The following is a 91,941-nucleotide window of genomic DNA, read 5'->3' on the forward strand; positions in this document are numbered from 1 at the left end:
CAGGGCGCCGCTTACCTCAACCGGGTGGCCGGGCTGTCGGCGCTGGATATCGCGCTGCCCGACGCGCTGCAACGGTGCACCCCCGACGATCTTCAACGCAGTGGCGTCAGCGCCATCGCGGAACCTCAACCGACTCTGTCATTTCAACCACAAACAGGGAGTACCAAGATAATGGATGCGGAAACCAAACTGACGTTAGACCAATCCAAAGAATTCTATAAAAAATGCTGGGAGCTGATCCCGGGCGGGACCCACTACAACTTCGGCGATCCGGAACGCCCACTGGTGATCCCTTTCAATCGCGGCCGAAATTCGCGGGTGTGGGACCTGGACGGCAACGAGCATCTGGACCTGTTCTGCAAGTTTGGCGCCCTGATTACCGGTCACCATAACGAGGCTTACAACGAGGCCCTGATCAATTACATGCACAAGGTCACTTCGGTCGATACCTGCGATCTGGAAGTGGAGGTGTGCGAAACGCTGATCAAACACATCCCCTGTGCCGATATGGTGCGCTTTTGTCTGAGCGGGACCGAAGCGGTGCAGAACGCGCTGCGTCTGGCGCGCGGCTTTACCGGCAAGACCCGCTTCATCCGTTTCCACGGCCACTATCACGGCAACGCCGACAACATCATGGGCTGGCGCAAAAAGCAGGATCTGAGCTGGCCGGTGCCGGAGCAGTTCAAGGGCGACCTGCTGGATACCTGGGGGCGCGCTCCCGGCGCGATTGAAGACCAATCGTTTATGCTGCCGTGGAACGACATTGATGTGTTGACCGCCACCATTGAGCGTTATCACGGCGAAATCGCCGCGGTGCTGATGGAGCCGTTGTGCATCAACGGCGGCGGTATTTTCCCGCGCGAAGGCTACCTGGAGAAAGCCAAGGCGCTGTGCGAGAAGTACAACATCGTGCTGATTTTCGACGAAGTGATCACCGGGGTGCGCGTCGGTCTTGGCGGCGCGCAGCAACTGCTCGGCGTCACGCCGCACCTGGCCACCTTCGGCAAGGCGCTGGCCGGCGGCTCGATGCCGGTTTCCGCGATTATGGGCCGTCGCGACATCATGAACCTCTACACCCGCGGCAAGGTGATCCACGCCGGTACCTTCAACGGTTACCCGCTGGGGCTGGCGGCGGTGAAAGCCACCTACGACCTGATCGAACAGGACCCCGGCTGCTATGACCGCATGGCCGACGTGATGCGCCAAATCTCCGGCGCATTCGTCAAAGCCGCCGAAGCCGTGGATTTGCCGCTGGTGATTCAGGGCATGCCGACCGCGCTGGTCTACCATTCGCAGTCCACGCCGGTGGACCGCTCCGAAGGCTACAGCGACAAGGTGAAATTCTGCGACATCATCATCCGTGAAATCTCCAAACGCTATGGCATCCAGTTCTCCCCGCTGTCGCGCATGTACTCCAACCTGCTGATGTCGCAGGACGATGTGCGCTTCTTCGAGGAACGTATTTTTGACGCGATGGAAAACGCCCGCAAGGTCATCGACATCACCTTTAAAGAGGGGGTGGAAGCATGAGCCAGCAGGTCGCGGTTATCACCGGCGCGGCCGGCGGCTTTGGCGCGGCCATCACCCGCACCTTGCTGGATATCGGTTATCAGGTAGCGGCGACGGACATCAGCGCATCACGGCTGGAGCAACTTCACCAACAACTGGGGCAGCCCGAGGGGCTGCACCGGTTCACGATGGATGTCACGCAGTTTGATTCGGTCAACGCCGCGGCGCAAACCATCGCCGGGCAACTGGGATCAACCATCACGGCGCTGGTCAACAACGCCGGGGTGATCGAGCGCAGTTACTGCCTGTCGGCCCGCGGTCTGCGTGATACCGAAAAGGTGATGGCGGTGAATCTGACCGGCGCATTCAACTGCACCGAAGTGTTCGCTCGTTACATGGCGCGCCTGAAGTATGGGCGCATCATCAACATCGCCTCGGTTGCCGGCATCTGGGGCGCAGCGGGCGGTTCAGCCTATGCCGCCTCCAAAGCCGGGCTGATCTCCGCCACCGAGTCCTGGGCGCGAGAACTGGGACCAATGAATATCAGCGTCACCGCCATTGCTCCCGGTATCTGCCGCACCGAGATGCTGGCGAAGTTTGTCGACCCGCACATGATTGGCTCGCCGGAGGAAGACAAGATCATCCGCAGCATTGTGCCGGTCGGGCGTTGGGGCACGCCGGACGACGTCGCCGAAGTAGTGGGGTTTCTGGCCAGTTGCAAGACCAACTACCTCAATTCCACGGTGATCCCGCTGGACGGCGGGATGCGGGTCGGGACGCTATAGGCCGACGCCATAAAACCATAAACCACAGTTATGCGTATGCAATGAGCGTTTTTTGACGGCTTTTTTTGATGGGAACAACGGGAGGTCATTTATGTCAGCAGGGAGCGTATCAACAGGGGTCGCGCCAGCGGTAAAAAACCTGTTTCTCACCGGGGCGACCGGTGTGCTGGGCGGGCGGTTATTACTCGAAATCCTGACCGCCACGTCAGCCAATGTGTTTTGTCTGGTGCGCGCGGACTCGGTAGAGCAGGCCAGAGCGCGCTTGGAAAGCGTCCTGTTTTCCTATGACGTCGAGCGGACCAGCGCCGGGCAACTGGGGCGGCTGATCCCGGTGTTGGGGGATGTCGCGCAGGCGCAACTGGGGCTGAACGCGCAGGATTATCAGCGGCTGCAGGCCACGGTGGATCGGGTGCTGCACTGTGCGGCCAACGTCAGCCTGGTGGCGTCCTACGGCAAGCTGCAGCCGGTCAATGTAAAAGGCACCCAACAGGTGATTGATTTTTGCCTCGGCGGCGACATTCCGCTGCTGTACGCCTCCAGTTTCAGCGTGGTGGGCGACAAGCTGTATCAGGACGGGTTCGAACTGCAGGAAACCGACCTCGATTTCGGGCAGAACTACCGCGACATGGACTATGAACGCTCGAAATACGAAGCGGAAAAGGCGGTGCATCAGGCGGGAGAGCGCGGGCTACGCTGGGCTATCGTGCGTCCCGGCAATATTTGGGGCGACAGCGCCAGCGGCCGTTATCCGCTTAACGAAACCCGCGTCAAAGGCATCTATTACGAGATGATCAAATCGCTGGTGGAAACCGGCCTGACCTTTCGTTCTTCGGAAGATTTCGACATCACGCCGGTAGACTATGTGGCAAAGGCGGCGCTGTACGCCAGTCTGCACAGCGATGACTTCCACGGCAAAACCCTCAATCTGACCAACCCGGAACCGATCACTTACGACGATATCGTGATCGCGCTGCGGGAATTCGGTTACCAACTGGAGGTGGTCATCAACGAAGACTACTTCGAAGCCCTGACGCAAAACCGCATGTTGCGTGACGGCAAACCCTATCGTTCCTCGTTCACCGACCTGATGGCGCTGTTTTACAGCAGCGGCGATATCACCGAAAAGGCCAAATACGCCACCCGGCTGACCCGGCAGTGGCTGGCGGGCAGCGGCATTGTCTGCGCCGCCTGCGACCACACATTGCTGTTCCGCTATTTCAATTACCTGATTGAGGAAGGATTTATCGTGCCGCCCGAACGGCAGCGCGTGCGGGCGACAATTGTCGAGCACACCCGCCAGAGCAGTTTCCTTGAACAACTGTTCGATGCCGACCTGCGTTAGTTGCGCGCCCAGTCATTTTATGGAGGAAAGATAAATATGAAGGATTTGACACTGTCGCTGGTCCAGATGGACATCGTGTGGGAGCAGGCGGCGGCCAATCGTCGCCGGGTGGAAAAATTGCTGAAGCAGTGCCAGGGCAGCGACGTGATCGTGCTGCCGGAAATGTTCACCACCGGATTCAGCATGAAGCCCAAAAGTATTGCCGAGCGCATGGAAGGGAAGACCCGGGCCTGGATGCAGAAACTGGCCGCCGAATATCAGGCGGCGATAGTCGGCAGCGTGATCATCGAAAACGACGGTCATTACTACAACCGGTTGCTGTGGGTCACCGAAGAGTGTGTGCAGTACTACGACAAGCGGCATCTGTTTACCTATGCGGGCGAACATCAGGAGTACACCGCCGGCGAAGTTCAAAGCATTGTCGACCACAACGGCTGGCGTATTGCGCTGTTCATTTGCTATGACCTGCGTTTTCCTGCCTGGTCGCGCAACCTGAACGGCAAATACGACGCCGCCATTTACATCGCCAACTGGCCGGCTGGCCGTTCTCACCACTGGCAAACCCTGTTGCCGGCCCGCGCCATCGAAAACCAGAGCTACGTGATTGGCGTCAATCGCGTCGGTCAGGACGGTAACCAACTGAGCTACAGCGGCAACACCATGCTGGTGGATCCGCTGGGGGAAACCCTGCTGAACGGGGAGCCGCAGGAAGCGGTATTCACCGTCACCCTGTCGCATGAGCACCTGCACGGCGTCAGAGAACGGTTCCCCTTCCTGAAGGATGCGGATCAATTCGAGTTCAGACAATAACGTCTTTTATTTGGTGAGTGTTGCAGGGGCTGCTCATGGCTATTTCTGTCGAGTTTGAAAATATCGTTACCCGGTTTCCACAGCATCTGGCGGTGGTACAAGGGGAACGTCAGTTGACCTACCAGCAACTGATGGAACATGTCGCTACTCTGGGCCAGGGCATTCTGGAGCAGGGCGAAGACCACCCGTTTGTCCTGACCCTGCTGGGGCAGGACGTGAATCTGGTGACCGCGGTGCTGGCGATCCGTCATGCCGGGCGCACGTTTGTGCCGCTGTCGCCGCAACTGCCGGAAAAACGGCTGGCGCTGCTGGCCGGACGCTTTCCCGACGCCACGTTGATCACCAGCCGCCGCCACCTGCCCAAAGTGGCGGCGCTGGGAGGGGAACGCCGGGTGGTGCTGGTGGATGAGGACGGCGTACCGGAGCAGTTGCCGCACGGTTACCTGAAACAGCCGATTGAGCAGCCTCATGCTTATGTCTATTTTACCTCCGGCTCGACCGGCACCCCGAAGGCGGTGCTGGGGCGGGACGAGAGCCTGTTGCACTTTATTCACTGGGAAAGCCGGGCGCTGGCCGTGACATCGCAGGATCGCGTCAGCCAACTGACGCCCCAAATGTTCGACCCGTTCCTGCGCGACCTGTTTCTGCCGTTGCTCAACGGCGCCACCCTGTGTCTGCCGCCGTCGTCCGAGCTGATTTATGACGCGCCGCGACTGCTGAACTGGATCCGCGAGCAGCGGATCAGCGTGATGCATCTGATTCCGTCGCTGTTTCAGGTGCTGCTGGAAAGCCCGGCGGCGTCGCAGGCGCTGGCGCAGGTGCGTTGCGTCGCGCTGGCCGGGGAGATGCTCAAAGGGGCGCTGGTGCGGCGTTTCGCCGACTGCGGCCTGCCGGATACCCGGTTGTTCAATTTCTACGGCCCGACCGAATCCACGCTGGCGAAGGTGTGCTATCCGGTATCGCCCGCGGATGTGGATCGCGCGGTGCTGCCGGTCGGCCAGCCTATCGACGATACCCGGCTGCTCATCGTCAACAAACAGTTGCAGCCGCTCAGTCAGGGCGTCGTGGGGGAGGTGTTGATTGTCACCCCCTGGCTCAGCGCCGGCTATCTGGAGGGGGATAATCGTAGTTTTATCACCCTGAACAACGGGGAAAGCGCTTACCGCACCGGCGACCTCGGCATGATCGACGTCGACGGCAACCTGATTCTGGCCGGCCGCAACGACACGCAAATCAAGATTGACGGTCAGCGGGTGGAAACCGGTGAAATCGAAGGCGTTCTGGAGCGTCACGAACAGGTGCGTCAGGCGCTGGTGATGGTGGCGACAACCCCGCAGGGCGCGCGGCTACAGGCGTTTGTGGTGGCGCAGCCGCAAAGCGACCTGCGCCAGGAGGCGTTGCGGGACTGGTTAGCGCATTATCTGCCGGCTACCTGGGTCCCGGTCCATCTGCATCTTCTCGATCTGTTTCCGCGTTTGCCGAACGGCAAAGTTGACCGCAAAGCGTTACAGGCGTTGTATCCGCTGGCGGCGGCCCGCACCCTGGCCGGTGCGGCGCCGCAAGACGAGCGTGAGCGCGCGCTGGCGGCGATTTGGCAATCGGTGCTGCAACTGGACGCCATCGGCCGGGATGAGGATTTCTTCCAACTCAACGGCAGCTCGTTGCAGGCTATCCGCATGATCGCCCGGGTGCGCGAAGAAATGGGGCTGGAGCTGGCGTTCAGGGAGCTGTATCAGGGCGCTACGCTGGCGCAGTGCGCCGCCGCGCTGCGTGAACCGGCTCCGGACCAGCAGGCCGACCACGAGGCATCCGTCACGCTCAGCGTCGAACAACAGGGATTGTGGTTGATCCAGCAGAGCCAGCCTGACAGCGCGGTCTACAACATGGCCTACCATGCGCCGTGGCAGGGGCCGCTCAACCTGGCGGTGCTGGAACGGGTGTGGCAACTGGCGCTGCAACGGTTCGACTCGCTGCGCACCGCCTTTTTCGCGCAGGATGGCGAACCGCAGGCGCGGGTGGAGCCGTCAGCCGAACTGCGTCTGGAGTTCGTCGACCTGTCGGCGCAGGGCGGCGGCGACGCCGAACGCTGGCTGGCGGAGGCGGCCGTGCGGCCGTTTACGTTGTATCAGGCGCCGCTGCTGCGGGTCGGGTGCCTGCAACTGCGTGAGCAGCACTACCACATCTGCGTGGTGATGCACCACATCATCGCCGATGAGGACTCGGTGCAGCGTTTGTGGCAGTGGGTGCTGCATCACTATCGCCGGTTGATGGCCGGCGGTCAGGCGGACGCGGTGGCGCCAGAGCAGGACGGCCAGTATGGGTATGCCCGCCAGCAGTATCGCTGGCTGCACAGCGACGCCGGGAAGCAGGCGCACGACTACTGGCGGCAGCAACTGACCTGCCCGTTGCCGCTGCTGCAACTGCCTTACGATTATCCGGCGCAGCCGGTGCAGCATTACCACGGCGGTCACGTACCGTTCAGCCTGTCGTCATTGCAGAGTACGGCGCTGCTGAACGTCTCCCGCCAGTATCGCATCACCCCTTATCTGTGTCTGATGACGCTGTACAGCGCGTTTCTGTCGCGTTACTGCCGTCAGAGCGACATCCTGCTGGGCACCCCGGTGTCGCGCCATCATCAGGTTGCGCAGGACAATCCGTTCGGCTTGCTGTTTTCCGTGATGGCGATGCGCCATCAGGTGGATAAACGCCACCCGTTCGCGGTGCTGCTGGAGCAGGTCAGAAGCCGCTTTGTCGAGGCGTTACAGCACCCGCTGCCGTTCAACCTGCTGCCTGCGCTGCGCGAGGAAGCGCGTACGCCGGGCATATCGCCGCTGTTTCAGGCGTTTTTTGTCTGGCGCGAGGCGGCGCAGGCGGAACAACGCATCGGCGCGGCCAGCGTTAGCCCGCTGCATTCGTATCCGATGCCGACCGCGAAATATGAGCTGACGCTGGAAATGTGGCCGGAGGGGCAGCGTATCCACGGCAGCTTCGAATACGCCAGCGACCGTCTGGCGCCGGCGACGGTCGCGCGGCTGGCCGCCAGTTTCTGCCGTTTTATCGAGTCGTTTCTGGAGCAGCCGGAAAGCGCGTTGGGGGCGTTGCCGCTGCTGACCGACGCCGACCACCGGCAACTGCTGCACTGGAATCAGACCGCCAGATCGTTTGACGATCAGGTCTGCTGGCATCAGTTGATCGAACAACAAGTGCAGCGGACGCCGGCGCTGATCGCGGTGGAATTCGGGTCGCAGACGCTGAGCTATCAGGAACTTAATGAGCGCGCCAATCAACTGGCTCACCTGCTGGTGGCGCAGGGCGTGGGGGCGGAAGTCACGGTCGGCATCAGTCTGGAGCGTTCGCCGTGGCTGATGGTGGCGATACTGGCGGTGATGAAAGCGGGGGGCGCCTATGTGCCGATTGACCCGGATTATCCGCTCAATCGCAGCCGCTACGTGATCGAAGACGCCGGGCTGCATCTGTTGCTGACTCAGCGGAAATTCGTTGAACATTATCAGGATGTTCCCTGCCGGCGCCTGTTGCTGGACGAACTGGAACCGGTGTTGCCGCAGCAGCCGGTCGAGAACCTGGCCAACCGTTGCAGCGCCTACAATACCGCCTACATCATTTATACCTCGGGTTCGACCGGTAAACCCAAAGGGGTGCCGATCCGCCATCACGGCGTGTGCAATCTGGCGCTGGAGTTTCCGGCGCTGATGGACATCGGTGCAGGCGAGCGGGTGCTGCAATTTGCCTCCACCAGCTTTGACTCTTCGGTTTGGGAGATCAGCATGGCGCTGTGCCAAGGCGCGACGCTGGTCATGGCGCCGCGTCTGGCGTTGATGCCCGGCCCGGACCTGCTGGAGCAGTTGACCCGTCTGAACATCTCTTATGTCACATTACCCGCATCGGCGCTGGCGGCCTTGCCATACGCGCCGTTGCCGGCGCTGAAAGTGCTGATTGTCGCCGGCGAGGCGTGCGGCGTTGATCTGCTGCGCAAATGGGGCCGCGGCCGCCGCTTTCTCAACTCCTACGGCCCGACGGAAGCCACCGTCTGCGTCACCAACGCCGAATTGTACCCGGATGAGGGGCGCATCCACATCGGCAGCCCGATGTCGAACACCGAGGTGTGGATTCTGGACGAATTCCACCAGCCGATGCCGATCGGCGTGGCGGGCGAGCTGTGCATCGGCGGTATCGGGATATCGGACGGGTACATCAACCAGCCGGAGCAAACCGCCAGCCGGTTCATCGTCCACCCGCTGAGCGACAAAGCGGGCGCCAGGTTGTACCGTACCGGCGATCTGGCCTGCTACCGCGAGGACGGCACCCTTGATTATCTGGGGCGAATCGACCATCAGATCAAGATTCGTGGTTTCAGAGTCGAACTGGGCGAGATTGAATCCGCCTTGCGTCAGCACCCGGCGGTAAAAGAGGCGGTGGTGATGGTGCGGCCGGATTATCTGGCGGCCAGCGCCATCATCGCCTATGTGCTGCACGACGACGACCGGGTGCCGGACCTGTCGGCGCTGGCGGATTCGCTGTCGGCGCGGCTGCCGTCGTTCATGTGCCCGTCCTGCTACGTGTTGATGACCGCCTTCCCGCATCTGCCCAACGGCAAGATCGACCGCAACCGTTTCCCGTTGCCGGAACAGCGCGATGCCCCGGCGGTAACGCCCGCCGCCAGCGATGCCGAGCAGGCGATCATCGACGTCTGGCGCGAACTGCTGGGGCATGACGCCATCGGCCGCGATACCTCGTTCTTCGCCGCCGGCGGCCATTCGCTGTTGGCGGCCAAAGCGGTGGCCTGGCTGGCCGAACGACACCATATCAACCTGCGGGTTAGCGATATCTTCACCTGGCGCACCCCGATGCAGTTGGCCGCCAATGCGTCGCGGCAGGAACGCGAGAGTCTGCTGCTGGCAGAACCGGCGCCGGCCTCGCTGCCGCTGAGCAGCGCCCAGCAGCGGATGTGGTTCCTGTCCCAGCAGGTGGCGGGGGATAACAGCTACCTGATCGGTCAGATCAAAACCTTCAGCCAGCCGGTCGAGGCGCCACGACTGCTGCACAGCCTGCAGCAGCTGTGGGCGCAGGCGCCGGTACTCAATACCCGGCTACGGCTGCAACAGGGCGTGGCGGAACAGTATCTGTCGGATGAGCCGCTGGTGTGCACCCATGAACGCTGGTCGCCGGACGATCGGTCGGCGTGGCGCGACGCGCTGCAACAGTACGCCGAACAGGTATTGGCCCAGCCGTTCGATATGCTGGACGGCCCGCTTTACCGGCTGACGCTGGTGGAGTCGGCGCAGGGCGAGGTCGCGCTGGTACTGGTGCTGCATCATATTCTGGCGGATGAACAGTCGATGAGCCTGCTGGATGAGCGCCTGCTGGCGCTGTATCAGCAGCAGCCGACCGCGCCGGCGGCGGTGAACTACCTGCAATACACCGCCTGGGAGCGGCGGGAAGACGTGCAGCGGCACTGGCAGTCGCAATTGCGCTATTGGCAGCAACAGTTTGCTACGCTGCCGCCCGCGCTCAATCTGGCGCCGGCCGCGCTGGCGGGCGATGACCAACGTACCGCGGGGTACGTCACCGTCGCTATGCCGTCGGAACTCGCCGGCGCGCTGCGTCATCTGGCGAAACAGCGCGACACCACGTTGTTCAATCTGCTGCTGGCGGCGTTTCAGATCCTGTTGCATCGCCACAGCGGCGAGCAGGATGTGGTGGTCGGCACCCCGGTGACGTTGCGCGACTGGCCGTCGCTCCAGTCCACCATCGGTCTGTTGCTCAACACGGTGGCGATTCGTCAGACGGTGGACGGCGAACAGACGCTGGAGCAGTTCATGGATGCCAGCGCACAGGTTTGCGCACGGGCGTTGACCAATAAGGATGTACCGTTCGACCGGGTGGTGGATGCCGTGTTGCCGGCGGGCGAGCGCCCATCTTCGCCGCTGTTCCAGGTCATGTTTGTCTATAACGCCGCGCAGGATAAACCGGCCGGGCTGGCGATAGATAATCAGCCGATCGACACGCCGCAGGCGAAATTCGACCTGACCTGCTTTGTGCGGGAAGACGAGCGGCAATTACACCTGGTGCTGGAGTATCGCGTCGTCTGTTTTAACGCCGCCCGTATTCGCTCGCTGGCCGACCATTACCTCACCGTGTTGCAACAGCTGATCGATACGCCGTCGCACACCATCGGCCGGTTGCCGATGCTGCCTCCTTCCGAGCGGACGCTGCTGCGCGACGCCCTCAACGACACCGCGCAGACCGTTGACGCGCCCTGGGTGCATCAGCAGTTCGAACGGCAGGCGGCGTTGCGGCCGACGGCGGTGGCGCTACGCGTCGGCGATCACGCCATCAGTTACCAACAGCTTAACCAGCAGGCCAACCGCATCGCCCACGCGCTGTTGCGACAGGGATTCGGCGTCGGCAGCCGGGTAGCGGTATACCTGCCGCGCTCACCGGCGCTGGCGGCGGCCATTCTCGGGGTGATGAAAAGCGGTGCCGCCTGGGTGCCGGTGGACGTGCGCTATCCAGCGGATCGGGCCAGCCTGATGATGCAGACCGCGGAAGTTCAGGCGGTGCTGACGCAGGATGACGTGGACATCGCCGCCCTGACATTGCCGCAAGCGGTGGTGCTGGATGTGGCCGCCTTGCCGCCCGACGACGACGCGACGAATCCGCGGTTGGCGATCGACGGCGAACAGCTGTGCTATATCCTGTTTACCTCCGGCTCCACCGGCGTGCCGAAAGGGGTGATGATCCCGCACCGCGGGCTGCGGCACTATCTGGACCATGCCTGCCGCGACTACGGTCGTCACGGCGGTCAGGGCAGCACGCTGCACGCTTCCATTTCTTTTGACGCAACCCTGACCAGCCTGTTCCTGCCGTTGCTGTGCGGTCAGACGCTGCATATCCTGCCCGATGAGGATGATATCGGCGCGCTGGTCGATCTGTGGCAGCGTACGCCGGGGCTGACGATGGTCAAGATTACCCCGGCGCACCTGGAACTGCTCAGCCAGCAACTGCCCGTCGGGGCGGCAGGCCATGCCGCGATGCTGGTGGTGGGGGGCGAAAGCCTGTCCGCCAGCGCGCTGCGCTTTTGGCAGCAACACGCGCCGCAGGTGCTGATCGTCAACGAGTACGGCCCAACGGAGGCCACGGTGGGTTGCTGTATCCATACCTTCGCCGCCGGTGAAACCGGCGGTGACGGCGCGGTGCCGATCGGCCGACCTATCGCCAACACCCGGCTGTATCTGCTGGATGCGCAGCGCCAATTGGTGCCGTTCGGCGCGCCCGGCGAATTGTACATCGGCGGCGACGGGGTAGCGCTGGGCTATTACCAGCGGCCCGACCTCACCGAACAGCGCTTTATCCCCGATCCATTCAGCGCCGACCCGGCGGCGCGGCTCTACCGCACCGGCGATCGGGCCTGTTACCTGCCGGACGGCAACCTCTGTTTTCTGGGGCGCAACGATAATCAGGTCAAGCTGAACGGCTACCGCATTGAACTGGAAGAGGTGGAAGCGCAACTGAGCGCCTGCGCCGGGGGCGCTCAGGCAGCCGTCGCTATCCGCGAGGTAGAAGGGCGGCTGCATCTGGTGGCCTGGTTGGTGGGCGATCGCACGCAGCAGGCCGCCATCCGCGGCGAGGTCGCCGGGCGTTTGCCGCGCTTCATGCGCCCGACCCAATGGCAATGGCTGGAGTCCTTGCCGCTGACCAACAACGGCAAGGTGCACCGTCGGCAGTTGCAAAACCTGCCGTGGCAGCAGGCGGCGCGTGAGCGGCATCAGGCGCCGACGTCGGCGCTGGAACAGCAGTTGCTGGCTATCTGGCAACAGGTGCTGGGGCGTGACGATATTTCCACCCATGATGACTTTTTTGCGTTGGGCGGCGACTCGATCCTCAGCCTGCAAATCGTGTTCCGGGCGCGTGAAGCCGGGCTGGCGCTGTCGGTGGATATGCTGTTCGACGCGCCGACCATCGCCGCGCTGGCGGATATTCTTATGCCCCGGCAGACGATGGTCGCCGATACCGCGCCGGTGACCGGCGCTTACGATCTGCTGCCGGTGCAGCGCTGGTTCTTTGCCCATCACGCTGAACGCCCGCATCACTACAACCAGTCGATGTTGTGGCGGCTGCGTGATGACGTGGCGCCGGCGCATTTGCAAACGGCGCTCACCTGGCTGGTGAATCAGCACGATGGGCTGCGCGCGCGTTTTGACGGCGCGCAGGCGGTGATAGGCGAACCGGTCGAACAGGTGGAGCTGGAACTGGTGTCGCTGGATGACGCCGGACAGCTGGACGCCGCCGCAGCAGCAGCGCAGGAAGGGCTGGATATCGGTCAGGGGCCGTTGTTCAAAACCCTGCTGTACCGTGCGCCGCAGGGCGTCTGGTTGCTATTCGTCGCGCATCATTTGCTGGTGGACGGGGTGTCCTGGCGCATCATTACCGACGATCTGGGTCAGGTCTATTCGCGGTTGACGCAGGGGCTCGCGCTGCCGGAGATGGCGAAAACCGCGTCGCTGCCGCGCTGGTCGCAGCATTTGCATCAGTATGCGCGCAGCGAAGCGGCACAGCAGGAAGACGCCTTCTGGCAGCGCTATCCGGCGCTGAGCGAGGTGCGGTTGCCGTGCGATAGCGCGCCGCAGGCGACGCCCGGCCGTGGGGAAGATGCCCGTAAGCTGGCGCTAAGCCTGCCGGAGAGCACCACCACGGCGTTGATCCAGCATACCCATACCGCTTATCGCACCAATCCCGGCGACCTGCTGTTGACGGCGCTGGCGCTGACGTTGCATGAGTGGAGCGGTCAGTCTCGCCTGCGCATCGATACGGAAGGACACGGGCGCGAACGGCTGCACGAGGCGCTGGATGTCAGCCGCACTGTGGGCTGGTTCACCGCCATCTATCCGCTGCATATCGAGCTGGATCGGCCGGATGATACCGGCTGGACGATTCGTCAGGTGAAAGAAGCCATTCGTCAGGTGCCGCATCGCGGCGCCGGCTATGGGGTTCGGCTGGCGGCGGCGTCGCAGGTGCATGACGCGGCGGATATCTGCTTTAACTACCTTGGTCAGTTTACCCAGGGGTTTGACGCCCCGCCGTTTCAGGGGGAAGCGCGGCTCGACCTGGCGAATCGCTATGCGCCGCAAAGCCCGCGGGTCTGGCCGCTGGAGGTCGACAGCTATGTGCTGGACGGCAAGCTGCATCTGGAGTGGACGTGGAACAGCCGGTGCTATCGGGACGCCACTATCCGGCAACTGGCCGAGCGGATGCTGACCTGGGTGCGGCAATTGTCGCAGCACTGCCGGCAGCAAACCGCAACCCACTGGACGCCGTCGGATTTCCCGCTGGCGGAACTGAGCGCCGATGCGCTCGATACGTTGCAGCAACGTATCGGCGACATAGAGGATATCTACCCGCTGACGCCGATGCAGGAAGGGATGCTGTTCCACTCGCTGACCGGCGACGCTTACCATGAGCAGATCTGTTTCGATCTGCCGGCCGGCGCGGATATCGCCGCGCTGCGGCAGGCCTGGCAACGGGTCATACAGCACTACCCGGCGCTGCGCACCACGTTTGAACTGCATAGCGGCAGCGAGCCGTTGCAGGTGGTGCGCCGTCATCTGCCGATGGACTGGAACACGGTGATGCTCAACCGTGCGGATGCCCGCCGGCAGGTGCTGGACGCCGACCGCGCTCGCCGTTTCGACCTGCAACAGGGGCCGTTGCTGCGTCTGACGCTGATCGATGTCGGACAGGCAGGCCAGCAACTGTTGGTCAGCCATCATCACGCCATTCTGGATGGCTGGTCAGTCCGGGTGGTGATGGACGCGGTGGCCCGCTGCTGGGACAACCCGGACGCGGTATTGCCGCCGCCGCCCTCATTCCGCCGCTATGTGCGGCAGGTCCGTCAGCGCAATCCGCAACGGGACGCTTACTGGGAGACGCAAGCCCGGCGGATGAGCCGCACGCCGTTGCCGCTCGGTCTGCCGCTGCGGCAGGCCAGCGAACGCAAGCAGGTGCTGCCGTTCACGCTGGACGAAGCAACCACGCGGCGGCTGTCGGACTTCGCCCGGCGCGAACAGCTTACTGTCAGCACGCTGGTGCAGGGCGCCTGGGCGCGCTTGTTGCAGGCCTGCGCCGGCGGTGAAACGGTCTTGTTCGGCATGACCATCTCCGGACGTCACGCCGCGCTGGCAGGCATGGATCAGATGGCCGGATTGCTGATCAATACCGTGCCCACCGTGATTGACTTGCCCGCCGACCGGCCGGTCAGCGACTGGCTGCGTGACGTGCAGCAGCAACAGCGTCAGAACGAGCGTCATGGCGATGTGGCGCTGACGGAGATCAAGTCCGCCGCCGGCCTGAACAGCAGCGACGCCCTGTTCGATACGCTGCTGGTGTTCGAAAACTACCCCGGCGCGGGCGAGCAGGAAGCCCGGCTGTTCCGGTTTGCCGACGCGCATGAAAGCACCAACTATGCGCTGACGCTGGTGGCGTCGCTGCATGAGCGCCTGCACGGCCAACTGGTGTATGACGACGGTCTGTACGAAGAAACCACCGTGCGGCAACTGGCGGAGGGGTTGCAGCGTATCCTGACGCAGCTTGACGACGCCGCCACGCTTGCCGAGGTGTCGGCGTTGACCGACGCGCAACGCGCCCGGTTGCTGAGCCAGTGGCAAGGCCCAGCCCAGCATGTCGGCGCATCGAATGTCTATGCGCGGTTTGTCGAACAGGTGCAGTACGCGCCGTATGCCATCGCGGTGGTGGATGGCGAAACGCAACTGAACTACCGGCAGTTGCGCCAACGCGCCGAACAGCTGGCGATGCGGCTGCATCACGCCGGGGTGCGCGCCGGCGATCGCGTGGTGGTCTGGCTGCCGCGCAGCATCGACTACCTGAGCGCCATTTTGGCGGTAAACCGGCTGGGTGCGTGCTACATCCCGGTGGATAGCCAGTGGCCGGACGAGCGCGTCAACTGGCTGTTGCAGGATTGCGATGGTCGGGCGCTGATCACCGACGCCACGCTGCGCGCACGCCTGACGCCGCCGGCATCGATAACGGTACTGGACGCGGCGCAGTGCCCGTGCGCCGATGAGATGGCGGTGACGCTGCCCGGCGAATCGCCGGCCGATACGCTGGCCTACATCATCTACACCTCCGGCTCTACCGGTACGCCGAAGGGGGTGATGATCGACCACGCCAGCCTGGGCAACTATCTGCAGGATGCGATAGCGCGCTACCGGATTGATGCGGACACCGACAGTCTGTTCCATTCCTCCATCAGTTTTGACGCCACTCTCACCAGCCTGTACCTGCCGTTGCTGGCCGGCGGCTGCATCCACATCATCCGCGAGGATGGCGACATCGCCGCGCTACAGCAGGCGATCCGCGCCAGCGGCGAACGGGTGCTGCTCAAAATCACGCCGGTGCACCTCAACCTGCTGGAAAACCAACTGACGGCGGACGACAAGCGTCGCGTGTCGGCGCTGGTGGTCGGCGGCGAGGCGCTGAACAGCGCGGCGGTACAGCGTTGGCTCGATGATGCGCCCGACAGCCCTATTTTCAACGAGTACGGCCCGACGGAAACCGTGGTGGGCTGCTGCGTACACCGCGTCACGGCGCGGGAGCTACAGCACGGCGGCAGCGTGGCGATTGGTCTGCCCATCGGCAACACCCATCTGCTGATTCTGGACGAGCAGCAGCAACCGGTGCCGCAGGGCGCGGCCGGGGAGCTGTATATCGGCGGCGCCGGGGTGGCGCGCGGCTATTGGAATCGCGCCTCGCTGACCGATGAGCGGTTCCTGGAACTGACCACGCCGAACGGGCGGGCGCGATTTTACCGCACCGGCGACCGCGTCTGCGCCGATACCGCCGGCACGCTGCACTATCTGGGTCGCTGCGATCGACAGATCAAGCTGCGCGGCTACCGCATCGAGCCGGGCGAAATCGAGGCGCAGCTGTTGCTGCACCCGCAGGTGATGCTCAGCGCCGTGCAGTACCTGCCGCAGCGGGAGGCGCTGGCGGCGTGGGTGGCGTTGCGCGAGGGCGCGGAGGTCGATGAACCGGCGCTGCGTCGGTTCCTGGCGAGCCGTTTGCCGACCCACATGGTGCCCGGTTCGATCCAGGTGCTGGCGACGATGCCGCAAACCGCCAATGGGAAGGTGGACTATCGTGCGCTGCCGGCGCCGCAGTGGGATACGCAGACCGAGGGCGCGGCGCCGCAAACCCCGCTGGAGCACTCGCTGCGCGATATCTGGCGCGACGTGCTGAAACACGACCGGATCGGTTGCGATCAGAACTTCTTTGCACTGGGCGGCCATTCGCTGCATGCGTTGCGTATTGCCGCCCGTATTGAGCAACAGCTGGCGCTGCGGGTTTCGCTGACCGACCTGCTCCAGTACCAGACCATTCAGCAACTGGCTGAAAAAATTAATGCGGCCGATACCGCACCGGGAACGGTGACCTCGGCTATTAAACGCGTCGCCCGCGTGCGGCGCTCAGATTCCTCATCCACCGCGGTGTAAACAAAGAAGCACGGAGGCAAAACATGCAAGAGACCTTTTTTCAACACCCTGCATCTTTGGCGCAGAAGAGATTATGGTTACTGCAACAACTGGAACCGCAATCGGCCAACTACCATATTCCGACCTTGCTGGAATTGAACGGGCCGGTGGACCGGGCGGCGCTACAGCAATCGGTCGACTGGCTGGCGGCGCGCCATGAGTCATTTCGTACCGATTTCGCCTTTGAACAGGATGTCTTGTGGCAGCGTTGCCATCAGCACTGCGCGCTGCCGGTCGACTGGGTGGACGTGTCGGATTGCGATGACGCGCAGCAGCAACAGCGGGTGGCCGCCGAGCGGGACAAGAATATCGACCTGCATCAGGGGCCGCTGGCGCGTTTTACGCTGTTTGATTGCGGCGAACAGCGCTATCTGTTGCTGATGGTGCTGCATCACATCATCTCCGACGGTTGGTCGGCGGGCATCATCAGCCGGGAGCTGGCGGAAGGCTACAACGCCGCCCGCCGCGGCGAGACCCTGACCCGCCCGGAGCTGGATATCCAGTACATCGATTACACCGCCTGGCAACAGGAGGAGATGGCGCAGGAGAGCTATCGACAGTCGCTGCGTTGGTGGACGGAACGGCTGCGCGGCATTGAGCCGATTGCCTTTCCCACCGACCACGCCCGCCCGGCGCGCATCAGCACCCGCGGCAAAACCCTCGGCTTTCGTCTGCCCGGGGAGCTGAGCCGGAAACTGGCGCAGCTGGCGCGGCAGCGCAACAACACGCTCTATTCCACCCTGCTCAGCGCATTTTATCTGCTGCTGCACCGCTACAGCGGCCAGACCGATCTGGCTGTCGGTACGCCGGTCGCCGGTCGCGGCCAACTGGCGCTGGAAAACGTGGTGGGCTTTTTCGTCAATACGCTGGTCTACCGCATTGACCTTGACCGGGAGCAGCGTTTCGACCAGCTGCAGCAACAGGTTTTCGAGACGGTGCTGGCCGGGCTGGAGCACCAGCAGGTGAGCTTCGACCGACTGGTGGAGGCGATCAACCCGCCGCGCGACCTCAGTTATTCACCGTTGTTTCAGATCATGTTCTCGTTTGACGAATACGAGCAAAGCCAGTGGCGGTTTGACGGCATCGACAGCCAGCCGCGGGTAACGCTGGGCGAGCATGCCAAATACGACCTGACGTTATCAATGGAAAAACAGGGCGATGAACTGCTGGGCGCCTTCGAGTACAGCACCGACCTGTTTGACGACGACACCATCGCGCGTCTCAGCCGTAATTTCATGTTCCTGCTGTCGGAGATCGTCGCGCAGCCCGAGGCGCCGCTGCGCGCCTACCAGTGCGTGACGCCGGAGGAAAAGGCGCTGCTGTTGAATGACTGGCAGCGCGAGCGCGCCAGCCATCCGGTCACCGCCACGCTGCATCAGCAGTTTGAACAGCAGGCGGCGCGCCGCCCGCAGGCGGTGGCGCTCAGCGGTGAAAACGGTTTGCGCGTCAGTTACCGGCAACTTAACCGGCGCGCCAACCAACTGGCCCACTATCTGTTGAAGATGAAAGCGCAGCCGGGGGAGCATCCGTCGCGGGTCGGCCTCTGTCTGGAAAGGGACGACAACACGCTGGTGGCGATTCTGGCCATCCTCAAGGCTGGCATGACCTACGTGCCGATCGACAGCAGCCACGCGCAGGCGCGTATTCATTACTACGTGCAGGACGCCGGGCTGAACTGGGTGATTGGCGGCGAGCCGTTCCGCCATCTGTTCGCCGGGAGCGACGCCGATTTCATCAGTCTCGACAACGAAGCCGGGCTGATTGCCACCATGCCGGAAACCAACCCGGAGGTCGCCGTCACGCCGGATGACCTGGCGTATATCATTTACACCTCCGGCTCTACCGGCAATCCGAAAGGGGTGGAGATTCCGCACGCGAACGTGCTGCGGCTGTTCAGCGCCAGCGAACGCCACTTCCAGTTCGGTGAAACAGATGTGTGGACGTTATTCCACTCCTGCGCGTTCGACTTTTCGGTGTGGGAAATCTGGGGCGCCCTGTTGTATGGCGCCCGGCTGAGCGTAGTGCCCTATTGGGTGACCCGCACGCCGGCGCGTTTTCGCCAGTGGCTGGACGATGAGCGCGTCACGGTGCTCAACCAGACGCCGTCCGCGCTCTATCAACTGATTGCCGCCGATAGTCAGGCGCCGGGGCGATGCGATAGCCTGCGCTACATCGTGTTGGGGGGCGAGGCGCTGGAGCCGGCGTCGCTGCGGGCATGGTTCGACAAATACGGCGATGACCAGCCTGAAATCATCAACATGTACGGCATCACCGAAACCACGGTACACGTCACCTGGCGCAAAATCACCCAGGCCGATGCGCAGCAGGGCGGCAAAAGCCCGATCGGCGTGGCGCTGGATGACCTGCGCATCTATCTGCTGGACGCTCAGCGGAACCTGGTGCCGCTCGGCGCGATTGGCGAAATGTACGTGGGCGGCGCCGGGGTGGCCAGAGGCTATCTGCACCGGCCGGAGCTGACCGCGGAGCGCTTTATCCCGCTGCGGGATATTTTCCCGCCAGACCCGTCATCACAGGATCCATTACCACAAAATCAACGCGGCGAGCGGGTCTACCGCAGCGGCGATCTGGCCCGCTTCCATGCCGACGGTTCGCTGGAATACCTCGGTCGCAGCGACCATCAGGTGAAGATTCGTGGTTTTCGTATCGAACTGGGCGAAATCGAAACCACCCTCAAACGGCTGCCGCAGGTGGAGCAGGCTATTGTGCTGGCGCAGCGCGACGAACAGCAGCAGACCCGGCTGGCGGCGTACGTGGTCAGTGGCGAATCGTGCACCACGGAAATGCTGCGCGCCGGATTGAAGGAAACGCTGCCGGATTACATGCTGCCGTCGGTGTTTCACTTCCTGGAGGCGCTGCCGTTGACCACCAACGGTAAAATCGACCGGGCGGCGCTGCTGGCGCTGCAACAGGACCGGCCGCAGCTCGCCAGCGAATTCGTGGCGGCGCGCACCGAGGTGGAGCGTCGGTTGGTCGACCTGTGGCGTCAGGCGCTGCAACTCGACGCCATCGGCGTGCATGACAATTTCTTCGCGCTGGGGGGCGACTCGCTGCGCGGGGTGCAACTGGTGGGGCGCGCCAACGATCTGGACTGGAACCTGTCGCTGGTGGACCTGTTCCAGCATCAGACTATCGCCGAACTGGCGACGCTGATTGAGCAGACGCTGTCCGGGCAGCGCGGCGGCGTAGCGCGCACCGAGCCGTTCAGCCTGATTTCGGCGCAGGATCGGGCGTGGTTGCCGGATGAGGTGGTGGATGCCTATCCGCTGAGCCGTATGCAGGCGGGGATGTTCTACCACATGCAACTGACGCCGGACGCCAACGTCTACCACTGCACCGGCACCTCCCACCTGCGGCTGTCGCGGCCGTTCGATCAGTCGGCGTTCCGTCAGTCGGTGCAGGAAGCGGTGGCGCGTCATGACGTGCTGCGCACCGCGTTCGATCTGGAAAATTACAGCCAGCCGCTGCAACTGGTGCTGCGGCATGCCGAACTGCCGATCGTGTTTGAAGATTTGCGTCACCTCAGTGCCGACGAACAGGAAGCCCGCATCAAGGCGTTGCTGGAGTCGGAGCGGGTCACGCCGTTCGACCTGCTCAACCCCACGTTGCTGCGTTTCTTCATCTACCTGCGCGACGACACCAGTTTTCAGTTCACGCTCACCGAGTGTCACCCGGTGTACGACGGCTGGAGCTACCATTCGCTGATTGTCGAGATTTTTAACCGCTATGCGGCGCTGACCGGCGTCAAAGACTGGCTGCCGGACGCGAAAACCGGCATCGAATACCGCGATTTCATCGCTCAGGAACAACGGCTGATCAACGACCCGCTCCAACAGCAGTGGTGGCAAGAGAAGCTGGCGGACTGCACCTTGCTGAAACTGCCGCGTAAGGCGGGCGCTCAGGGGTACGCGGACATACCGCCGCGCCTGCGCTCGATATCGCTGACGCTGGACGCGGAGGTCTATAAAGGCATCCGCCGGTTGATGGCCAACCTGGCGGTACCGATGAAAAGCGTGTTGCTGAGCGCTCACCTCAAGGTGATGAGCCTGTTCAGCGGCGAAAACGACGTGTTGACCGGCATCCCCACCAACGGCCGTCCGGAGGCCAAAGGCGGCGATCAACTCTACGGCCTGTTCCTCAACATCCTGCCGTTCCGGCAGCAATTAACCGAGAACAGCTGGGGAGAATTGATCCGCCAGACCTTCGCCAACGAGAGCGGCATGATGCCGTACCGCAGTTTCCCGCTGGCGGACATCCAGCGGCAATTCGGCCCGCAGCCGCTGCTGGACGAAGTGCTGTTCAACTACATGGATTTCCATGTCTACGAACGCCTGTTGCCGGAGCTGGGGTTTGAAGTCGCCAGCAACCTCAATAGCGATGCGGTGCACGAAGGCACTCACTTTGCGCTCAATGTGCATTTCCAGCACTACACGCTCACGTCGTCGCTGGTCAGTAATCAGGTTTCCATCCAGTTGGACTACAACGAAAACCTGCTCAGCCATGAACAGGTACGGCATATGGCGGATTGCTACCGGGCAGTGTTCCGGGCGATGGTGAGCGACGAGCAGGCCATTCATACGCGTCAGTCGTTCCTGACCGATGCGCAACGGGCGCAGGTCGCGGCGTTCAGCCACGGCAAACCGGGCTATCAGGGAACGGATACGCTGGCGGCGCTGTTCGCCGAACAGGTGGCGCGTCAGCCGGATGCCACCGCGGTGATTCTGGACGAGCGGCGGCTGAGCTACCGACAGCTGGACGGCCACACCACGCAACTGGCGCACTGGCTGGCGCGGCAGGGGGTGAAAAAAGGCGATCGCGTCGGGCTGTGGCTGGGGCGCAGCATCGAGCTGGTGGCGGCGATTCTGGCGCTGACCAAGCTGGAGGCGGTGTACGTGCCGCTCAACAAGGAAGACCCGGTCGCCCGGCGTCATGAACAGCTACAGGACGCCAACTGCGTACTGATGCTGGCCCGCCAGGGCGACGAGGCGCAGGTGCGGCAGACGCCGGTGCCGGTGCTGTATCTTGGGGAACAGGGACCCTGGCTGTCGATGCCGCACACCGCGCTGCCGGTGTCGGCGGACAATGCGTTGCCTGCCTACGTGATGTACACCTCCGGCTCCACCGGCAAGGCGAAAGGGGTGCTGATTGGTCAGCGCGGCATTCTGCGGCTGGTCAGGGAAGTGGATTATGTCGAGCTGGAGCCGTACCAGCGTTTTCTGATGCTGGCGGCGGTGAGTTTCGACGCCTCTACGCTGGAGATGTGGGGGCCATTGCTCAACGGCGGCGCTATCGTCATCTACCCGCATGACGGCGTGGATATTCCCCGGTTATCGCAGTTGATTCAGCAGCACGAGGTGGAATGCCTGTTCCTGACGACGTCGCTGTTCAACCTGTTGGTGGATGAACAACCGCAGGCATTGCAGGGCGTCAGGCAACTGCTCAGCGGCGGCGAGGCGATGTCCGCCAGCCACGCGGCGCGCATACAGGCGCTGTACCCGCAGCTGGAGCTGGTGAACGGCTACGGTCCGACGGAAAACACCACCTTCACCACCTGCTATCGCTACCGGGCCGACGCGGTGAACGACGCGCAGGGCATTCCTATCGGCCGCCCCAACCCCGGCAACGAGGTGCTGATTCTGGACCGCTTCATGCAGCCGGTGCCGGTTGGCACGCCGGGCGAACTGTACATCGGCGGCGATGGTCTGGCGCTCGACTACCTGAATCAGCGCGAACTGTACGACCGGTTGTTTGTGGCGCATCCGCAGCAACCCGGCCGTCGCCTGTACAAAACCGGCGATCGCGGCCGCTGGCTTGAAGACGGCAACATCGAATACCTCGGCCGTCTGGATAACCAGAACAAGATTCGCGGTTATCGCATCGAACTGGGGGAAATCGAGTCGGTGCTGTGCCAGCACCCCGGCATCGAACGCGCCGCCGCCGTGGTGGTGAGCGATGGGCCCAAAAAGCAAATCGTCGCCTGTGTGGTTCGACTGGCGGACAGCCAGCCCGACAGCCACGCGCTGCGCACCTTCCTGCTGGAGCGCCTGCCGCGTTACATGGTGCCGGGCCGGTTTAGCTTTGTCGATTCGCTGCCGCTGACCATGAACGGCAAACTGGACGTGGCGAGCCTGAAACAGAGCCTGCAGGCGCCCGTCACCCTGAAACCGCAGAGCGACCCGTTAGTCGGGACGATTCAGGCGGTGTGGGCGGAGGTGTTGTCCATCCCGTTGCCGGATCAACAAGAGAACTTCTTTGATCTGGGCGGCGACTCGCTGCTGCTGGCGCGGGTGCACCTCAAGCTGGTAGCCAGCGGCTTCCCGCAGCTGAGCGTGCTGGATCTGCTGAATTTCACCACCATCGAACAACTGGTGCAGCACATCCGGGGCGATAAGGCGGCGCAAACGCGGGATCGCCAGCAGGTGGAAAGCAGTATTCAGGAAGGGCGGCGCCGTTTGTCCGCGTTGCAGGCCAAAAGGAGTATGGGGTAATGGAGAACGTGCAATCAACCCACGGTTATGAACTGGCGATTATCGGTATGGCCGGGGTATTCCCCGGCGCTGACGATGTGGCGCAATTCTGGCGGAATCTGGTGGAGGGGGTGGAGTCGATCCGCACCCTGAGCGATGAAGAGCTGGACGCCGCCGCCATCCCTGCGGCGCTGCGTCAGCAGGAAGATTATCTGGCGCGGGCGGCGGACCTGGCGCAACCCTGCGCGTTTGATGCGGCGTTTTTTGGCTATTCGCCGCGGGAAGCGGAAGCGATCGACCCGCAACAGCGGGTATTTCTGGAAGTGTGCTGGCATGCGCTGGAAAACGCCGGTTACGCGCCGGACAAGTTTGACGGGCAAATCGGCGTTTATGCCAGCAGCGCCGAGAGCAGTTACCTGATCCATTGTCTGATGGACCGACCTGACGTGCTGCGCCATGTGTCGCTGTCGGAACTGCAAAACGGCAACAACCGCGATTTTGTCTCCACCCGCGTGGCGTACAAGCTGAATCTGCACGGCCCGACGATGACCATCGGCGCGGCCTGCGCCAGCTCGCTGGTGTCGCTGCACTTCGCGTGTCAGGCGTTGCTGATGGGCGAATGCGATATGGCGCTGGCGGGAGGGGTGCATATCGGCATGCCGGATAAAGGCGGCTACCGGTTCGGCGACAGCGGAATCCTGTCGCACGACGGTCATTGCCGCCCGTTCGACGCCGACGCCAGCGGCATGATTGGCGGCGATGGCGCGGCGACGGTGGTTATCAAGCGGTTGCAGGATGCGCTGGATAGCGGAGACACCATTACGGCGATCATCAAAGGTTCGGCCATCAGCAACGACGGTTCGCGTAAGCTGGGTTTCAGCGCGCCGTCGGTGGCAGGGCAGGTGGATGCCCTGCAACGGGCGCTGCTGGCGGCGGACGTGCCGGCCAGCAGCATCGGCTATATCGAGGCGCATGGCACCGGCACCCATCTGGGCGACCCGATCGAGGTCAAGGCGCTCAAGGAGGCGTACCAGATTGACCACCCGGTGCCGCAAAGCTGCGCTGTGGCGTCGGTGAAAGCCAATATCGGCCATCTCGATTCGGCGGCGGGCGTGACCGGGGTCATCAAGGCGGCGCAGATGCTGCGCTACGGCTATATTCCGCCCGCCATCAGCTTTACCCGTCTTAACCCGGAAGTCGTGCTGGACGGCACCCAGTTCTATATCCCGACCGAAGGCAAAGCGTGGGGCGGCGACGAGGTGCGCCGCGCCGGGGTGAGCGCGTTCGGCATCGGCGGCACCAACGCCCACGTCATTCTGGAGGAGTCGCGCTTTGTCGGTTCGTCCGGACCTGCGCCGCAGACGCAATTGCTATGCTTTTCCGGCCATACGCCGACCGCATTGCGGGACAACATCGCCCGTTTTCATTACTGGTTCGCCTCCACGCCGCAGGCATCGCTGGCCGATGCCGCTTATACGCTCCAGCAGGGGCGTAGCGATCTGCCTTATCGCTACAGTCTGGCGGTGGAAGGCCGTGAGCAGGCGCTGTCGCTGCTGGTGCAGGCCAGCCCGGCAACGGCTAAGGTCGCCAAAGAGAAAAAGGCGTTGGTGTTCATGTTCAGCGGGCAGGGTTCGCAGTACCCCGGCATGATGGCCGGGGTTTATCAGCAGGCGCCGGTATTCCGTGAAACGGTGGACCGCTGCGCTGCCTTGCTGCATCCGTTGCTGGGGTTGGATATTCGCCCGTTGTTGTTTGAGGCCGACGGGCAAGACCAGGACTCACCGTTGTACCAGACCCGCTTTACCCAACCGGCACTGTTCGTCGTCGAATACGCCCTGAGTCGCCAGTTGATGGACTGGGGGATCGTGCCGACCGCCTGCATCGGGCACAGTATCGGCGAATACGTGGCGGCGTGTCTGTCCGGGGTGTTCAGCCTGGAGGATGCGCTGACGCTGGTGAGCCGTCGCGGCGAACTGATGAACGCCATGCCGCCCGGCACGATGCTGGCGCTCTCGATGCCGGCGGCGCAGGCGCGTGAAGCGCTGATTGACGGCGTGACGCTGGCGGCCAGCAATGCGCCTGGGTTTTGCGTGGTGTCCGGCCCGGCCGAGGCCATTGACCGCATGGCGCAGCGCATGGAAGAAAACGGCGTTGAAACCAAACGGCTGCATACGTCCCACGCATTCCATAGCCCGATGATGGACGGCTGTCTGGAGGCGTTCCGGCGCGTATTCGACAGCGTGACCCTGCAGGCGCCGCAACTGCCGTTTATCTCCTGCCTGACGGGCGACTGGGTGAGCGATGAGCAGGCGACCGACCCGGATTACTGGGTGCGCCAGCTGCGCGAACCGGTCGCTTTCAGCGAGGGGATCGCCAGCCTGCTGGGTTACGGCTCGTCGCTGCTGGTGGAAGTCGGCCCCGGCAAGGCGCTGACCGGGCTGGCGACGCTGCAACTGGACGGCGATCGCTCGGAGAGTCGCGTGCTGGGCATGCAACCCGATTTTCGTCACCGCGAGAACGATTATCGCCAGTTGCTGAGCGCGCTGGGGCAGCTATGGCAGTGGGACGTCAAGCCGGACTGGCGCGCGTTCTACCGTCACCAGTCCCGTTGCCGTATCCCGCTGCCGGGCTATGCCTTTCAGCGTCAGGTGTACGATCTGTCCCGGCTTGCCGCCGCGGCGACAACGCCGTCGTCGCAGGCGGCTCCGACCGGTCAGCGCCTGCCGCTGGAGCAGTGGGCCAGCCAGCCTTGCTGGCATCAGAAACCGCTCAACGCCGCGCCGCGCGTGACGTGGAGCGGTCGCGGCATCGTGCTGTTCATGGATAAAACCGGACTGGCGGAACGGCTGGCCGGGCAACTGGAACAGCAGGGCGCGCAGGTGTGTCGGGTAACGGCGGGCAAACGTTTTAGCCGTAGAAATCCGCTGAATTGGGTGATCGAACCCAACGCGCCGCAGGATTTAGCGGCGCTGGCGTCCTCGCTGGCGAAGCAGAAATTCCCGCTGGATCACCTGATCCTGTGCTGGCCGGTGTCACGCCGGGCGTTGCCGGTGCATACCGCCATCGGTCACTACGAAACCCTGTTGAGCATTGCCCGCCAGTTTGCCGGCGCCGAGCGCCAGACGCCGCTGTTGCTGCATGTGGTGTCGAATGGACTGCATGCGGTGACGCCGACGGATCGTTGCGACCCGGCGCGTTCGCTGCTGGTGGGACCTTGTCGGGTGCTGGAAAAAGAGTTCGAGCAATTGGTGTGCCGCAGCATCGACATCGATGCGCCGTCGCGCGTGCTGTTTGCACCGGCCTTTGACCGCAATCTGGCGCCGTTGCTGGCGGAGCTGGGCGCACCGGGCGACGAACCGTTTGTCGCGTTGCGCGGCGGTGCCCGCTATGTCCCGAGTCTGGAGCAGGTGGTGGCCGAACCGGCGGACGAGGCGCAACTGCCGGTGCTGACCCACGGCCGTTATCTGCTGACCGGCGGTTTCGGCGGCATCGGCATGACGGTGGCGCAGTGGCTGGCGCAGCACTACCGGGCGCACGTCATTCTGCTGGGGCGCGGCGACGTACCGGCAGAATCACGCTGGCAGCAATGGCTGGACGAACACGACGACCGTAATGAGAAATCGCTGAAAATCAGGCAGCTACAGAAAATTCAGCAGTTGGGCGGCACAGTGACGGTGATCGCCGCCGATCTGGGTAACGCCCGTCAGGTGGCCCAGGCGCTGAAAGCGGTCACTCACGCCCACGGCGCTATTCATGGCGTGTTCCACTGCGCCGGGGTGGCGGATGGACGCCTGATTCAGCAGCGTACCCCGGCGGATTCGCTGGCGGTGTTCAAGGCCAAGGTGTGGGGCACGCTGGTGCTGGAGCGCTACTTCCAGCGCCGCCCGCTCGATTTCTTTGTGCAGTGTTCGTCGCTGGCGGCGGCGGTCGGCCCGATGGGCCAGGTGGCCTACTGTTCCGCCAACGCTTATCAGGATGCCTGGGCCACCGCCCGCAGCCGTCGCAGGACGTACACCCGTTACCTTTCCATCGGCTGGGACTCCTGGCAGGAAGTCGGGATGGCGGTGGACAGCCTGAAAAAATGGAACAGCGGCGACACCGAGGCCGTGATTCGTCACGGCATCCGACCGCAAGAGGGCTGCGAACTGCTGGCCCGGCTGCTGGTTCGTCAGGCGCCGCAGTATGTGGTATCGACGCGCGGGCTGCCGCTGCCTGACGCCGATACCCCGGCTGAGGACGACGCGCCGGCGGAGGAAAACGGGCAGGAAACCAGCCTGTACCCGCGTCCGCCGCTCAGCAACGCCTATCTGGCGCCCCGTGACCACATTGAGCAGACCATCGCCCGCATCTGGCAGGAAAAAATGGGGCTGGGACCGATCGGCGTTGACGATGACTTCTTCGAACTGAACGGCCATTCACTGATGGCGGTGCAAATCATCGCCCAGATCAAGCAACAGCTGAAGGTGGCGTTCCCGGTGGGCTTTATCTATGACTATCCCACCATCGGCAAACTGGCCGGGCAGGCGCGATTGCGTCAGGAATCGGCCCAACCGGCGCTGGAGGCGAGCGTATGAGTAGCCTGAATTCGTTTTCGGCGTCATCGGAGCATGTCGTGAACGCGGCGGTTGCAGGGGCGGCGGTGCCGCTGGTGTATGCCCAGCACTGTTTCTGGTTTGTGGCGATGACGCTGGGGGACACCGCCAACAATCAGTCCGGTATTTTGATTGAAGGCGACCTGCAACCGGAACTGCTGGAAAAAGCGCTGAACTGCCTGATCCACCGGCACAGCAGTTTGCGCATGGCCTTCAGCCACTGGACGCCGGTGCAACAATGCCGGGCGTTCCACGGCTTTGACCTTTCGGTGATCAAGCTGGATGGGTGCGGTGAAGAGGAGCGTCGCCAGCGTATTTCAGCCGTGTCGGCAAGGTTTATGGCGCAGCCGTTCGCGCTGGATAAGCCGCCCCATCTGCGGGCGCAATTGTTCCAGTTGCAGCCGCAACGCTACCTGCTGCTGTTGAGTATGCCGCACATCATTGCCGATGGCGGCGCCTTTCACCTGTTTGAACAGCAGTTATGGCAGGTTTACTCGGCGCTGAACGCCGGTCGCACCCCGCACGATAATCAGGACGCGACGCCGATTGAGCAGTGGGTAGCGCAGGAGCGTGTGCAAAGCGACGAGGAGCTGCGGGCCGAGCTGGCGTTCTGGCGTCAGCATCTGGCGGGCTATCGCTACGCCCACTTTCCGCTGTCGTTGATCAACCAGCAGCAATTGATCGACCACCAGTGCGATATCCCGCTGGCAGACAGCGATATGGAGCGCATAAAGCAGCTGGCGCGCCAGCACCGCATGAGCGTGCAGATGGTGCTGCTGGCGATCATCGGGCAGGTGGTGCATCAGTTGAGCGGCGAGTCGCGTTTTGCCCTCAATTCGGTGCTGGAAGGGCGCAATCAGCCGGGGTCCGAGACACTGATGGCGCCGCAGTTGCGCGCCATGCCGGTGCCGATGGATTTCAGCCGGCAGCCGGATCTCGCCGCTCTGCTGGAGCAGGTGCGGCAGAATGTGCTGCAAGCCTATGAGCATATGCACTCGTGGAGCCTGCCGATCGGCATTCTGGCCCGCCAGCGCTGGTCGCACAGCCCCCGGTTTTTGGTGACCGGCATCGAATGGTTGAGCCGTCTTTATTGCGGCATCGCCCGCAAGGCCCGGCTCTATCCGCGCTTTCTGGCGGATTTCCTGTTCATGGAACCCAAACCGCCCCGCTGGTGGTGGGCGCGCGATCCGGCGTGGCGGGCCAAAGGCGTGGCCGACCCGCTGATCAACATCAACGTGTTGCAGGATGCCTTCAAGACCGACGCGCCGCAGGCGCAGTCGGCAACCCTGGCTATCAGCCACTGCCGGGAATCGGACTATTTTACCGATGCCGACATCGCCACCCGCTGGGAAAGCGACACCATCAATATCTACATTACCCGCGGGGTCGACCGGCAGTTAAAACTGCACATCACGTGCTGCTGTTTTAATCAGGACGGCATGGATCGTTTTTTACAGCTGCTTCGTCAACAGCTCTCTTCCCTTGGTTAAATGGGCCGGACATTCAATGGATATGAAACAGAAAGAGAAAGTGATCGAGTTTGATCAGGTGGTGAAAACCTACAAGGACCATCAGGCACTAAAAGGGGTTTCGCTGGATGTCTACCGCGGCGAGTTTCTCGGCCTGCTGGGGCCGAATGGCGCGGGCAAAACCACGCTGGTGGAAATTCTTGAAGGGTTGAAACAGCCGGACAGCGGCAAGGTCAGGATTTTGGGCAAGAGCTGGAGCAGAGACAAGGACTGGCTGCGCCACCGCCTGAGCGGGGTGCTGCAGGAAACCCTGTTCATCAACAAGCTGAAAGTGGAGGAAACCCTGTCGTTGTTCGCCAGCTTTTACCGTTGTTCCCGTCAGCGCATGAAAGAGGTGATGGAGATGGTGGAACTGACGGCAAAACGTAAAACCTATGTGGAAGGGCTGTCCGGCGGCGAGCGCCAGCGGCTGGCGTTGGGGGTAGCCATTCTCAATGAACCGGAAATCATGATTCTGGACGAACCGACCACCGGGTTGGACCCGCGTATTCGCCACGATACCTGGGATATTTTGCGCAAGCTGAACAAAGAGAATAACGCCACCATGATTCTGACCACGCATTACATGGAGGAAGCGGAATACCTGTGCGACCGCATTTGCATCATGAATCAGGGGGAGATCCTCACCCACGGCACCATGGACGAACTGCTCAGGAAACACTGCGTGGGTGAGGTAATTGAATGCCGGGCCTCGCATCCGGAACGGTTGCAGACGTTGCATCAGCACCCCAAAGTGCTGCGTTACCACTATGACGCCACGACGCATCGCATCAATTTGCTGACCTTTAACGCCACCCAGTTTCTCGGCGATTTACTGGCGATAGCGAGCGAAGCGCGTACCGACATCATCGAACTGGTGGTGCGGAAAAAAACGCTGGATGACCTTTTCATGACGCTGGCGGGCAGGGGGTTCCATGAATAATGCACTGTTTTCGTTGATGCTGACGCAGTTTCGTCAATACTTCCGCGAACCCCAGATTCTGTTCTGGTCGTTCGGGTTTCCACTGCTGCTAGTGTGGCTGCTGGGGGTGTCGTTCTCGATGCAGGACATTCCGGAACGGCATATCGGCATCCTGTTGCCGAAGGATGCCGGGCAACAGGCGCAGATCCGCGCCTGGGGGCAGACGCTGACGGAAAAACCGCATGAAATCGCCTCGATCGTCAACCGGGCGGAGGTGAAGCGGGAGAATACGATCAAAATCAAGTACACCGTTAATTACTATCAGGATTACAACGACATCATTCTGGCGCTCAAACGCGGTGATATTCAGATTATCGTGGAAACGCTGACGGACAAGGACCAGACGCAACGCCGTCTGTATTATCTCGATCCGCAGAATAGCGAAGCGATGCTGACTTACTACCTGCTGAATGAATCGGAACAGGCGTTCGGCCAGGCGGTGGCGCAGAATCTGTCGGTGCTGGATACCCCCGGCTTGCGATACATCGATTTTCTGGTGCCGGGATTACTGGCGATGGCCATCATGGAGACTTGCCTGATCGCCGTCGGCTGGGCGCTGGTGGAGAAACGCATCACGCGGGTGACGCGGCAGATGTGCATCACGCCGATGAACCCGTCCATATTCCTGCTGGCGCACATCCTATCCTGCTTCATCATCAATTTTATCGAGATCCTGATTATTTACTGGTTCGCCAAAATCTATTTCGATGTCAGCATCCAGGGGCAGTTTGGCGCGTTCCTGCTGCTGAATCTGGCCGGTAATCTCTGCTTCTCGGGGATTGCGGTGCTGGCGGCGTCGCGCGCCAAAAAAGCGCAGACAGCCAACGGCTTGCTGGAAGTGACTATTCTGGTGCAGGTGCTGGTGTCCGGTATTTTCTTCAGCTACAAGAATTTTCCCGGCGCCGCTTTCATCGACCTGTTGCCGCTGACCATGCTGGCGAACATGATGCGCCGGGTGTTCATCGAAGGCGCGGATGTGGTCGCCGTGTTGCCGACCGCCGCCGTGCTGTCGGCGATTGGGCTGGTCAGCTTCGCGGTCGGCAAGCGTATTTTTCGCTGGTATTGATAGTGACAACCCGGCCTTGTCATCCGTTTTTACTTAAGCGGTTTGTCAGCAATCTGAGGCGCTATTGCGCCTCAGTCTTTATTGCCGCAGCCCTTATTATTGCGGGCAGCGGGTATCGGCAATAAAACGGGTTTGGTCGGCGAGATAACCGGCGGTGAAAATCTGGCGCGGGAAAAATAATCCCAGCGTCCAGGATTTTATCAGCGACGCCTCTACCGATTTATCAACCATATTATGGGTTGACGGCGGGTAATATTTTACCGTCAGCTGTCCCGGTCGCGTTAATAACGCCTGATAGATGTTACGGGTGTTATTAACGTCCACGTTAATATCTTTCCCGCCCAGCATTAATAATACGTTGGTATGTATATTTTTCAGGTCGTCGGTGGCGTCGGCCTGAAAGTTTTTCTGAATGAACGTCCAGCGATCCGGCGTTAAATCGATTTTCCCCGGCATATCCTGCTGATATTGCGCCAGCGTTTTTCCCTGCTGTAAATAACGCAGAATGATCGCATTGCGCGATACCGCCTGTTCAATCGCCTGTGCGGATGCGTGCTGGTCCTCCATGCTGGCGATGGTGTTGTATTGCCCCTGTTGCAGCCAGTTGATGGCGGGAGAAACCGCAATCATGAAACAGACGGCCGGGTCGAGGCGCGCGACCTTGGGCAGCACCCAGCCGCCCTGACTGGCGCCCCACAAACCGATGCGCGTGCCGTCCAGTTGCGGGTTGGCTTGCACCCAGCGAATGGCGGCCATTACCTCGTTGGCGCGGTCGTCCATATTTTGCAGCAGCCAGTTGCCCGGCGCGCCGCCAACGCCGGGTTTGTTCCACGACAGGCTGGCGTAGCCCGCTTTGGCGATCGCTTCCCACATCGGGCGATAAAAACCGCCGTGGGTCGCTTCAATCGGTCCGTCGCCGTGCACGAAAATCACCACCCCCGGCTTTTGGCCGGGCGGCAGCGTGGCCGGCATCGCCAGAATGGCGTTCAGCGGTTGTGTCGGGGTGGGGATAACGACTTTCTCTTCCCGTATTTTGTAATAGTTCTGATAGAGCAGAAAACTGAGCAGGGTCAGCGCGATGGCACAGGTAATGGACATCCAGCGAGGCAGACGAAAAAATTTATCCATGATTTTTTCAGTTCAGCGTCAGGGCAAAGGAACAACAGCGTAAATGATTTCGACGCACCGGGGAACGTGTATTATGCGACATGTTGCTCTCCTTTATAAAATTAATATATACCCGTCATACTTCAAGTTGCAGGTGCGTTGGCTTTATTACTCGTCCATCCATATTTCTTTATTCATGGTTTCTTTCCGTCACCTTGTCGGCGCGGTGGGGACATGCGGTTGAGGGATAAAACCGATGCCCCGTTTTCCGCGTCATTGCCAGCGCGGTGGCCTGCCGGTTGTGCCGACAGACCACCGTCGCCGCAGTGGATTAGCCTTTGTCCGGCGCCGTCAGCGTTTTCATGGCCCGGCGGGCTTCGCGCCAGCGGTCATAGCGTTCCTGCACGCCCATGACCGCCACGAAGAACACCGGCACGAAGAACACCGCCAGCACGGTGGCGCTGACCATACCGCCGAACACGCCGGTGCCGATGGCGTGCTGGGTTTCCGCGCTGGCGCCTGACGCCACCATCAGCGGCACTACCCCCAGCGCAAACGCCAGAGAGGTCATCAGGATCGGGCGCAGGCGCAGGCGCGCCGCCGTCACCGCGGCGTCGACCAGCTCATGTCCCTGTTCGCGCAGCTGTCTGGCGAACTCGACGATCAGGATGGCGTTCTTGGCCGACAGCCCGATGACGGTAATCAGCCCTACCTTGAAGAACACGTCGTTCGGCATATCGCGCAGGATGACCGCCAGCACCGCGCCGAGCAGCCCCAGCGGCACCACCAGCATTACCGACAGCGGAATCGACCAGCTTTCATACAGCGCCGCCAGCACCAGAAACACCACTACCATCGACAGCAGCAGCAACATCGGCGCCTGCGCGGCGGATTGCCGTTCCTGCAACGACTGCCCGGTCCATTCCACGGTGAAGCCGGGCGGCAACTGCGCCGCCAGCCGTTCCATCTCCGCCATCGCCGCGCCGCTGGATACGCCCGGCGCGGCGCTGCCGGAGATTCTGGCCGCCAGGAAACCCTGATAGCGCGTCAGTTGCAGCGGGGTGTCGCTCCAGACCGGCGTCACCACTTCTTTCAGCGATACCATGCCGCCGGCGGTGTTGCGTACATACAGTCTGAGCACATCGTCCAGTTGCATACGCGCCGGCGCATCGGCCTGAATGATCACTTGTTGCATGCGGCCGGCGTTCGGGAAGTCGTTCACGTACAGTGAGCCGATGGCGGCTGACAGCGTATCGCTGAGGGTACTGAACGACACGCCGAGCGCTTGCGCCTTTTGGCGATCGATATTCAGCCGCACCGTGCTGCCGGGCGGCAGGCCGTCCGGGTAGACGCCGGCGACGAGGTGGCTCTGCGCCGCCAACTCCAGCAGCCTGGCCTCCGCCGCCTTGAGCGCGTTGTAACCCTGACCGGCGCGGTCTTGCAGACGCAGGGTAAAGCCCGACGAGGTGCCCAGCTCATCGATCGCGGGCGGCATCAGTATCATGGCGGTGCCTTCGCGAATCTGCGACATCGCCTGCTGAGCCTGCGCCACTTCGCCCTGCGCGGTGGCGCCGTCGCGTGCCGACCAGTCCTTCAGCGTGGTGAACGCCATCGCTGCATTGGGGCCGGAGCCGGAGAAGCCGAAGCCGAGAATCGACATGTTGGACGCGATGCCGGGGCGCGAGGCGACGTGCTGTTCGTAGGTTTTGACTACGTCCAGCGTACGCGCTTCGGTGGCGTCCGACGGCAGTTGAATCGAGGTCATAAAGTACCCCTGATCCTCTTCCGGCAGGAAGTCGGACGGTAATTCCCGGAAAATCCACGCCAACGCGCCGGTCAGCGCGGCAAACAGCAGCAACATGCTGCCGGAACGGCGCAACAGCGCGCGGGTGCCGGCGGCGTAATGCTGCGTCAGTTGTTCGAAGCGGCGGTTAAAGCCGCCGAAAAAGCCGCGTTTCTCATGATGACCGTCGGCAACCGGCGTCAGCAGCGTGGCGCACAGCGCGGGCGTCAGCGTCAGCGCCAGAAACGCCGAGAACAGGATCGATACCGCCATCGACAGCGTAAACTGCCGGTAGATGACCCCCACCGAACCGCTGGCGAACGCCATCGGGATAAACACGGCCGACAGCACCAGCGTGATGCCGATAATCGCGCCGGTGATCTCCTTCATCGCTCGGGTGGTCGCCGCTTTGGGCGACAGCCGTTCCTGCGCCATCAGCCGCTCAACGTTTTCCACCACCACGATGGCGTCATCCACGATGATGCCGATCGCCAACACCATGCCGAACATCGTCAGCACGTTGATGGAGAAACCGGCCGCCAGCATCACCGTGAAGGTACCGAGCAGGGCGATAGGCGCGACAATCGCCGGGATCAGGGTATAACGCACGTTTTGCAGAAACAGGTACATCACCAGAAACACCAGCACCATTGCTTCGGCCAGCGTTCTGACCACCTGCTCGATGGAGATTTTGACGAATGGCGCGGTGTTGAACGGCAGCGAATAGCTCATCCCGGCGGGCATGGACGGTTTCAGCTCGGCCATACGCTGAGCGATCGCGGCGGCGGTACGCACCGCATTCGCGCCCGGCGCCAGTTGAACGGCGGCGGCGGTGGCGTCCTTGCCGTTTTCACGCACGGAAAAGCCGTAGGATTGCGCGCCCAGTTCGACGCGCGCCACGTCGGCCAGCACCACCTGCGAGCCGTCCTCCCGGGCGCGCAGCACGATGGCGGCGAATTGCTCCGGGGTTTCCAACTGCCCTTGCACCGTCAGCGGAATGGTCACCTGTTGTCCCGGCAGGGTGGGCGCGTCGCCGACCCGTCCGGGGGCGATTTGCGCGTTCTGCTGGGCGATGGCGGTCGACAGGTCGTTCATGGTCAGACCGTAGGACAACAGCTTGTTCGGATCGACCCAGATGCGCATCGCCTGTTCGGCGCCGAACAGCTGGACGCGCCCGACGCCGTCGACCCGGCGCAGTTCCTCGACCACGTTACGCGCCATGTAGTCGCTCAGCGCCACCTGATCGTAGCGTCCGCTGTCTGAGGTCAGGCTGACCAGCAGCAGAAAGCCCGATGAGGCTGACTCCACCTGCAACCCGTTTTGCCTGACCGTCTGCGGCAGCCGGGGCTCGACCGATTTGATGCGGTTTTGTACGTCCACCTGCGCCAGCTCCGGGTCGGTACCCGGCTTGAAGGTGATGTTGATCTGCGCCGAGCCGGAGGTGTCCACCGACGACTCGAAATAGAGCAGGTTTTTGACGCTGGACAGTTCGCGTTCGATCAGCCCAACCACCGCATTATTCATGGTTTGGGGCGTCGCGCCGGGGTAAGAGGCGATGATGGACACCGTCGGCGGCGCCACCGACGGGTAACGGGCGATCGGCAACTGGGGAATGGCGATGGTTCCCAGCAACACGATGAACAGGGCGATCACCCAGGCAAATACCGGGCGATGGATAAAAAATTGCGGCATGGTGCATGGCTCCTTTGCGGTTAGCGTGACGCCACGTCAGTGGCGGACGGCACCTTTTTCCAGTGCTGGGTCGTCACCCAGGCGCCGTCGCTCAGTCTTTCCCCGCCTTCGATCACCACCTGTTGGCCGGCGCTGAGTCCGGCGCGGATGCGATACTGCCGGTTGACCAGCTCGCCCAGCTCGACCGCGACGGCATGCGCCTTGTTCCGCTCATCAATGACCCAGATTTTGGCCTCGCCGGCGTTGCGCGTTACCGCCTGCTGCGGCACCAGCAGGGCGTCGGCGTGGTGACCGAGTGGGACGCGGGCGCGGACGAACATGCCCGGCAGCAGTTGCCGCTGCGGGTTGTCCACCAGAATGCGCAGCAGTACGTCGCCGGTGCCGGCGTCCACATTCACGCCGGAAAACAGAATGCGCGCCGACATCGGGTAGGGCTGGCCGTCGCCGCGCAGGATCACCGCCGGTACGCCGTCGCCGCCGTGGTCGCGGCTGGTCAGCATCTCCCGCAGTCGCTCCAGCGAAGAGGCCGGTTGCCGCACATCGACATAGACCTGATCGATCTGCTGGACCCGCGCCAGCGGATTGCTGTCGTTGGTGCTGACCAGCGCGCCTTCGGTGATCAGCGCCTGATCGATGCGGCCGGCAATGGGGGACTCGACGGTGGCGAAGGTCAGGTCAAGCTGGCGGCGCGCCAGCGTGGCGCGCGCCTGCGCCACATCGGCGGCGGCCTGGTCGCGCTGGGCTATCGCATCGTCGTAGGTTTGCTGGCTGATGGCGCCGGTGCTGAGCAGCGGCTTGAGACGGGCGACCTGAATTTGCGCCCGGTTCAGCACCGACTGGGCGCGCTGCAGCGCCGCGCCGGCGGTATCGACGTCGGCTTTGAACGGCGCGGGGTTAATCTGGAACAGCGGCTGTCCGGCGCGGATCTCGGCGCCCTGTTCAAACAGCCGACGCTGGATGATGCCGCCTACCTGCGGGCGGATCTCCGCCGTTCGCACCGCGGCGACCCTGCCGGGTAGATCGTCGGTCAGGGTGACGGGCGCGGGCGTGGCGGTCAATACGGTGACCCGCGCCAGCGGCGGTTCGACCGATACATTGGTTTGGTCGCAACCGGTCAGCAGCATGCCGACCAGCGCCAGCACCACGCCGTGGCGGCACAGTTGCTTAAGTGAAACGGGTAGACGGGTGGTTCCGCCGTTCGGCGCCGCCTGACCGGGCGTCGCCAGAAGCAGGGCCGACAGAATGCAGGCGGCCGGGTATTGATACGGTTTCTTGGTGTTCATATCACGTGGTAATCCCTGTTTACCGGCCATAAGGAGGCCAGACTGCGGGAGTGTGCGCTCGCTGTGTGCGGTTTCCGTTGGGGAAAGATGGAGATATGATGGAGAACCTGCATTTTTTTATTATGAGCTGACCGATGACCGTTCATACACAATCCATGCCGATGGCTGACGACACCCATGGATTGGTGCTTATCGCCGAAGATGAGCCAGAAATCGCCGATATTCTCCGGGCTTACCTGACACGCAGCGGTTTACGCACCCTCCATGCCGCGGATGGACGCAAGGCGCTGGAACTCCATCTCTCCATGAAACCGGATCTGGTGCTGCTGGATGTGCAGATGCCGCAGGTCGATGGCTGGCAAGTGCTGGCGGGGATTCGTCACCGCGGCGATACCCCGGTGATCATGCTGACCGCGCTGGATCAGGATATCGACAAGCTGACGGGCTTGCGGATTGGCGCCGACGATTACGTGGTCAAGCCGTTCAACCCCGCCGAAGTGGTGGCGCGGGTGCAGGCGGTGCTGCGCCGCGCCGGTCTGCGCGCCGAGCGTCAGCCGCAGCGCTTCCTGCGCACCGGCATCTTTCAGATCGATCTGGAAAACCACGAGGTGGTGGTGGAACTCAATGGCGTCGCCCTGCCGCTGGAGCTGACGCTGACCGAATTCCGGCTGATCGCCCATATGGCGCGTGCGCCGCGCCGGGTTTTCAGCCGTGAGGAACTGCTGGTTTCCTGCCTGCCGGAAGGGGATTCGCTGGAGCGTACGGTGGACAGCCACATCAGCAAATTGCGTAAGAAACTGGAGCGGTTGGGGTTGGCCGGCGTGCCGTCCAGCGTGCGCGGCGTCGGCTACCGGCTGGGGGAGGCGACATGAAGCCGATGGGCAGCCTGAGCCGCCAGATTGTGCGTTCCATGACGCTGCTGGCGCTGTCCGTCACCCTGCTGATGGTGGTGGGTTCCTACATCTTCTATTCGCTGATGTTGGCTATTTCGCCGGAAAGTCTGTCGCTGAACGATCAGTTGATGCCGACGACGATGGAGTGGTTCTGGATGGTGGGCACCACGCTGCTGGCGCTGGTTATAGCGGTGGTGCTGGCTATCCGGCTGGCGCGCCGCATTCTGGTGCCGCTGAATTCGGTGGCGCACAGCCTGCGCCAGATCGCCGAAGGCGAACTGAACGTGCGCGCCGAAACCGACGATTATTCGCTGGGTGAAGCGGCGTTGCTGGTGCGCGACTTTAATATCATGGCGGAGCGGCTGGAGCGCATGGCGCAGGAGCGGGCGTTCTGGAATGCGGCCATCGCGCACGAACTGCGCACGCCGGTCACCATTTTGCGCGGCCGGTTGCAAGGGTTGACCGAAGGCGTGTTCGAACCTGACATCGGGCTGTTTCGCAATTTGCTGACGCAGGTGGAAGGGCTGGGGCGGCTGATTGAGGATTTGCGGGTGGTGGGGCTGGCGGAAAGCGGTCATCTGGAGCTGCGCTGGACGCAAACCCGCCTGTCTGACGAGGTGACGGCGGTGGTGAGCGCGTTCGAGCCCGCGCTGCAAAGCGACGGGTTTACCCTGTCGCTGGCGCTGGAAGACCAGGTGGTGCAGTGTGACCCGGTGCGGATTCGTCAGGCGCTGCTGGCGTTGCTGGAGAATGCGCAGAAACATGCCGACCCCGGCCGGTTATGCATCCGGGCGGGCGTGGAGGGCGGGCGGGCGTTCCTGAGCGTCGAAGACGGCGGCCCCGGTATCGACCCGCAGTTAGCCGATCAGATTTTTGAGGCGTTCCAGCGCGGCGAACAGTCGCGCGCGGGCAACAGCAAAGGCAGCGGGCTGGGGCTGGCGGTAGTGCAGGCGATTGCTCAGGCGCACGGCGGTCAGGCGAGCTGCTATCCCGCGCCATCCGGCGGCGCATTGTTCGAGCTGCGCTGGCCGGCGGCTGGCCGCATCAGCGGACTGTCGTCCGGCGGGCCATCGATTGGCGGGCAATCGACTAGCGGATAATCGATTAGCGGGCCATCAGGGGCGGTCTGACGGCAGCGACGCGCCGGTGGCGATGCGGCGGGCGATCGCGGATTTTTATACCGATGTGGCGGCCCCGCCGGCATGATTTAAACCGGCTGGCGCAGGTGCGCCAGCAAATTGGCGGCTTCGGGCTGCAACGTGGCGCCTGACTTGATGCCGAGCCACAGCTTGCGGGTGGCCCAGCCATCGGTCAGACGGATCGCGTGCAGCCCCACGCCGAGGATTTCCGGACGGATTGCGCCTTCGGGCAGGATGCTGATGCCCAGCCCGGCTTCGATCATGCGGCACACGCCGTCAAAGCTGCTGACCTGAATGCGCAGACGCAGCATTTTTCCCTGCTCTTCGGCGGTGTCCTGTAACAGCTTCAGCAGCGAACTGCCGTTGTTAAGACCGACGAAATCGTACGGCAAGGTGTCGGCAAAGGTGATTTCCCGGTGTTCAGCCAGCGGATGGCGGGGCGACACCAGCACCACTAACTGGTCTTCCCGGTACGGGATCTTTTCCACGCCGGGGGAAGGCACATTGTCGGCGAAAATGCCGAGATCGGCCTGCCCGGTGAGCAGCGCCGTCACTACGGTTTCGCTCAGCTTTTCTTCCAGATTGATGCGCACCAGCGGATGGCGCTGCAGGAAATGCGCCAGATCCTGCGGCAGAAATTCGATGATGGCCGAGGTGTTGGCCCAGATGTGCACATGCCCGCGCACGCCGGCGGCGTAATCCTGCATCTCGCCGGCCATGCGCTCCACGCTGCTCAGCACCTGACGGGCGTGGTGTACCAGCTCTGTTCCCGCCGCCGTCAGCGCCAGACCGCGCGGCATACGGATGAACAGCGTGCAATCGACGGTGCGCTCCAGCTCCGCCATGCGTTTACTCAGGGCCGACAGCGTCATGTGGAAGGCTTCGGCGGTCTTGGTCAGGCTGCCGATTTTGGCGACCTGCAAAAACAGGCGTAATGACTGCAGGTCAAAATGCGCGGGATTGATCATGGGAAGGCGACGGTCCTCGAAAGCACAGGCATCACAGCGTAGCACACCGGCGACCCTTTCCTGCCAGGAAAGGGTGATTGACGATTGAGGAATTATCAAAAGGGTCGCCTGCGCCTAGGATGTCATCATATTGTCTCAATTACAGGAAACGCGTTGTTGATTAGTCATATTGACCATATTGTGCTGACCTGCGTGGATCTGGCGGCGACGCAGCGCTTTTATACTCAGGTGCTGCAACTGCGGCAGGAAACTTTCGGCAACGGCCGCATCGCGTTTTGCTTCGGGCGACAGAAAATCAATGTCCACGTCAGCGGAGCGGAGTTTGCGCCGCACGCTCATGTGCCGGCGCGCTGGATCTCTGTTTTATCGCCAGCGAGCCGCTGGAGCAGGTGATGGCGCATTTGCAGCGCTGCAACTGGCCGATTATCGAAGGGCCGGTGGAGCGCACCGGCGCGACCGGGAAAATCCGGTCGGTTTATCTGCGCGACCCTGACCTGAATTTGATCGAAATTGCGGAATATCTCCGCCATGACGTGGTTTGATCATAGAAGACGCTTTTGATTCGATTCATGATTTCTAAAAACGATGTAACAGGATGTAGTCGCTGTTTATGACCAGTTTGCTGATGACCAATGTGGTGTTGTGTTTGATTCTGGGGATGGGACTTGGGGTGTGCGGCGGGATGCTGGGAATTGGCGGCGGGCTGATCGCCATTCCGGTGCTGGGGATGCTGTTTGGCATGAACCAGCACCTGGCGCAGGGAACGGCGTTGATCATGATTACCCCGAACGTGCTGATCGGTTTTCTGCGCTACCGGCAGCGCAACAAGATCGATACCCGCATGACGCTGATGCTGTGCGCCTTCGCCACGGTGTCGGCCTATCTCGCCGCGCATATCGCCTCGGCCATTCAGGTTGATAATTTGCAAAAGGCGTTCGCCATTTTCCTGCTGGTGCTGGCGGCGTATTACATCTGGCAGTGGATCAACAGCCAGCGCAGCCGTAAGCCGACTTCGGTATTGTCCAACCGCTACCTGCCGGCGCTCGGCGTGGCGAGCGGCTTTATGTCCGGCATTTTCACCGTCGGCGGCGGGCTGGTGGTGGTGCCGGCGCTGGTGACGCTGTTCGGTTTCACCCAAACGCAGGCGCAGGGCATCGCGCTGGCGCTGGTGGTGCCCGGCGCGCTGGCGGCGTTGGTGTCTTACACCCAGGCCGGCAATGTCGACTGGGCGACCGGCATCCCGCTGGCGGTAGGCGGCATTCTGAGCGTGTCGTGGGGCGTGGCGCTGGCGCATAAGTTGCCGGTGGCGGTATTGCGGCTGGCGTTCTGTCTGGTGTTGGTGGGCGTGGCGCTGGTGATGCTGGTGGCGAAATAACGCGCCGGGAACGGCGTCTGACGGGTGGCGAAGTCCGCCCGTTGCCGCTACAATCCGGTCATCGATTAACCTACGGATAAAAATAAGGAGGACCATCATGCTGCGCTGTGAAATGTTTAACACTTCACATCCTTTTGGCGATCGCCGCTGCTCAAGCGTTATCGATATCGTGCTGCGATAACGGTGGCTTGAGCGAAGCAAACCGCATTTCTCCTTCCCTCGGGCTTACCGGGTTATCGTCAGCGATGTGTTGACGAGGCATTTTTATGCCTATAACTCTTGAGTAAGCAATGAGCACTTTACTGACTGTACGCGCCCTGAGCGTGGATACTCCTTTCGGCACTCTGCTGAACGACGTTTCTTTTACCCTGAACAAAGGCGACCGTCTCGGTCTTATCGGCCATAACGGCTGCGGCAAAAGCACGCTGCTAAAACTGCTGGACGGCACGTTGACGCCGGCTCGCGGTAGCGTGACGCAAGCCCATCATTGCCTGCTGGCGCGCGTTGAGCAGCATCTGCCGGCGGCGTTGCATCCGCTGACGATGCTGGATGCGGTGCTGGCTCGTCTGCCCGAGCCTGAACGCGCCGGCGAGCGCTGGCGGGCGGAAGCCTTGCTGGCGGAGATGGGATTCGGCGAACGGGACTGGCTGCTTTCCGCCGGCACCCTGAGCGGCGGCCAGCATACCCGGCTGCTGCTGGCGCGGGCATTGATCACCTCGCCGGACCTGCTATTGCTGGACGAGCCGAGCAACCATCTGGATTTACCGACGCTATTGTGGCTGGAGCAGTTCCTGCAACATTGGAGCGGCAGCTTTGTGCTGGTCTCCCACGACAGTCAACTGCTGGATAACGTCACCAACGGCAGTTATATCCTGCGCGACCGGCAACTGCATTACTTTGCGCTGCCCTGTAGCGCCGCTCGTACGGCGCTGACGGCGCGCGATCGCAGCGATGCGTTGCGCCATAAAGCGGAACAAAAGGAAATCGACCGCGTTACCGCCAGCGCCAAACGGCTGGCCATCTGGGGCAAGGTCTACGATAACGAAGATCTGGCGCGCAAAGCCAAGCAGATGGAAAAGCACATCGAACGGCTGAAGGATGAGCAGACCGAGCTGACCGCCGGCAGCCAGTGGCGGTTGGCGCTACACGGCGAAGCGCTGGCCGCCGATCGTCTGCTGGAGATGACGGCGCTGGCGGTGCGCCCGGCGGCGGCGTGCCCGCCGCTGTTTACGCTGCCGTTGCAGCGGGTGAAAAGCGGCGACCGGGTGGCGATTATCGGCCGCAACGGCTGTGGTAAGTCATCGTTGCTGCGTCTGCTGTGGCGGCAATACCAGCACCCGACGACGGACGAGGCGATTCGCCTGCACCCGCGCGTTCGGCTGGGGTATTACGACCAGACGCTGCATCAACTGCGTGACGACGATACGCTGTTTGATGCGCTGGCGCCGTTCGCTCCGCCGGCGCAGGACCGCAAGATGGCGCTGATTAGCGCCGGCTTTGCGTGGTCGCGTCATCAGCAGACGGTCGCTACCCTGAGCGGCGGCGAACGCGCCCGGCTACTGTTCGTCGGGCTGTCGCTGGCGCGCTACGGGTTGCTGATGCTGGACGAGCCGACCAACCATCTGGACATGGAGGGCAAAGAAGCGTTGGCCGACACGCTGCAAACCTTTGGCGGCGGCGTGCTGCTGGTGACGCACGACCGGGCGCTGATTAGCCAAAGTTGCAACCGTTTCTGGCTGGTCGAGCAGGGCGAGTTGAGCGAGTGGCACGACCTGGATCAGGTCTATCAGCGTCTGGGCGCGCAGCCCGGCGAAGCGGCGGCACGACCGGTGCAGCCGTTAGCGGCGGAGCCGGATCATGTCGATGAGGCAGACGTGCTGCTGGCGCAACTGGTTGAGTTGGAACACCGGTTGGCCGAGGATCTGGCGCGTAAGGCAAAACACCAGAAACCGGCGCTGCAGGCGCAGTGGCGGCAAGAGATCGCCCGGCTTAACGCGCGGCTGGGACTGGAGTAAGTCAAACCTTGCCCCCTCGGCGGAGGGGGCATCAACAGGCTGATAATTTCGTAAGACCCTTGTATGCCTCCGCGGTCAGCCTGACGAGTTATGCGGCGGGCTATCAGCAGTCTTCAATAATCAGGTACGCCGCATTCAGCGGCCCATGCACGCCCACCACCTTGATCAGTTCGATATCGGCGGTAGAACTGGGGCCGGCGATCAGGTTGATGCACGACGGCAGCGGTTCGCCCTGTTGCGCCCGCCGACGCAGATGCTGCGCCAGTTGCGCCACGCGCGGCAGCAGGCAGCTTTTGCGCACAATAAACAGCGTGGACTCCGGCAGCAGGCTGATGGCGCGCCCTTGTTGCGGCGTGGAGAATAACACTACGCCGCCGGATTCGGTCAGCCCGTACTCGGCGTACACCACGCCGATGCGGGCCTGCGTCGCCAGCCGTAGATTTTCCTCGCCGGCCGTCGGGTCCCAACACTGCGCCTGATACAGCTGCCGCAGGTGGTCGGTGACGCCCAGTGTGACTAGATGCGCGTCGCCGCTGACCAGCACCGGCGCGCCGCCATAACGCTGGCACAACCGCCCGGCGGCCTGCGCTACTTCAGCCTGCGGGGTTAGCTCACAATGCGCCTGCATCACGTTGCCGGCGTAGTCGATAAAGGCGTCGCAGCGTTGTTGCGGCGTCAGCTCGGTCAGGCGGGTGCGGGCCGGGTCGTGGTCCAGCGGCGGCAAAGGCGGCGGCGTTTGGCGTGGCTCGCGGCCGAGCCGGCGGGCCAGGGTAGATAGAAAGGCGTCGCGGTTTTCCATTAACGTTTCTCCTTGGTCTGGCGCTGATGCTGTTTGAACCAACTGCGGAAGCTTTCGCCGTCGGCGTCCGGCAGGTCGCGGGCGGCGGTCCATTCGCTGATGGCGCCGATGTTAAACGGCATCTTGCCGTTACGAATAAGCCAGCGCGCGGCGTGCGCGCCCGCCACCATGCCGACTTTCCACATCCCCGGATGGCGGTTGGCGTAGTTGAACAACCGCACAGTGCGACGCTCGGCGGCGGGCGTCATGCCCTGTTCCGCCAGCACACGCCGGTGTTGCAGGATCAGCGAGGACAGCGGAATACGCACCGGGCAGACGTCGTCGCAGGCGGTGCACAGCGAGCAGGCGTAAGGCAGATGTTTGAAATCCTCATACCCGCCCAGCAATGGCGACAGCACCGCGCCGACCGGGCCGGGGTAGATGGAGCCGTAGCCGTGGCCGCCGATATGGCGGTAGGCGGGACAGGTGTTGATGCAGGCGCCGCAGCGGATGCAACGCAGAATGTCGTGGAACGGCGACCCCAGCACCTGTGAGCGGCCGTTGTCGACGATCACCAGATGAAACTCCTGCGGGCCGTCAACGTCGGCGCTGCCTTTGGGGCCGGTCAGCCAGGTGTTGTAGCCGGTCAGCCGGGCGCCGACCGCGCTGCGCGCCAGCATGGTGAGGAGAACGTCCAGCTCGTCAAAGGTGGGCACAATGCGCTCCATACCCATGACGGCGATGTGGGTGCGGGGCAGGGTGGTGCATAGCCGGGCGTTGCCTTCGTTGCTCACCAGACTGACGGTGCCGGTTTCCGCCACGGCGAAGTTGCAGCCGGTTACCCCTACCTCGGCGCTGAGGAAGTCTTCGCGGATTTTCTGGCGAATAAAGCGCGTCATCGCTTCCGGCGTTTCCGGGCCGTCGTAGCCCAGCCGCTGTTGCAGCACGCGCTGAATTTGATGGCGATCCTTGTGGATGGCGGGCACCACCACGTGGGAGGGCGCGTCTTTGTCCAGTTGCAGGATGTACTCGCCCAGATCGGTTTCCACCACCTCGATCCCGGCGTCCTGCAGCACGGCGTTCATGCCGATTTCCTCGGTCACCATGGACTTGGATTTCACCACCTTGCGGGCCTGTTTGGCTTGCGTCACCTGTAGGATGTAGCGGGTAGCGTCTTCGCGCGTTGCGGCAAAAAACACCTTACCGCCGTTGGCGGTCACCTGCTCCGACAGCTGGTACAGGTAGGCGTCGAGATTATCGAGCACGTGGGCGCGAATCTGCGCCGCCCGCGTGCGCCAGACATCCCACTGGCCCAGTTCATCGACCATTTTCTGGCGGTTGGCGCCGATGCGCTCCTGCGCGTTGGCGACCGCCTGACGCATGATAGGGTCGTCGATCTGCTGACGGATACGCTCGCGAAACGGCAGGTTGCTGGTTTTGAGGTACATGGCGTCTCCTTAACGGCTCATCAGCACTTCGGCGATATGCAATACCTGAACGGCGTGCCCTTCGCGCCGCAGCCGTCCGCCGATGTTGATAAGGCAACTGACATCGGCGCCGATCAGGTAGTCCGGTTTGGCTTCCATCATGTGCGCCACCTTTTCTTTCACCATTTCACCGGAGATCTCCGCCATTTTGACGGAAAAGGTGCCGCCGAAACCGCAGCAGGTTTCCTGCGCATGAAACGGCAGTAGTTCCAGACCGCGCACCTGACGCAGCAGCGTCAGCGGTTCTTCGCGCACGCCCAGTTTGCGAAACAGGCTGCAGGAGGGGTGATAGACCGCCTTACCCGGCAGGCGGGCGCCGACATCGGTGACCCCGAGTCGGTTGACGATAAATGAGGTGAGGTCGACCATCCGGCTGGCGACCCGTTCGGCGCGGCGGGCCCACTCCGGCTCTTCAACCAGCCAGTCGGCATAATGGCGGATGGCGTTGGTGCAGGATCCGGCGGGCGAAATAATCGGATCATCGTTCTCTTCCAGCGTGGCGATCAGCGTTTTCATGCCCGGTAGCGCGTCGCGGATATACCCGCTGTTGATGGCAGGCTGACCGCAGCAGCCTTGCCGTTCGGGAAAGTTAACGCGACAGCCGAGCTGTTCCAGCAGCAGCACGCTGTCACGCGCCATGCGCGATTTGAGCGCATCGCCGATGCAGGTGACAAAGAAATTAACGTTCATGTTGTTTTAGCTTCCAGTTTGTATGGGTTAACGACGTATCGGTTTAAGCAATCGGTTTAAAAATAAGTATGGTGCTTATTGTCATGAGTTCACTGGCCCGCACCTGTGGCCTGAACACTCAGCGCGGTACGCACAATCCGTGTGTGACGCCCCGGCTAAAGAGGACTTGCCATAACTGAATGTTTCTGGCCCGAAAAGCGCCGGCGCAGGCGGTCAGGTAATAATTAAACATGCGCCGGAATGCGGGCGAATAATCGGCAGCCAGTTGCGGCCAGGCTTCGGCAAAACGAGCCAGCCAGGCCATCAGGGTTTTATCGTAATCGGCGCCGAAGTTGTGCCAGTCTTCCATCACAAAATAGGGTTCGCTGGTGTTGGCAATCTGTTTAATGGATGGCAGGCAGCCGTTGGGGAAAATGTATTTATTAATCCACGGGTCAACGTTATGAGCGGTTTTATTCGAACCAATGGTATGCAACAGGAACAGGCCGTCCGGCTTCAGACACCTGTCCGCCACCTCAAAATAGGTCGCGTAATTTTTCGGCCCCACATGCTCAAACATGCCGACGGAGACAATGCGGTCGTACTGCTGGCGCAGATCGCGGTAATCCTGCAACAGAATATGGATATCCAGCCCGCCGCAGCGCGCTTCCACAAAGGCTTTCTGCTCCGCGGAGATGGTGACGCCATGTACGGTTACGCCGTAATGCTGGGCGGCGTACACCGCCAGCCCGCCCCAGCCGCAGCCGATATCCAGCAGCGTCATGCCTGGTTTGAGCTGTAGTTTTTCGCAAATCAGCGCCAGTTTGTTTTGCTGGGCGTCACCCAGCGTGTCGGCCTGTTTCCAGTAGCCGCATGAATATTGCATGTAGGGGTCGAGCATGTGGCTGAACAGGTCATTGCCGAGGTCGTAGTGCACTTTGCCGACCTGCCAGGCACGTTTGCGGGACTGTAGGTTGACCAACCGTGCCAGCGCGATGCGCATCAGATCGCGCCAGCGTGACGGGCGTTGTTCATCCAGCCGGGCGGTGAGTATCCGGTGAAAGAACATGTCGAGTCGCGGACAGTCCCACCAGCCTTCCATGTAACTTTCGCCCAGACCAAGAGAACCCTGTTGTAATACTCGTTTGAAAAAGCGTGAATCGTTAACCTGAATATCCCAGGGTTCGGCGCCATTAAGGGTAATACCGGCCTGATTTAATAATTCCTGCGCAATACGCCGCCACTCATTTTTCTCGCTGATATCATCAGCGATGCATACATTACTCATGATGTCTCCTTTAGCAGTAAATTCAATTGGTTATCGCTAGTGCTAATGACTACTGAGGTACTGTTGTTTCGGATGACATCGTGTTGCTGTCGGCAAAATGACGTATTCCATCAAAAGACGGACAGTGTGTTACTAAAAACGGCGATCGGCCGTGACATAAAAATAATGTCGCTTCCATGAATTATTCCTCAATCCATTTTCTGGTTTGAAAAATCGTACAATCACAGAGAATTTGTTCATCAGGTCATGAGTCGGCACCTGCTGAATAGATGCTGATTATCGGGCAAATCAGGCTGGCCTGCGTTACCCTATTGAGACAAACTTCATCGAGTAGAGGCCAACCTGCCATGTCCCGTTCGTTTGTTTCTCCTCCCCGCTTGCCGGTGGCCGGGCAGCCTGCGCCGGTATTGCTCACGCTGCCGCGGCCGGTCTACTTTCGCACCTACCCGCTGGCGAAGGAGACGGAAGTGGCGTTGCATCAGCACCCGTTTGTCGAATTTCTCTATGCGCGGGAAGGGGGAATGCGGGTGGAGATTGAAGGCAAGACGCTGATCGTGCCGGTGCTGTACGGCGTCTGGATTCCGGCGCATGTGCCGCACCGCGTTCTGGCGACCAGCGACGTACTGCTGGAAAGTCTGTATATCGAGCCGGATTACGTGGCTATCGACCACAGCGGTTGCAAGGTGGTGCTGGTCAGCGATTTCATCCGCGAGTTTATCCACTACGCCACCGGGCATGTGCCGGAACAGTACGACCACGATGGCGATGACGCCAGGCTGGTGCGGGTGCTGACCACGTTGCTGCGACAGCTGCCGGATGCCGGGTTTTCGCTGTCGTGGCCGTATTCGGCCACGCTGATGCGGGTATGCCGCGATATTCAGCAGACGCCGGATGCGCTTCACGGCATTGAGGAGTGGGCCGCGCGCACCGGGATGTCGGTGCGCACCTTTTCACGCCGCTTCAAAAAGGAAACCGGGGTAGCGTTTAGCGAGTGGAAGAAACGCATGCGGCTGCTGGAGTCGGTGGTGATGCTAAAGAACAACCGCAGCGTGACGCAGGTGGCGCTGGAACTGGGATATGCCAGCACCGCCTCGTTTACCTTCGCATTCCGCCAGATGTTCGGGGTGCCGCCGACGCGCTATTAATTCCCGCTTTTTCGGTCTGCGGTCAGACCGCTGACAAACCCTATGAGTTTAAAATAAAGGGATTTTCCGGCGTTAAAACTGTGCTGAGGTGTGCGACTTCGCCGGGTGAGCGGCATGGATGCCGCGAAAGCTCGTGTCGCGCCGGACAAAAACGCCGGGAGCGTTTTTGAACAGCGTTTACGCTGGCCCGTAGGGCGAGCCCCAGGGATGGGGCGAGTAACCGCGTCACGGGCGGCCCGAACAGCGAAGGCGAACGCCGAAGGGACCGCGACGCGGCACAGTTTAGCCCTCAGCCAGTGGTCAAGGAGAGGTGGCGTCTGAACCTCTCCTTGTCGTGCGAGCGATGCAATGGCAGAGAAACGACACCGTTTATCCCGCACGAAACTATTCACTTACCGGACAACATTCACCGTTCATAAGACAACATGGCTGTTTGTTAACAGCCCCACCTGCGGGATTAGCGCGCGAGGGCGACCAGCAGCGGAAACAGCAGCGGCGCCATGAGCGAGGTGATGATGCCGCAGATGACCAGCGCCAGCGAACTGAACGCGCCTTCTTCATAATCCAGTTCGGCGCAGCGAGCGGTGCCGAGCGCGTGCGAGGCGGTGCCCATCGCCAGCCCGCGCGATGCTTTGGTGTGAATCCGCATCGCGTTGAGTAGCGTGTGCCCGAACACCGCGCCGAGGATGCCGACAAAGATCACGCACACCGCGCTGACGGCCGGGATGCCGCCGATGCTGCCGCCCACCGCCATCGCGATCGGCGTGGTGACCGATTTGGGCAGGATCGAGGCGGCAATCGCCGGCGTCGCGCCCAGCCGCAGCGCAATCCAGGTGCCGGTAACCATCGCCACTACGCTGCCGAGAAAGCAGACGGTGATGATCGACTTCCAGCGCATGCGAATCTGGTGTAGTTGTTCGTACAGCGGAAACGCCAGCGCCACCACCGCCGGTTGCAGCAGGCTGTTGAGCACCGAGCTGCCCCGAAAATAGCGTTCGTAAGGGATGTGGCTGACCAGCAGAAACGCGATCAGCACCACCATGGAAACCAGCAACGGGTTTAACAACGGCGTATTCAGGCGCATGGACAGGCGGCGCGCCAGAAAGAACACCAGCAGCGTCAGCGGCAACGACCAGACGATATCATGCAGCATGGTCGGCTCCTTTTTCCGCCTCGGCCTGATGACGAGCCGGTTTACGCCCGTGGATCAGATGCGAGCAACTGCTCACGGTGATCAGCACCACCAGCGTACTGGCGGCGCAGGAAATGATGACCGGCGCGAACTGGGCGCGCAGCAGGTCGAAATACTGCATCACGCCGACGCCAATCGGCACGAACAGCAGCGCCATATAGCGGATCAGCACATGGCACCCCGGTTTGACCCACTGCGCCGGGATAATCTGCAACGACAACAACAGAAACAGGATCAGCATGCCGATGATGCTGCCCGGCAGGGTGATGGGCAACACGGCGGACACGCCGATACCGAGGTATAAACAGGCATAAATCAGTAAAAACGCCCGGGCCTGATGCCAGAAGCGGGTAATGAACGTACGCATGAAATTGTCTGCCAGCGGATGAAGGTGAATGGATAACGGCGTTGATTATCGCGCCTTCCGCTGTGGCTGGTATTATCAAATCAGGACGATGTTTATCGAAATGAAGACAGGCGAGCAATAAAGCCGACTCACCCTTGCGCGTTCTTCTGCAACGCATCGTACAGCCGCACCAGCTCGGCCAGCGAGTCGGCGTTCATTTTGCGCATTACCGCCGCACGCCGCACTTTCACCGTCACCTCGCTGACGCCCAACTGGGCGGCGATTTGCTTGTTCAACTGCCCGGTCACCACCTGCTCCAGCACCTGCTGTTCTCCGGCGCTCAGGCTGTCGTGGCACGCCTGTAGTCTGGCCTGAATATCGGCCTGACGGCGTTGTTCGCCATCCCGCTCCAGCCCTTTCTGGATGGCGTCGAGCAGGTCCTGCTCACGAAACGGTTTGGTCAGAAATTCCAGCGCGCCCGCTTTCATGGCGCGCACCGACATCGGAATGTCGCCGTGGGCGGTAATAAAAATCACCGGCAGCGTGATGCCGTGGCGGTGCATGTCATCCTGAAAATCCAGCCCGCTCATGCCCGGCATACGCACATCCAGAATCAGGCAACCCGGCCGGTCAGGGCGGGGCGCGCTGATAAACTGTTGCGGCGACTCGAACGCACGGCTCTCCAGCCCGACCGACGCCAGCAGGTCTTCCAGCGCGGCCCGCACCGATGCGTCATCATCGACGATATACACGATCGGCGCGTGCTCATTCAAAGGTGGGTGTTCATTCAGAATGGTGTTGTTCATGGTGCTTTTTTTCCGTCCCCGGCAGGGTGAAGTAGAAGGTGGCGCCGCCGTCGGTATTGGCGCTGGCCCAGATCCGGCCGCCGTGGGTTTCGATGATTGAGCGGCTGATGGTCAGGCCCATGCCCATGCCGGTCGATTTGGTGGTGAAAAAGGTGTCGAACAGTCGCTCGCTTTCTTCCGGTTTGAACCCGACGCCATGATCGCAGACCGCAAAGCGGATATCACCGTTTTTATCGCGGTCTACGGTGACCGAGAGCGCGCGTTGTTCGGTATTGGCGGCGTCAATGGCATCCACCGCATTCAGGATCAGGTTCATCAGCACCTGCTGAATCTGGATCTTGTCCGCCAGAATGGGCGGAAGCCCTTCCGTCACGTTGAGACTAAACAGGATACGCTGCTGCATCAGCTCGGTGCGAATCAACAGCAGCATTTCGTCGATGGTATCGGTGATGTTCAGCCAGGCCTTGTGCGGGGGCGTGCGGCTGGCGAATCCGCGGATGCGGGCGATGATTTCGCTGGCGCGGTTGGCGTCGTTGATGATGCGCTGTACCGCCAGTTCCGCGCGCGCCTGATTGGCCGGCGTGGCGTTGAGCCAGCGCAGGCAGGCGTTGCCGCTGGTGACGATGGAGGCCAGCGGCTGGTTGACCTCATGGGCGATCGACGCGGTCAGTTCGCCCATCAGGTTTACGCGGGAGATCTGCGCCAGCTGGGCGCGCGCTTCATGAAACGCGTTGATGGCGGCCGACATTTTCAACGCCAGATAGGTCGACAGCGTGATCGCCAGCAGGCTGATGCCGCAGTTGATCAGGCTGGATTCGCTGCCGTCGGGTTTGCTGAGTTTATAACTGAGCAGCGTCAGCACGATGCACAGCGCCGCGATGGCGGTAACGCCGCGCGGGGTCAGAACGCGCACCGCCAGCAGCACGATGGCGATCTGAAACACCCCCACCGCGATCTCCAGCTTGGTGAGGGTATCCACCACCGCGATCCCCACCGCCATCAGCACCAGCGGAATCACCCGCAGCGTTGCGGCAGCGTGGCCGACGCGCGTTTTCTCACTCATCGTCAAAGACCCCTTTCTGTGTCGACCCCGCTGCCGGCGGCGCGTGATTACGACGGGTTTTCCAGGCTGAACTGGTCGTGGGTTTCATCATAGGCGAACAGTTCCGCGTAACGTCCCCATTGCGTGACCGAATTCAGGGTTTGCGCCGCGTCGATTTCCGACATGAAATCCTCCAGTTCGTCGCGAAAACGGCGGGCTGGGGCGGTGCGCGACGAACGCTCGTCCAGCACCCGCCGGATGTGTGCGACCAGCGGCACGTAATTGAGCAAATGCTGGGCGAACAGCTGCTTGCGTTCATCCACGCTGGCGTCGGCGTAACGGCCGGCGGCGGGTAGCAGCCGGATGTCGCCGCCCTGTAGCTCGGCGAACCGCAGCAATTGCAGGATCTCCGCCACCGGGAACAGTTCATCGGCGGTGTACTGCAACGCATTCGCCAGCTCGGGCAGGTCGGCCTTGCCGTCATACGGCGCGGCGTGCACCGCTTCGATCAGACCGGCCAGCGAGTTGGTGGACACCAGCGGCAGCACCATGCCCAGCCCGGTGCCGGGAAAAATCCCCTGTCGTGCGGCGCCCGCGCCGTTATCTGAAGTCATTTTAACGTAAATGTCTTCAACCAGCGCGCGAAACGCCGGATCCTGACGGTTGCGCGGCTGCGGCAGGTCGACGCGGATTTCACAGGCCACCCGGCCGGGGTTGATGGAAAACAGGATGATGCGATCGCACATCAGCACCGCTTCTTCGATATTGTGCGTCACCATCAGGATGGACTTGATCGGCATTCTGCCTTCGCCCCACAGGTCCAGCAGGTCGGTGCGCAGGGTTTCGGCGGTCAGCACGTCCAGCGCGGAAAACGGCTCGTCCATCAGCAGGATGTCCGGGTCCACCACCAGCGCGCGCGCCAGCCCGACGCGCTGACGCATCCCGCCGGATAACTCCTTGGGATAGGCGTTTTCAAACCCGTCGAGGCCGATCAGGTCGATGGCCGCCAGCGCCCGTTTACGGCGCTGTTCCACCGGCACGTTCTGCGCTTCCAGCCCGACTTCGACGTTTTGCTGCACCGTCAGCCAGGGAAACAGGGCGAAACTCTGGAACACCATGCTGACGGTAGTCGGCCTGCCGTCCGGCCCCGGCGGGAAATCCACCTGACCGGCGCTCGGCGTGAGCAGCCCGGCGATCGATCGCAGCAGGGTCGACTTGCCGGAACCGGAGCGGCCGAGCAGCCCGACGATCTCGTTGTTGTCCAACGTCAGGTTGACGTCGTCCAGCACCAGCCGCTCGGCGCTTCCGGGCTTGCCATACAGATGCCGGACGTGTTGCACGTTCACCAGGCAGTGTTGTTGATGGGCAGTCATGATGTTCTCCTTAACCGAGACGCAGGCGGCGTTCGGCAAATTGGTACAGGGGGCGCCACAGCAGGCGGTTAAAGGCGATCACAAATACCGACATCACCGCGATGCCCAGCGCGACCCGGGGAAAGTCGGCCGCGGTGGTCGCGTTGGCGATGTAAGCGCCAAGGCCGGTCGCTTCCAGATGCTGTTTCCCCCAGGAAATGGATTCGGACACGATGCTGGCGTTCCAGGAGCCGCCGGAAGCAGTGAGCGCGCCCGTCACGTAGTAGGGAAAAATGCCGGGCAGCGCCACCTGACGCCACCACTGCCAGCGCCGGATGCCGTAAATGCGCGCGGCTTCCAGCAGGTCGGTCGGCAGGGCGGCGGCGCCGGCGATCACGTTGAACAGGATGTACCACTGGGTGCCCAGCACCATCAGCGGCGACAGCCAGATATCCGGATTGAGGTTAAAACCGGCGATGAGGATGACCGCGAACGGAAACAGCACGTTGGCCGGAAAGGCGGCCAGAAACTGGGCCAACGGTTGCAGGCGTTCGGCGACGCTGGGCTGCAGGCCGATCCACACACCGATCGGCAGCCAGATGACGCTGGCCAGCGCGATCAGCACCACCACCCGGGCCAGCGTCGCCAGCCCCATGCCGAACACCGCGATGACGTCCGCCATGCCGAGCGAGGCGCCGATGTATTGCACCAACTGCACCACGCCCGCCAGCACGCCGATAATCACCAGCGCCAGCCACAGCCGGTCGGTGATCTTGCTGTAACGGGGCCCGGGCGTGTGGCGTAAAAACCGTGGCATCTGCGGCCAGCGCAACGCCGCCAGCGCCTGCAACGGCCAGCTAACTACTCTGGCGATCGCCGTTGAAATGTGGGTGCGGCGGATCAGGTCGTAGACCCAGGAACGCGGCCTTTTTTGCGAGGCGGTCTGCTCAAAACGGAACTTATCCGCCCAGGCCACCACCGGCCGGAACAGCAATTGATCGTAAAGCACAATCACCACGGTCATGGCGACGACCGCCCAGGCGATGGCGGTCAGGTTTTCCTGTGCGATCGCCAGCGCCAGCCAGGAGCCGATCCCCGGCAGGCTGACGGTGGTGTTGCCGACGGTGATCGCTTCCGACGCCACCACGAAGAACCAGCCGCCGGACATCGACATCATCATGTTCCACACCAGACCGGGGGTGGCGAACGGCAACTCCAGCCGGATAAACCGCCGCCAGGGCGAGAAGCCAAATTGCTGGCTGACCTCGCTCAGATCGCCGGGCAGGGTGCGCAGCGACTGGAAAAAGCTGAACGCCATATTCCAGGCTTGACTGGTGAAAATGGCGAAGATGGCCGCGCACTCCACCCCTAACTGGCGGCCGGGGAACAGCCCCATGAAAAAGGTGACGGTGAAGGTCAGAAATCCCAGCACCGGCACCGATTGCAGGATATCCAGCGCCGGGATGATCACCATCTCGGCCTTGCGGCTCTTGGCGGCCAGCGTGGCGATGACCAGCGTGAACAGCAACGACACCCCCAGCGCCACGAACATGCGCAGAGTGGTGCGTAGCGCGTATTCGGGCAGCAGGGCGATGTCGAGCCTGACCGGGCTGGCATCCAGAATGGAGAGCGGCAGGCTCATTTGTTCCATGCCGTACACCACCAGTGCGGCCACCAGCGCCAGTAGGGTGAAAAACAGCATGTCCGCCCGGTAGGACGGCGCGGCATGCCGCCGGGTAGGGCGCGCGGCCTGGTCAGTCATAATGCTCTGAAGTGGATGATGCATGATTTTCCTCGCGGTAATGTCAGGCATTAGCCGGAAAAATGTGTTGCGGCAGGCGTCGTGTCATGATCCCGAAATAATGCACGGCCATCACAATACGCTGTCGCAATACAACAGTCGGTCGGTTTTATTCGCTGATGAATAATGATGGCGAAAAATATAATAAGCGCTAAATCACGTCCACGATTAAAAAGTATAGGTCATCTATACCAAAGTATATTCCGGTGAGATGCTGGCGTGGCGGAAATAACCCTGGCGAATTCTAACCTTATTACCCATTAATTTACGGGCTAATTCTTTTTTGCAGCGGCTATACCCTAAATAATGCGAGTTGCAGGACAACACGACGCTGGCGTGTTGAAAACGCAGCCAACGCACCTGCAGCTTGAAGTATGACGGGTATATCGTAGTCTTTATCGCCCATCCAGCCGGCAAACTGGCTTTCAATGATGTTTGTGTTTGCTTTTTATGAATTGTTCATGAATGTGCGCAGAGTGACAGAGTGGGATAAATAAGATTGATGATGTTTTAGTTTTAGTGGGTATATATGATCCTGACGTTTTTTGTTGGACTTATTGGCGGCGGGAAATGGCGGTGGAATATTATGCGGACCCGGTTTGTAACGGGAGACGTCATTACCGTGATGATTATCCGGCGCATCACGGTATTATTACGTGAACGGGTGTTGCGAACAAATCAGTATTCGCATCTGCAACCGCCAGCAGTGGTCAGGTATCATTGCCAGACTCAGCCTGATGGACGTCGGTGCGGACATTATCACCGGAATCATCCGGCTTATAGGGCGGCATGATCTTTTGCCGTCGACGGCCCGCGGGCTATCGTTTTTTGTAACGCCATCGGCTCCTGTCGGAGCCATCGATTTCTGTAGGATAATGTACGCCTGCCTGCCGGATGGAGTGAAGGAGTGACGATGTTTATTGAAAGCGGAGTGACGGCATTAGCCAACGTGGTTGAACAGGACGGCCAGGGCTGGTTTCAGGGGCATGTCGGCGCGTCGTTTCTGGCTGGCGCCGCCTTGCTGGAAAGCGGCCTGTTGCCGCCGGCGGCGGCTGACAGCCTGAGAACCCGGCTGGAACGCCAGCAGCAAAAATACCGTGCGCTACTGGCGCCGTTGCCAGCCAGCGATGTCGCCACGGACTATAGCCTGATCCTGAACGCGATCGCGCGCAATACCCGGCAGCTCAGCCGCTCCGGTCACGGCGTAATTTACGGCGCGCTGCTGCTGGATACGGTGCGGCGTACGTCGGTGACGGTGACGAAAAATGCGGTGGCGAATATCGCCCGGCTGATCGATAACTGCGCCAGCGACAAGTGGGATCGTTACGCCGGGATCGCCGATTACCGCACGTTTCGGCTGCCGGAGCCCGTCGGGATGGATATCGAGGCGTTGTGCGTGCTGGCGGTGAAGCGCAGTACCCGCCAGGTCTATCACGATGTCGACGGGTATTTTCTGACCGGCGAGAAAATTCACGGCATCACCCATGCGCACGCCGTTTATCTGCTCAGTGCGCTGGGGTATGACGAACTGGCGACACAGGCCGCCTCGCAACTGGCGGTGCAGTTGGCGCTGAATGATCGGTTGCCGGATACGGATCTCCGGTGCGCGCAGCCCAAATCTTTTTCCGTGGCGGATGCGGCGGTGTGGGCGGAGGATTTCAGCGACGAGCACCAGATCAAGCTGGCATACAGTTATCTGGATTTGTGCCGGAAAATCAGGCGGCCGCTGGCGCCGCTGGACAATTTGTGGGGCGCGATACGTTAATCCTGAGCGCGGAAACCGTTCACGGCGTGGCCTGCGGTTTTACCTTATGACCGGCGTAATAAACGGGCTGGCGGCATAGCCGTCAGCCCGTTAAGTCATATTAGCCTATTAAGACATCGTCGTCTGGTGCGCCCCGGCGCGGAAAACGCCGGGGCGGGGCGATGATTACGCCAGATCGAAACGATCGAGGTTCATCACTTTGGTCCAGGCGGCGACGAAGTCGTGTACAAACTTCGCCTGTGCGTCCGTACTGCCGTAGACCTCGGCCAGCGCGCGCAGTTGCGAGTGGGAACCGAAGATCAAATCGACGCGGGTGCCGGTCCACTTCAGGTCGCCGCTAACGCGATCGCGCCCTTCAAATACGCCTTCCTCGCCTGCCGCCGCTTTCCACGTCGTGCCCATGTCCAGCAGGTTCACGAAGAAGTCATTGGTCAGCGCGCCGGGCTGTGTAGTGAAGACGCCGTGCGACGCCTGGCCGACATTGGCGCCCAGTACCCGCAGACCGCCTACCAACACCGTCATTTCCGGCGCGCTCAGCGTCAGCAACTGCGCCTTATCCACCAGCAGCGCTTCGGCCGCTACGCTGTAATGACCTTTCAGGTAGTTGCGGAAGCCGTCGGCGATCGGTTCCAGCACCGCGAAAGACTCGACGTCGGTTTGTTCCTGCGACGCATCCATCCGCCCCGGCGTGAAAGGCACGGTGACCGCATGACCGGCGGCTTTCGCGGCTTGTTCCACCCCGACGGCGCCAGCCAGCACGATCAGGTCGGCCAGCGACACTTGCTTGTTGTCGGACTGGGCGCGGTTGAACTCGTTCTGGATGCTTTCCAGCGTGCTCAGGACCTTCGCCAACGGGTCCGGCTGGTTGACCGCCCAGTCTTTCTGCGGCGCGAGGCGAATGCGCGCGCCGTTGGCTCCGCCGCGTTTGTCGGAGCCACGGAAGGTGGACGCCGAGGCCCAGGCGGTCGACACCAGTTGGGAAACGCTCAGACCGGAAGCCAGCACCCTGGCTTTCAGGGTGGCGATATCCTGCTCGCTTACCAGGGTGTGGTTAACCGCCGGGATCGGGTCCTGCCAGATCAGCTCTTCAGCCGGAACGTCCGTGCCGAGATAGCGCGCGCGCGGCCCCATGTCGCGGTGCGTCAGCTTGAACCAGGCGCGGGCGAACGCGTCGGCAAACTGCTCCGGGTGCTCGTAGAAACGACGGGAAATCTTTTCGTACGCCGGGTCGAAACGCAGCGACAGGTCGGTGGTCAGCATGGTAGGCACATGGCGTTTGGACGGGTCGTGCGCGTCCGGCACTTCACCCGCGCCCGCACCGCCTTTCGGTTGCCACTGATGGGCGCCGGCCGGGCTTTTGGTCAGTTCCCACTCGTAGCCGAACAGGTTCTGGAAGAAGTAGTTGCTCCATTGGGTCGGCGTTTGCGTCCAGGTCACTTCCAGGCCGCTGGAAATGGTATCGCCGCCTTTGCCGCTGCCAAATTTGCTCTTCCAGCCCAGACCTTGTTCTTCAATGCCGGCCGCTTCCGGTTCCGGGCCGACCAGCGCGGCGTCGCCCGCGCCGTGGGTTTTGCCGAAGGTATGACCGCCGGCGATCAGCGCCACGGTTTCTTCATCGTTCATCGCCATGCGGCTGAAGGTTTCGCGGATGTCTTTGGCGGCGGCGACCGGATCCGGGTTGCCGTTCGGGCCTTCCGGGTTGACGTAAATCAGGCCCATTTGCACCGCAGCCAGCGGGTTTTCCAGACTACGCTCGCCGGAGTAGCGTTTGTCGCCGCCCAGCCAGGTGGTCTCCGCGCCCCAGTACACATCTTCTTCCGGTTCCCACACGTCCGGACGCCCGCCGGCAAAACCGAAGGTCTTGAATCCCATCGATTCCAGCGCCACGTTGCCGGTGAGGATCATCAGGTCGGCCCACGAAATTTTCTGGCCGTATTTTTGCTTGACTGGCCACAGCAGGCGGCGCGCTTTGTCGAGGTTGACGTTATCGGGCCAACTGTTGAGCGGCGCGAAACGCTGCTGACCCGCACCGGCGCCGCCGCGGCCGTCGCCGGTGCGGTAGGTGCCGGCGCTGTGCCAGGCCATACGGATAAACAACGGACCGTAGTGACCGAAGTCCGCCGGCCACCAGTCCTGCGAGTCGGTCATCAGGGCATGAAGGTCTTTTTTAACCGCATCGAGGTCGAGGCTGCTAAACGCCTCGGCATAGTTGAAGCCCTTATCCAGCGGGTCGGACAGGGAAGAGTGCTGGTGCAGAATTTTCAGATTCAGTTGATTCGGCCACCAGTCCCGGTTGTCGGTGCCGCTACCGCTGGCGGTAACCGGCGTACTCTGGTGATGGAATGGGCATTTGCTTTCAGTTGTCATGCGTTCTCTACCTCATGCTCAAGTGTCCCCATCGGCCCGGCCGAACAAACCGCCGGGTAGTGAGCTGTGGACAGGAAATTGCTCGTAATGCTGGCATTGGGTGCTGCGTCAGTTTCTAACGCAATAATTTGAATTTCATTGGATAATTCTCGTTCGCCAATCCGTGGTTTATACCCGTCATACTTCGAGTTGCAGGTGCGTTGGCTGCCCTCGCTCACCCCGGTCACTTACTTATGTAAGCTCCCGGGGATTCACTCGGTTGCCGCGTTACAAGGCTCAAATGAGCCTTGCCCTAAAGGGCCAACGCTTCGCGTTGTTCAAAACGCAAAACGTTTTGTCCTGCAACCCGAATTATTTTGGGTATAGAACCTATCGCAATAGGCTATTTTACGGCCAGTTTGGACCTGGGCTGCGTATACGCTCCGGCTTCTGCGCGGCTTCCCGTGTCTAACAGACTGGCTGTGCCGATTACGCCTATTGGGATAGGTTCTTCGCGTCCTTTGGTTGAAATTCACTATTCATCTTAGTCAGCGTCTGGTCAGAGATGAAATCGAATTACATGAATATTGTGATAGATAGTAGCTATTTAACCGTGAGGATTAATAAGTAAAGCAATTGTTAGTACTCGGTATGCAAGAGCGTAACATGGCAAGCCGGGCCGCCGGGAACAGGGGAGGTTGTGAGGATCCGTCGTTGATGCCGCGTATGCTTTTCCGGCAGCATTTGTTTTCATCTGTATCTTTCATTTCAATGATTAATGAATTACGTAGGGATGTTTCCTGCTTCTGTACCGTTTGCCGATGTCATTTATAGTGCGGCCACACGATCCACGATCAATCGGTATCTTTACTCCGGGCTGTGTCCGCTAATGCGGCGTGACAATCGTTGGTGATGATTTCACTGCGGACACAGCCTCATTTCAGTTGGCGCGGTTTATGCTCAAAAGACATTCTACAGGTGTGGGTGTGACCTATTTTCAGGGTCGCTTTGTTTTATTGTGTGTCGGTATCAGTGTCTGCCTGGTGCTGTTGATGGCTCGCGTCGGGTATTTGCAGGTAGTGGCAAGTCTGCAGCTTGAGAAAGAAGCCAATCAGCGCTCATTACGTGAATTGGTAATGCAACCGCTGCGCGGCAGCATTACCGATCGCAATGGTCACCCACTGGCGGTCAGCGTGGCCTCCAATGACGTGGTGGCCGATCCGGTTCATGTGCTGGAGAGCGACCCGACGCTGGCCGGCGCGCAGTGGAGCGCGCTATCCACCGCGTTATCGCTGCCGCTCAGCGCCATTAAAGACAAAATTCAGGAGAATGCGCACCGTCACTTTCTCTACATATCGGACGCCAGGTCGAGGCTGGGATAGCCGACTACGTGCGCCAATTGCATATCGGCGGCATCTCGACCCCGACCGATGCCAGCCGCTACTACCCGATGAGCGATGCGGTATCCAACCTTATCGGCATCGTCGGGTTGGATGGGCAGGGGCTGGACGGCGTTGAACGGAGCTTCAACAAGCTGCTGCTGGGCAAGCCGGGATTACGGGTTTACCGCAAAGATCGTTACGGCAACGTGGTCAGCCTGATGGCCGACGATCCGGCGCAGCAGGCGCCGACGCTGGCACTGAGCATCGACAGCTATCTGCAGTTCGTTCTCTATTCGCACCTGCGCGACGGCGTGCAACTGAACAAGGCCGATTCCGGGGCCGCGGTGCTGATTGACGTCAACACCGGGGAGATTCTCGGTATGGCCAGCTACCCCTCCTACAACCCTAATAATTACGAAGGCGAGCCGCAGAAGAACATGAGGAATGTGGCGATGGCGGACAGCTTCGAGCCGGGGTCGACCGTCAAACCGCTGGTGGTGATGGCGGGGCTGCAACGTCATCTGATCCGGCCCGATTCGGTCATCGACACCACGCCTTATCCGGTTAACGGACACCTGATTAAAGACGTCGGGCACTGGAGCCGGCTGACCATCACCGGCATTTTGCAAAAATCCAGCGATATCGGGGTGTCGCATATCGCACTGGCGATGCCGGCAAGCGTGCTGGTCGATCTCTATCATCGCTTTGGGCTCGGCGTTGCCAGCGGATTGGGTATCGAGGGCGAAACCAGCGGTTATTTCCCGCTGCATCGTGAGCGGTGGTCCGACATTGAGCGCGCGACCTTTGCATTCGGCTATGGGCTGCGCGTCACGCCGCTGCAGATTGCGCGCGAGTACGCCACCATTGGCTCATTCGGCGTCTTCCGTCCGGTTTCCATCACCAAAGTGACGCCGCCGGTGATCGGCACCCGGGTGATCGACGAGGATGTGGCGAGGACGGTGGTGCATATGATGGAAAGCGATGCCCTGCCCGGCGGCAGCGGGGTAACGGCCGCCGTTCCCGGCTATCGTCTGGCGATTAAAACCGGTACGGCCGAGAAGATGGGGCCTGACGGCAAATACGACGGCGGCTACGTCAATTACACCGCCGGGGTGGCGCCGGCCAGTCAGCCGCGGGTGGCGCTGGTGGTGATGATCAATCATCCCGACGCCGGCAAACACTTCGGCGGGTCGGTCGCCGGCCCGGTCTTCGGCCACATCATGGGCGACGTGCTGCGCCATATGGATATTCCGCCAGACGCGCTCACCCAATAAGCACCTATTGGGATAGGCGCTAAGTCATTGCCGTTAGTCGCGCCGGCAGGCGAATTTGTCGGCGTTGGCGCGTATTGGCTTTCATGATCTACCTCAATGAAGTGTGATGTTTTTATAAAAGTTCATACGCAGGGCGGGTATGTATTTCTTTCACGGTGTACTATTTCTGCGCATATACCCGTCATACTTCAAGTCGCAGGTGCGTTGGCTGCCCTCGCTCACCCCAGTCACTTACTTATGTAAGCTCCTGGGAATTCACTCGGTTGCCGCCTTCCTGCAACTCGAATTATTTAGGGTATAAAACGTGTTCCCCGCGTATGGCGTCATTGAATATTGAATAAAGGCGGAATGCGGTCGCAGGTTTTTTCTGGTTTAGGTTCACTTGTCGTAATAATAGGGCTACCTGTCGTGACACTATTAACGGATGATATTACGTGTGATGGTTTACTCAATAATGATTTACTCAATGAGGTAAAGCATTACTGGAGCAAAAGGGCGGAAGGATATAATGATGTTAATGTCGCTGAACTAACCGGCGACAAACGCTTGTTATGGCAGAACGTTATTTTACACCACGCTCCGAAAAAGCCGGTATTAACGATACTGGACGTCGGCACCGGGCCGGGTTTTTTCGCCGTCACGCTGGCGATGGCGGGGCATCGCGTTACCGCGGTGGACGCAACGCCCGCCATGCTGGCGCAGGCCCAAAATAATGCCGATTATTATGGCGTCGACATCAGATTAGCGGCGGCGGATGTGCATACGCTGCCATTTCCCGATAATCATTTCGATATGCTGGTAACGCGCAATGTCACCTGGAATCTGAAACAACCGCTAGCCGCCTATCAGGAGTGGCGGCGGGTATTAGCGCCCGGCGGTCGTTTGATTAATTTCGATGCCAATTGGTACGCGCATCTGTTTAATGCCGACGCGCGTGACGGCTATTTGCGCGATCGACAAAATGCTCGCCGTCTGAAGATTAATGACCACTATGCGAACACGGACACGGTAGCGATGGAGAATATTGCCAGAGCGCTGCCGTTGAGCCGGGAAATACGCCCGGAGTGGGATCGGCATACCCTGTTGGCGTGCGGTTTTAATCAGGTTTTCATCGATGAAAATATTGCTGAAAACCTATGGGATGACGAAGAGAAAATTAATTACGCGTCTACGCCGATGTTTATGGTTGTTGCGGAAAAATAAGCGATTACACCCGTTGCAGTTCAAGCGGCAGGCGCGTTGGCGTTTCTTGTTTATTTTTTCAGGGTGAAAGTCATGTTTAGAATACGGCCAATAACACTGGCGGCGCTCATACTGTGCCTGTTCTCCGGCATGTTTTCGGTGTGCGCCGGCGCTGCTGATAATCAACTGACGTACGCCAGCACCAAAGATATTCGTGATATTAATCCTCATCTCTACGCCGGCGAAATGGCCGCCCAGAATATGGTGTTTGAATCGCTGGTGATTAATACCCCGGAAGGGGTGAAACCCTGGCTGGCGGAAAGCTGGACGATATCTCCCGATGGCAAACAGTATATTTTCAATCTACGCCGCGATGTTCGGTTTACCGATGGCGAGCCGTTGACGGCCGATGCCGTCAAACAGAATATTGACGCGGTGCTGGACAATTATCAGCGCCATGCCTGGCTTGAACTGGTGCAGCAGATCGATAAGGTCACCGCGCTGGACCGTTACCGCGTCGAAATCACGCTTAAAAATCCTTATTACCCGACGCTAATCGAATTGGGGCTGACCAGACCGTTCCGCTTTGTGTCGCCCAAAACGTTTATCGGCGGCAAAACCAAAGACGGGATAACCGGTTATGTAGGAACCGGCCCCTGGGTGCTGGCGGAGCATAAACCTAATCAATATGCGCGGTTTGTCGCCAACCCCGATTACTGGGGAACCCGGCCGCGTCTTGATAGCGTCGTGTGGCGGGTGATACCCGATCGGCAGTCCATGCTGATGGCGTTGCAAAAAGAAACGGTCCAGCTCATTTTCGGCGCCGACGGCGATATGCTGGATATGGACAGCTTCGCCGCGCTTCAGGCCTCGGGAAAATACCAGACGTTGATGAGCCCGCCGGTCGCCTCGCGCGCGCTGGTGCTGAACAGCGGTCGTCCCATCACCGGGGATAAAGCGGTGCGTCAGGCGTTGCAGTACGCGATTGATAAAGCGGCGATCGCCACCGGGATTATGGGCAATAGCGAGAGCGTTGCCGATACCCTGCTGTCCCGCCGGGTGCCCTATTGTGATATCGATTTGCCGGTTTATCGGTTTAATCCGCAGCAGGCCGGAACACTGCTGGAGGCGGCCGGCTGGCATCTGGCCGCGGGAAAAACGGTGCGGGAAAAGCAGGGCAAGGCGCTGGCGCTGATGCTGTCCTATAACCGCAATAATGCGGCGGAAAGGGAAATTGCCGAGCTGATTCAGGATGACCTGAAGCGAGTCGGCGTGCAGCTGACTATTCTGGGGGAAGAAAAGCAGGCTTTTCTGGACCGTCAAAAATCGGGCGACTTTGACCTGCAATATTCGTTGTCATGGGGAACGCCTTACGACCCGGCTTCGTATATTTCGTCGTTCCGTATTCCCGCCCATGCGGATTATCAGGCGCAGAAGGGATTACGCCGTAAGCCGGACATCGATAACCTGATTGGCGAAATATTGCTGACGTCGGATGAAAAACAGCGTCAGGATCGCTATGCACAATTATTCACCTTGCTGACCGATGAAGCGGTGTATATCCCGTTGACCTATTCAAGAACCAAAGCCATCTATTCGCCCAGGCTGAAAGGGGTGGCGTTTAACTCATCACAGTATGAGATTCCCTTTGAGAACATGCATTTCTGATCGCCGAGCGATATCCCCGCCGGGGCAATGCAGAGGAAAATGGATCTGATGCGTGCTTATTTCATCAAACGATTATTCATGACGGCGCCGCTGGCCGTGGTGACGTCGTTTCTGGCTTTTTCGCTGCTGAATCTGGCGCCTTCCGACCCGGCCGAAGTGGCCTTGCGCGTGAATGACATCGTGCCGACCGACGCGGCGGTGCAACTGATGCGTCATGAGTTAGGGCTGGATCGGCCTTTTCTCCAGCGCTATTTATTATGGCTCTGGAACGTACTGCACCTTGATTTCGGCACCTCGTTCATCACCAGACAGCCGGTGTGGCATGAATTTATGCAGGCGCTGCCCGCCACGCTGTATCTGGCCGCGGTGTCGCTGTTAATGATCGTCACGCTGTCGCTGACGTTGGGCATCGCCTGCGCGGTCACCGAAAATACCCCGTTCGATAAAGTGGTCCGCAGCGTGGTTTTCCTGACGGTCGCCATCCCCAATTACTGGATTGGTTTGCTGTTGATGTGGGGGCTGGCGGTCAACATGGACCTGTTTCCCGTCGGTGGTATGCAGGACGAACGATCGGTCATTCTGCCGTCATGTACGTTGATGCTGGGATATATCGGCACCTATATCCGCCTGATCAGGGGCAGCATGATCGGCAATTTGCAGCAAAATTACGTGTTGTACGCCAGAGCGAGAGGGCTGCCTGCGCCGCTGATTATCGGCAAGCATGTGCTGGCGAACTCGCTGCACGCGGCGCTGGTGGCGATAGGTATGAGCATTCCGAAACTCATTGCCGGCACGGTGGTGATCGAAAATATCTTTGCCTGGCCCGGCGTCGGCCGCTTGTGCCTTTCCGCTATCTTCAATCGTGACTATCCGATGATTCAAGCCTACATGCTGCTGATGGCGCTGCTGTTCCTGGGGTTCAATTTTTTGACCGACGTGTTGCAGGTCAAATTTGACCCGCGCATCAGGGGGGAACGTTGAGCATGGCGTGGAATATCGGAAAAAAAATAGCGCAGGATCGACTGGCTTTGCTGTGTTGTCTGTTGCTGTTGACGGTGTTGATTTTCGGCGTCTTCGCCCCGTACATCGCTCCGCATGATCCGGCGTTGACGTCGGTCAGGCATAAATATCAGGGCGTCAGTCTGCTCTATCCGCTTGGTACGGACAATCTGGGCCGGTGTGTGTTTTCGCGTCTGGTCTTTGGCGTGAGAACCACGGTGTTTTATAGCCTGGCGGCCATGATGCTGACCGTGCTGACCGGCGCCATCGTCGGCCTGATCGCCGGCTATTGCCAAGGCAGAATCGACGGGTTTTTGATGCGCGCTTGCGACGCCATGCTCTCTTTTCCCGGCGAGGTGATGATTTTCGCCATCGTGGGGATTATCGGGCCGGGCATGCAAAATATCCTTCTGGCGGTGGTGCTGGCGAAATGGGCCTGGTATGCGCGAATGGTCAGAGGGATGACGCTGCGGCACGGCAGTAAAAACTATGTCAATTACGCGCGTGTTATTGCCGCGCCTTCCGCCTATGTCATGCGCAGGCACTTATTGCCGGCCGCCGCCGCCGACCTGGTTATTCTGGCTTCCGCGGATATCGGCAGCGTGATACTGATGATCTCCGCGCTCTCTTTTCTGGGGCTGGGCGCCCAGCCGCCGCTGCCGGAATGGGGCAATATGCTCAGCGAGGCGAAAAACGTCATGCTGACTCACCCGACACAGATGTTGCCTGCCGGCATCGCCATTGCCGTGGTGGTCGCCGCCTGTCATGTGGTCGGCGATTTTTTGCGCGACGCGCTGGATCCTGCCGGTTATGTCAGCAGCGAAGACGCCGCGAAGAGTGAGCCACGATGACGCCGCCGGTATTGCTGGAGATTAACCGGCTCTCGGTTGCCGATACGCGAAAAGGCCGCCTCCTGCTCAACGATATTACTCTGACGCTGCATGAACGTTGCTGTACGGCTGTCGTGGGGGAGAGCGGGGGCGGAAAAAGCCTGTTATGCCGCAGTGTGCTCGGCTTGTTGCCGCCCTGGCTGCGCGTCAGCGGCGAAACGGTTTTCCGCGGCCGCGATTTGCAACGTCTCTCGTCCAATGCGTGGCTGACCATTCGCGGCAAACAGATCGCGCTGATCATGCAAGATGCCGTCAGCGCGTTTGATCCGCTGTATACGGTGGGCAACCATCTTGATGAAACCCTGAAACGGCATACCGCGTTAACGCGCGCGCAGCGCCGGGCCCGCGCGAAAGCGATGCTGGAAAACGTCGGGCTGCGGGATGCGGCCGAATTACTGGCTAATTATCCCCATCAGCTGTCCGGCGGGATGCTGCAACGTGTGATGATCGCCATCGCGCTGGCGTCGCAACCGGCGTTGATTATTGCGGATGAACCGACCACCTCGCTTGACAGCATTACCCAGTATCAAATCATGCAGCAGTTTATCCGCCTGCAAAAACGCAGTCATAGCGCCATGCTGTTCGCCTCTCATGACCTGGCGCTGGTCAGGGCGCTGGCGCAGTATGTGGTGGTGATGAAAGACGGCCGGATCGTTGAACAGGGGGAAACCGAACGGGTATTCGCCCACCCCGAACAGGATTATACGCGCGGCCTGATTGATACCCGCAGACGACTCAGTCTGGCTTTCAATCAGATGATGGGGAAATGACGCATGTTGCTTGAGGTTCGGCAGGTTGAAAAAAGCTATTGGGAAAACCGCGGACATTTTTTCTCGAAAAGAAAACGCACGGTGATAAAAAATGTCTCGTTCTCGCTTGAGCACGGCGATTGTCTTGGCGTTATCGGCGAAAGCGGCGGCGGAAAAAGTACGCTGGCTCGCCTGATTAGCGGGCTGGAACGGCCCGATCGGGGGACAGTATTGTTGGCGGGCGAGCCGGTCTTCTGCCCCGAAAACAGAAGGCGCCGCATTAGCGCCGTGTTTCAGGATTATACGTCGTCGATTAATCCGCTGATGACGGTGTATCAGGCGTTGTCCGAACCGCTGATGTTGCAGAAAACCACCGGTCGGGCCGGGCGGGATCGCCGCATAACCGAATTATTAGCGTTGGCTGGGTTAGCGCCGGAATTCAGCGGGCGTTACGTCCATGAATTGTCGGGCGGCCAGATTCAGCGCGTCTGTATTTGCCGGGCGGTGGCGACACATCCGCAACTGCTGATTCTGGATGAAGCCATCAGCGCGCTGGATGTGTCCTCACAGGTGCAGATTCTGGATCTGCTTATCGACCTGAAAAAGCGGTTTAACCTTTCCTGCCTGTTTATTACGCATGATATTCAGGCGGCGGCGTACCTGTGCAATAAAGTGATGTTTTTCCGCGAGGGCGAAATCGTTGAAGCCTGCGCCGTTAACGATTTATCCACGGTTTCCCATCCATACTCAACATCGCTGCTGCAAGCGGTCATGACATTTCGCTAGCGCGCGATGGCGTTATGCCTGCCGCATGACGGCTTCACGCCGGCAGCGCCACGACTCGCCTGCCAGAGAATTACCCTGCCAGAGAATCACCGGACCGGACATCGCCGCTTCGGAACGCCGCGATGGCGCTCCGGGGAGCAGATCGTGCGTGAATAAGAATCGATATTGACATTTTACTGACTAGGCATTAATTTCATTTTAAATTAATGCCTAGTCAGGTTCTTGTGCAATGAACAACACCGTCAATGAAACGCTTTACCCGATTGGCTTGCTGATCCATCTGGCAAACCAGTTCAAAGATAACCTGCTGAATGACTATTTTGCCGACAGCGACATCACTGCGCCCCAATTCAAAGTCTTGATCAGTATCTATAAAGGCTTCACCAGCCCGGTGGATGTGAGCAAAAACGTGATGATGGACGGCGGCGCGCTTAGCCGCATGGTTGAGCGGATGGTGAAGCGGGAGCTGATTTTGCGGCAGCCTCACCCCTGCGACAAACGTCAGGTGATTCTGGCGCTGACCGAAAAAGGGCAGGCGATCTGCCAGCATTTCGAGCAGGAGGGGATGCGGATTGTACTGGCGCAAACCACTGAGCGCCTGACGCATCAGGAAGCGGAACAGCTGATGCAACTGCTTACCAAGATGTTGCCGGATGACGTGATCGCACGTTATTCCCCTCACTTAACCTTCCCACAATAATAAAGGCCACGACTTTCATGGATACCACCTCCACGCCATCGGCGCCGCGCAACGGCCGTCGTAAACGTCAATTCGCCATCCTGCTGCTGGTGTTGCTGCTGGCCGCGGCAGGCGGCGCTGTCTATTACCAGCTTTACCTGCGCTTTTACGAAACTACCGACAATGCCTATGTGGGCGGCAACCTGATCACCCTGACGCCGCAGGTCGGCGGCACTGTGACCCAGGTTAGCGTGGACGACGGCGACTATGTGGAAAAAGGGCAGTTGCTGGTGCAGCTCAGCCCAAACGATACCCTCATCGCGTTGCAGCAATCGGAAGCGCAACTGGCCAGCGCCGTGCGTCAGGTGCGCGGCCTGTATAGCACCGTTGATAACTATCAGGCGCAGGTCGCGTCCAGACAGGTGGCGCTGCAACAGGCGATTGGCGACTATAACCGCCGCAAAGGGCTGGTGGCGAAGGGCGCCATTTCCGCCGAGGATCTGGCGCATTATCAGGATGCGGTCAACAGCGCCCGCAGCGCGCTGGATGCGGCCGAGCAGGCGTTGCGCACCAATCAGGCGATGGTCGATAACACCGTGCTGGACGACCATCCCGACATTAAAAACGCGGTGGCGGATCTGCGCAGTAAATATCTGGACTGGGCGCGCAGCGCTATCGTCGCGCCGGTCAGCGGCTATGTCGCCAAACGTGCGGTTCAGGTCGGGATGCGCGTCAGTTCCGGCGCGACCCTGATGACGATCGTACCGCTCGATCAGGTATGGGTGGACGCCAATTTCAAGGAAAGCCAGATGCTGCAAATGCGGCTGGGACAGCCGGTGACCCTGACGGCGGATATCTATGGCGACAAAATGGTATACCACGGCACCATTCAGAGTCTGGGGATCGGCACCGGCAGCGCGTTCTCGCTGCTGCCGGCGCAGAACGCCAGCGGCAACTGGATTAAGATCGTGCAGCGTCTGCCGGTGCGCATCGCGTTGGACCCGGAAGGATTGAAACAGCGCCCGCTGCGTATCGGCCTGTCGATGCTGGCTAGCGTAGATCTGCACAATACGCAGGGCGAACTGCTGCCGGCCGCACCGATCGGTGCGCCGCGCTATCGCACCGATGTATACGACGATCCGCTCCGACAGGCTGACAAACTGGTGGCGAAAATTCTTCGCGACAACAGTCAGCCATTGACGAGCTCGCGTGGCTAAGGCGCCGGTGATGAACGATAAAGCCGCTTTTACGCCGCCGAATCCGGGGCTGGCGACGCTGGCGATATCGCTGGCGACCTTCATGCAGGTGCTGGATTCCACCATCGCCAACGTGTCGCTGCCGACGATTGCCGGCAACCTCGGCGTCAGTTCGGATCAGAGTACCTGGGTGATTACGTCGTTCGCCGTGTGCAACGCCATTTCTCTGCCGCTGACCGGCTGGCTTGCGCGCATCGTCGGTCAACGGCGGTTGTTTATCGTTTCGGTGCTGCTGTTCAGCCTGGCCTCTTTTCTGTGCGGCTTCTCGCGCAGTATGACGGAACTGATTGTTTTCCGGGCCTTGCAGGGCTTTTTCGCCGGGCCGATGTACCCCATGTGTCAGACGCTGCTGCTGATGATTTTCCCGCCCTCGCGCCGCAACATGGCGCTGGCGTTACTGGCGATGGTGACGGTGGTGGGGCCGATTGTCGGTCCGATTACCGGCGGGTGGATCACCGATAATTACGCCTGGCCGTGGATTTTTTATATCAACGTGCCGATCGGCCTGTTCGCCGCCGGGGTGGTGATGGCGCAACTGCGCGACTGGCAGGACACGACGGAGCGCGCCCGCGTCGACTACGTCGGCATCGGCCTGTTGGTTCTCGGCGTCGGCCTGTTGCAGGTGGTGCTGGATAAAGGCAACGACCTGGACTGGTTTGCTTCCCCGGATATCGTGACGATGTCCGTGATTTCCGCCATCGCGCTGGTGTCCTTTGTGCTCTGGGAGTTGGGAGAGCGCGACCCGCTGGTCAACCTGAGGCTGTTTGCCGATCGAAATTTCACTATCGGCACGCTGTCGCTGATGTTCGGCTACGCCGCGTTTTTCGCCATCAATGTGATTTTGCCCCAGTGGCTGCAAACCTGGATGGGATACACCTCGACCTGGGCAGGGCTGGCGGCCGCGCCGATGGGGATGTTGCCGATGCTGCTCACGCCGCTTATCGGCCGTTACGGTAACCGGGTCGACTTGCGCCTGCTCGCCACGTTGTCGTTTGTGATCATGGGGCTGTCGTGCCTGATGCGCGCCCAGTTCACCATCGACGTCGATTTCATTACGGTGGCCGGCGTACAGCTGTTTATGGGGATTGGCGTGGCGTTTTTCTTTGTGCCGCTGACCTCCATTTTGCTGTCGAGCCTGCACGGCAAGGATGTGGCGGAAGGTTCCGGACTGGCGACCTTTCTGCGCGTGCTGGGCGGCAGTTTTGCGTCGTCGCTCACCACCTGGATCTGGTCGCATCGCGAGATCTATCACCACGCGGTGCTGAGCGAAAGCGTTTCCGTCTACAACCCGGCGGCGGTGGATTACCTCAATCAGATGGGCGGCATCAGTCAGACCACGCTGGCGCAGCTGGACAAAACCGTGCAGCAGCAGGCGTGGATGGCATCCACCATCGACTATTTCCATCTGCTGGGCTGGGGGTTTATGGGGCTGGTGGTGATCATCTGGTTCGCCAGACCGCCGTTTACCAAAACAGGGCCGGCCGCCGCCGGGCATTAGCCCGCGGCGTGGCCGATGGGTAAATTAATGCCGATGCAGGTTCGTCATCGGCGCGTGTTTCGATGTTTCTGATGTTCAGCAAGGGGGTTCTGCCATGTTGTTATCCACGATGCCGTCCATGATGAGATTTACCGCCGATCTAATTGGCTGGATAGAGAACCATCTTGAAAGCCCGCTGATGATCAATGACGTCACCGCGAAGTCGGGCTACAGCAAATGGCATTTGCAACGCATATTCAAGAAAGAAACCGGCGTTTCGCTGGGGTCGTATATTCGCAGCCGGCGGTTGAGCAGAGCGGCGGTCGAATTAAAGCTGACCAACCAAACCATTCAGGACGTGGCGTTACGTTATTGTTTTGATTCCCAGCAGTCATTTACCCGTACCTTTAAAAAACATTTCGGGATGTCGCCCGGGCATTATCGTAAAGCTTTACGTTGGGATTTCTCCGGCTTGCAACCGTCATTAGACGCTAGCGTGGACTGGCTGCCGATTCCTGAAGTGGTTGATTTACCCGCCAGACCGGCTAATACCTACTTTTTTGAGCATACCCAAAGTATTGATGACTTTATTTCGGCAAGCGATATTCCGCAAAGAATAAAGCTGTGGGAGCAGACCAGCCGTCGATATAGTGGCCCGGAGGTGGTTATCTATTCTTTTTCAACCTTTATTCCGGACGCGAATCGGGTTAATCGCCATGTGCGAATGGAATACCATATTAGCGCCGTCGACCCGTATAATAACGGCGATGCTGATAATGATTACAGGCAGACGCCGGTCGAGACGGAGCGCTATTTACGCTTTCTGTTTTCCGGGGATGTAGAGGAATATACGTTGTTTTTGAAAACGATTTACCAGCATATTTTACCCGGCCGTTCTTATACCCGTATGAATGGCGGCGATCTGGAAATCATCCGTTGCAGGAAAGATGCGCAAGGTGAGATAGATAAAGACTATTTTGAAGTGGAATATTATGTTCCGTTTGATCGCAAATAAAAGATACACCCTAAATAATTCAAGTTGCAGGAAAGCCAACGCACCTGCAACTTGAAGTATGACGGGTATAAACACTAAAGCAGTATCATTCCTCTGGGGAATGGCATTGCAGTTGGCGGAAATGACCGGGTGATGACTAATTAATAGATGGGTAACAGTAAAGGCGTGTCAATATATACCCTCTGTGTCTAACCGTTTTCGCCATCAATACCATTGCGTATAGCCATGTTTTTGTTTTTATTTAAAATAATTCACAGTGTGAATTTTTGAACCACATGAAATTCGCTGTTTGGCGTATTTTATTCATCTCATTCAATAAAAATATGAGAAGTTTTTATCTGATCGTTAATACTTTCCAGTAAATAGGACGAGCAACATGGAGAAAGTAACGTGACGAATAGAAACTATACAATTGGCGATTATTTATTAGATCGTCTGGCGCAGAGCGGTATTCAGCATCTTTTTGGCGTTCCCGGTGATTACAATTTGCAATTTCTTGATCATGTCATCAGCCATCCCGCTATTTCCTGGGTAGGTTGCGCCAATGAACTCAATGCCGCTTATGCCGCCGATGGCTACGCCCGCTGCAAATCCGCCGCGGCATTGCTGACGACGTTCGGCGTCGGCGAATTAAGCGCGATTAACGGTATTGCCGGCAGTTATGCCGAATACGTTCCCGTCATTCATATCGCGGCGGCGCCCAGACAACAGTCGCAACAAAAAGGCGAACGCATGCACCATACGTTGGGGGATGGCGACTTCAGCCACTTTCTGCGCATGGCGACCGAGGTGACCACAGCCAGCGCCAGCCTGACCGTCGACAACGCTACGGCAGAAATCGATCGGGTTGTTAGCGCGGCGCTCACGCTTCGCCGTCCGGTCTATTTGTTTTTGCCGTTGGACGTGGCTGCGGCGCCAACCGACGATCGGCCCTCTCCGCTGGCTCTGCCAGACCCCTGGTGCGATCAGGCTTCGCTGAACGCGTTCAGCGCGGCGGCAACCGCGCTGCTGGAAAACGCGGGGACGGTTTCGTTGCTCGCGGATTTTCTGGCGCAGCGCTTTGGCGCAGCGGCAGCCTTACAGCGCTGGCTGGAACGTGTGCCGCTACCACATTCAACTTTGCTAATGGGGAAAGGCACGTTGAATGAACAGCATCCGAGCTTTATCGGCACCTATGCCGGGAGCGGCAGCAGTGAGAGCGTCAGGTCGCGTATTGAAGACGCCGACGTCATCATCAGCGTCGGCGTTCTGTTTGTCGATTCCATTACCGCCGGGTTCAGCCACCGGATTCCCGCGGGAAAAAACATTGATATTCAGCCGACGTTCGCGCGGGTAGGGAATCAGACGTTTCCCGCCGTCCCGATGCTAAAGGCGATTGACGCGCTGGAAACGATCACCGCGGCGCAAGCGGCCCGCTGGAACCCCGGTTTTATTACGCCGCCGGCACTGCCTGCGCCGCAAGATAAAAACTTCCTGGACCAACGCGAGTTCTGGCGGCAAATTCAGCATTTCATTCGTCCTGGCGACATCATTGTGGCCGAACAGGGAACCTCCTGCTTCGGGGCGGCGATGCTCACGTTGCCGCAGGAGTGTCAGTTTATTGCCCAGCCTTTATGGGGATCGATCGGCTACACGTTGCCCGCCGCGCTTGGCGCCAAGACCGCCTCTCCCGATCACCGGGTCATCCTGCTGATTGGCGACGGCTCTCTCCAGCTTACCGTGCAGGAACTCGGTTCGATTATTCGCGACGAACTCAGCATGGTGGTGTTGGTACTGAATAATCAGGGCTATACCGTCGAGCGAGCGATACACGGCCCGGAACAACGCTATAACGACATCGCGGCCTGGAACTGGACGCAGCTCCCGATAGCGCTTGGCTGTGACAGCGATAAGGTGTTCATCAAACAAACCCGCACGCCAGACCAACTGGCTCAGGTTCTGGCCGACATTGATGGGGAACATCGCCTGTCGTTTATCGAAGTGGTGTTACCTAAGATGGATATACCGGATTTACTGCACACGGTTTCTCAGTCGATTGAAATGCGCAACACCGTGCAGTAATGAATGGTCGTGATGATGTGCAATGTGTAATGTGCATGGAGCCGGCGTCGGCGTGCCGAATGGCGAAAACCATGAATGGGGTAATCATTAAACCGAAGTCATGCCCGTGAGAAGAGCGCGTCATGGTGGCGTGTAAATCATGACGCTGTCTTCATTAGGGTGATTTCGGTTTTATCGGATGGTGCCTGATGGCTGCGAAGGTATACTGCATCGCAGTTTTCGATCACAAAAGAGTAAGTGTGTTATGACATTAATCAAACGTGCAGTGAACATCGTGGGTGTGGCCGCTCTGATGGCGGCAGCGAGTTACGTTCAGGCGGCAGGCTGGCAGGATTCCCTTTCCAGCGCGGCCAGCCAGTTAAGCCAGAACGGCGCTTCATCCGGCAACCTGAGTGGGCTGACCGGCTTGCTTAATGGCGAAACTCAGTCGCTGAGCGCCGGCAGCATGAACAATGCGGCGGGTATCCTGCAATATTGCCTGAAACAGAAGCTGGTTTCGGCGACAAACACCGAAAATGTCAAAAACCAGTTGCTGAATAAGCTGGGCCTGAGCTCTCAACAGGAGCAGCAGAAACAGACCGATTATGTGCAAGGGTTGGCCGGCTTGCTGAATACGGGGGAGGGGAAACAGGTAAACCTGAGCACGTTGGGTAATACCCCGCTGGCGGAAAAAGTCAAAGCCAAGGCGTGTGACATCGTATTAAAGCAAGGCGTGAAGTTTATTTCCTGACGGAATATCCCCGACCAGCGCGCGGCATTGATAGCGTCTGGTCGGGTAACGTGCCATAAAGGTCAGCAGATAAATACGACGGTGGCGTAACCGATCGTATTTATCTGCAGTGCTTCACTGCATTTTGAGCAGGAGGCATGTCGTGATGCCGAAACCGTGCCGGATTAACAATAACCTATTTTTCTGAACCCTATTTAATACAGGGCTGGCGCTCTGTCTATGGTTAGTGACCGTATTTAAAATTAAAGCCTAACGCATCGCCAGTGGTATCGTACTCGCGGAAGTTATATATCAACGGCTTCCACTTTGACGAGTCGATGGCATCGTTGTGACCCAATAGATGGCTTTCTACCCAGATATTCAGAATATCAAGCTCAACAAGTATAAAACGCCCTTTGTCCGTCGTGCTTACTGTTTTGCACTCCGCCTGAATTGGGCATTCAACTACGCGCGGTGGTGCAATTCCGGCTGATTCTTCAGTATGAAGCCCGGTTCTGGCGAATTTATCGTGACATACCTGAACGCCCCATTTGATTTGGCTTTCAGATAATGTATCTCCACCAGTCAGCTTACCGATTTCCTCCACTTTTTCCCAAAGCGTAGAATCAGGGATATTTATGACCGCATCGGACCCCGATATTAGGTTGCTGTGTGTCTTGCTGCCTTTGCTGACCCCGATAATAATTTTATCGCCAAGAGAGATCGACGAGGATACGGGGGCGATATTGGTATTCCCGTTACGGCTGTCTGTCGTGGTGACAAGAAAAACCGGGAAGCCGTAATAAAATGAATTTAACTTCACATTTTTCTTCATTTCAGCATAGAACCCATTATTTGAAGACTTACATGGCGCCCATTTCTACTCTTCCTGCTTGTCTTTAACAATAACCACAATTGAGTATTTACGGGGTATACGTGCTATATGTTAATACGTTTGTTGGTTATCTGCATAAAAAACTCCTGTTCACGTAATGTGACGGTTTTGGGGTGTAACTATTCCTTTTGGCTTGCTGGTGATATGGGTAGCCGAGCTGCAGCACATTTATATACTGCATCATGGGCTTGCTGTGGGTGTTGCGCCGCAGTGAAAAATAGAGAGGAAAAAATAATCCACAAACCTGAAAAGAGGTATATGATATGCATCATATTGCTTTATCCTCCCACCTTTTTAAAACTGGGAAAAATGAGGTTAAAACATGCAACGAATCGTAATACCAGCTAATTATATTCATACGCGTACAACGCCTTTTTGGACCAGGGATACTGCGCCGGCGTCTATTTGGCAGCGGCACCTGGATGCGGGTACCCGCCAGGGCGTTTACCCGCGTTTATGCGTGATGCAAGGGGCTATCCGTTATTATGGTTACGCTGATGAGACAAGCCCTGATCCTGTTGACACGTTGACGATAGAGGCCGGGCAGTTTGGTGTATTCCCGCCCGAAAAATGGCACCGAATAGAAGCATTATCTGATGATACGCTATTCAACGTTGATTTTTATGTCGATCCTAAAATTTTGATCGAAGGCTGAGGTGTTAATAATGGAAAGCGAAAATAAAGGGTATTCCTTAGCGATAACTAACCGTGGCAATAGTGAAAAAAAAGAAAAGATTTTTTTGAAACCCATGTCCTTATATGTGCCGGACGTCGCCGCTCAGGCAGTTGCCGCGCTGATCAACGAACTGTCGGAAACAAGTCAAAAGGGTAAAGATTTTGTGCTGACCGTTACCAATCAAAATAATGGCGTGTCAGTAGATAAAGATTTCGCTGCTCTTTCTGAACTGAAAGACCCGGCTATTGCCGCCGATGCCGTCAAAGAACTGATTAATATTGTGCGAGGCTACGAGTCAGACGAGGAAACTAACGTTTGCGGCTGGTAGCGGGCCGTGTTGAGGTAGTAAATACTCCTTATATATCTATTCGATGTGGAGTGAATATAAGGGGTATTATTTAGTCAGTCTCCGTGTAAGTATTATTGCGCAGTGATCGACGGATTTGCTCCAGATTCTAAATTCGCAGGGTACGTAATTCGTGAACATTGCGCCATTGTCATTATCCTGGATGCCTGTGGCTGCTCAGTAATACCTGATTCATGAGTCTTACTCATAAAGCCATTCTGTAGCGCATGATTATCATCGGGTTCAATCCCGGTAATATAGCGCACAGAATCTACGCTTAAATGACCGGTATGAATCAACTCCAGATGCGATCGAAAAAAACCTCAGAGCTATTTTTTATTGCCATTCTCAGCGCCCTGATGGCGTTTACTTCTTTATCGACAGACATTTACTTACCCGCCATGCCAGTCATGGGGAAAGATTTACAGGGTGATGTGGAACTGACCATCACTGGCTTTTTAATCGGCTTTTGCATCGCACAGCTGATTTGGGGGCCATTAAGCGACCACTGGGGTCGCCGGACGCCGCTGTTTATTGGTATGGCGCTATTTATCGTCGGCTCCGTGGGCTGCGCACTTTCAACCACTATTTCGCAAATTGTTTTCTGGCGTATCTTTCAGGCGCTTGGCGCATGCACAGGGCCGATGCTGGCTCGCGCGATGATCCGCGATCTATTTAGCCGTATCCGGGCCGCGCAAATGCTCTCTACGCTAATAATCATTATGGCGATTGCGCCGATTGCCGGGCCGCTACTCGGCGGGCAATTGATCAAAGTGACGTCATGGCACGCGATTTTCTGGCTGCTGGCGGTGATTGGCCTGCTCATGTTCATTTCATTATATTGGCTGCCTGAAACCTTAGCCGAAGACAGACGAGTAAAGGCTTCTTTATCCAGCGCCTTCCGCAACTATTATGCACTGCTGACGAATACCGCTTTTATGCGCTTCACCCTGTGCCTGACGGCCTATTATGTCGCCGCCTACGCTTTTATTACCGGGTCAGCCTTTGTCTACATCACTTACTTCGGTATCGATCCACAACATTACGGCTGGTTATTTGCGCTGAATATTGTCGGCGTGGTGGGAATGAGCATAGTGAACCGCCGTTTGGTTCAACGTTACCCGCTTGAGAAGTTGCTTAAATTTGCCGTGCTGATCGCCACCGCCGCCTCACTCGTTCTTGCGTTAGGCACAAAACTCAACATCGGCGGGATGGTCCTGATTGTGGTGTCGGTGTTTGTTTTCTTTGCGATGAACGGCATTATCGCTGCAACATCGACCGCCGCCGCGCTTGATACCGTGCCAAATATTGCGGGTTCCGCGTCGGCATTAATCGGCTCGTTACAGTACGGTAGCGGCATTATTTCCTCCTTGCTGCTTGCCCTGTTGGGGGACGGCACGCCGTGGACGATGGCCTGGATTATCGCCTTGTTTACCGCGATCAGCGCGGTAATTGTGCTGACCACACGAGTAGCGAAAACGGCCGGTTAGGTATTTTTGTCGAAGATTGATGTTTTCGGGATAGCGCTTTCGGCCATATATCACGAACTCGCTTTTATACCCGTCACTTTTTAAGGAGGCATGATCCATGACTGACGAACATGATTCCACCCGCAGGATGCTAATTACGGCACTGGCAGGATTAACGCTGACCACTGTCACGCTGTCACCGGCCGCTGCCGCCTCCGGGAATAATCAAAATAACAGCCGTACCCTGGTGGTGTATTTTTCCAGAAGTAACAACACGCGGGTGATAGCGGGTGTTATTCATCGCAGCCTAAACACCGATCTTTTTGAAATTGAGCCGGCGAGCCCTTATCCGGCGGATTATTTTCAGACCGTGGCACAGGCGACAACCGAACGCGACCGTGGAATAAGACCGCCATTAAAAAATCGCGTCGTCAATATCGAGCGCTATACCCAAAATAATTCAAGTTGCGGGAAGGCGGCAACCGAGTGAATCCCCAGGAGCTTACATAAGTAAGTGACTGGGGTGAGCGAGGGCAGCCAACGCAGCTGCAACTTGAAGTATGACGGGTATATCAGACCATTTATTTAGGTTTTCCTATCTGGGGAACCACCGTTCCACCCGTCGTGCAGACCTTTCTCAGTACGCACAACCTGACGGGTAAAATGCTGATTCCTTTTATTACCCACGGGGGATACGGTCCTGGCAACAGCGTGGATGTTCTGGCTGCCCTGGCGCCGGGAGCCAGGCGAGAAAAACCGCTGGTCATTGAATGCGATCAGGAAAGAAAAACGACAGAAACGGTGACCCGTTGGTTGGAGGTGATCCGTAGCTGACTTAGGCCATGAGTAAATTTGGAAAATAGAGGTCATTCATCGCCGCTAAATAATTATATTCTGGTGACGGTTTTTTCATTGACCGCATGCATCCTTAACGATGTCCTTTCTTTCTCTCCGTTGTTTGTTATGGAGCAGTGCTTCAGGATATTTTCAGGGCAAAAGCGATCTGCTTTTCAGTGAGTCGTGGCTTTCTCATGCCGGATGACCTCTTTTTTCAGGAGAAGACAGGCCGGAAACTCAACGTTACGTCGGTACTGAACAAAGGGAGAAGGTCAAAGTGATTTTCTGAAAGGGGGCTAAAAAGCAAAAAGCAGATGTCTTTCGACATCTGCTTTTCTAAATTTGTCGCCTCTGACGGGGATTGCCTTTGCCAGTAACTGGTTAATAAATGAGCCAAACTGTAATGCCCTTTCTGTCAAGACCACCAGAGTGACTACGATATGGGTATTGCGCTGCGAAAGCTCGCAATACCTGCCATCAACATCCACCATCAATCAATGGACGCCCCCCAGCCGATGAGGGTGCCCCTCTGACCAGTTGACCGTCATCAAACCGGAGCAACTGATCGGCCAGATGAAAGTAACGGTCATCATGGGTGATCACAATCACTAGTTTATTCTGCGCTTTCAGGCGGGGAATGATCTCGGTGTAAAACAGCCGACGGAATCTGGGGTCCTGATCTGCTGCCCACTCGTCAAAGACACAGATTGGTGTGTTCTCACAGTAAGACATGATCAGCGCCAGACGTTTTTTCTGCCCGGAGGAGAGGTTCGTTGAGGACAGCCGACCGTGGGAGACGGTCACTTTATTGTTCAGTTCCATATCACCCAGATGGCGTTGGATCATAGCGTCATCACCGGGGTTACCCCATTCATCCAGAACGTGATCGAACAGGAAGAAATCCGCGAAAATCGTGGAAAACGCCTGCTGGTATTCGGCCAGCGGGATGGTCTCAGACACGATGTCATCATCCAGGCTGATTTGGCCCTGATCCGGCTGGTACAAGCCGACTAGCAGTTTTGCAAACGTCGATTTACCGCTGCCGTTGCCGCCGGTCAGAAAGACCGCTTCCCCACGCCGGAACTGTGCATCGATCGGGCCGATGCCAAAGCGGTACTGATCCTCTGCATCTGCCTGATAGTGAAAGGTGAGCTGGCGGACGTTAAGCGTCTGCCATGCCAGCCGTTCTGAGAGCGAATGGTGGCTTGATGAGGCCATGTCGGCCTCGTCCCGGGCCAGCGGCAGCCCTTCGACGTTACGGTAGGAGACGGTAAATTCGCTGAAACGGGATAATGAACTGACGACGTTTTCCACCGGGTCGATCATATACAGGATCACCAGTACGAAGCCGACGACCGAGTCGGTCGGGATGTCTTTGAAGTACAGGCTGGAGCCGAATACCACCAGGCCGACCAGAAAAAAAATCAACGTCGAACCGATACTGTTCAGCATCGTAAAGATCAACGATACCCGGACACTGAGATGGCGGATATCACGGTAATTGGCTTTTAGAACCCGTTCATAAATGAAGTGACGCCGTCTGGCATTAATGCTCAGTTCCTGGCTGCCGTCGACCATCATCTGCATGCCCTGAAACAGCGTATCTTCATAGTGGCGTAAGTGCTTGAAATGGCGCAACCCATAACGAAGGAAGACGCTGGCGATCAGTCCGAGCAGGATGATAAGCGCCGTTGAAACCAGAAACAGACGCCCGGAGAGATAACTCATATAACTCAGACAGAGCACCACTGTGATCAGGCTGTAGATGAACTCCGGCAGAATCAGCAGGCCTTCCGACAGTTTGGCCGCGTCGGTTTTCAGCGCGGCCAGAATGCGGTGCCCGCCGATGCGTTCAATGATGGCATAAGGCGTTGACAGCAGACGGCGGGTTAGTGAGTCCCTGAATTCATAAACGACGCGGGCCCCCAGCCTGGCCAGCAGATATCTGGACATCAGGCCGAACAGCAATACCGCTGATACAGCCAGTAAAAACCAGACAAAAGGTGTCGCGCTGGCAGCGGACTGGCTGGTCATGGCACTGATCTGCATGGTAATGATCTTTAGCATGCCGATACCAGACAGCGCGCTGATAGCACTCAGCACCGTGGCCAGCAGAACCAGCCATTTGAAACGGACAACGATAAATTTGAACATCCGTTTTTCCTGTTTTTCCTTGTTATTCAGTATAAAACCGCCGGTTGTGATAACCGGCGGGGGATTAATGACACGGCTATGGCTTATTTCCGCTGTACCGTGTCGGCAATAAACGCCACGTGCGGCATTTTCAGCAACTGGACATGGTTGCCGGAGCCTCGCTGAAGCGGTATTGCCGGGATCAGCGTCTGCCAGCCAGTCATCCGGTCGACTCCTGCGTCCTCAGCCAGGATCAGTGACGGCGTGACATCCGGCAGCGACGTCGGCTGGTATCCGGTGCGCAGGTTGGCGGCAAAAACCCGGAAGATGGCCGTCAGATCCTGTGCCCGGCTACTGGCCGACATCACACCGCGCTCGACCAGGCGCTGATGCAGGCACACCAGCCGCTGCGGTTGCGTCAATGCCGCCAGCTCAGACTCCGTCAGTTCCAGTGCTGTGCCTTGCATTTCAAACAGCGCGATCAGCCGCATGAATATCTGCATGTCCGGGTACTCTTTCGCTGCCTGAGGCGCTCTGGAGTCCACCAACGTCAGCGATGCCACCGGCGTGCCATCCTGCTCCAGCCGTCGCGCCAGCTCCAGTGCACTCCAGCCGCCGAACGAATGGCCCAAGAGATGGAGTGGCCCGTTGAGCGACTGTGCCTTAAGCGCCTCCAGATAATACTGGGCGGCAGCCTCGACCGAACTGTGAGGTGTGGTGCCTTCCAGCAAACCTTGCGGCTGCAGGCCCCATACCTGCCAGTCATCCGGCATGGCGGCAGTCAGCGCCATAAAACTCATGACGTTATCACCGGCACCGGGAATGCAGACCAGCACGGGCCCGGCCTGTCGGCCTGCCTGTAACGTGATCACCGGCGTCTGAGTATGCTGCACGGTTGTCGGCTCTGGCAGCCTGCGGGCCTGAATCGCCAGGGATATCTGCTGACCGACCGTACCGACATGGGCTTTGGTAAACAGGCTCATGTGATCACCGGGCACCGGGGTCACCCGGATCGAGGACGGCGGTAAGATGCGGTCCCAGTGCAGGTACGGCTCTGCCCGTGCCAGACTGTCACGGGCAGCCAGCAGGTCAACCTGTACCGGCAGTGGCTGTGGCCGGTATTCTGCATTCAGCAGATCCTGACGGTGCTGCAGCCAGTGGCAGAAATACGTCGGCGCCCAGTCAGATGGGATGACGCCCAGTTGGCAGGCCAGTGCATGGTAATCCTGCCATTGCCGACACGTAGCCAGCGCTGCGGTTGGCAGCGGCTCACCCCGCAGCGTCAGGACATCCTGAATCAGTGCCTGACTCATTTGCTCCAGCGTATCTTCCGTATTCGATACCGACTCGACTGGCGGTAAAGCCCAGGTATCCAGCAGCCCCAGGAATTCAACCGACTGGTTCAGTCCGATCAACTGCGCGGCAATTTCATACGCCAGCGTGCCGCCCAGCGACCAGCCCAGCAGGCGATAAGGCCCCTGCGGTTGAACTTCGCGGATAATGCTGACATAACGGGCTGCCGCCCCTTGCAGCGTTTTGAAGCTCGGCAGATGGCGATCCGGCCCCTGCAGGCCGTACACCGGAATATCCGCATCAATCGCTGCCACCAGTTGCGGGCCGTAAAGCAGTTCGCCAGTTGCCTCCGGCACCATGAACAAGGGGCGTTGCGACCCGGACGAACGCAACGCTACCCAGGCCTTGCGCTGTGTTTCTGCCGTTTCGAGCGCTGCTGCCAGTTCAAACAGGCGAGGTGATTCAAACAGGGTGGACAGGGAAAGCGTGAATCCACGCCTGTGCGTTTCACTCACCAGTTTCACCGCCAGTAATGAATGGCCGCCGAGTTCAAAGAAGTGATCCTGACGACCGACACGCTCAATCCCCAGTAGCGTTTGCCACAGCTCCGCCAGCATGTGCTCCATGGCACTGCGCGGGGCTTCAAAGGTCTGGCGGATAAAGGCACTGTCATCCGGTTCCGGCAGGGCTTTTTGATCAATCTTGCCATTGGCCGTCAGCGGCAGTGCGTCAACAGATACATAGACCGCCGGGGTCATGTAGGCAGGCAGTTGCCCGGCGATGTGACCACGTAGTGCCTGCACGTCAGCGTCGCCGACATACCAGGCCACCAGACGCGGCTCACCGTCCTGACCGGGGCGTGCCAGCACCACAGTGTCCGTGACCTGCGTGTGACTGCGCACCGCCGCTTCGATCTCACCCAGCTCGATACGGAAACCGCGTATTTTGACCTGATGATCGTTACGGCCCAGATAGTCGAGGGTGCCGTCGGCATTCCAGCGTGCCAGATCGCCAGATCGGTACATCCGTGCCCCGGTTTCCGCCGCGAACGGATCGTCGAGGAACCGTTCCGCAGTCAGTTCTGGCCGGTTCAGGTAACCCCGCGCGACACCGGCTCCAGCAACATACAGCTCGCCGATCACACCGATTGGCACCGGTTGTTGCTGCGCATCCAGCAGGTAGGTGCGTAAATCCGGCAGGCGACGTCCGATCGGGCTGGCAGTAGACATGACATCCTCTGGCTGCAACGGCTGCCAGGTGACGTGTACCGTGGTTTCGGTAATACCGTACATATTGATGAGCTGTGTCCGATGATTGGCTGCTCGTGAATACCACGGTGCCAGGCTCGATGGATTCAGCGCTTCACCGCCAAAAATCACATAACGCAATGCGTGGTGCCCGGCGTTGTCGGCCTGCGCCGCCATCAATTGCCGGAACGCGCTCGGCGTCTGGTTGAGAACCGTGACTTCTTGCTCACAAAGCAACTGATAGAAGGCCTGCGGCGAACGGCTGACCAGATACGGCACCACCACCAGACGACCCCCATTGAGCAGTGATCCCCAGATTTCCCAGACTGAAAAGTCAAAGGCGTAGGAGTGGAATAGCGTCCAGACATCCTCGGCACCGAACTGGAACAGCGGTTGCGAGGCGCGTAACAGCCGCACGACATGGTGATGTTCCACCAGCACGCCTTTCGGCAGCCCGGTGGAACCGGAGGTGTAGATGACATAGGCCAGATGACGGGGTGTCAGGTCCACTGCCGCCGGGTTGATATTATCAGCAGAGCAGGTGGCCCAAGGCTGTGCCGGGTTATCCAGCGCAATCACCGGGCTGTCAGTCGGCACGTTGGCACGCAGCGTGGTCGTGGTGATCAACGCGACCGGCTCACTGTCACGCAGAATATAGTGCAACCGTTCTTCCGGATAGCCTGGGTCGAGCGGGACATAGGCCCCACCGGCTTTTAGCGTCGCCAGCAGCGCCACTACCAGGTCGACACTGCGTTCCAGCGCAATCGCCACCCGATTATCCGGCCTGACGCCCTGTTCAATCAGCCAGTGCGCCAGCTGATTCGCACGGCGGTTTAGCTCGCCATAGCTCAGTGACTGACCGTCAAAGACCACGGCGACCGCATCCGGCTGCCGGGCGGCCTGCTGTTCAAACAATTCATGGATGCAGATATCCGCCGGGAAGTGGGTCTCGATTTCATTGAAGTCGTACAGCACCTGCCGGCGTTCGGCGTCCGGCAGCACCGTCAGGCGATGTACCGGTTGCGTTGATTCCTGCGCCAGCGCGTCGGCCAGTGCCGTCAGCGTGATCTGCATCATCTCACCGACACGCGCCGCACCGATACCCGCAGCGACCTGAATATCCAGACTGAAGCCCGCCACGCCCTGATCGTTCACCGATACGTTGACCGGGTAGTTGGTGCGCTCCTGGCTGAACAGTACGTCGATGCCCGTCAGTTCTGTCTGTACATCCGTCTGCTCGCTGCCGCCGTTATAGCGGTAGTTGAGCAGGCTCGTGAATAGCGGGCTCTGGGTACCAACGCCGCTGTATTGCTGGACGTCGGCCAGTGAGGCGTGCTCGAAGTTCAGCAGCCCGGCCAGGCCGTCGTGCGTCTGGCGCAGCGCCTGTTCGACGCTGACCTGTCCCAGCGACAGGCGCAACGGCAGAGTGTTCAGGAACATGCCCAGCACCCGGTCAGCGCCTTCACCACCGGCCATACGGCCAAACAGCACGGTGCCGAACACAACATTGTCCTGTCCGGTGGTGGCCTGCACCACGCGACCCCAGGCCAGATGGAACAGGCTGGCGACGCTGATGCCGCGCTGTTGTGACAGTGTTCGCAGCCGTTGCCCCAGGGTATCTGACAGTGGCAGATGATGTTCGTCGATGTGCTGGCCACTGCCCTGAATATCCAGTAGCCCGAACGGTGCACAGGGCTCGTCAATATCCCCGAGCTGTGTGCGGAAATAGTCCTGCTGCGCCGATTGTTGTGCTGGTATAGCCGTTTGCTGACGGGCGAGGGCGACGAACTGCCGGAACGGCAGCGGGGTGGGTAACTGGTCGGCCTTGCCTTCAAGGTGTGCCTGCACCTCTTCCAGCAGCAGCTCCAGCGTGGTGTGGTCCATGCACAAGTGGTGGTGCAGCAGGCACAGCAGCCAGCGGTTATTCGCCGGGTCGGCGGCCTGCCAGGCTTGTATCATCGGTGCCTGAGCGACATTCATCTGCAACTGCGCCGGGGTAAAGCGCTGCTGCAGGGTGTCGGCGACATCGTCGGACTGGATAACCAGCGTTTCCACCGGCATCAGCGCCTCGCGCCAGACCACCTGAACGGCCTCGTCCAGTCCTTCCCAGACGATGCCGGTACGCAGAATGTCGTGACGCTGAATGACTGCCTGCAAGGCGGCAATGAAATGATCCAGCCCGTCCTTTTCTTCAAAACTCAGGATGGAGCGGGTGATGTAGGCATCGCCCACCGGCTGCAGCAGATGGTGAAACAGAATACCGGTCTGCAACGGTGCCAGCGGGTAGATGTCCTGCACATTGCGAACCCCTCCCGGCACGGTAGCCGCCACGGCATCAATCTGCGCCTGTGTCAGGGCCACCAGTGGCAGCATCTCCGGGGTGATTTGTGTGCTGTCGGTATGGATCCGATTGGCCGGTACAGTGCCAGTCGTGGTGTCGGCGGTCAGTGTGGCCGCCAGAGCGGCCAGTGTCGGCTGCCTGAACAGTTCGCTGACCGGGAGTGTATAACCCGCCTGCCGTAAGCGTTCGATCAGTTTAATCGCCAGCAGGGAATGGCCGCCGAGTTCGAAGAAATGATCCTGACGACCGACTTGTTCGATACCGAGCAGATCCTGCCAGAGGGTTGCCAGAGTGTGCTCAGTCCTACCTTGTGGTGCCTCGTAGTCGGTGCGAACAAAGGCGTTGTCGTCCGGGGCCGGCAAGGCGTTGCGATCGACTTTACCGTTTGGCGTCAGCGGCAGCGTGGGCATCTGAACACAGGCTGCTGGCACCATATGGGCAGGCAGCCGCTCAGCGAGATGGCGGCGCAGCGCATGTGCTTCGGCATTACCGACATACCAGACGATCAGACGCGGTTGGCCGCTATGATCCGGTCGTGTCAGGACCACGGCCTCGGTGACACCGGCGCATCCGAGTGCGCAGGATTCGATTTCACCCGGCTCGATACGAAAACCGCGGATCTTGACCTGACTGTCGTTGCGGCCCAGGTATTCCAGTGTCCCGTCAATCTGCCAGTAGCCCAGATCGCCGGTGCGGTACATCCGGGCTCCCGGCTCGTGAGCAAACGGATCATCCTGAAAGCGCTCTGCTGTCAGATCGGGGCGATTCAGATAGCCGCGTGCGACACCGACGCCACCGATATACAGCTCACCGGTGACACCGACGGGTACCAACTGACCATGACTGTCCAGCAGATAGATTTTTGTGTTTTCAACCGGGTAACCGATCGGTGGCTGACCAGCATAAGGCTGATGCAGGGCAAAAGTGCTGGCCCAGATCGTGGCTTCTGTTGGGCCATAGGCGTTGTAGACCGCCCGGCCTGTACACCAGGGGGCAATTGCCTCACGGCTGATGGCTTCCCCAGCTGTCACCAGCACGGCCAGCTCCGGCAGCGCCTGTGCCGGGTTCAGACTGGAGAGCGCCGCCGGTGGCAGTGTGGCATGGCTGATTCGCTGTTGCTGCATAAACTGCGTCAACGTCTCACCCAGCAGTCGGCCCCGTGGCAGGTACAGCGTTGCCCCAGAGCACAACGCCATCACGATATCGAACAGACTGGCATCGAAACTGAGGGAACTGAACTGGAGTACACGGCTGCCTGCCCCTGCGTTAAACAGACGGATTTGTGCTTGTGATAGATTGCACAGACCCCGGTGTTCCACCAGCACGCCTTTCGGCTGCCCGGTGGAGCCGGAGGTGTAAATGATATAGGCCAGATGACGGGGCGTCAGGCCCACCGCCGTCGGGTTGATATTGTCGCTCGGGCAGGTTGCCCACGGCTGTGCCGGGTCATCCAGTTCAATCACCGGGCTGTCAGTCGGCACGGTAGCGCGCAGGGTGGTGGTAGTGATCACTACCACCGGTGCGCTGTCGGCCAGCATGTAATGCAGGCGATCTTGTGGGTAGTCCGGGTCGAGCGGGACATAGGCCCCACCGGCTTTCAGGGTCGCCAGCAGCGCCACCACCAGGTCGACGCTGCGCTCCAGTGCAATCGCCACCCGATTATCCGGCCTGACGCCCTGTTCTGTCAGCCAGTGCGCCAGCTGATTCGCACGGCGGTTCAGCTCACCATAGCGCAGTGACTCCCCCTCGAAGACCACGGCGACAGCGTCCGGCTGTCGGGCGGCTTGCTGTTCAACCAACTCATGAATGCAGACCGCTGTCGGAAACGCGGTGGCGGTGTCATTAAAGCCATACAGTACCTGCTGGCGTTCGGCGTCCGGCAGCACCGTCAGGCGATGCACCGGTTGCGTTGGTGCCTGCGCCAGCGCGTCGGCCAGTGCCGTCAGGGTGACCTGCATCATCTCACCGACACGGGCCGCACCGATACCTGCGGCAACCTGAATATCCAGACTGAAGCCCGCCGCGCCCTGATCGTTCACTGATACGTTGACCGGGTAGTTGGTGCGCTCCTGACTGAACAGCATGTCGATGCCCGCCAGTTCTGTCTGTACATCCGTCTGCTCGCTGCCGCCGTTATAGCGGTAGTTGAGCAGGCTGGTGAACAGCGGGCGTTGAGCACCGACGCCGCTGTATTGCTGGACGTCGGCCAGCGAGGCGTGCTCAAAACGCAGCAGCCCGGCCAGGCCGTCGTGCGTCTGGCGCAATGCCTGTTCGACACTCACCTGTCCCAGCGACAGACGTAACGGCAGGGTATTCAGGAACATACCCAGCACGCGGTCCGCACCTTCGCCACCGGCCATCCGGCCAAACAGCACGGTGCCGAACACGACGTTGTCCTGCCCGGTGGTGGCCTGTACCACACGGCCCCAGGCCAGATGGAACAGGCTGGTGACGCTGATGCCGCGTTGTTGTGACAGTGTTCGCAGCCGTTGCCCTAATCGATCTGACAGCGGCAAATGATGTTCATCGATGCGCTGGCCGTTGCCCTGAATATCCAGCAGCCCGAACGGGGCGCAAGGCTCGTCAATATCACCGAGCTGTGTGCGGAAATAGTCCTGCTGTGCCTGCGCATCCGTCTGCTGACGGGCGAGGGCGACAAACTGCCGGAACGGCAGCGGGGCAGGTAGCTGGTCGGCACGGCCCTGCAGGTGCGCCTGAACCTCTTCCAGCAGTAACTCCAGTGTGGTGTGGTCCATACACAGATGGTGGTGCAGCAGGCACAGCAGCCAGCGGTTATTGGCCGGGTCGGCGGCCTGATACCCCTGGATCATCGGTGCCTGAGTGATGTTCATCTGCAATTGCGCCGGGTTAAAGCGCTGTTGCAGGGCGTCGGCGACATCGTCGGACTGGATAACCAGGGGTTCCACCGGCATTAGCGCTTTGCGCCAGACCACCTGAACGGCTTCGTCCAGCCCTTCCCAGACGATTGCTGTGCGCAGAATGTCGTGGCGTTGAATGACTGCCTGCAAGGCGGCAATAAAATTATCCAGCCCGGTCTGCTCCTTAAAGCTCAGGATGGAGCGGGTGATGTAGGCATCCCCCACCGGTTGCAGCAGATGGTGGAACAGAATGCCGCTCTGCAACGGTGCCAGCGGGTAGATGTCCTGCACATTGCGCACGCCCCCCGGCACGGTAGCCACCACGGCATCGATCTGCGCCTGTGTCAGGGCCACCAGCGGCAGCATATCCGGGGTGATTTGGGCACTGTCGGCATGGATCCGATTGGCCGGTACAGTGCCAGTCGTGGTGTCGGCGGTCAGTGTGGCCGCCAGTGCAGCCAGCGTCGGCTGTCTGAACAGCTCGCTGACGGAGAGTGTGTAACCCGCCCGGCGCAGGCGTTCGATCAGTTTAATCGCCAGCAGGGAATGGCCGCCGAGTTCGAAGAAATGATCCTGGCGCCCGACGCGCTCAATCCCCAGCAGGTCCTGCCAGAGTTGCGCGAGTCTCTGTTCGGCTGCGCCCTGCGGTGCCTCGTAGTGAGTACGGATAAAGGCGCTGTCGTCCGGGGCAGGCAGCGCCTTGCGGTCCACCTTGCCGTTTTGTGTCAGCGGGATCTGCTCCAGCCTTATATACGCCGACGGCACCATATAGCCTGGCAGGCGCTGTGCCAGTTGCGCTTTCAGTGCCTCGATGGTGATTGCCTCATCCGACAGGGTGTAATACGCCACCAGTCGCTGATCGCCGGTTGCGGTGCGCTGTGCGATCACCACCGCCTCGCGTACACCAGTGCCGCCCTGCAACACCGATTCAACCTCACCGGGTTCAATACGGAAACCACGGATCTTGACCTGATCGTCATTACGGCCGAGGTAATCAATGGTGCCGTCGGCATTCCAGCGGCCCAGATCGCCCGTCTTGTACAAGCGTGCGCCCGGCCCGGTCGAGAACGGATCCGCCAGGAAGCGTTCGGCGGTGAGGTCGGGGCGGTTCAGGTAGCCGCGCGCCACACCGGTACCGCCGATATACAACTCACCGGTCACACCGACCGGCACCGGCTGGCGGTCAGCGTCCAGCAGATAAACCCGGCGGTTGGCCATCGGTCGGCCGATATGCGGCCGGGCTGTTTGCCCGGTGATGCGCGTGTGGGTGCTGTCCACGGTACATTCGGTCGGGCCGTAGACGTTATGGAACGCCACCCCTTCCCGCGAGGCCAGCGCCTGCCATTGCGCGGCACTGATGGCTTCGCCGCCGAGCAGGACCGTGCGCAGTAAGGGCGGTAACGGCCCGGCGGTCATCAACAGTGCCAACTGCGACGGTGTGCAGTCAAAGACCGCCAGCGCCTGCTGTGTTATCCAGTCACGCAGCTGTTCACCGTTCTGGCGTATCGCCTCGGGCACAATCACCAGCGTGCGGCCTGAGGCCAGTTGCACCAGTTGCTGCACGGAGGCATCAAAGGATGGCGAGGCATTGAGGCTGACGCGTTGCAGGTCGGCTGAACCATACACCGCCTGCTCCAGCCCGGCCCAGAGGTTGACCACGCTGCCATGCTCGACCAGCACGCCTTTGGGCTGTCCGGTGGAGCCGGAGGTGTAAATCACATAGGCCAGATGATGCGGCGTCAGGCCCACTGCCGCCGGGCTGATGTCGTCGGCCGGGCAGA

Annotated in this window: 50 protein-coding genes and 3 pseudogenes (1 of these 53 only partly in view); 35 read left to right on the top strand and 18 right to left on the bottom strand. The window is 59.9% G+C overall.

The features are described 5' to 3' along the window. From DXX3274_RS07670 to DXX3274_RS07715, 10 genes are all read left to right on the top strand, one after another. Nucleotides 1-1,530 carry the 3' portion of a PfaD family polyunsaturated fatty acid/polyketide biosynthesis protein gene (locus DXX3274_RS07670; protein ID WP_042859298.1) on the top strand. 1,479 nt of this gene lie to the left of the window's left edge, so the window shows 1,530 of its 3,009 coding nt (coding positions 1,480-3,009); its start codon lies beyond the left edge, outside the window; the stop codon is at nt 1,528-1,530. After that, the gene (locus DXX3274_RS07675; protein WP_038660411.1) at nt 1,527-2,294 is read left to right on the top strand and encodes an SDR family NAD(P)-dependent oxidoreductase; all 768 of its coding nucleotides are present in this window, start codon (nt 1,527-1,529) and stop codon (nt 2,292-2,294) included. The genes DXX3274_RS07670 and DXX3274_RS07675 overlap by 4 nt, the downstream gene beginning before the upstream one ends. Before the next feature lie 91 nt (nt 2,295-2,385). After that, the gene (locus DXX3274_RS07680) at nt 2,386-3,636 is read left to right on the top strand and encodes a thioester reductase domain-containing protein (RefSeq protein ID WP_050569826.1); all 1,251 of its coding nucleotides are present in this window, start codon (nt 2,386-2,388) and stop codon (nt 3,634-3,636) included. Nucleotides 3,637-3,672: 36 nt separating this feature from the next. Then, entirely contained in the window at nt 3,673-4,446 is a 774-nt protein-coding gene (locus DXX3274_RS07685) for an amidohydrolase (RefSeq protein ID WP_042859299.1), read from the top strand. A 35-nt stretch (nt 4,447-4,481) separates the two neighbouring features. Then, nucleotides 4,482-16,973: a non-ribosomal peptide synthetase gene (locus DXX3274_RS07690; protein ID WP_042859300.1), complete on the top strand. Its 12,492-nt coding sequence runs from the start codon at nt 4,482-4,484 to the stop codon at nt 16,971-16,973. A 23-nt stretch (nt 16,974-16,996) separates the two neighbouring features. Further along, nucleotides 16,997-23,518, top strand: coding sequence for a non-ribosomal peptide synthetase (locus DXX3274_RS07695; protein ID WP_042859301.1), 6,522 nt, complete (start codon nt 16,997-16,999; stop codon nt 23,516-23,518). Then, nucleotides 23,518-28,071, top strand: a complete 4,554-nt coding sequence (locus tag DXX3274_RS07700) for a type I polyketide synthase (protein ID WP_042859302.1) — start codon at nt 23,518-23,520, stop codon at nt 28,069-28,071. The genes DXX3274_RS07695 and DXX3274_RS07700 overlap by 1 nt, the downstream gene beginning before the upstream one ends. Continuing rightward, the gene (locus DXX3274_RS07705; RefSeq protein WP_050569827.1) at nt 28,068-29,579 is read left to right on the top strand and encodes a condensation domain-containing protein; all 1,512 of its coding nucleotides are present in this window, start codon (nt 28,068-28,070) and stop codon (nt 29,577-29,579) included. Before DXX3274_RS07700 ends, DXX3274_RS07705 begins: the two co-directional genes overlap by 4 nt. 16 nt (nt 29,580-29,595) lie before the next feature. Continuing rightward, on the top strand, nt 29,596-30,540 hold the full coding sequence (locus DXX3274_RS07710) for an ABC transporter ATP-binding protein (protein WP_038918436.1): 945 nt from the start codon (nt 29,596-29,598) through the stop codon (nt 30,538-30,540). Further along, on the top strand, nt 30,533-31,645 hold the full coding sequence (locus DXX3274_RS07715; protein WP_042859303.1) for an ABC transporter permease: 1,113 nt from the start codon (nt 30,533-30,535) through the stop codon (nt 31,643-31,645). Before DXX3274_RS07710 ends, DXX3274_RS07715 begins: the two co-directional genes overlap by 8 nt. Nucleotides 31,646-31,741: 96 nt before the next feature. Here DXX3274_RS07715 and DXX3274_RS07720 read toward each other — a convergent pair whose 3' ends face one another. The 3 genes from DXX3274_RS07720 to DXX3274_RS07730 form a co-directional block, all read right to left on the bottom strand. After that, complete coding sequence (locus DXX3274_RS07720; RefSeq protein ID WP_042859304.1) at nt 31,742-32,773, bottom strand: S9 family peptidase; 1,032 nt, start codon at nt 32,771-32,773, stop codon at nt 31,742-31,744. A gap of 310 nt (nt 32,774-33,083) precedes the next feature. Then, nucleotides 33,084-36,227 (bottom strand): efflux RND transporter permease subunit, encoded by a 3,144-nt coding sequence (locus DXX3274_RS07725; protein ID WP_042859305.1) that lies wholly within the window; start codon nt 36,225-36,227, stop codon nt 33,084-33,086. A gap of 20 nt (nt 36,228-36,247) precedes the next feature. Further along, the gene (locus tag DXX3274_RS07730) at nt 36,248-37,510 is read right to left on the bottom strand and encodes an efflux RND transporter periplasmic adaptor subunit (RefSeq protein ID WP_042859306.1); all 1,263 of its coding nucleotides are present in this window, start codon (nt 37,508-37,510) and stop codon (nt 36,248-36,250) included. A gap of 134 nt (nt 37,511-37,644) precedes the next feature. On the opposite strand from DXX3274_RS07730, the gene DXX3274_RS07735 reads away from it, so the two are divergent. Beyond that, on the top strand, nt 37,645-38,382 hold the full coding sequence (locus DXX3274_RS07735) for a response regulator (protein WP_050569828.1): 738 nt from the start codon (nt 37,645-37,647) through the stop codon (nt 38,380-38,382). Further along, nucleotides 38,379-39,503 carry an ATP-binding protein gene (locus DXX3274_RS07740; protein ID WP_042859307.1) on the top strand — a complete coding sequence of 375 codons (1,125 nt, stop codon included), beginning with the start codon at nt 38,379-38,381 and terminating at the stop codon, nt 39,501-39,503. The genes DXX3274_RS07735 and DXX3274_RS07740 overlap by 4 nt, the downstream gene beginning before the upstream one ends. A gap of 107 nt (nt 39,504-39,610) precedes the next feature. On the opposite strand, the gene DXX3274_RS07745 is transcribed toward DXX3274_RS07740, so the two are convergent. Further along, nucleotides 39,611-40,510: a LysR family transcriptional regulator gene (locus DXX3274_RS07745; protein WP_042859308.1), complete on the bottom strand. Its 900-nt coding sequence runs from the start codon at nt 40,508-40,510 to the stop codon at nt 39,611-39,613. Nucleotides 40,511-40,666: 156 nt separating this feature from the next. Between DXX3274_RS07745 and DXX3274_RS07750 the strand changes: the two are divergent. The 3 genes and pseudogenes from DXX3274_RS07750 to DXX3274_RS07760 all read left to right on the top strand — a co-directional run bounded on the left by DXX3274_RS07750 (nt 40,667) and on the right by DXX3274_RS07760 (nt 43,900). Beyond that, nucleotides 40,667-41,052: pseudogene (locus tag DXX3274_RS07750) on the top strand (VOC family protein). A gap of 68 nt (nt 41,053-41,120) precedes the next feature. Continuing rightward, the gene (locus DXX3274_RS07755; RefSeq protein ID WP_042859309.1) at nt 41,121-41,885 is read left to right on the top strand and encodes a sulfite exporter TauE/SafE family protein; all 765 of its coding nucleotides are present in this window, start codon (nt 41,121-41,123) and stop codon (nt 41,883-41,885) included. Between the two features lie 290 nt (nt 41,886-42,175). Further along, on the top strand, nt 42,176-43,900 hold the full coding sequence (locus tag DXX3274_RS07760; protein ID WP_042859310.1) for an ABC-F family ATP-binding cassette domain-containing protein: 1,725 nt from the start codon (nt 42,176-42,178) through the stop codon (nt 43,898-43,900). 103 nt (nt 43,901-44,003) lie between these two features. On the opposite strand, the gene DXX3274_RS07765 is transcribed toward DXX3274_RS07760, so the two are convergent. The 4 genes from DXX3274_RS07765 to cfa form a co-directional block, all read right to left on the bottom strand. Then, nucleotides 44,004-44,699: a lactate utilization protein C gene (locus DXX3274_RS07765; RefSeq protein ID WP_042859311.1), complete on the bottom strand. Its 696-nt coding sequence runs from the start codon at nt 44,697-44,699 to the stop codon at nt 44,004-44,006. Next, the gene (locus tag DXX3274_RS07770) at nt 44,699-46,126 is read right to left on the bottom strand and encodes a LutB/LldF family L-lactate oxidation iron-sulfur protein (RefSeq protein WP_042859312.1); all 1,428 of its coding nucleotides are present in this window, start codon (nt 46,124-46,126) and stop codon (nt 44,699-44,701) included. Before DXX3274_RS07770 ends, DXX3274_RS07765 begins: the two co-directional genes overlap by 1 nt. Before the next feature lie 9 nt (nt 46,127-46,135). After that, a complete protein-coding gene (locus tag DXX3274_RS07775; protein WP_042859313.1) occupies nt 46,136-46,855 on the bottom strand; it encodes a (Fe-S)-binding protein in 720 nt (239 codons plus the stop codon). Between the two features lie 118 nt (nt 46,856-46,973). Next, on the bottom strand, nt 46,974-48,122 hold the full coding sequence (cfa, locus tag DXX3274_RS07780) for a cyclopropane fatty acyl phospholipid synthase (RefSeq protein WP_042859314.1): 1,149 nt from the start codon (nt 48,120-48,122) through the stop codon (nt 46,974-46,976). A 347-nt stretch (nt 48,123-48,469) separates the two neighbouring features. Between cfa and DXX3274_RS07785 the strand changes: the two genes are divergently transcribed. Further along, a complete protein-coding gene (locus DXX3274_RS07785; RefSeq protein ID WP_042859315.1) occupies nt 48,470-49,267 on the top strand; it encodes an AraC family transcriptional regulator in 798 nt (265 codons plus the stop codon). Between the two features lie 457 nt (nt 49,268-49,724). Here DXX3274_RS07785 and DXX3274_RS07790 read toward each other — a convergent pair whose 3' ends face one another. The 6 genes from DXX3274_RS07790 to DXX3274_RS07815 all read right to left on the bottom strand — a co-directional run bounded on the left by DXX3274_RS07790 (nt 49,725) and on the right by DXX3274_RS07815 (nt 55,791). After that, nucleotides 49,725-50,420 (bottom strand): CidB/LrgB family autolysis modulator, encoded by a 696-nt coding sequence (locus DXX3274_RS07790; RefSeq protein WP_038660350.1) that lies wholly within the window; start codon nt 50,418-50,420, stop codon nt 49,725-49,727. Then, the gene (locus DXX3274_RS07795; protein ID WP_042859316.1) at nt 50,410-50,826 is read right to left on the bottom strand and encodes a CidA/LrgA family protein; all 417 of its coding nucleotides are present in this window, start codon (nt 50,824-50,826) and stop codon (nt 50,410-50,412) included. The genes DXX3274_RS07790 and DXX3274_RS07795 overlap by 11 nt, the downstream gene beginning before the upstream one ends. A gap of 128 nt (nt 50,827-50,954) precedes the next feature. Beyond that, a complete protein-coding gene (locus DXX3274_RS07800; RefSeq protein ID WP_050569829.1) occupies nt 50,955-51,611 on the bottom strand; it encodes a response regulator transcription factor in 657 nt (218 codons plus the stop codon). Continuing rightward, on the bottom strand, nt 51,589-52,674 hold the full coding sequence (locus DXX3274_RS07805; RefSeq protein ID WP_042859317.1) for a sensor histidine kinase: 1,086 nt from the start codon (nt 52,672-52,674) through the stop codon (nt 51,589-51,591). Before DXX3274_RS07805 ends, DXX3274_RS07800 begins: the two co-directional genes overlap by 23 nt. Before the next feature lie 47 nt (nt 52,675-52,721). Beyond that, entirely contained in the window at nt 52,722-54,026 is a 1,305-nt protein-coding gene (locus tag DXX3274_RS07810) for an AAA-associated domain-containing protein (protein WP_042859318.1), read from the bottom strand. Nucleotides 54,027-54,036: 10 nt separating this feature from the next. Then, a complete protein-coding gene (locus tag DXX3274_RS07815; RefSeq protein WP_042859319.1) occupies nt 54,037-55,791 on the bottom strand; it encodes an ABC transporter permease subunit in 1,755 nt (584 codons plus the stop codon). Between the two features lie 928 nt (nt 55,792-56,719). On the opposite strand from DXX3274_RS07815, the gene DXX3274_RS07820 reads away from it, so the two are divergent. Further along, on the top strand, nt 56,720-57,571 hold the full coding sequence (locus tag DXX3274_RS07820; RefSeq protein WP_042859320.1) for a hypothetical protein: 852 nt from the start codon (nt 56,720-56,722) through the stop codon (nt 57,569-57,571). Between the two features lie 165 nt (nt 57,572-57,736). On the opposite strand, the gene katG is transcribed toward DXX3274_RS07820, so the two are convergent. After that, nucleotides 57,737-59,938 (bottom strand): catalase/peroxidase HPI, encoded by a 2,202-nt coding sequence (gene katG, locus DXX3274_RS07825; RefSeq protein WP_042859321.1) that lies wholly within the window; start codon nt 59,936-59,938, stop codon nt 57,737-57,739. A 935-nt stretch (nt 59,939-60,873) separates the two neighbouring features. On the opposite strand from katG, the pseudogene ftsI reads away from it, so the two are divergent. The 13 genes and pseudogenes from ftsI (at nt 60,874) to DXX3274_RS07890 (ending at nt 76,065) form a co-directional block, all read left to right on the top strand. Beyond that, nucleotides 60,874-62,573 (top strand): annotated as a pseudogene (ftsI, locus tag DXX3274_RS07830) (peptidoglycan glycosyltransferase FtsI). Between the two features lie 333 nt (nt 62,574-62,906). Then, the gene (locus tag DXX3274_RS07835) at nt 62,907-63,776 is read left to right on the top strand and encodes a class I SAM-dependent methyltransferase (protein ID WP_371206850.1); all 870 of its coding nucleotides are present in this window, start codon (nt 62,907-62,909) and stop codon (nt 63,774-63,776) included. 72 nt (nt 63,777-63,848) lie between these two features. After that, nucleotides 63,849-65,423: a nickel ABC transporter substrate-binding protein gene (gene nikA, locus DXX3274_RS07840; protein ID WP_193747061.1), complete on the top strand. Its 1,575-nt coding sequence runs from the start codon at nt 63,849-63,851 to the stop codon at nt 65,421-65,423. Between the two features lie 48 nt (nt 65,424-65,471). Further along, a complete protein-coding gene (gene opp1B / locus DXX3274_RS07845) occupies nt 65,472-66,404 on the top strand; it encodes a nickel/cobalt ABC transporter permease (RefSeq protein ID WP_042861950.1) in 933 nt (310 codons plus the stop codon). Nucleotides 66,405-66,406: 2 nt separating this feature from the next. Further along, complete coding sequence (opp1C, locus tag DXX3274_RS07850) at nt 66,407-67,273, top strand: nickel/cobalt ABC transporter permease (protein ID WP_042859323.1); 867 nt, start codon at nt 66,407-66,409, stop codon at nt 67,271-67,273. Then, a complete protein-coding gene (locus DXX3274_RS07855) occupies nt 67,270-68,082 on the top strand; it encodes an ABC transporter ATP-binding protein (protein ID WP_042859324.1) in 813 nt (270 codons plus the stop codon). The genes opp1C and DXX3274_RS07855 overlap by 4 nt, the downstream gene beginning before the upstream one ends. Before the next feature lie 3 nt (nt 68,083-68,085). Beyond that, nucleotides 68,086-68,847, top strand: a complete 762-nt coding sequence (locus DXX3274_RS07860; protein ID WP_042859327.1) for an ABC transporter ATP-binding protein — start codon at nt 68,086-68,088, stop codon at nt 68,845-68,847. Nucleotides 68,848-69,076: 229 nt separating this feature from the next. Continuing rightward, nucleotides 69,077-69,547, top strand: a complete 471-nt coding sequence (locus tag DXX3274_RS07865) for a MarR family transcriptional regulator (protein ID WP_042859328.1) — start codon at nt 69,077-69,079, stop codon at nt 69,545-69,547. Nucleotides 69,548-69,564: 17 nt separating this feature from the next. Beyond that, complete coding sequence (locus tag DXX3274_RS07870) at nt 69,565-70,743, top strand: efflux RND transporter periplasmic adaptor subunit (protein WP_042859329.1); 1,179 nt, start codon at nt 69,565-69,567, stop codon at nt 70,741-70,743. A gap of 10 nt (nt 70,744-70,753) precedes the next feature. After that, complete coding sequence (locus tag DXX3274_RS07875; RefSeq protein ID WP_042859330.1) at nt 70,754-72,280, top strand: DHA2 family efflux MFS transporter permease subunit; 1,527 nt, start codon at nt 70,754-70,756, stop codon at nt 72,278-72,280. Nucleotides 72,281-72,374: 94 nt separating this feature from the next. Further along, nucleotides 72,375-73,274: a helix-turn-helix domain-containing protein gene (locus tag DXX3274_RS07880; RefSeq protein ID WP_042859331.1), complete on the top strand. Its 900-nt coding sequence runs from the start codon at nt 72,375-72,377 to the stop codon at nt 73,272-73,274. Between the two features lie 390 nt (nt 73,275-73,664). After that, nucleotides 73,665-75,335 (top strand): alpha-keto acid decarboxylase family protein, encoded by a 1,671-nt coding sequence (locus DXX3274_RS07885; protein WP_042859332.1) that lies wholly within the window; start codon nt 73,665-73,667, stop codon nt 75,333-75,335. Between the two features lie 244 nt (nt 75,336-75,579). Further along, nucleotides 75,580-76,065, top strand: a complete 486-nt coding sequence (locus DXX3274_RS07890) for a DUF2501 domain-containing protein (RefSeq protein WP_042859333.1) — start codon at nt 75,580-75,582, stop codon at nt 76,063-76,065. Nucleotides 76,066-76,288: 223 nt separating this feature from the next. Here the strand turns inward: DXX3274_RS07890 and DXX3274_RS07895 are convergent, their stop codons facing one another. After that, the gene (locus DXX3274_RS07895) at nt 76,289-76,879 is read right to left on the bottom strand and encodes a flavin reductase family protein (RefSeq protein WP_042859334.1); all 591 of its coding nucleotides are present in this window, start codon (nt 76,877-76,879) and stop codon (nt 76,289-76,291) included. Nucleotides 76,880-77,261: 382 nt separating this feature from the next. On the opposite strand from DXX3274_RS07895, the gene DXX3274_RS07900 reads away from it, so the two are divergent. The 5 genes and pseudogenes from DXX3274_RS07900 to DXX3274_RS07920 all read left to right on the top strand — a co-directional run. Then, on the top strand, nt 77,262-77,594 hold the full coding sequence (locus DXX3274_RS07900; protein ID WP_042859335.1) for a DUF1971 domain-containing protein: 333 nt from the start codon (nt 77,262-77,264) through the stop codon (nt 77,592-77,594). A gap of 10 nt (nt 77,595-77,604) precedes the next feature. Further along, nucleotides 77,605-77,943 (top strand): DUF1869 domain-containing protein, encoded by a 339-nt coding sequence (locus DXX3274_RS07905; RefSeq protein ID WP_042859336.1) that lies wholly within the window; start codon nt 77,605-77,607, stop codon nt 77,941-77,943. A 308-nt stretch (nt 77,944-78,251) separates the two neighbouring features. Further along, complete coding sequence (locus DXX3274_RS07910; protein ID WP_042861952.1) at nt 78,252-79,451, top strand: multidrug effflux MFS transporter; 1,200 nt, start codon at nt 78,252-78,254, stop codon at nt 79,449-79,451. Nucleotides 79,452-79,548: 97 nt separating this feature from the next. Beyond that, entirely contained in the window at nt 79,549-79,920 is a 372-nt protein-coding gene (locus DXX3274_RS07915; protein ID WP_084478732.1) for a flavodoxin, read from the top strand. Between the two features lie 80 nt (nt 79,921-80,000). Continuing rightward, nucleotides 80,001-80,264: pseudogene (locus DXX3274_RS07920) on the top strand (flavodoxin); the annotation flags it as partial. 480 nt (nt 80,265-80,744) lie between these two features. Here the strand turns inward: DXX3274_RS07920 and DXX3274_RS07930 are convergent. Together DXX3274_RS07930 and DXX3274_RS07935 are read right to left on the bottom strand one after the other, a co-directional pair. Beyond that, a complete protein-coding gene (locus DXX3274_RS07930) occupies nt 80,745-82,421 on the bottom strand; it encodes a cyclic peptide export ABC transporter (RefSeq protein ID WP_042859338.1) in 1,677 nt (558 codons plus the stop codon). Nucleotides 82,422-82,504: 83 nt separating this feature from the next. Then, nucleotides 82,505-91,909, bottom strand: a complete 9,405-nt coding sequence (locus DXX3274_RS07935; protein WP_152495240.1) for a non-ribosomal peptide synthetase — start codon at nt 91,907-91,909, stop codon at nt 82,505-82,507. Between the last annotated feature and the right edge of the window lie 32 nt (nt 91,910-91,941).

Source organism: Dickeya sp. NCPPB 3274 (assembly GCF_000406205.1).
Lineage (GTDB): Bacteria > Pseudomonadota > Gammaproteobacteria > Enterobacterales > Enterobacteriaceae > Dickeya > Dickeya fangzhongdai.

Bases quoted from the DNA above. Each gene is read 5' to 3' on its own strand.
- DXX3274_RS07875 (WP_042859330.1), top strand. From the start codon at position 70,754: ATGAACGATAAAGCCGCTTTTACGCCGCCGAATCCGGGGCTGGCGACG.
- DXX3274_RS07910 (WP_042861952.1), top strand. From the start codon at position 78,252: ATGAATCAACTCCAGATGCGATCGAAAAAAACCTCAGAGCTATTTTTT.
- DXX3274_RS07730 (WP_042859306.1), bottom strand. From the start codon at position 37,510: ATGAACACCAAGAAACCGTATCAATACCCGGCCGCCTGCATTCTGTCG.
- DXX3274_RS07700 (WP_042859302.1), top strand. From the start codon at position 23,518: ATGGAGAACGTGCAATCAACCCACGGTTATGAACTGGCGATTATCGGT.
- opp1B (WP_042861950.1), top strand. From the start codon at position 65,472: ATGCGTGCTTATTTCATCAAACGATTATTCATGACGGCGCCGCTGGCC.
- DXX3274_RS07755 (WP_042859309.1), top strand. From the start codon at position 41,121: ATGACCAGTTTGCTGATGACCAATGTGGTGTTGTGTTTGATTCTGGGG.
- DXX3274_RS07890 (WP_042859333.1), top strand. From the start codon at position 75,580: ATGACATTAATCAAACGTGCAGTGAACATCGTGGGTGTGGCCGCTCTG.
- nikA (WP_193747061.1), top strand. From the start codon at position 63,849: ATGTTTAGAATACGGCCAATAACACTGGCGGCGCTCATACTGTGCCTG.
- DXX3274_RS07705 (WP_050569827.1), top strand. From the start codon at position 28,068: ATGAGTAGCCTGAATTCGTTTTCGGCGTCATCGGAGCATGTCGTGAAC.
- DXX3274_RS07790 (WP_038660350.1), bottom strand. From the start codon at position 50,420: ATGCTGCATGATATCGTCTGGTCGTTGCCGCTGACGCTGCTGGTGTTC.
- DXX3274_RS07810 (WP_042859318.1), bottom strand. From the start codon at position 54,026: ATGACTGCCCATCAACAACACTGCCTGGTGAACGTGCAACACGTCCGG.
- DXX3274_RS07760 (WP_042859310.1), top strand. From the start codon at position 42,176: ATGAGCACTTTACTGACTGTACGCGCCCTGAGCGTGGATACTCCTTTC.
- DXX3274_RS07895 (WP_042859334.1), bottom strand. From the start codon at position 76,879: ATGAAGAAAAATGTGAAGTTAAATTCATTTTATTACGGCTTCCCGGTT.
- DXX3274_RS07710 (WP_038918436.1), top strand. From the start codon at position 29,596: ATGGATATGAAACAGAAAGAGAAAGTGATCGAGTTTGATCAGGTGGTG.
- DXX3274_RS07915 (WP_084478732.1), top strand. From the start codon at position 79,549: ATGACTGACGAACATGATTCCACCCGCAGGATGCTAATTACGGCACTG.
- DXX3274_RS07820 (WP_042859320.1), top strand. From the start codon at position 56,720: ATGTTTATTGAAAGCGGAGTGACGGCATTAGCCAACGTGGTTGAACAG.
- opp1C (WP_042859323.1), top strand. From the start codon at position 66,407: ATGGCGTGGAATATCGGAAAAAAAATAGCGCAGGATCGACTGGCTTTG.
- DXX3274_RS07690 (WP_042859300.1), top strand. From the start codon at position 4,482: ATGGCTATTTCTGTCGAGTTTGAAAATATCGTTACCCGGTTTCCACAG.
- DXX3274_RS07685 (WP_042859299.1), top strand. From the start codon at position 3,673: ATGAAGGATTTGACACTGTCGCTGGTCCAGATGGACATCGTGTGGGAG.
- DXX3274_RS07815 (WP_042859319.1), bottom strand. From the start codon at position 55,791: ATGCATCATCCACTTCAGAGCATTATGACTGACCAGGCCGCGCGCCCT.
- DXX3274_RS07795 (WP_042859316.1), bottom strand. From the start codon at position 50,826: ATGCGTACGTTCATTACCCGCTTCTGGCATCAGGCCCGGGCGTTTTTA.
- DXX3274_RS07735 (WP_050569828.1), top strand. From the start codon at position 37,645: ATGACCGTTCATACACAATCCATGCCGATGGCTGACGACACCCATGGA.
- DXX3274_RS07715 (WP_042859303.1), top strand. From the start codon at position 30,533: ATGAATAATGCACTGTTTTCGTTGATGCTGACGCAGTTTCGTCAATAC.
- DXX3274_RS07765 (WP_042859311.1), bottom strand. From the start codon at position 44,699: ATGGAAAACCGCGACGCCTTTCTATCTACCCTGGCCCGCCGGCTCGGC.
- DXX3274_RS07855 (WP_042859324.1), top strand. From the start codon at position 67,270: ATGACGCCGCCGGTATTGCTGGAGATTAACCGGCTCTCGGTTGCCGAT.
- DXX3274_RS07740 (WP_042859307.1), top strand. From the start codon at position 38,379: ATGAAGCCGATGGGCAGCCTGAGCCGCCAGATTGTGCGTTCCATGACG.
- DXX3274_RS07720 (WP_042859304.1), bottom strand. From the start codon at position 32,773: ATGGATAAATTTTTTCGTCTGCCTCGCTGGATGTCCATTACCTGTGCC.
- katG (WP_042859321.1), bottom strand. From the start codon at position 59,938: ATGACAACTGAAAGCAAATGCCCATTCCATCACCAGAGTACGCCGGTT.
- DXX3274_RS07870 (WP_042859329.1), top strand. From the start codon at position 69,565: ATGGATACCACCTCCACGCCATCGGCGCCGCGCAACGGCCGTCGTAAA.
- cfa (WP_042859314.1), bottom strand. From the start codon at position 48,122: ATGAGTAATGTATGCATCGCTGATGATATCAGCGAGAAAAATGAGTGG.
- DXX3274_RS07775 (WP_042859313.1), bottom strand. From the start codon at position 46,855: ATGAACGTTAATTTCTTTGTCACCTGCATCGGCGATGCGCTCAAATCG.
- DXX3274_RS07930 (WP_042859338.1), bottom strand. From the start codon at position 82,421: ATGTTCAAATTTATCGTTGTCCGTTTCAAATGGCTGGTTCTGCTGGCC.
- DXX3274_RS07680 (WP_050569826.1), top strand. From the start codon at position 2,386: ATGTCAGCAGGGAGCGTATCAACAGGGGTCGCGCCAGCGGTAAAAAAC.
- DXX3274_RS07800 (WP_050569829.1), bottom strand. From the start codon at position 51,611: ATGAACAACACCATTCTGAATGAACACCCACCTTTGAATGAGCACGCG.
- DXX3274_RS07745 (WP_042859308.1), bottom strand. From the start codon at position 40,510: ATGATCAATCCCGCGCATTTTGACCTGCAGTCATTACGCCTGTTTTTG.
- DXX3274_RS07880 (WP_042859331.1), top strand. From the start codon at position 72,375: ATGTTGTTATCCACGATGCCGTCCATGATGAGATTTACCGCCGATCTA.
- DXX3274_RS07900 (WP_042859335.1), top strand. From the start codon at position 77,262: ATGCAACGAATCGTAATACCAGCTAATTATATTCATACGCGTACAACG.
- DXX3274_RS07675 (WP_038660411.1), top strand. From the start codon at position 1,527: ATGAGCCAGCAGGTCGCGGTTATCACCGGCGCGGCCGGCGGCTTTGGC.
- DXX3274_RS07695 (WP_042859301.1), top strand. From the start codon at position 16,997: ATGCAAGAGACCTTTTTTCAACACCCTGCATCTTTGGCGCAGAAGAGA.
- DXX3274_RS07770 (WP_042859312.1), bottom strand. From the start codon at position 46,126: ATGTACCTCAAAACCAGCAACCTGCCGTTTCGCGAGCGTATCCGTCAG.
- DXX3274_RS07725 (WP_042859305.1), bottom strand. From the start codon at position 36,227: ATGCCGCAATTTTTTATCCATCGCCCGGTATTTGCCTGGGTGATCGCC.
- DXX3274_RS07805 (WP_042859317.1), bottom strand. From the start codon at position 52,674: ATGAGTGAGAAAACGCGCGTCGGCCACGCTGCCGCAACGCTGCGGGTG.
- DXX3274_RS07865 (WP_042859328.1), top strand. From the start codon at position 69,077: ATGAACAACACCGTCAATGAAACGCTTTACCCGATTGGCTTGCTGATC.
- DXX3274_RS07905 (WP_042859336.1), top strand. From the start codon at position 77,605: ATGGAAAGCGAAAATAAAGGGTATTCCTTAGCGATAACTAACCGTGGC.
- DXX3274_RS07785 (WP_042859315.1), top strand. From the start codon at position 48,470: ATGTCCCGTTCGTTTGTTTCTCCTCCCCGCTTGCCGGTGGCCGGGCAG.
- DXX3274_RS07860 (WP_042859327.1), top strand. From the start codon at position 68,086: ATGTTGCTTGAGGTTCGGCAGGTTGAAAAAAGCTATTGGGAAAACCGC.